This window comes from Ensifer adhaerens, from assembly GCF_002940685.1.
Taxonomy (GTDB): domain Bacteria; phylum Pseudomonadota; class Alphaproteobacteria; order Rhizobiales; family Rhizobiaceae; genus Ensifer; species Ensifer adhaerens_E.
The window spans coordinates 1-112,164 of sequence record NZ_PNFP01000006.1 but is presented as its reverse complement, the minus strand read 5'-3'; the positions used below and the strand labels follow the sequence as shown (position 1 = coordinate 112,164).

General features: G+C 63.1%; 105 protein-coding genes, 1 tRNA gene, 2 pseudogenes and 1 riboswitch (1 of these 109 only partly in view). Of the genes and pseudogenes, 55 read left to right on the top strand and 53 right to left on the bottom strand.

The window, feature by feature from the left end; all coding sequences use genetic code 11:
* Together C1A35_RS13495 and C1A35_RS13490 are read right to left on the bottom strand one after the other, a co-directional pair.
* Positions 1-640, bottom strand: the 5' portion of a protein-coding gene (locus C1A35_RS13495; RefSeq protein ID WP_104664827.1) for an ABC transporter substrate-binding protein. The gene continues 401 nt to the left of window position 1, outside the view; 640 of the gene's 1,041 nt are visible here — the first part of the coding sequence; its start codon is at positions 638-640; its stop codon lies beyond the left edge, outside the window.
* A 173-nt stretch (positions 641-813) separates the two neighbouring features.
* Positions 814-2,010 (bottom strand): MFS transporter, encoded by a 1,197-nt coding sequence (locus C1A35_RS13490; protein WP_104664826.1) that lies wholly within the window; start codon positions 2,008-2,010, stop codon positions 814-816.
* A gap of 108 nt (positions 2,011-2,118) precedes the next feature.
* Between C1A35_RS13490 and C1A35_RS13485 the strand changes: the two genes are divergently transcribed.
* From C1A35_RS13485 to ubiA, 3 genes are all read left to right on the top strand, one after another.
* Positions 2,119-2,934, top strand: a complete 816-nt coding sequence (locus C1A35_RS13485; RefSeq protein WP_104664825.1) for an AraC family transcriptional regulator — start codon at positions 2,119-2,121, stop codon at positions 2,932-2,934.
* Between the two features lie 169 nt (positions 2,935-3,103).
* Positions 3,104-3,910: a MipA/OmpV family protein gene (locus C1A35_RS13480; protein WP_104664824.1), complete on the top strand. Its 807-nt coding sequence runs from the start codon at positions 3,104-3,106 to the stop codon at positions 3,908-3,910.
* A gap of 74 nt (positions 3,911-3,984) precedes the next feature.
* Positions 3,985-4,944, top strand: coding sequence for a 4-hydroxybenzoate octaprenyltransferase (gene ubiA / locus C1A35_RS13475; protein WP_104664823.1), 960 nt, complete (start codon positions 3,985-3,987; stop codon positions 4,942-4,944).
* A 429-nt stretch (positions 4,945-5,373) separates the two neighbouring features.
* On the opposite strand, the gene C1A35_RS13470 is transcribed toward ubiA, so the two are convergent.
* Positions 5,374-5,940: a DUF6101 family protein gene (locus tag C1A35_RS13470; RefSeq protein WP_034801118.1), complete on the bottom strand. Its 567-nt coding sequence runs from the start codon at positions 5,938-5,940 to the stop codon at positions 5,374-5,376.
* Between the two features lie 343 nt (positions 5,941-6,283).
* On the opposite strand from C1A35_RS13470, the gene C1A35_RS13465 reads away from it, so the two are divergent.
* Positions 6,284-8,758: a DUF1217 domain-containing protein gene (locus tag C1A35_RS13465; RefSeq protein WP_104664822.1), complete on the top strand. Its 2,475-nt coding sequence runs from the start codon at positions 6,284-6,286 to the stop codon at positions 8,756-8,758.
* 73 nt (positions 8,759-8,831) lie between these two features.
* Here C1A35_RS13465 and C1A35_RS13460 read toward each other — a convergent pair whose 3' ends face one another.
* The 3 genes from C1A35_RS13460 to C1A35_RS13450 form a co-directional block, all read right to left on the bottom strand.
* The gene (locus tag C1A35_RS13460; RefSeq protein ID WP_104664821.1) at positions 8,832-10,265 is read right to left on the bottom strand and encodes an FAD-binding oxidoreductase; all 1,434 of its coding nucleotides are present in this window, start codon (positions 10,263-10,265) and stop codon (positions 8,832-8,834) included.
* Positions 10,266-10,409: 144 nt separating this feature from the next.
* The gene (locus tag C1A35_RS13455) at positions 10,410-11,384 is read right to left on the bottom strand and encodes an L-threonylcarbamoyladenylate synthase (protein WP_104664820.1); all 975 of its coding nucleotides are present in this window, start codon (positions 11,382-11,384) and stop codon (positions 10,410-10,412) included.
* A 77-nt stretch (positions 11,385-11,461) separates the two neighbouring features.
* On the bottom strand, positions 11,462-12,061 hold the full coding sequence (locus C1A35_RS13450) for a DUF6656 family protein (protein ID WP_104664819.1): 600 nt from the start codon (positions 12,059-12,061) through the stop codon (positions 11,462-11,464).
* A 317-nt stretch (positions 12,062-12,378) separates the two neighbouring features.
* A riboswitch (cobalamin riboswitch) is annotated at positions 12,379-12,580 on the top strand.
* Positions 12,581-12,684: 104 nt separating this feature from the next.
* Between C1A35_RS13450 and C1A35_RS13445 the strand changes: the two genes are divergently transcribed.
* A complete protein-coding gene (locus C1A35_RS13445; protein ID WP_104664818.1) occupies positions 12,685-13,929 on the top strand; it encodes an aromatic ring-hydroxylating oxygenase subunit alpha in 1,245 nt (414 codons plus the stop codon).
* 1 nt (position 13,930) lies between these two features.
* A complete protein-coding gene (locus C1A35_RS13440; protein WP_104664817.1) occupies positions 13,931-15,025 on the top strand; it encodes a hybrid-cluster NAD(P)-dependent oxidoreductase in 1,095 nt (364 codons plus the stop codon).
* A gap of 100 nt (positions 15,026-15,125) precedes the next feature.
* Here C1A35_RS13440 and C1A35_RS13435 read toward each other — a convergent pair whose 3' ends face one another.
* Positions 15,126-16,277, bottom strand: coding sequence for a glycoside hydrolase family 25 protein (locus C1A35_RS13435; RefSeq protein WP_199772926.1), 1,152 nt, complete (start codon positions 16,275-16,277; stop codon positions 15,126-15,128).
* A gap of 79 nt (positions 16,278-16,356) precedes the next feature.
* Between C1A35_RS13435 and C1A35_RS35940 the strand changes: the two genes are divergently transcribed.
* The gene (locus tag C1A35_RS35940; RefSeq protein ID WP_158665064.1) at positions 16,357-16,548 is read left to right on the top strand and encodes a hypothetical protein; all 192 of its coding nucleotides are present in this window, start codon (positions 16,357-16,359) and stop codon (positions 16,546-16,548) included.
* 109 nt (positions 16,549-16,657) lie between these two features.
* Positions 16,658-17,110, top strand: coding sequence for a BA14K family protein (locus C1A35_RS13430; RefSeq protein ID WP_440271522.1), 453 nt, complete (start codon positions 16,658-16,660; stop codon positions 17,108-17,110).
* Between the two features lie 129 nt (positions 17,111-17,239).
* Here the strand turns inward: C1A35_RS13430 and C1A35_RS13425 are convergent, their stop codons facing one another.
* Together C1A35_RS13425 and C1A35_RS13420 are read right to left on the bottom strand one after the other, a co-directional pair.
* A complete protein-coding gene (locus C1A35_RS13425) occupies positions 17,240-17,674 on the bottom strand; it encodes a VOC family protein (protein WP_104664816.1) in 435 nt (144 codons plus the stop codon).
* An 87-nt stretch (positions 17,675-17,761) separates the two neighbouring features.
* Positions 17,762-18,751 carry a transporter gene (locus C1A35_RS13420; protein WP_104664815.1) on the bottom strand — a complete coding sequence of 330 codons (990 nt, stop codon included), beginning with the start codon at positions 18,749-18,751 and terminating at the stop codon, positions 17,762-17,764.
* A 289-nt stretch (positions 18,752-19,040) separates the two neighbouring features.
* On the opposite strand from C1A35_RS13420, the gene C1A35_RS13415 reads away from it, so the two are divergent.
* From C1A35_RS13415 to C1A35_RS13400, 4 genes are all read left to right on the top strand, one after another.
* Complete coding sequence (locus tag C1A35_RS13415) at positions 19,041-20,822, top strand: acyl-CoA dehydrogenase (RefSeq protein WP_104664814.1); 1,782 nt, start codon at positions 19,041-19,043, stop codon at positions 20,820-20,822.
* Between the two features lie 11 nt (positions 20,823-20,833).
* Entirely contained in the window at positions 20,834-21,586 is a 753-nt protein-coding gene (locus C1A35_RS13410) for a crotonase/enoyl-CoA hydratase family protein (RefSeq protein ID WP_104664813.1), read from the top strand.
* A gap of 357 nt (positions 21,587-21,943) precedes the next feature.
* Entirely contained in the window at positions 21,944-24,043 is a 2,100-nt protein-coding gene (gene mcpU, locus C1A35_RS13405; protein WP_104664812.1) for a methyl-accepting chemotaxis protein McpU, read from the top strand.
* 318 nt (positions 24,044-24,361) lie between these two features.
* Positions 24,362-26,548, top strand: a complete 2,187-nt coding sequence (locus tag C1A35_RS13400; protein WP_234822864.1) for a methyl-accepting chemotaxis protein — start codon at positions 24,362-24,364, stop codon at positions 26,546-26,548.
* Positions 26,549-26,647: 99 nt separating this feature from the next.
* Here the strand turns inward: C1A35_RS13400 and C1A35_RS13395 are convergent, their stop codons facing one another.
* The 7 genes from C1A35_RS13395 to C1A35_RS13365 form a co-directional block, all read right to left on the bottom strand.
* Positions 26,648-27,898, bottom strand: a complete 1,251-nt coding sequence (locus C1A35_RS13395; protein ID WP_104664810.1) for a class I SAM-dependent RNA methyltransferase — start codon at positions 27,896-27,898, stop codon at positions 26,648-26,650.
* Complete coding sequence (locus C1A35_RS13390) at positions 27,895-28,665, bottom strand: TlyA family RNA methyltransferase (protein ID WP_104664809.1); 771 nt, start codon at positions 28,663-28,665, stop codon at positions 27,895-27,897. Before C1A35_RS13390 ends, C1A35_RS13395 begins: the two co-directional genes overlap by 4 nt.
* 280 nt (positions 28,666-28,945) lie before the next feature.
* Positions 28,946-30,859 (bottom strand): 1-deoxy-D-xylulose-5-phosphate synthase, encoded by a 1,914-nt coding sequence (dxs, locus tag C1A35_RS13385; RefSeq protein ID WP_199772937.1) that lies wholly within the window; start codon positions 30,857-30,859, stop codon positions 28,946-28,948.
* A 247-nt stretch (positions 30,860-31,106) separates the two neighbouring features.
* On the bottom strand, positions 31,107-32,030 hold the full coding sequence (locus C1A35_RS13380; protein ID WP_104664807.1) for a pirin family protein: 924 nt from the start codon (positions 32,028-32,030) through the stop codon (positions 31,107-31,109).
* Positions 32,031-32,176: 146 nt separating this feature from the next.
* Positions 32,177-32,428, bottom strand: a complete 252-nt coding sequence (locus C1A35_RS13375; RefSeq protein ID WP_043619815.1) for an exodeoxyribonuclease VII small subunit — start codon at positions 32,426-32,428, stop codon at positions 32,177-32,179.
* Positions 32,429-32,430: 2 nt separating this feature from the next.
* Entirely contained in the window at positions 32,431-33,360 is a 930-nt protein-coding gene (locus tag C1A35_RS13370) for a histone deacetylase family protein (RefSeq protein ID WP_104664806.1), read from the bottom strand.
* A gap of 62 nt (positions 33,361-33,422) precedes the next feature.
* A complete protein-coding gene (locus C1A35_RS13365) occupies positions 33,423-34,394 on the bottom strand; it encodes a zinc-dependent alcohol dehydrogenase family protein (protein WP_104664805.1) in 972 nt (323 codons plus the stop codon).
* Positions 34,395-34,410: 16 nt separating this feature from the next.
* Here C1A35_RS13365 and C1A35_RS13360 point away from each other — a divergent pair, with 16 nt between their 5' ends.
* On the top strand, positions 34,411-34,812 hold the full coding sequence (locus C1A35_RS13360; RefSeq protein ID WP_104664804.1) for an acyl-CoA thioesterase: 402 nt from the start codon (positions 34,411-34,413) through the stop codon (positions 34,810-34,812).
* Between the two features lie 110 nt (positions 34,813-34,922).
* Here the strand turns inward: C1A35_RS13360 and C1A35_RS13355 are convergent, their stop codons facing one another.
* The 5 genes from C1A35_RS13355 to C1A35_RS13335 are packed head-to-tail and all read right to left on the bottom strand — an operon-like array spanning position 34,923 to position 39,468.
* Positions 34,923-36,104, bottom strand: a complete 1,182-nt coding sequence (locus C1A35_RS13355; RefSeq protein WP_104664803.1) for a thiolase family protein — start codon at positions 36,102-36,104, stop codon at positions 34,923-34,925.
* Positions 36,082-37,584, bottom strand: coding sequence for an AMP-binding protein (locus C1A35_RS13350; protein ID WP_104664802.1), 1,503 nt, complete (start codon positions 37,582-37,584; stop codon positions 36,082-36,084). Before C1A35_RS13350 ends, C1A35_RS13355 begins: the two co-directional genes overlap by 23 nt.
* Before the next feature lie 4 nt (positions 37,585-37,588).
* Positions 37,589-38,152 carry a biotin transporter BioY gene (locus C1A35_RS13345; RefSeq protein ID WP_104664801.1) on the bottom strand — a complete coding sequence of 188 codons (564 nt, stop codon included), beginning with the start codon at positions 38,150-38,152 and terminating at the stop codon, positions 37,589-37,591.
* A gap of 36 nt (positions 38,153-38,188) precedes the next feature.
* Positions 38,189-38,794 (bottom strand): energy-coupling factor transporter transmembrane component T family protein, encoded by a 606-nt coding sequence (locus C1A35_RS13340; RefSeq protein ID WP_104664800.1) that lies wholly within the window; start codon positions 38,792-38,794, stop codon positions 38,189-38,191.
* The gene (locus C1A35_RS13335) at positions 38,788-39,468 is read right to left on the bottom strand and encodes an energy-coupling factor ABC transporter ATP-binding protein (protein WP_104664799.1); all 681 of its coding nucleotides are present in this window, start codon (positions 39,466-39,468) and stop codon (positions 38,788-38,790) included. The genes C1A35_RS13340 and C1A35_RS13335 overlap by 7 nt, the downstream gene beginning before the upstream one ends.
* Before the next feature lie 132 nt (positions 39,469-39,600).
* On the opposite strand from C1A35_RS13335, the gene C1A35_RS13330 reads away from it, so the two are divergent.
* The 3 genes from C1A35_RS13330 to C1A35_RS13320 all read left to right on the top strand — a co-directional run bounded on the left by C1A35_RS13330 (position 39,601) and on the right by C1A35_RS13320 (position 43,012).
* The gene (locus C1A35_RS13330) at positions 39,601-40,797 is read left to right on the top strand and encodes a winged helix-turn-helix domain-containing protein (protein WP_104664798.1); all 1,197 of its coding nucleotides are present in this window, start codon (positions 39,601-39,603) and stop codon (positions 40,795-40,797) included.
* Positions 40,798-40,933: 136 nt separating this feature from the next.
* Complete coding sequence (gene tldD, locus C1A35_RS13325) at positions 40,934-42,349, top strand: metalloprotease TldD (RefSeq protein ID WP_104664797.1); 1,416 nt, start codon at positions 40,934-40,936, stop codon at positions 42,347-42,349.
* 6 nt (positions 42,350-42,355) lie between these two features.
* Positions 42,356-43,012: a hypothetical protein gene (locus C1A35_RS13320; protein WP_104664796.1), complete on the top strand. Its 657-nt coding sequence runs from the start codon at positions 42,356-42,358 to the stop codon at positions 43,010-43,012.
* A gap of 21 nt (positions 43,013-43,033) precedes the next feature.
* Here C1A35_RS13320 and C1A35_RS13315 read toward each other — a convergent pair whose 3' ends face one another.
* Positions 43,034-44,311: a D-alanyl-D-alanine carboxypeptidase family protein gene (locus C1A35_RS13315; protein WP_104664795.1), complete on the bottom strand. Its 1,278-nt coding sequence runs from the start codon at positions 44,309-44,311 to the stop codon at positions 43,034-43,036.
* A gap of 242 nt (positions 44,312-44,553) precedes the next feature.
* Between C1A35_RS13315 and C1A35_RS13310 the strand changes: the two genes are divergently transcribed.
* On the top strand, positions 44,554-45,585 hold the full coding sequence (locus C1A35_RS13310; RefSeq protein WP_104664794.1) for a polysaccharide deacetylase family protein: 1,032 nt from the start codon (positions 44,554-44,556) through the stop codon (positions 45,583-45,585).
* A 32-nt stretch (positions 45,586-45,617) separates the two neighbouring features.
* On the opposite strand, the gene C1A35_RS13305 is transcribed toward C1A35_RS13310, so the two are convergent.
* Both C1A35_RS13305 and pdxH read right to left on the bottom strand, forming a co-directional pair.
* Positions 45,618-46,109, bottom strand: coding sequence for a GNAT family N-acetyltransferase (locus tag C1A35_RS13305; RefSeq protein WP_104664793.1), 492 nt, complete (start codon positions 46,107-46,109; stop codon positions 45,618-45,620).
* Positions 46,110-46,233: 124 nt separating this feature from the next.
* The gene (pdxH, locus tag C1A35_RS13300; protein WP_104664792.1) at positions 46,234-46,923 is read right to left on the bottom strand and encodes a pyridoxamine 5'-phosphate oxidase; all 690 of its coding nucleotides are present in this window, start codon (positions 46,921-46,923) and stop codon (positions 46,234-46,236) included.
* 71 nt (positions 46,924-46,994) lie between these two features.
* On the opposite strand from pdxH, the gene C1A35_RS13295 reads away from it, so the two are divergent.
* The 4 genes from C1A35_RS13295 to C1A35_RS13280 all read left to right on the top strand — a co-directional run bounded on the left by C1A35_RS13295 (position 46,995) and on the right by C1A35_RS13280 (position 50,418).
* Complete coding sequence (locus tag C1A35_RS13295; RefSeq protein WP_104664791.1) at positions 46,995-47,447, top strand: RT0821/Lpp0805 family surface protein; 453 nt, start codon at positions 46,995-46,997, stop codon at positions 47,445-47,447.
* 207 nt (positions 47,448-47,654) lie between these two features.
* The gene (locus C1A35_RS13290) at positions 47,655-48,758 is read left to right on the top strand and encodes a DnaJ C-terminal domain-containing protein (protein WP_104664790.1); all 1,104 of its coding nucleotides are present in this window, start codon (positions 47,655-47,657) and stop codon (positions 48,756-48,758) included.
* Between the two features lie 209 nt (positions 48,759-48,967).
* A complete protein-coding gene (fabI, locus tag C1A35_RS13285) occupies positions 48,968-49,786 on the top strand; it encodes an enoyl-ACP reductase FabI (protein ID WP_104664789.1) in 819 nt (272 codons plus the stop codon).
* A 47-nt stretch (positions 49,787-49,833) separates the two neighbouring features.
* Positions 49,834-50,418, top strand: a complete 585-nt coding sequence (locus C1A35_RS13280) for a histidine phosphatase family protein (protein ID WP_104664788.1) — start codon at positions 49,834-49,836, stop codon at positions 50,416-50,418.
* A 127-nt stretch (positions 50,419-50,545) separates the two neighbouring features.
* Here the strand turns inward: C1A35_RS13280 and C1A35_RS13275 are convergent, their stop codons facing one another.
* Entirely contained in the window at positions 50,546-50,806 is a 261-nt protein-coding gene (locus tag C1A35_RS13275; RefSeq protein ID WP_034801209.1) for a DUF1344 domain-containing protein, read from the bottom strand.
* 295 nt (positions 50,807-51,101) lie between these two features.
* Here C1A35_RS13275 and C1A35_RS13270 point away from each other — a divergent pair, with 295 nt between their 5' ends.
* The 3 genes from C1A35_RS13270 to ribB all read left to right on the top strand — a co-directional run bounded on the left by C1A35_RS13270 (position 51,102) and on the right by ribB (position 56,641).
* The gene (locus tag C1A35_RS13270; protein ID WP_104664787.1) at positions 51,102-54,281 is read left to right on the top strand and encodes a bifunctional diguanylate cyclase/phosphodiesterase; all 3,180 of its coding nucleotides are present in this window, start codon (positions 51,102-51,104) and stop codon (positions 54,279-54,281) included.
* Positions 54,282-54,398: 117 nt separating this feature from the next.
* Positions 54,399-55,496: a chorismate synthase gene (aroC, locus tag C1A35_RS13265; protein ID WP_104664786.1), complete on the top strand. Its 1,098-nt coding sequence runs from the start codon at positions 54,399-54,401 to the stop codon at positions 55,494-55,496.
* 44 nt (positions 55,497-55,540) lie between these two features.
* Positions 55,541-56,641: a 3,4-dihydroxy-2-butanone-4-phosphate synthase gene (gene ribB, locus C1A35_RS13260; RefSeq protein ID WP_104664785.1), complete on the top strand. Its 1,101-nt coding sequence runs from the start codon at positions 55,541-55,543 to the stop codon at positions 56,639-56,641.
* Between the two features lie 130 nt (positions 56,642-56,771).
* Here ribB and C1A35_RS13255 read toward each other — a convergent pair whose 3' ends face one another.
* Complete coding sequence (locus tag C1A35_RS13255; RefSeq protein ID WP_034801218.1) at positions 56,772-57,302, bottom strand: invasion associated locus B family protein; 531 nt, start codon at positions 57,300-57,302, stop codon at positions 56,772-56,774.
* A gap of 366 nt (positions 57,303-57,668) precedes the next feature.
* Between C1A35_RS13255 and coxB the strand changes: the two genes are divergently transcribed.
* The 13 genes from coxB to rnhA all read left to right on the top strand — a co-directional run bounded on the left by coxB (position 57,669) and on the right by rnhA (position 67,625).
* A complete protein-coding gene (coxB, locus tag C1A35_RS13250) occupies positions 57,669-58,550 on the top strand; it encodes a cytochrome c oxidase subunit II (RefSeq protein WP_104664784.1) in 882 nt (293 codons plus the stop codon).
* A gap of 20 nt (positions 58,551-58,570) precedes the next feature.
* Positions 58,571-60,259, top strand: coding sequence for a cytochrome c oxidase subunit I (gene ctaD / locus C1A35_RS13245; protein WP_034801224.1), 1,689 nt, complete (start codon positions 58,571-58,573; stop codon positions 60,257-60,259).
* Between the two features lie 98 nt (positions 60,260-60,357).
* Positions 60,358-61,314, top strand: a complete 957-nt coding sequence (locus C1A35_RS13240; protein WP_104665053.1) for a heme o synthase — start codon at positions 60,358-60,360, stop codon at positions 61,312-61,314.
* A complete protein-coding gene (locus tag C1A35_RS13235; protein WP_104664783.1) occupies positions 61,314-61,454 on the top strand; it encodes a hypothetical protein in 141 nt (46 codons plus the stop codon). The genes C1A35_RS13240 and C1A35_RS13235 overlap by 1 nt, the downstream gene beginning before the upstream one ends.
* A gap of 11 nt (positions 61,455-61,465) precedes the next feature.
* Positions 61,466-62,059, top strand: coding sequence for a cytochrome c oxidase assembly protein (locus C1A35_RS13230; RefSeq protein ID WP_104664782.1), 594 nt, complete (start codon positions 61,466-61,468; stop codon positions 62,057-62,059).
* A 64-nt stretch (positions 62,060-62,123) separates the two neighbouring features.
* Positions 62,124-63,002 (top strand): cytochrome c oxidase subunit 3, encoded by an 879-nt coding sequence (locus C1A35_RS13225; RefSeq protein WP_104664781.1) that lies wholly within the window; start codon positions 62,124-62,126, stop codon positions 63,000-63,002.
* A 102-nt stretch (positions 63,003-63,104) separates the two neighbouring features.
* Entirely contained in the window at positions 63,105-63,593 is a 489-nt protein-coding gene (locus tag C1A35_RS13220; protein WP_104664780.1) for a L,D-transpeptidase family protein, read from the top strand.
* On the top strand, positions 63,590-63,973 hold the full coding sequence (locus C1A35_RS13215) for a DUF983 domain-containing protein (RefSeq protein WP_104664779.1): 384 nt from the start codon (positions 63,590-63,592) through the stop codon (positions 63,971-63,973). The genes C1A35_RS13220 and C1A35_RS13215 overlap by 4 nt, the downstream gene beginning before the upstream one ends.
* The gene (locus C1A35_RS13210) at positions 63,942-64,709 is read left to right on the top strand and encodes an SURF1 family protein (protein WP_104664778.1); all 768 of its coding nucleotides are present in this window, start codon (positions 63,942-63,944) and stop codon (positions 64,707-64,709) included. The genes C1A35_RS13215 and C1A35_RS13210 overlap by 32 nt, the downstream gene beginning before the upstream one ends.
* Positions 64,710-64,760: 51 nt before the next feature.
* Positions 64,761-65,126, top strand: coding sequence for a DUF1304 domain-containing protein (locus C1A35_RS13205; RefSeq protein ID WP_104664777.1), 366 nt, complete (start codon positions 64,761-64,763; stop codon positions 65,124-65,126).
* Positions 65,127-65,129: 3 nt separating this feature from the next.
* Entirely contained in the window at positions 65,130-66,140 is a 1,011-nt protein-coding gene (gene ispH / locus C1A35_RS13200) for a 4-hydroxy-3-methylbut-2-enyl diphosphate reductase (RefSeq protein ID WP_104664776.1), read from the top strand.
* 40 nt (positions 66,141-66,180) lie between these two features.
* A complete protein-coding gene (locus C1A35_RS13195) occupies positions 66,181-67,161 on the top strand; it encodes a homoserine kinase (protein ID WP_104664775.1) in 981 nt (326 codons plus the stop codon).
* On the top strand, positions 67,158-67,625 hold the full coding sequence (gene rnhA / locus C1A35_RS13190; protein WP_104664774.1) for a ribonuclease HI: 468 nt from the start codon (positions 67,158-67,160) through the stop codon (positions 67,623-67,625). The genes C1A35_RS13195 and rnhA overlap by 4 nt, the downstream gene beginning before the upstream one ends.
* 45 nt (positions 67,626-67,670) lie before the next feature.
* Here the strand turns inward: rnhA and C1A35_RS13185 are convergent, their stop codons facing one another.
* Together C1A35_RS13185 and C1A35_RS13180 are read right to left on the bottom strand one after the other, a co-directional pair.
* Positions 67,671-68,156 carry a peroxiredoxin gene (locus tag C1A35_RS13185; RefSeq protein ID WP_104664773.1) on the bottom strand — a complete coding sequence of 162 codons (486 nt, stop codon included), beginning with the start codon at positions 68,154-68,156 and terminating at the stop codon, positions 67,671-67,673.
* A 68-nt stretch (positions 68,157-68,224) separates the two neighbouring features.
* Complete coding sequence (locus C1A35_RS13180) at positions 68,225-69,040, bottom strand: protein-disulfide reductase DsbD domain-containing protein (RefSeq protein WP_234822862.1); 816 nt, start codon at positions 69,038-69,040, stop codon at positions 68,225-68,227.
* Positions 69,041-69,236: 196 nt separating this feature from the next.
* On the opposite strand from C1A35_RS13180, the gene C1A35_RS13175 reads away from it, so the two are divergent.
* A complete protein-coding gene (locus tag C1A35_RS13175; protein WP_104665052.1) occupies positions 69,237-69,842 on the top strand; it encodes a YqgE/AlgH family protein in 606 nt (201 codons plus the stop codon).
* A 114-nt stretch (positions 69,843-69,956) separates the two neighbouring features.
* On the opposite strand, the gene C1A35_RS13170 is transcribed toward C1A35_RS13175, so the two are convergent.
* From C1A35_RS13170 to thrC, 4 genes are all read right to left on the bottom strand, one after another.
* Entirely contained in the window at positions 69,957-72,866 is a 2,910-nt protein-coding gene (locus tag C1A35_RS13170) for an EAL domain-containing protein (RefSeq protein WP_104664771.1), read from the bottom strand.
* Positions 72,866-73,477, bottom strand: a complete 612-nt coding sequence (locus C1A35_RS13165; protein WP_104664770.1) for a GNAT family N-acetyltransferase — start codon at positions 73,475-73,477, stop codon at positions 72,866-72,868. Before C1A35_RS13165 ends, C1A35_RS13170 begins: the two co-directional genes overlap by 1 nt.
* 301 nt (positions 73,478-73,778) lie before the next feature.
* Positions 73,779-75,080 carry a M16 family metallopeptidase gene (locus C1A35_RS13160; RefSeq protein ID WP_104664769.1) on the bottom strand — a complete coding sequence of 434 codons (1,302 nt, stop codon included), beginning with the start codon at positions 75,078-75,080 and terminating at the stop codon, positions 73,779-73,781.
* A gap of 16 nt (positions 75,081-75,096) precedes the next feature.
* Positions 75,097-76,497 (bottom strand): threonine synthase, encoded by a 1,401-nt coding sequence (gene thrC, locus C1A35_RS13155; RefSeq protein WP_104664768.1) that lies wholly within the window; start codon positions 76,495-76,497, stop codon positions 75,097-75,099.
* Positions 76,498-76,778: 281 nt separating this feature from the next.
* Here thrC and C1A35_RS13150 point away from each other — a divergent pair, with 281 nt between their 5' ends.
* Positions 76,779-77,330 (top strand): hypothetical protein, encoded by a 552-nt coding sequence (locus tag C1A35_RS13150; RefSeq protein WP_104665051.1) that lies wholly within the window; start codon positions 76,779-76,781, stop codon positions 77,328-77,330.
* 70 nt (positions 77,331-77,400) lie between these two features.
* Here the strand turns inward: C1A35_RS13150 and C1A35_RS13145 are convergent, their stop codons facing one another.
* Positions 77,401-78,507 carry an ABC transporter substrate-binding protein gene (locus tag C1A35_RS13145; RefSeq protein WP_104664767.1) on the bottom strand — a complete coding sequence of 369 codons (1,107 nt, stop codon included), beginning with the start codon at positions 78,505-78,507 and terminating at the stop codon, positions 77,401-77,403.
* 228 nt (positions 78,508-78,735) lie between these two features.
* Positions 78,736-79,431: an HAD family hydrolase gene (locus tag C1A35_RS13140; RefSeq protein ID WP_104664766.1), complete on the bottom strand. Its 696-nt coding sequence runs from the start codon at positions 79,429-79,431 to the stop codon at positions 78,736-78,738.
* A 179-nt stretch (positions 79,432-79,610) separates the two neighbouring features.
* On the opposite strand from C1A35_RS13140, the gene C1A35_RS13135 reads away from it, so the two are divergent.
* A complete protein-coding gene (locus C1A35_RS13135) occupies positions 79,611-80,279 on the top strand; it encodes a GntR family transcriptional regulator (RefSeq protein ID WP_104664765.1) in 669 nt (222 codons plus the stop codon).
* Positions 80,280-80,303: 24 nt separating this feature from the next.
* On the opposite strand, the gene C1A35_RS13130 is transcribed toward C1A35_RS13135, so the two are convergent.
* Positions 80,304-80,984, bottom strand: coding sequence for an ArsR/SmtB family transcription factor (locus C1A35_RS13130; RefSeq protein WP_104664764.1), 681 nt, complete (start codon positions 80,982-80,984; stop codon positions 80,304-80,306).
* A 93-nt stretch (positions 80,985-81,077) separates the two neighbouring features.
* Here C1A35_RS13130 and C1A35_RS13125 point away from each other — a divergent pair, with 93 nt between their 5' ends.
* The 3 genes from C1A35_RS13125 to C1A35_RS13115 all read left to right on the top strand — a co-directional run bounded on the left by C1A35_RS13125 (position 81,078) and on the right by C1A35_RS13115 (position 83,081).
* Positions 81,078-81,398 carry an NIPSNAP family protein gene (locus C1A35_RS13125; protein WP_104664763.1) on the top strand — a complete coding sequence of 107 codons (321 nt, stop codon included), beginning with the start codon at positions 81,078-81,080 and terminating at the stop codon, positions 81,396-81,398.
* A gap of 3 nt (positions 81,399-81,401) precedes the next feature.
* Positions 81,402-81,752 carry an antibiotic biosynthesis monooxygenase family protein gene (locus C1A35_RS13120; protein ID WP_104664762.1) on the top strand — a complete coding sequence of 117 codons (351 nt, stop codon included), beginning with the start codon at positions 81,402-81,404 and terminating at the stop codon, positions 81,750-81,752.
* 198 nt (positions 81,753-81,950) lie between these two features.
* Complete coding sequence (locus C1A35_RS13115; RefSeq protein WP_104664761.1) at positions 81,951-83,081, top strand: site-specific DNA-methyltransferase; 1,131 nt, start codon at positions 81,951-81,953, stop codon at positions 83,079-83,081.
* A gap of 124 nt (positions 83,082-83,205) precedes the next feature.
* Here the strand turns inward: C1A35_RS13115 and C1A35_RS13110 are convergent, their stop codons facing one another.
* The 3 genes from C1A35_RS13110 to mutY form a co-directional block, all read right to left on the bottom strand.
* The gene (locus C1A35_RS13110) at positions 83,206-84,165 is read right to left on the bottom strand and encodes a hypothetical protein (protein ID WP_158665063.1); all 960 of its coding nucleotides are present in this window, start codon (positions 84,163-84,165) and stop codon (positions 83,206-83,208) included.
* Between the two features lie 78 nt (positions 84,166-84,243).
* Positions 84,244-84,861, bottom strand: a complete 618-nt coding sequence (locus tag C1A35_RS13105; RefSeq protein WP_104664759.1) for an HAD family hydrolase — start codon at positions 84,859-84,861, stop codon at positions 84,244-84,246.
* 60 nt (positions 84,862-84,921) lie between these two features.
* Positions 84,922-86,010 (bottom strand): A/G-specific adenine glycosylase, encoded by a 1,089-nt coding sequence (mutY, locus tag C1A35_RS13100; RefSeq protein WP_440271521.1) that lies wholly within the window; start codon positions 86,008-86,010, stop codon positions 84,922-84,924.
* A gap of 92 nt (positions 86,011-86,102) precedes the next feature.
* Between mutY and C1A35_RS13095 the strand changes: the two genes are divergently transcribed.
* From C1A35_RS13095 to C1A35_RS13085, 3 genes are all read left to right on the top strand, one after another.
* Positions 86,103-86,609 carry a DUF721 domain-containing protein gene (locus C1A35_RS13095; protein ID WP_104664757.1) on the top strand — a complete coding sequence of 169 codons (507 nt, stop codon included), beginning with the start codon at positions 86,103-86,105 and terminating at the stop codon, positions 86,607-86,609.
* A gap of 318 nt (positions 86,610-86,927) precedes the next feature.
* Complete coding sequence (locus tag C1A35_RS13090; RefSeq protein WP_104664756.1) at positions 86,928-87,764, top strand: DsbA family protein; 837 nt, start codon at positions 86,928-86,930, stop codon at positions 87,762-87,764.
* 105 nt (positions 87,765-87,869) lie between these two features.
* A complete protein-coding gene (locus C1A35_RS13085) occupies positions 87,870-91,331 on the top strand; it encodes a chromosome segregation SMC family protein (RefSeq protein WP_104664755.1) in 3,462 nt (1,153 codons plus the stop codon).
* Between the two features lie 2 nt (positions 91,332-91,333).
* On the opposite strand, the gene C1A35_RS13080 is transcribed toward C1A35_RS13085, so the two are convergent.
* The 3 genes and pseudogenes from C1A35_RS13080 to C1A35_RS35935 form a co-directional block, all read right to left on the bottom strand.
* Positions 91,334-91,840: a lectin-like protein gene (locus tag C1A35_RS13080; RefSeq protein ID WP_234822861.1), complete on the bottom strand. Its 507-nt coding sequence runs from the start codon at positions 91,838-91,840 to the stop codon at positions 91,334-91,336.
* 142 nt (positions 91,841-91,982) lie between these two features.
* Positions 91,983-92,450 (bottom strand): annotated as a pseudogene (locus C1A35_RS37270) (caspase family protein); the annotation flags it as partial.
* Between the two features lie 207 nt (positions 92,451-92,657).
* Positions 92,658-92,894 carry a hypothetical protein gene (locus C1A35_RS35935; protein ID WP_158665061.1) on the bottom strand — a complete coding sequence of 79 codons (237 nt, stop codon included), beginning with the start codon at positions 92,892-92,894 and terminating at the stop codon, positions 92,658-92,660.
* Here C1A35_RS35935 and ppdK point away from each other — a divergent pair.
* Positions 92,893-95,559 (top strand): pyruvate, phosphate dikinase, encoded by a 2,667-nt coding sequence (gene ppdK, locus C1A35_RS13070; RefSeq protein WP_104664752.1) that lies wholly within the window; start codon positions 92,893-92,895, stop codon positions 95,557-95,559. The two genes, C1A35_RS35935 and ppdK, sit on opposite strands and share 2 nt — an antisense overlap.
* 51 nt (positions 95,560-95,610) lie before the next feature.
* Here the strand turns inward: ppdK and C1A35_RS13065 are convergent, their stop codons facing one another.
* On the bottom strand, positions 95,611-95,883 hold the full coding sequence (locus tag C1A35_RS13065) for a hypothetical protein (RefSeq protein ID WP_104664751.1): 273 nt from the start codon (positions 95,881-95,883) through the stop codon (positions 95,611-95,613).
* A 333-nt stretch (positions 95,884-96,216) separates the two neighbouring features.
* A complete protein-coding gene (locus C1A35_RS36715; protein ID WP_234822860.1) occupies positions 96,217-96,819 on the bottom strand; it encodes a hypothetical protein in 603 nt (200 codons plus the stop codon).
* A gap of 47 nt (positions 96,820-96,866) precedes the next feature.
* Between C1A35_RS36715 and C1A35_RS13055 the strand changes: the two genes are divergently transcribed.
* Positions 96,867-97,775 carry a DUF1499 domain-containing protein gene (locus C1A35_RS13055; RefSeq protein ID WP_104664749.1) on the top strand — a complete coding sequence of 303 codons (909 nt, stop codon included), beginning with the start codon at positions 96,867-96,869 and terminating at the stop codon, positions 97,773-97,775.
* Between the two features lie 26 nt (positions 97,776-97,801).
* Here C1A35_RS13055 and C1A35_RS37340 read toward each other — a convergent pair whose 3' ends face one another.
* Genes C1A35_RS37340 through C1A35_RS13035 form a run of 5 tightly spaced genes read right to left on the bottom strand, consistent with a single transcriptional unit; the run spans position 97,802 to position 100,100 of the window.
* Entirely contained in the window at positions 97,802-97,915 is a 114-nt protein-coding gene (locus tag C1A35_RS37340) for a hypothetical protein (protein WP_158665060.1), read from the bottom strand.
* A gap of 19 nt (positions 97,916-97,934) precedes the next feature.
* On the bottom strand, positions 97,935-98,411 hold the full coding sequence (locus C1A35_RS13050) for a DUF4166 domain-containing protein (protein ID WP_104664748.1): 477 nt from the start codon (positions 98,409-98,411) through the stop codon (positions 97,935-97,937).
* Complete coding sequence (locus C1A35_RS13045; protein WP_104664747.1) at positions 98,408-98,860, bottom strand: thiol-disulfide oxidoreductase DCC family protein; 453 nt, start codon at positions 98,858-98,860, stop codon at positions 98,408-98,410. Before C1A35_RS13045 ends, C1A35_RS13050 begins: the two co-directional genes overlap by 4 nt.
* 2 nt (positions 98,861-98,862) lie before the next feature.
* Positions 98,863-99,786, bottom strand: coding sequence for an MBL fold metallo-hydrolase (locus C1A35_RS13040; RefSeq protein ID WP_104664746.1), 924 nt, complete (start codon positions 99,784-99,786; stop codon positions 98,863-98,865).
* Positions 99,787-99,803: 17 nt separating this feature from the next.
* Positions 99,804-100,100, bottom strand: coding sequence for a cupin domain-containing protein (locus tag C1A35_RS13035; protein ID WP_104664745.1), 297 nt, complete (start codon positions 100,098-100,100; stop codon positions 99,804-99,806).
* A gap of 214 nt (positions 100,101-100,314) precedes the next feature.
* Between C1A35_RS13035 and C1A35_RS13030 the strand changes: the two genes are divergently transcribed.
* The 6 genes from C1A35_RS13030 to C1A35_RS13000 all read left to right on the top strand — a co-directional run bounded on the left by C1A35_RS13030 (position 100,315) and on the right by C1A35_RS13000 (position 108,241).
* Positions 100,315-100,389, top strand: a tRNA-Gln gene (locus C1A35_RS13030).
* Between the two features lie 164 nt (positions 100,390-100,553).
* On the top strand, positions 100,554-102,107 hold the full coding sequence (locus C1A35_RS13025; protein ID WP_104664744.1) for a type I restriction-modification system subunit M: 1,554 nt from the start codon (positions 100,554-100,556) through the stop codon (positions 102,105-102,107).
* A complete protein-coding gene (locus tag C1A35_RS13020; RefSeq protein WP_104664743.1) occupies positions 102,100-103,500 on the top strand; it encodes a restriction endonuclease subunit S in 1,401 nt (466 codons plus the stop codon). The genes C1A35_RS13025 and C1A35_RS13020 overlap by 8 nt, the downstream gene beginning before the upstream one ends.
* 406 nt (positions 103,501-103,906) lie before the next feature.
* Complete coding sequence (locus C1A35_RS13010; RefSeq protein WP_104664741.1) at positions 103,907-104,335, top strand: hypothetical protein; 429 nt, start codon at positions 103,907-103,909, stop codon at positions 104,333-104,335.
* Complete coding sequence (locus tag C1A35_RS13005) at positions 104,335-107,526, top strand: type I restriction endonuclease subunit R (protein ID WP_104664740.1); 3,192 nt, start codon at positions 104,335-104,337, stop codon at positions 107,524-107,526. Before C1A35_RS13010 ends, C1A35_RS13005 begins: the two co-directional genes overlap by 1 nt.
* A gap of 40 nt (positions 107,527-107,566) precedes the next feature.
* Entirely contained in the window at positions 107,567-108,241 is a 675-nt protein-coding gene (locus C1A35_RS13000) for a hypothetical protein (RefSeq protein WP_104664739.1), read from the top strand.
* A gap of 13 nt (positions 108,242-108,254) precedes the next feature.
* Here the strand turns inward: C1A35_RS13000 and C1A35_RS12995 are convergent, their stop codons facing one another.
* On the bottom strand, positions 108,255-108,875 hold the full coding sequence (locus tag C1A35_RS12995; protein WP_104664738.1) for a recombinase family protein: 621 nt from the start codon (positions 108,873-108,875) through the stop codon (positions 108,255-108,257).
* 143 nt (positions 108,876-109,018) lie between these two features.
* Here C1A35_RS12995 and C1A35_RS12990 point away from each other — a divergent pair, with 143 nt between their 5' ends.
* The gene (locus tag C1A35_RS12990) at positions 109,019-109,615 is read left to right on the top strand and encodes a hypothetical protein (RefSeq protein ID WP_158665059.1); all 597 of its coding nucleotides are present in this window, start codon (positions 109,019-109,021) and stop codon (positions 109,613-109,615) included.
* Between the two features lie 125 nt (positions 109,616-109,740).
* On the opposite strand, the gene C1A35_RS35925 is transcribed toward C1A35_RS12990, so the two are convergent.
* The 4 genes and pseudogenes from C1A35_RS35925 to C1A35_RS36550 all read right to left on the bottom strand — a co-directional run.
* Entirely contained in the window at positions 109,741-110,151 is a 411-nt protein-coding gene (locus C1A35_RS35925; RefSeq protein ID WP_158665058.1) for a hypothetical protein, read from the bottom strand.
* 219 nt (positions 110,152-110,370) lie between these two features.
* The gene (locus tag C1A35_RS12985; protein WP_104664736.1) at positions 110,371-110,658 is read right to left on the bottom strand and encodes a hypothetical protein; all 288 of its coding nucleotides are present in this window, start codon (positions 110,656-110,658) and stop codon (positions 110,371-110,373) included.
* A gap of 263 nt (positions 110,659-110,921) precedes the next feature.
* Entirely contained in the window at positions 110,922-111,398 is a 477-nt protein-coding gene (locus C1A35_RS12980) for a helix-turn-helix domain-containing protein (protein WP_104664735.1), read from the bottom strand.
* Positions 111,399-111,820: 422 nt separating this feature from the next.
* Positions 111,821-112,164: pseudogene (locus C1A35_RS36550) on the bottom strand (hypothetical protein); the annotation flags it as partial.

Here is a 112,164-nt window from a genome sequence, read left to right as displayed (position 1 = left end):
TGACGGTTGGGTTCTGGATCGAGCTGATGACGTATTCGTAGGTGAGCACGGAAGGGGCCTGTTCCTTCATCAGTGTGAAGGCGGCTTTCAGCGTGGCGCTGTCGTTGGTGTTGATCGAATGCCCAAGCAGCATCAAAGGTGCGACGAAGGCCTCGTTGTGGTCGTCGTACATGGCCACATGCTTGGCGAGTGCGGGCGTGGGACGCATGAGGTCCTGCCAGGAGGTCGGTGCTTCGGGCACGACATCCGACCGGTAGAGAATGCCCATCGTGCCCCAGAGATAGGGCAGGCCCCGGCCGGAGCAGCGCTTGCGCCAGCTTTCGTCATAGTCCCTGAGCGAGGCGACGTTGCTCTCGTCGAGCTTTTCGAGCACGCCCTTGCGGCCGAAGAGGGCGGCGCTGTTTTCGCCCGTCACGACAAGATCGACCCGACTGTTCGGATCGGCCAGCACCTCGTCGCGGGTATCGCCGCTGTCGTAATAGACCTGGTGTACCGAAACGCCGGTGATCGACGTCCAGCGGTCGAGGATCTTCTGGTCGATATAGGATTCCCAGATGAGCAGGTTCAGGGTCTCGGCCTTTACCGCCGTTGCGAATAGCAACGTCGCCAGTAAGGCCGGAATCGCCGTTCGCCCCTGCATTGTATACCCCTGCCCAAGCCCTGCAGACGACCGTAGCGCGCAAAAATTGATGAATGATTACGTAGGGCTGCGACGAGTGACGGGGGTGCCAAGTGCTGTTCGCCGCGCAAACGAAAACCGGGCGCCGCATGGCGGCGCCCGGTGCGTTTGCCGGATATCTTCGGCCTCAGATGCTAGCGCGCCGGGATCTTCGGCAGGAGGATCGTGAGGATGCCGAGCAGCGGCAGATAGGAGCAGATCGTGTAGACGAACTCGATGCCCTGCCGGTCGGCGAAGATGCCGAGCACGGCAGCCCCCATGCCGCCGAAGCCGAAGGCGAAACCGAAGAAGACGCCGGCGATCAGGCCGACCCGGCCCGGCACCAGTTCCTGGGCGAAGACGACGATCGCCGAGAAGGCCGAGGAGAAGATCAGGCCGATGACGACGGAGAGCACGCCGGTCCAGAAGAGGTTCGCATAGGGAAGGATCAGGGCGAAGGGGATGACGCCGAGGATCGAGAACCAGATGACGAAGCGGGCACCGTAGCGGTCGCCGATCGGGCCGCCGAGGAAGGTGCCGGCAGCGGCTGCGCCGAGGAACAGGAACAGCATCAGCTGCGCCTGCTGCACGTCGATGCCGAACTTCTCGATGACGAAGAAGGTGAAGTAGCTGGAGATGCTCGCCATGTAGACGTTCTTGGTGGCCGTCAAGAGCACGAGCACGGCAACCGCCCACATCACCCGACCCTTCGGCAGAGGCAGGGCGCGGCTCGGTGCAGCACGGCTCATGGTGGTGCGGCGATGGCGCACATACCAGGTGCTGACCCAGGAGAGCACGAAGAAGCCGATGATCGCGACGATCGAGAACCAGCTGAGGCTGCCCTGGCCGAAGGGAATGACGATGAAGGCGGCGAGCAGCGGGCCCATGGCGCTGCCGGCATTGCCGCCCACCTGGAACAGCGACTGCGCCAGACCGTGGCGGCCGCCGGAGGCAAGGCGCGCGATGCGCGAGGATTCCGGATGGAAGATCGCCGAGCCGACGCCGATCAGGCTTGCGGCAACGAGCAGCACCCAGAAGTCATGGGCATTGGCGAGCAGGATCAGGCCGCTGCAGGTCGACAACATGGCGAGCGGCAACGAATAGGGCAGCGCCCAGCGGTCGGTGACGATACCGACGGCCGGCTGCAGCATCGATGCCGTCAGCTGGAAGGTGAAGGTCAGGAGACCGATCTGCACGAAATCGAGCGAGTAGTTCGCTTTCAGCAGCGGATAGAGCGCTGTCAGCAGCGACTGCATGATGTCGTTCAGCATATGGCAGAAGCTGACGGCGAGGATGACGGAGAAGGCCGTCTTTTCCGGGGAGATCCCGGAAGTTGAGGTCACGGTAGACATGGGAGATTCCTTGCCGTCTCGAAGGTTGTATGCGGCGTGGCTATCTGTACTGAGGTTGCGATTGGCCTGCTTTTGTGATCTGGTCGAATTCTTTCGTGAGTGGGCCAAATGCCGATCCGCCGATTTCCGCTGCCGCAGCTTCCCGACGAGGACCATTTCCGCAATCTCGACTGGGTCGAGACAGGCAATGCCCCCGTGCTCGCACTCGGACGGGACTACAATGCCGGTCTGCTCGTCCCCTTTCACAAGCACACCCGTACCCAGCTCTGGTGGGCGCGGGGCGGCGTCGTGCTGATGCGCACCGAGCGCGGGCGCTGGATGGTGCCGCCCGGCCACGCACTGCTGATCCCGGCCGGCATGGAGCATTCGGCCGAGATGATCAGCGACGTGCGCATGCATTCGATCTACTTCGCGCCGGACCTGTTGCGCGCCGAGCGGCCGATGGTCATGGAAATCAACCCGCTCGCCGGCAGTCTTGTCGACGCCCTCGTCAGCGTCGAGAACGAAACCATGTCGGAGCGGCGTGAGCGACTGGTCACGGATCTGCTGCTCGAGGAAATCGGGCGGCTGAAGGAGCGCCCGCTCGGCCTGCCGTTCCCGCGCGACGAGAGGCTGGCGGCGCTCTGCCGGCAGTTCCTGCAGGCGCCGTCGGCGTCGGCGAGCATCGATCAATGGGCGGACCGGCTCAGCCTCAGCCGGCGGTCGTTCACGCGGCTGTTTCGCAACGAGACCGGCGTCAGCTTCGTCACCTGGCGCCAGCAGGCCTGCATCTTCGCCTCGCTGCCACTCCTTGCCGACGGCGAGCCGATCATCAACGTGGCGCTCGACGCCGGCTATGAGAACGTCGCGGCCTTTACGACCATGTTTCGCCGCATGCTCGGCAGCCCGCCGAGCGTCTATCTCAGGACCTATCTCGGCCAGTGACCAAGGGCACTCGGGCCCTCATGGGAAACGAAGGCTGAATTGACCTGGTTAACGGAATCGTAGGAACAAGGGGCAATAACTCGCCCTGTGCCGTTCCTGCCATCTCCCTCCCTCGGCCCGACGGCACGGCCAATTTCGCCCCGGCGAATGTATCTTCCGGAGTTGTTTCTTGCGTATCCGTTCTCTTCTCCTCCTTTCTGGAACCCTTTTTCTGTCGGCAAATGCCGCCTCCGCCGGCGACGGCCAGTATTTCTGGTCCGGAGACTGGTATCTGAAGGTTGGCGCCACCGGCTTCTACGGCCCGAAATACGAAGGCGCCTCCAAGCGCATGTTCCAGGCGGCACCGCTGATCTCGCTCGGAAAGGCCGGCAGCACGGTCCGCTTTTCCTCGCGCAACGACAACATGTCCTATGCGCTGGTCGACCAGGGCAGCTTCCGCGCCGGTCTCGTCGGCAAGCTGATCTTCGAGCGCGATGCCGACACGTCCAGCGATCTCAAGGGACTTGATCCGGTCAAGTTCGGCGGCGAAGCCGGCGGCTTTGCCGAAGTCTACCCGACCGACTGGCTGCGTGTGCGCGCCGAGGTCCGCCAGGGCATTCGCAGTCACCACGGCGTCGTTGCCGATGTCGCGGCCGACGCGTTTACCGATGTCAGCAGCAATGTGCGCATTTCCGGCGGCCCGCGCCTGTCGGCGGCTACCAGCGGCTATTACACGGCCTATTACGGCGTGAATGGCCGCGAGGCTGCAGCCTCGGGCCTCAACGAATACTCGCCGCATGGCGGCGTCGGCTCCGCCGGCGTCGGTGCTGCGATCACCTGGCAGGCGACGGAAAAGCTCGAGACCAGCGCCTATGCCGAATACAAGCGCCTGCTTGGTCCGGCGGCCGATTCCAGCCTCGTTCGCGAGCGCGGCAGCCGCAACCAGGTGCTCGTCGGTCTGTCGGCCACCTACCGCTTCGACTTCACGCTCCCCTGATTTGGCGCTTGGGCCCCATGGTCTGCGGCGATCTCGCCGCTTGACCGGCCGGGCCTGCGGGGTCAAACAGGGACATGAACACAATCTCTGCCGATTCCGGCCGCGTTCAGGACGCGCCGTCCAACAATTGGGTCTATCGCGTGCTGCCGCGCGCGCTTTGGCCCTATGCGCAGCTGGCCCGTTGGGACCGCCCGATCGGCTGGCAACTGCTGCTGTTGCCCTGCCTCTGGTCGGTGGCCCTGGCATCGGGCGCAGCGGCAAGCGCCGGTACCTTCTCGTTCGGCCGCTTCCTGTTCCATTGTTTCCTCTTCACCGTCGGCGCCATCGCCATGCGCGGCGCCGGCTGCACCTACAACGACATCGTCGATCACGACATCGATATGGAAGTGGCCCGCACGCGCTCGCGGCCGCTGCCGTCGGGCCGCGTCTCGCGCCTTCAGGCCAAGGTGTTCATGGTGCTGCAGGCGCTCGCCGGTCTCGTCGTGCTGCTACAGTTCAACTCTTTCTCGATCGTGCTCGGCATCCTGTCGCTGGCAATCGTCGCGATCTATCCCTTCGCCAAGCGCTTTACCGATTGGCCGCAGTTCTTCCTGGGGCTCGCCTTTTCGTGGGGGGCATTGATGGGGTGGACTGCCGAATTCGGCACGCTGTCGCTTGCCGCCGTTCTGCTTTACGGCGCGGCCATCGCCTGGACGATCGGCTACGACACGATCTATGCCTACCAGGACAAGGAAGACGACGAACTGATCGGCGTGCGCTCGACGGCGCGCCGGTTCGGTGAAAATCCGCGGCCATGGCTGATCGGCCTCTATGGCATCGCGACGCTGCTTGTCTTCCTGTCGTTCCTTGCGGCCGGGGCAGGGGCCTTCGCCTATCTCGGCCTTGTGGTTGCAGCCGCGATGCTGACCTATCAGATCCTGGTGTTGAACATCCACGATGCCGCGCAGTGCCTGGCGCTGTTCAAGTTCAACGGCATCGTCGGCCTGATTGTCTTTGCCGGGCTGGTGCTGGCGCTTCTCCTGCGCCTGATATGAAAAATCCTCCGTCGCGGCGGAGGATCGTCTTCATGTCTTACCGTCAGTTTAGCCCTTGGCGGGCCGCCTAGGTGTCACGCCCAGCTGATCTCGCGGGCGGCCTTGCGCTTCTTTGCCTCGTGACGTGCACGGAAGCTGGACAGGACGGCGGCAACGGCTGAGGCGATGTGCTTGCGCATCGGGTTTCTCCTTCTTCGTGGTCTTGGCTATGAACCCGATATGGCACGAAGAAGGCGGTGCGGCTGTTTCCGTGGGAACATCCCGGCAATTCTCCGCGGAGGCGAAAGTTGCCCCGCGCCGTGGGAGCGCGAAGGTTATGCGCGCGATGCGCCGCGCCCAGCTTCCCCGACAGATGTGGCGTCGGCGCCAAACGCCAACAGCCGGCCGCAGGGAACGGCCGGCTGTTGTGCTGGAGGTATGCTTCAGGAATTAACTGCGGGCGATGATTTCGCGCCCGTCGATCTTCATGTGAACGCCAAGCGTGCCGGTGGAACGGCGCACGAGGAAACGCGGCCGGCGCTCTGCGAAGAAGGAGTGGCGGCGGCGCGGCTTGACGGGCGCCGTGCGCACGTCACCGAGATGCTCTTCGAGCGGCCTTGCCACGCCGTCCGCTTCGACCATCAGCATCGGAATGCGGTAGGCTTCTGCCCAGGCGCGCCAGTCGGCTGCGATGTCGGACAGATCGTGTGCGACGAGCAGCGGGACGCAGAGGTCCGGGTCGTCGTGATGAAGTTCCAGCGTCACTGTAACGTCTCCGTCGCCGTGATCGATCGCGCGAGCCGCGACCCCTTTGAATGCCCGCGCCGGCAATGCGATCGAAAGCGGCAGGCCGCTCGATGGTAGCACCTTGCGCAGAACTGCGCCACGCTCGTCCAGGCTGATCGTGACATTACCCGTGTGACCACGCAATGCGTAGCTTGCCTGCTGTGGAAAGCGCTGCGGATCAAGACGGAGCGTGTTTTCGACCCATGCGGGTTGAGAGAGTGTGTTGCGCATTTCAATCGCCCTTGTTTTTCCTTGAGAGCCGGTTTCCGGTCTTCTCGTCGGGACTTTTCGTCCTCTATGTGCGGGAGAATAGGCGGCGCCCTTTCCGAACGACTTAAAATTCGCGGTTAAGAAAACTTTGCGTTTTTCGATGGTTAGCAAAAGCCGACCGGTCAGGGTTTCCGTTTCGTCAACGCCGCCGGCGGGTTCGTTCCGATCAGGCGCAACTGCGCCGACGCCCGGGTTGCGGGCAAAAGCCACACGCAAGCCAGTCCTGCAATCATGACGCGTCAGAATTCTGTTTCGGGGATCGGATCCGGCCTTTCCCCTTGGGTAACCGACGAGGCGCCAGGGCATGGTATCGACCTATCTCGACTACAGTCGCATCACGCGGGACATGAGGAGCAGCCTAAACCGCGTCGCCCAGCAGCCGCAGATCGCGCGTGAAGCCGAGTATTATAAAGAGAACATCGGCAACGTGAAAACTGTCGAGGAGTTTCTGGGCGACTATCGTCTCTACTCCTACGCGATGAAGGCGCATGGCCTCGAGGACATGACCTATGCCAAGGCCTTCATGCGCAAGGTCCTGGAAAGCGATCTTTCCGACGAAAACAGCTTTGCCAACCGTCTCACCGATGAACGCTATCGCAACTTCGCGCAGGCCTTCAGCTTCAGTTCGTCGAAGCCGATGGCTCAAACCAACGCACAGCAGGATGCACTGATCGGTCTCTACAACGAGCGCATCGCCAGTCTCGACACGGTCATGCGGGGCGAGATGGCCTATTTTGGCGCGGCCATGGACCTCGTCACCGATGTCGATCAATTCCTCGGCAACGAAAGGCTGCGCTCGTTTGCGTTTACGGTTTTCGACCTGGACCCGAAGACATTCAACTACACGGAAGTTCGCGACGGGCTGACCACCAGTTCTGCGGACCTGGGCAACGCCAGGCTCGCCGCAGCGACGAGACGGGATGAAGCGCTCAAGCTGTATACGGATCTCGACACGCGGATCAAGACTCTCGGGGCAATCGACAAGCTGACCGCCGAACTGGCGGCGGCGCCCGCTGCCGACAAGCCGGCGATTCAGGCGAAGATCGACGAACAGAACGCGATCGTCGCCGATCTCGATGCCAAGCTGCCGCCACGCGACCAGGCGCCGGCGCTGATGACGTCGCTCGGACAGGAATTGAACACGCTGAACGGACGCATCCGCAATCTCGACACCTATATCGCCATGAAGAATTTCTTCAACTTCAACCCCGACGGCAGCGTGCCGGCTGGCGGGAAGGCGATCAGCGACGCAAAGAAGACGGAACTCAACAACATCTACGTCTTCAAGAAACCCGGGGAGACGCCGTTGGGGGGCGCGCGCCTGACGGGCGCCGGGGCGCTGCTCAACAAGGAATACTACGAACAGAAGATCGCCGGCATCACCACCATCGCCGAGCTGACAAGCGAAACCCGGCTGTTCAATTACATCGTCACGGCCTTCGGTCTCAAGGCGTCGACGACGATGCCGTCGACGATTGAAAACATCCTCACCAGCGACATCAACGACCCGAACAGCTACGTCAACACACAGGGCGGCGAGTACAATGCCGCCTTCAAGGAGCTGCACAAGGCTTTCAACTTCCGGCCTGACGGCACGCTGCAGCCGGGCAAGACGGCCCAGGACGCCGATCAGCTGAAGAAGACGTCCGACAGCTACATGGTGCGCTACAACGACAAGGGCGATGCCGAAGACGAAGCCGTGGTCAGGAGATTCAAGCTCCTGGTCAATTCGATGGAGTCGGTCGACAAGCTGCTCGCCGACAAGGGCGTACTGAAATTCACGCTGAGCGCTTTCGGGCTCGAAGGCGAGGACCTGAGCGCGCGCGAACTGAAGCGCATCCTGACCAGCGATCTCAACGATCCCAAGAGCTACGCCAACACGCTGCGCGACGAGCGCTACGTCAAGCTCGTGAAGGCATTCAACTTCAATCCGGACGGAACGCTCGGCGCGCCGAAGCTCGCACAGAGCGACGCCGACATCATGAGCACGGCGAGGGATTATATCATTGCCAAGTCCCGCTTCGGCACGGACGAGGAGAAGAAGGTCGCCAAGGAAAAGGCCCAGGACGAAGCCAAATATTACACCGCCGAGATCGCAAAGATCGAAACGCTGGATGCCTTCCTCAAGAACCGGCGGCTGGTCGACCTTGTTCTTGTCGGCTCGGGCATCGACCCGGCGACGGTCAAGACCGATTATCTCAGGGATATGTTTACGTCGGACCTCGACGATCCGAAGAGCTTCATCAACAAGGATCCGAACGGGCTGAAGTATCGCGAGATCGTCGCTTCCTTCAATTTCGACAAGGACGGCAAGATCGTCAGGGGCGAGGCAGGGCAGATCCAGACCCGCCGCGGTCTCATCACCACGGTCGATCTCTTCCTCAACCAGTCGCTCGAGGAGAAGGAAGGCGCCGATAACGGTGGCGTTCGCCTGGCGCTCTACTTCAAGCGCAAGGCCCCGGAAATCAATACGGCCTACGACATCCTGGCCGACCGCGCCCTGTCCGAGGTCATCAAGACGGCCTACAGCATGCCCGAGGGCCTGCAGAACGCCAAGATCGAAGCGCAGGCGGCCTATATCGAGCGCACCGTCAACATCAAGGAACTGCAGGAGCCCGGCAAGCTCGAAAAGCTCCTGCAGCGCTTCACGGCGCTCTATGACGTCGAAAACAACACGGATGTCTCGGCCGGTCTTGCTATCCTCACCGGCGGCGGCGGTGGCGGCGTCAGCGCCGAGACGCTGATGTCGCTCTCGCAGTTGCGCGCCGGCGGCCGCTGATCGAGGCCACCCGATGGTTGAGCTCGATCGCGTCCCGGTGGGGCTGTAGCCGGCCACGTAGGGCCGGCCGCCATCACCCTTCGGCGCGCAGAACCTTGTCCGGATTCATGATGCCTGCGGGATCGAACGCGTGTTTGATCCGTTGCATCAGCTCGATCTCGATCGGCGACCGTACCTCGGCGAGCTCGTCGCGCTTCAGCTGGCCGATGCCGTGTTCGGCCGAGATCGAGCCGTTGTAGCGCAGGACGATGCCGTGGACGATCGCGTTGATTTCGCGCCAGCGGTCAAGGAACGCCTGTTTGTCGGCGCCTACCGGCTGCGAGATGTTGTAGTGGATGTTGCCGTCGCCCATGTGGCCGAACGAGCAGATGCGCGCGCCGGGGATCGCCTTCATGACGGCGGCATCCGCCTCCTGCATGAAGGCCGGAATGCTGGAAACGGGCACGGAGACATCGTGCTTGATGGACCCCCCCTCGGGCTTCTGCGCCGGCGACATGCTCTCGCGCATGTGCCACAGCGCCTTGGCCTGCGTCTCGTTGGCAGCGATCACGGCATTTTCTACGAGACCGGCTGCAAATCCCTGTTCCAGCAGATCCTGCACCATCCGCTCAGCGCTCTCGGCGCTATCGGACGTCGAGATATCGATCAGCGCGTACCAGGGGTGGATCGTCTCCATCGGGTCGCGAACGCCGGGAATGTGTCTGGTGGTGAACTCGACGCCGAGCCGTGGCATCAGTTCGAAGCCGGTCAGCGCCGGCCCGCAGAGGCTGGACGCCTTTTCGAACAGCGCGAGCGCATGCTCGACGCTGCCGACGCCGGCAAAGGCAACCTGATGCCCGAGCGGCCTGGGGAACAGCTTCAGCACCGCGCCGGTGATGACGCCGAGCGTACCCTCGGCACCGATGAAGAGATCGCGCAGGTCGTAGCCGGTATTGTCCTTCTTCAGCCGGCGCAGCCCGTCCCAGATCTCGCCGGTCGGCAGCACCACTTCGAGCCCGAGGCAGAGCTGGCGCATGTTGCCATAGGCAAGCACGGCGGTGCCGCCGGCATTGGTGGAGAGATTGCCGCCGATCCGGGCCGAGCCCTCGGATCCGAGCGACAGCGGGAACAGCCTGTTGTGCTCGTCCGCCGCCTTCTGGACGTCGGCGAGAATGCAGCCGGCGTCGGCCACGATAACGTTACCGATCGGATCGACGTCGCGAATGCGGGTGAGCCGCTCCAGCGACAGCACGATATCCGCCTTGCCTTCGCGCGGGATCTGCCCGGCGACGTGGCCGGTGTTGCCGCCCTGCGGAACGATCGCCGTGCGGGTGGCGCTTGCGAGCTTCATGATACGCGAAACCTCGTCGACCGAGCCGGGGCGCAGCACCATCGGCGTCGTGCCACGGTAGAGGCCGCGGGATTCGACGAGGTAGCGCGCCGTGTCCGTTTCGGCCGTCAGCGCGTTGGCGCTGCCGACGATCTCGACGAAGGAAGCGATGAGTTCGGGAGAGGGAAGGGTGGTCATGGGCCTCACTTCACATTGCGCTCGCGCGCGCTTTCGGATCGGTCGATCGGAAGACATGATCCTCGGTTCGTGTCGGCTGCGATCATAATCGCAATTGCTGCCGGTCGGTGAGACCTGGGTGCGGAGAAGATGCCGCACACAGTCTTACCCTCGTGGTGCCGCCGCCCGCTGCAGCCGGTCGACGATGGCTTCGCCCAATCCTTCCGAAGGGATCGGACCGAAGGCGATCGCCTGAGCCCCGCTGCCGTCCGCCCGCTTCATGTAGTCGAAGAGGTTGGCTGCCGCTTCGCGCAGACTTCCGCTCGGACTGAGGTCGAGAACGACCACAGCCTGTTCCTCGCCGGCGATCCGGCCGCCGCCGAAGCGGATCAAGGCTTCGCCGGCGCGCACGTCCACGGCATCGAGCCGGACGGCAGCGCCGGGCGCATAATGTGAAGCGAGCATCCCCGGAGCCTCGATCGTTGCCCCTGCGGTCTCCAGCCGGATCACCGGACGATCGAGCAGGCGTTCGATCGCGGCGGCATCGAGGCCGCCCGGGCGAAGCAGGCGGATCTCGTCGCCATCGACCTTGATGATCGTCGATTCAAGCCCAATTTGCGCCGGGCCGGCATCGAGGATCAGCTTGAGCTTGTCCCCGAGATCGGCCTCCACATGAGCCGCGCTGGTCGGGCTGATCTTGCCGGAGGTATTGGCGCTCGGCGCGGCGAGCGGCCGGCCGAAGCGGGCGATCACCCGGCGCGAGAAACCGTCGGGCATGCGGATGCCAAGCGTGTCGAGGCCGGCAGACGCCAGCGCATGCACGGTGCTGTCGGGCCGTTGCGGCAGGATCAGCGTCAGCGGTCCCGGCCAGAAGGCTTCCGCCAGGCGGCGGGACAGAGGGTCGAAGCGCACATGGGCTTCGGCCATTGCCATATCCGAGACATGCGAGATCAGCGGATTGAAGCGCGGCCGCCCCTTCATCTCGTAGATGCGGCTGATCGCATCGGGATTGGTGGCGTCGGCGGCAAGGCCATAGACGGTTTCGGTCGGAATGGCGACCGGCTCACCTTCGGCGAGAACGGCGCAAGCGCGCTCGATCGCGCGGTCCGGTTCCTTCTCCGTGTCGATGATCTCAGCCATGCCGTTTCCTTTCCGACGCTTCCTTAACGGACGTGGCGGAAAAACAGAACGATTTTCTTTGTGGAACCGGATCCGGCTCAGAGGCTGCGGATGATGCGACGCAACGCATTGTCCTTGGCGCCGAGCATCAGGACGTTCTTCAGCGCAACCTTGGGATCTTCGGTGCGAAAGAGGAGCCCGTTGTCGCTCACGTTGCGGTTGATGACCATCTGTCCGCCGTCGCTGTTCGGCTCGATCGCGACGGCAAAGTACATGCGGGAGTAGCCGGTCTGGATGCGCTCGAAGAAATGCGTCTCGTCGCCGAGGTCGCAATAGAAATTGGCGAAGTAGAACGACCAGGTGATATCCTTGGACGGAGCCACCGGCGTGCGCGCCGCCGTCACGTGACAGTAGCCGAGATGCGGCCGGCCGGCGAGCGTGCGGTGGAAGATCATCTTCGGAAACTGGATCGAGGCGTGAAAGCCGTTGATCCTCTTGTGCGTGGTATCGCCGGCGGTGGAGAGCTTCTTGGCCGTTCGTTCCGCCACTTCTTCATAGCTGAGATAGCGGCGTTCGCTCGGCACCCATTGCCGGCGATTGATCCGGCCGGTGCGCAGGAATTCGGTATGGACTGCCGCCTTCGGCGGCGTCGCCGGCGGCTTCTCGGCCGCCGCGTCGTAGTATCTGAGCTTTGCCATGATCGTCAGCGCGCCATCTGCCTGCCTTGCCGGACCTGTCGTCCGCCGCGCAAAGCTAACGCCTCATGGTTAACGAAAGATTTCGATCCGGTGCGGACATCATGGCCTGCCCATGAGGCAGATGTCGCAAACGGGCGAAGTCTTCACGCGCCGGCGACAGACCGGGCGCAAAAGGCGGCAAGTGCCCAATAATTAATCTATCCATCTGTTTATAATGCATAAAACATAAATTCCTGGTCGTTCTCATCCGAATTATCCGTGTCGTCATTCTGGAATCGGATGTCGCTATCCGGCAGCTCTCGGGCGGGGTTCCAAGCTTACATATCCTTACTCAAGGTGCCGTCTTCGAAGAGGGGACGGAGAATTGGGAAGCCGGTCAAATCCCGGCGCTGCCCCCGCAACGGTGGTGGAGCGAAAGCCTCGGCAAAGGCCACTGGACGGGTTCGTCCGGGAAGGCGCCGGGCTGGTCCGAACGGACGGCTCCTGAGCCCGGAAACCAGCCTTGACGGACATAACCGTAACGGGTTGCGGCGGGCAGCCGGATCGGAGCCGAGAACGCATGGGCGTGCGCCCGTGCGGGTTCCTGTCCTGCCTCTCCGAAACATGGCGCATGAGGACAGGACATGGACACCAGAAACGATATGCTTCGAAAGCTGAAGGGTCGGCGCGACGGCTACAGCCTCGATCGGGCCTTCTACATCGATCCCGACTACTATCGGCAGGATCTGGAAAACATCTGGTACAGGGATTGGCTGTTCATCGGCCATGACTGCGAAATCCCGCGGGCCGGCAATTACTTCACCGTCCAGGTCGGCGACTATCCTGTGGTTATCACCCGTGACCGCCAGGGCACGATCCGCGCCCTGCACAACGCCTGCCGCCACCGCGGCTCCCGCGTCTGCACGCAGGCAAAGGGCTCGTCGGCAAAACTCGTCTGTCCCTATCACCAGTGGACCTACGAACTCGACGGCTCGCTGCTCTTTGCCCGCCAGATGGGCGAGGATTTCGACAAGGCGGCCCACAGCCTGAAGCCGATCCACTGCGAGACGGTCGGCGGCTACATCTTCATCAATCTTTCGGACAAGCCCGCGGACTTCGCCGCGTTCCGTGAGCTGGTCACGCCCTATCTCGCGCCGCATCGCCTCGGCGAAACCAAGGTCGCCTTCGAAAGCACGATCGTCGAAAAGGGCAACTGGAAGCTCGTCTGGGAAAACAACCGCGAGTGCTACCATTGCGCCGCCAATCACCCGGAACTCTGCCGCACCTATCCGGAAGCGCCGACGGCAACCGGCGTTCAGGGCGCCAAGGACGATCCTGTCATCGCCGAGCACTGGGCGAAGTGCGAGGCGGAGGGCCTGCCGAGCGAATTCAGGATGTCGCCGACCGGCCAGTTCCGCGCCGCCCGCATGCCGCTCGTCGACAATGCCGAAAGCTACACCATGTCGGGGGCGCGCGCGGTGAAGCGGGCACTATCGGCCGATGTCCTCCAGAAGCAGATCGGCACGCTCCTGATGTTCCATTATCCCACCACCTGGAACCATGTGCTCGCCGACCACGCCATCACCTTCCGCGTGCTGCCGCTCGGCCCCGAACTCACCCAGGTGACGACGAAGTGGCTGGTCAACAAGGACGCGGTCGAGGGCGTCGATTACAACCTCGAGGACCTGACCCATGTCTGGACCGAGACCAACGATCAGGATCGCCAGATCGTCGAGGAAAATGCCTTCGGAATCCGCTCGCCTGCCTATGAGCCCGGACCCTACTCGCCCGAGCACGAAGGCGGCGTGATGCAGTTCGTCGAGTGGTATTGCAAATTCATGGAGCAACGCCTGCAGGGCGATGCGACTCCGCTTTCACGGGTCGCCTGACATGCAGATGGCATCCTCCTTCCATCACTTCGATGCGCTGCATGTCTGGATCGACCGGCAGCAGATGCTCGAATGCACGTCGGCGGTGGTCGAAACCGCCGATGTCATGACCTTCACCTTCCGGGCCGAAAAGCCGGCCTGGTTCCGCTATCTGCCCGGCCAGTTCGTCACCCTCGAACTGCCGGTCGCCGACGAGCCGGTGATGCGCACCTACACGCTCTCATCGACGCCATCGCGGCCGCTCTCGATCGCCGTGACGGTGAAGGCACAGGTCGACAGCATCGGCACGCGCTGGATGTTCGAGCACCTGAAGCCAGGCATGAAGCTCCGCGCCTTCGGTCCGCTCGGCGATTTCAGTTTCGTGCGCCATCCCGGCGACAAGTATCTGTTCATCTCGGCGGGCTCCGGCGTCACGCCGATGATGTCGATGACGCGCTGGATGGCAGACTGCGTGCCGGAAACCGATGTGACCTTCATCTCCTGTGCGCGCCGACCGGAAGACCTGCTGTTCCGCTCGGAGCTGGAGGTTCTGGCCACCCAGATGTCCGGGCTGAACCTCGGCTTCATCGTCGAGGGGCACGAGGCGCGCCACGGCTGGCACGGCCTGCGCGGCCGCATCGACGGCGCCAAACTGCCGCTGCTTGCCCCGGACTACATGGAGCGCACCGTCTTCTGCTGCGGTCCGGAGCCGTTCATGCGCGGTGTGCGCGAGATGCTGACGTCGGCCGGTTTCGACATGAGCCGCTATCATGAAGAGAGCTTCCAGCCGGCGGCGGCACCCGCCGCGGAGGAGATCGCCGTGCGCGCCGGTGGCGGCGACGACGGCGACGTCCAGGCGGCCAAGATCGCCTTCACCATGAGCGGCAAGGAGATCGAGGCCAAGCCCGGCCAGACGATCCTCCAGGCAGCACGCGCCAATGGTGTCCGGATCGGCGCCGCCTGCGAAGGCGGCATCTGCGGCACCTGCCGGGTGATGAAGGTCGCCGGCGAGGTGGAGATGAACCACAATGGCGGCATTCTCGACGACGAGATCGACGAGGGCTACATCCTCGCCTGCTGCTCGCGACCGCTCGGCGACGTCCAGATCGAGGCGTGAAGAGACGCTAGCGCCGGCGGGTGAAAAAGGTTCACGCGCCGGGCGTTAGGCTCTTGTTTTGTGCATGCGCTACCGCAAGCCGCTGCACACTTAAGATGCTTTAGGGCGCGGTGCAGGCGATCGGATTGGCCGAAACGCCTCCGGGCGCATCGGTACCGGCGGCCGCTTTCGGGCATGCGCCCTGTGCGGTCTCCTTGCCGGCAATCGCCACCTGCAGGGCGCGCTCCTGACGGGCGAAATCGATCGAGCCGGTCACCAGCATGTCGACGCCGCTGCCGGCGCGGCTCGTGGCGTCGGCCCGGCTGACGAGCAGCGGCGCGCTGAAGATTGCGGTCGCCCGTGCGGCCGCGTACACGCCCGTTCCCCGCTCGGCCTCGGCGACGAGAGTGAGCGGCAGCGGTTTTTCCGGCAGCAAGGCGCCCTGCGCCCAGATCGCCTTCAGCGCCAGCGGCGACATCGCGGCCACATTCACATCGATGTCGTCGAGCGTTCCAGGCACGCGGTAGGGGCAGCGCCGCTTGCCGCAGTTGATGCCCGAGGAGAACTGCCACAGCGCGTAGCTGTCCCAGTTGCCCATGGGAAAGACCTGGCGGATATCCGGCTTGTAACGGGCGTACCAGAGCGGCAGGCGCGACAGCAGCCGGTGCTTGGCGCGGTGCGCGGCGATGTATTTGGCGGTAATGTGGTTGGTGTAGAGGATCGGGTAGCGCCCGGTCCGGGTCTTGATGTGCCCGGCGAAGATGGCGGCATCCTCGAGCGACATGTATTTTTCCCGGTCGATGCCCTCGATATCGAGCACCATCAGCTCGTCGTCGCGCGGCTCCGCATAGTCGAGAAAATGGTTCGCCTGGTCGACGGGGTTGCCGGGACGGGCGAGATGATAGGCGCCCCAGAGCAGCCCGTGCGAGCGGGCGATCATCCGGCGCGTCTGGTAGAGCTCGCGGCTGACGGCGTATTTGCGCCACATCGTCTTGCAGTGGGCGTAGGTGTCGCCGTTGTGGTCGCCGGTGCAGGAGAAGCTTTCGGGCAGGCCGTCGGAGGCCTTGGCGATGAAGCCGGAAACGCGCTTGTCTTCAAGCATCGTCTCCCAGTCGATGCTGTTCATCTCGTAGGCATCGACGATGATGGCGTTCGACTTGGTCTTCCAGGGCTCCAGTTCACCGGCGCGTGCGATCGCCGCCGCGAAAGCCAGACCGATGAAGGTCGCGAGGCGCAGAATCATCCCTGTCGTGGAGATACACCGCTTTGCCATTCTCTGAGATTGCCGACAGTATCGTTAACGCATCGTAAATCCCAGCCCCCGTGCGGGACTGTGCGGGAGCGGCGCGCGAATGTATACCGACCTGCGGCTGTATATAAGCAATCGCTTTCTTGTTCGTGCTGTGACGATTGCCGGTCGGCGATGCGGCAGCGCATTCGCTAGCAACATCGCGGACGGCGTCGCTCGCTCCCCGTGGGAGGCGGAAGATGGAACAAAACCGGTGACTTATGCGTTACCGGTCGATTTCGGATTTCCCGGCTGAGGGACATACCCGTATCGGCCTCGGTTCGGGTGAAATCATGCAGAGGTTGAAATGTCGCGGCTGCTGGAAACCGGGCCGCGCAACATGCTTTCGGTGATGGAGGGATTTGATGACGTATTTGCTGAAGTCCGGGATGATCAGGTGGTTTTCCATGGCCGTCGCGGCGGCGGTGCTGGTGACGTCGGCCGCCCCGACGCAGGCCTTCACGCCGACACCGCCGCGCGTCGAGCGACAGAGCGACGCGCAGAACGTCCAGTATCGCCGGCCGGGCATGGAGCGTCGTGGCGGCTATTACTACTACAATGGCTACCGTGGTTATAACTATCGCCGCCCGGGCTATCGCTACTACAATGGCTGGTGGTATCCGATGGCAGCCTTCGGCACCGGAGTGATTATCGGTGGAGCGATCGCTCAGCCGCCGCGCTACACGCGTCCTGCCCCCGTTTATGGCAGTCGCCATGTGCAGTGGTGCTACGACCGCTACCGCTCATACCGGGCCTACGACAATACCTATCAGCCCTATGGCGGCCCTCGCCGCCAGTGCTATTCGCCCTATAGCTAAAGGGGAGGCAGGGCCGGGCGTTTCCGCTCCTGGCCCTTTTTCGCCTGCGATCATTGAGGCCGCCATAGCCGCGAGCGATGGGCTGGCCGATGATTGCGCCGTGTCTCGCGAGAACTTGTCCTGCAGTGGCTAAAGTTCTTGGGCGAGCCCTATGAGCAGGCCCTCGGGACCGCGGATGTAGCAAAGCCGATAGGCATCCTTGTACTGGACCACTTCGCCGACCAACAGCGCGCCGCGCTTGCGGAGTCGCTCGAGCGTCTCGTCGACGTCGTCGACGGCGAACATGACGCGAAGGTAGCCAAGCGCATTGACCGGGGCAGTGCGGTGATCGGCGACGACTGGTGGTGCGAGGAAGCGGGAAAGCTCGAGCCTGCCGTGGCCATCCGGCGTGCGCATCATGGCAATTTCGACATGTTGATCGCCGAGCCCGGTGACACGCCCGGCCCATTCCGCGTCGATCGTCGCCCGCCCTTCGAGCTCAAGGCCAAGTTCGCGGAAGAAATCGACCGTCTCTTCGAGGTCTTCGACGACGATGCCTATGTTGTCCATTCGCTTGAGCGCCATGTTTCCAATCTCCACGGTGTCGTTCCGGTCTACGGGGACGTCGCTCCAATCAACACCGAACGCTTGGGGAGAGTTCCGAACGGCGTCTCAGAGAATGCCGATCCGCCGGAGAATCCACCAGGCAAAACCCATGGAGAGCGCGATGAACAGCGCCGCATAGAGCGTGCCGGTGCCGTCGGCGAAGGGCAGCGCCCCGGTGTTCATGCCGAAGAAGCCGGTGACGAGCGTCGGCGGCAAGAGGAAGGCGGTCATCAGCGACAGGATGTAGAGATGCCGGTTGGTCTCCGACGAGATCTTGCTGTCGATCTCCTCGTGCAGCAGCCGCGCCCGTTCCTGCAGCGCAAAGACGTCGCGATCGACCGCTTCGAGCCGGTCGGAAAGCCGCTCGGCGGCATCGATGAAACCGGGCGGCACTTCATCCTCGTCCGATGCGCCCGCGCGCCGCAGAAGCGCAAGGATCGTGCGCAGGTGCCGGTGCAGCCGCACCACCGTCCGGCGCAGCGGCGCAAGCCCCGGCTGCTGCCGGTGCCCCGCCTCGCCGTAGACATGGTCCTCGATGACGTTCAGATCCTCGGTCAGCTCCAGAACCAGCGAAATCAGCGTGCGCTGGAATTCGACGACGATCATCTCGAAGAGGTCGATCGGACGTGCGCATTTCGTGCTCTTTTCCACCGCTGCCTTGACGCGGTCGATGCTGCGCAACGGATGCAGGCGCGTGGTGATGATGATGCGGTCGCTGACGGCGAAATGCAGCCAGCCGATCGTCTTCGTCACCGCGTCAAAGGTGCGCTCGAAATCGACAAGGGTGCCGTGCACGATATCGTCGGAGACCGTGATCGCCGCCTGCGTGTCGTGGCTCGTCAGTGTGGCAACGGCGTGGGGCGGCAGGTTGCCGATCCGCTCGATGAGCGCGGGCGTTCGCGCATCGGAGAGCGCCAGATGAACCCAGACCCATCCTTCGCCCTCAAGCAGGCTGTCGATCGAGGCGTCGGTGGCGATGCGCTGGCAGCGGCTTTCGCCCGGCAGGAAACGATAGGCCCAGACGATGCCGGGAATTTCGGGGGAAATCAGGTTCATCTGAACGCCTTGGCCAGGGTCCACTGCAGTTCCCTTCCATTGGCGGCGATCGGAGGGAGGAACATGCAGCCATTCAAAGTGCTACAGTGACCTTCGCGCGTCCAGCAACCGCGCGCGGCCCTGTCTGCCTTGGCTTCTATGCGCCGTTGATGACAGTTTTGTTACAGGCAGCGGTAGCCTGACGTTCGGGATGCGTGCGGCAATTGACGTTGACGTTTACGTAAAAATCAATAGTGTTCCGCGCAACGAGGCTGCGCCCGGCGCGACCTGGCTATCTGGGAGGATCATCATGTACAAGGCACCCGTCGACGAGATCGCGTTCACGCTGAAGCACGTGGCAGGCATGGGCGACGCGCTGCAATCGGGCGCGCTCGGCGAACTCGGCGAAGACCTGGTCGATGCCATTCTTTCGGAAGCCGGCCGATTCGCGACGGACGAAGTCGCGCCGCTCGGCGATATCGGTGACAGACAGGGCTCGCGCCTGGTCGAGGGCAAGGTCGAGACGCCGGACGGCTGGCGCGACCTCTATCACAACTGGATTGCCGGCGGCTGGAACGGGCTGACGGCGCCGGAAGAATTCGGCGGCCAGAACCTGCCGCACATGCTGCATGTCGCCGCCATGGAGATGTGGAACGCCGGCTCCATGGCTTTCGCGCTCGGCCCCACGCTGACCATGGGTGCTGTCGAGGCGCTGGAAAAGCATGGCTCCGAGGCGCTCAAGGCCACCTACCTGCCGAAGATGGTTTCCGGCGAATGGACCGGTACGATGAACCTGACCGAGCCGCATGCCGGCTCCGACCTCGGGGTGCTGAAGACTCGTGCCGAGCGCCGCGACGACGGCACCTACCGCATCTTCGGCCAGAAGATCTTCATCACCTGGGGCGAACACGACTTCACCGACAATATCATCCACCTCGTTCTCGCCCGACTTCCCGATGCGCCGGCGGGCACCCGCGGAATCTCGCTGTTCCTCGTGCCTAAGTTCATGGTCAAATCGGATGGTTCGCTCGGCGAGCGCAACGATCTCTTCTGCCATTCGCTCGAACACAAGCTCGGCATCCATGGTTCGCCGACCTGCACAATGATCTATGGCGACGGCAGGTTCGGCGCCGAAAAGGGCGCGATCGGCTACCTGATCGGCGAGGAAAACCGTGGACTTGCCTGCATGTTCACGATGATGAACAACGCCCGTCTTGCCGTCGGCATGCAGGGCGTGGCCATTGCCGATGCCGCGACCCAAAAGGCGATCGCCTTTGCCAAGGAGCGTACCCAGGGCAAGGCGCCCGGCTGGACGGGACAGGGCATGAGCCCGATCATCGAGCATCCCGATGTCGCCCGCACGCTTCTGACGATGAAGGCGCTGACGCAAGGCGCGCGCGCGATCTCCTATGCCTGCGCCCACGCCGTCGACATGGGGCATGTGGCCGAAGGTGAAAAGGTGAAGTTCTGGCAGGAGCGCTCCAGCCTGCTGACGCCGATCGCCAAGTCCTTCTCGACCGACGCCGGCGTCGATGTAGCCTCGATGTGCATCCAGGTGCACGGCGGCATGGGCTTCATCGAGGAAACCGGGGCTGCCCGCTACCTGCGCGACGCCCGCATCGCGCCGATCTACGAGGGCACCAACGGCATCCAGGCGATCGATCTCGTCACCCGCAAGCTGCCACTTTCCGACGGTGGTCATGTGCGCGGCTTCATTGCCGAGTTGCGCGAGATCGCTGCGACGGTTCGCGCCTCGAACCGCGACGGTTTTGGCGAGACGGCCGCGCGTCTCGACGCGGCGCTCGACGACCTTTCCGATGCGACGGAGTGGCTGATCGCAGCCGTTGCCGGTGGCAAGCTCGCCGAAGCGCTCGCCGGCGCCACCGCCTACCAACGCCTCTTCGGACTGGCGCTGACCGGTGCCTACCTCGCCAAGGGCGGCCTTGCTGAAGCCGGCGACGGCAAGCAAGACCAGCGCATCGCGCTCTGCCGCTTCACCGCAGAAAACCTTCTGGCGGAAACCGCCGCCCTGAAGGATCGTGTCGTTACCGGCGCCGACAGCTTGGCTGTCGCCCGCGCCGTGCTGGCTTGAGAGGAAAACCCATGACCGACCACGTGCTCATCGAACGGCCGGAAGCCCATCCCGGCGTCCAGGTGATCCGCTTCAACCGGCCGGAAAAGAAGAACGCCATCACCCGCGACATGTACGCGAAGATGACCAACGCGCTGACGGTCGCTTCAAGCGATCCGGCCGTGCGCGCGACAGCATTTCTCGGTACCGAGGGGTGCTTCTCGGCCGGCAACGACATGGCCGATTTCCTCGCCTTCGCCATGGGTGGCTCCATGGGCACGGAGGTGATCGAGTTCCTGAAGGCGCTCGCGACCGCCGCCAAGCCGATCGTTTCGGGCGTCGATGGTCTCGCGATCGGTATCGGCACGACGATCCATCTCCATTGCGACCTGACTGTTTCCTCCGGGCGCTCGGTCTTCAAGACGCCCTTCGTCGACCTGGCGTTGGTGCCGGAGGCCGCCTCGAGCCTGATCGCTCCGCGCATCATGGGTCACCAGCGTGCCTTCGCACTGCTTGCCGCCGGTGAACCGCTCGATGCCAAGGGCGCGCTGGAGGCCGGGCTGATCTGGAAGGTCGTCGGCGCGGATGCCGTCGAGAGCGAGACGCTGGCGCTTGCTGGCCGTCTTGCCAGGAAGCCGCCGGAGGCGCTGCGCATCGCCCGCGATCTCGTGCGCGGTGACCGCAGCGATGTGCTGGCACGGATCGACGAAGAGGCGAAGCACTTCGCCGCGCAATTGAAGAGTGCCGAGGCGCGGGCCGCTTTCGAGGCCTTCATGCGCCGCTAAACCAGTTTGGATTTGTGATGGGTGAGACGGGTGCCGCTGTGCACCCGTTTTGCATTCGGGGGCAAGCTCTTACCCGTCCGGCGGTAAAGATCCCGTTGCCGCCGCCATCGCGAACTTGCATAGATCAATTTTAATTTGTTCTTAAATACCGGTCGCTAGCGTCCTGCGCGATAGGCCTATCCCTATTTTGGGATGGCCCCAGCCGCATGAAGCATGGCTGGCCCCGCCTTCTGGCATGTTCAACGTTTTCCCGTCAGCCTCTGCGCACCGCCCTTCCGGCGGACGAAGGATGCCGCGCGAAAATCATCAAGAGCTCGTGTCCGGCGAAAGAGCGCCGGCACCTTCTGGGAGCCCATCTTGTCCAAGCGATCGAACCTCATGACGCGCATTCTCGTTGCTGCGTCCTGTGTCGTCGTCGGCGCCTTTGCCGGCTTTTCCGTTTACATCGACACGCTGCAGCGTGGTACCACCACCAAGGCCGTCGAGGAGAACATTTCATCCTCCGGCACGCAGGCCGCCCAGAGCGTCGCCAAGTGGCTGAACGGCCGCGTCACGCTGACGGCGATGGTGGCCGACGCCACCGGCAACGTCGCTGATGACGGCGCCATCCAGCCGATCCTGAAGAACGACGTGCTCACCAGCGAATTCATGTCGACCTATGTCGGCAACGAAAGCGGCAAGTTCATCACCTGGCCCGACAACCCGATGCCGGCCGGCTACGATCCGCGCCAGCGCCCTTGGTACCAGCAGGCCGTCAAGGCTGATGCCCGTGTCCTGACCGAGCCCTATGTCGACGCCTCCAGCGGTGCGCTGATCATCAGTGCGGCCGTTCCCGTCAAGCGGGACGGCAAGCTCTATGGCGTCGCGGCCAGCGACTTCTCACTCGACACACTGGTCACGATGATCAAGGGCGTCGATGTCGGCGGCGAAGGTTTTGCCTTCCTCGCCAGCAAGGACGGCCAGATCCTCGTCCACCCCGATTCCAAGCTCGTCACCAAGACGCTGGCAGACGCTTTCCCGATCGACACGCCGACTATCGGCTCGGGCATCATGAACACCGAACTCGGCGGCAAGCCGATGCTGGTAAGCTTCGTTCCGGTTCAGGGTCTGCCTTCGGTCGAATGGTATGTCGGCTTCGTCATCGACGCCGATGCCGCTTACTCCGCGATCGACCAGTTCCGCATCGCAGCCACCATCGCCACCATCCTTGCGGTCGGCGTGATGCTCGTCTTCCTCGCGACCTTCCTCAATCGCCTGGTCATCCGTCCGGTCACCGACATGACCGGCGCGATGGAAAAGCTCGCTTCGGGCAATCACAACGTTGAAATCCCCGGCGAAGAGCGCACCGACCAGATCGGCTCAATGGCCGCTGCCGTCGCCGTCTTCAAGGCCAATGCCGTTGAACGCGCCCGTCTCGAAAACGAAGCGGACGCCAACCGTTCGCTGTCGGAGCGCGAGCGTCTGGAGCGCGAGGCGCAGAAGGCGCGCGACGCAGCCGAGATCCAGCAGGCCGTCGACGGTCTTGCGGCAGGCCTCGGCCGTCTGGCCGACGGCGATCTCGCCTACCGCATCGACAATCCCTTCGCTGATCGCCTCGATCGCCTGCGCGCCGACTTCAACAACTCGGTCGCCAAGCTGCATGACACGCTCTGCGCCGTTGGCGCCAACGCTCGCGGCATCGATGCCGGTGCGATGGAAATCCGCTCGGCCGCCGACGATCTCGCCCGCCGCACCGAGCAGCAGGCAGCTTCGGTCGAAGAGACTGCCGCAGCGCTTGAGGAAATCACCACGACCGTCAAGGACTCGGCCCGCCGTGCCGAGGAAGTCGGCGCTCTCGTTGCCCGCACCCGTGCCGGTGCCGAGAAGTCCGGCGAGGTCGTAGCCAACGCCGTGGACGCGATGCATGCGATCGAGAAGTCCTCGGGCGAGATCTCCAACATCATCGGCGTCATCGACGACATCGCCTTCCAGACGAACCTGCTTGCGCTCAATGCCGGCGTCGAGGCGGCCCGCGCGGGTGAAGCCGGCAAGGGTTTTGCCGTTGTCGCCCAGGAAGTGCGTGAACTCGCCCAGCGCTCGGCCAATGCCGCCAAGGAGATCAAGGCACTGATCACCACCTCCGGCAACCAGGTCCGGAACGGCGTGACGCTGGTCGGCGATACCGGCAAGGCACTGGAGACGATCGTCGCCGAAGTGCAGGAGATCAACAAGCATGTCAGCGCGATCGTGACGGCGACGCGCGAACAGTCGACGGGTCTCCAGGAGATCAACACGGCGGTCAACACCATGGACCAGGGCACGCAGCAGAATGCTGCCATGGTCGAGGAGCAGACGGCGGCAAGCCACGGCCTTGCCTCCGAAGCAGCCTCGCTCAATGCGCTGCTTGCCCAGTTCAATCTCGGCGATACGCAAGGGGTTTACGCGGCCGCGACCAACCATCGTCGCCGGGCAGCCTAGTCCTCGCCGTTATTCGACAAGCAGAAGGCCCGGGAGACCGGGCCTTTTCTTTGCGCACTGCATCAGGATTCTCGCTTTTCACTGCAGGATCGCGATTCATCTCCTTGTTTCTTAAGCTTTGATAAAGCGGTCGCGCATACCGTTTCCTCGCCGCGAAATGACTTCGCCCCGCACGTCGCCTTCAGGCATTCATCATCGCGATGTGTTCCAGACACCTGTCCCAATGCTCGCAAACGATGATTTGGCCGCGCACGACCGGAACGGTTGAAGCGCGAGGGGAGACATACGGTGATCCTAAAGACTGCAACGGCAAGAAACATGTTCGCCATCGTGATGACCGGCCTTTTGACCTCGATGGTCACCGCCGCCGTCGTCTTCTGGCTCTCCTATCAGCAACTGCGCGAGCGCAGCATTGCCGAGATGACCAACGCGGCTTCTGCAAGCGCGCGCAGCGTCGAGACCAAGTTCGCCGAAGGGAAGACGCTGGCGAACAACATCCGCTCCGCCCTCTATGCGGTGAAAGGCACCGGCGAGCCGTCGCGCGCCGAAATCGAAATCCTGATGAAACGCTGGATCGTCGACAATCCGCTTGCCGTCGGAATGAGCACCGGTTGGGAGCCCAACGCCTTCGACGGCAAGGATGCCGAGTTCGTCGGCAAGCCGGGCCATGATGCGACCGGCCGCTTCGTTCCCTATATCGCCCGCTCCGGCGACAAGGTGATCCACGAGGCGCTCGCCGACTACGACAAGCCTGGCCCCGGCGACTACTACCAGATCCCGAAGAAGACCGGTCTCGACATGGTCACCGAGCCCTATGTCTACCCGATCAACGGCAAGGACGTGCTGATGACCTCGATCATGGTGCCGCTCAAGAAGGACGGCGCCTTCATCGGTGTGGTCGGCGTCGACATGGCGCTCGGCGAACTCTCGACCGAACTTGCCAAGCTGAAGCCCTTCGGCACCGGTTTCGTGTCGCTCTTGAGCAAGGACGGCAGCATCATCAGCCACCCGGACGCCAAGGTGCTTGGCAAGGTGCTGAAGGACACGCCTCTGCAAGGCGAGGGCTGGGGCGACCTCTTGAACCACACCGGCCAGGCCTTCGCGTTGAAGCACACCGATGGCAGCGCCCATCTCGCGGTCGCCGTGTCCGTCAATCTGCTGCCGGACACCGTCTGGTACGTGGTCGTCTCCGTTCCGGAAGCGACCGTTTTTGCCGGCCTTTCACAGCTCGCGATGATTTCGATCGCCGTCATCGCCGTTGCGGCGGCCATCATGATCCTGGTCGGCTGGACGCTTGCCAGCCGCTTCCGCAAGCGTGTCGCTGCTGTCATCGGTGTCACCGGCCAGATCGCCGCCGGTGAAACCGACGTTGACCTGTCGGAAGCCGAGCGCAAGGACGAGATCGGCGATCTTGCCCGGTCGCTGCGAGTCCTGCGCGATGCGACGATCGCCAAGATGCAGCTCGAAAACGAAGCGGACGCGAACCGCTCGCTGTCGGAGCGCGAGCGTCTGGAGCGCGAGGCGCAGAAGGCGCGCGACGCAGCCGAGATCCAGCAGGCCGTCGACGGTCTTGCGGCAGGCCTCGGCCGTCTGGCCGACGGCGATCTCGCCTACCGCATCGACAATCCCTTCGCCGATCGTCTCGATCGCCTGCGCGCCGACTTCAACAACTCGGTCGCCAAGCTCCACGACACGCTCTGCGCCGTCGGTGCCAACGCCCGCGGCATCGATGCCGGTGCCTCCGAGATCCGCTCGGCCGCCGACGATCTTGCCCGCCGCACCGAGCAGCAGGCCGCCTCGGTCGAAGAGACCGCCGCAGCCCTTGAGGAAATCACCACCACCGTCAAGGACTCCGCCCGCCGGGCCGAGGAGGTCGGCGCGCTCGTTGCCCGCACCCGTGCCGGTGCGGAAAAGTCCGGTGAAGTCGTTGCCAATGCCGTCGATGCCATGCACGCGATCGAAAAGTCCTCGGGCGAGATCTCCAACATCATCGGCGTCATCGACGACATCGCCTTCCAGACGAACCTGCTGGCGTTGAACGCCGGGGTCGAGGCGGCTCGCGCGGGTGAAGCCGGCAAGGGTTTTGCCGTCGTCGCCCAGGAAGTGCGTGAACTCGCCCAGCGCTCTGCGCAGGCGGCCAAGGAGATCAAGGCGCTGATCACCACCTCGGGCAACCAGGTCCGGAGCGGCGTGAGCCTGGTTGGCGACACCGGCAAGGCGCTGGAGACGATCGTTGCCGAGGTGCAGGAGATCAACAGGCATGTCAGCGCGATCGTGACGGCAACGCGCGAACAGTCGACCGGTCTTCAGGAGATCAACACGGCCGTCAACACCATGGACCAGGGCACGCAGCAGAACGCCGCCATGGTCGAGGAGCAGACGGCGGCAAGCCACGGCCTTGCCTCCGAAGCCGCCTCGCTCAACGCGCTGCTCGCCCAGTTCAACCTCGCGGACGGGCAGGGCGCTCGCGCGGGCGGCGGCGGACACCGCCGCCGCGCAGCATGAGCCGAAAAGGAATATAGAACAGATAGATAGCGCGCCTGCGTGAATCGATCTGACAAACGCTTCAAGTCAAACGGAAGGGCCCGGAAAACCGGGCCTTTCTCATTTCTCAAGCGTGACCACTGCCTCGACATGGGCCGACCAGAGGAACTGATCGATCGGCGTCACGGAGGTGATGCGGTATCCGGCGGCGACAAGGATCGATAGATCGCGCGCAAGCGTCACCGGATTGCAGGAGACGGCAACGACCTTCTTGACGCCGGAGCGGGCAATCTCGTGACATTGGACTTCCGCACCGGCGCGCGGTGGATCGAAGACGATGGCATCGAAGACCTTCAGTTCCTGTGCCATCAGCGGGCGGCGGAAAAGGTCACGCTTCTCGATGGTGACGGGCTTGAGCCCCTGCGTATTGCGCGCCGCCAGATCGAGGGCCTTCAGCGCCGTGTCCTCGCCTTCGACCGCATGCACGCGCGCCTTGCGGGCGATCCGCAGCGCGAAGGTGCCGCAGCCGGCAAAGAGATCGGCGACGCGCTTGGCCTTGCCGAGATGATCGAGCACCAGCTTCGCCATCGCCTCTTCGGCCTCCGCCGTCGCCTGGGTGAAGCTGCCGGGCGGCGGCGAAACCGAGACGCCACCGAAATCGATCACAGGCTTTACCGGCTCGACGATGATTTCGCCGTTGAGGCTGACGCGGGCAATCCCGCGCTCGCCGAGCACGGCTTCGACCGTGCGGCGGCGTTCGCGGTCGTCGAGCTTCTTGATGCCGTCGACCGAGAGGTCGAGACCGGAGAGCGTTTCGAGCACGGTGATGCGGAACGGTTCGGCGTTGACGGCCATGGCCGCGCCGATCTTGGCGATGGTCGCGAGCTTCGAGACGATGCCCGGGCTCGCGATCGGACATTCCGAAATCGCGACGATATGGTGACTTTCTGCCTGGTTGAAGCCGAGGAGCAGCTCCTTCTCGGTCTTGCGGGCGGTGAAGACCGCGCGGCGGCGCTGGCCAGGCGCAGCGGTGACGAGCGGCGCGACATCGGGCGTCAGCCCCTTCGACTTCAGCGCGGCGATGACGAGATCGCGCTTGAAGCCGTGGTAGAGTGTGTCCGAGGCATGCTGCATCGTACAGCCACCGCAGGTGCCGTTGACACCGTCAGGCCCGAAGTGCCGACAGTGTGGTTCGATGCGCTCGGGGGATGCTTCTCGCAGCGAAATCAGCGTGCCGTGCGACTTGTTGACGGCGAGCGCCACGCTCTCGCCGGGCAGGGTGAAGGGTGCGTAGACCGGCCCGTCCGGACCGTCGGCAATGCCGTCGCCCTGCGCGCCCAGCCGTTTGATGGTGACGGCTTCGGTGCTCATGGCTTCTTGCCTGCCAGCAGAAACTCGACATTGCCGTCGCCGCCGGCAATAGGCGAGGGGATGAGCCCAAGGCTCTGCCAGCCCATGTCTTCGACAAGCCAGCGCTCGAGTTCGGCGGCGACATCAGGTGCGCTGTCGGGGTCCTTCAGCAGGCCGGCCTTGCTGATCGCGTCACGCCCCGCCTCGAACTGCGGCTTTACGAGCAGGATGCAGTGCGAACCGGGCAGCGCCATGTCGAGCGCCGGGGGCAGCGCGAGTTTCAGCGAGATGAAGGAAACGTCGGAGACGACGAAGGTAACTTCGCGGTCGTCGATATCCTCCTCGGTCATCGCGCGGGCATTGAGGCCCTCGATACTGGTGACGCGCTCGTCGCCCTCGATACGCGGATGGATCTGGCCATGGCCGACGTCGACGGCAACGACGTGATCGGCGCCGCGCTTCAACAGCACCTCGGTAAAGCCGCCGGTCGAGGCGCCGATATCGAGACAGCTTGCGCCTGAGGGATCGAGCCCGAAATGATCGAGCGCTGCGACCAGCTTCAGCGCGGCGCGCGAGACATAGTCCTGCGCCGGATCGTCGATGGTGATCGTCACGCTCTCGGCAAACATCGACGCGGCCTTGGTGACCGTGCGGCCGTCGACCTTGACGGTGCCGCGCTGGATGGCGTCACGGGCGCGGGCACGGCTGGCGACCAGTCCTGAGTTCAGCAGCAGCTGGTCGAGACGGACCCGGTTCTTGTGTTCTTCGTTCTGGCGATCTTCTGACATGTGTTTCTCATGGCGACTTGCCGCCGCAATGGCAAGCCCCCCATGGTCTGAGCGACGATGCGCTTAGGGCTTAATAGCCAGGAAACCCAAGAAATCTGGGAATACCTACCGTCCGCCTGGCCCGCGCTACACCAGTCGCCCCCGCCGAGCGGTTCAACCCCGCGGCCTTTGTCTCGTGGCAACAGAGCAATGGCGCAGGCGGGGTCTCCAACGGTAGCCGCATAAAGCAAAACCCCGACCAGAGCCGGGGTTTCGTTTTTTAAGCGAGGCGCCGTTCGTGTCAGCCGGCGGCGCCGATGCCGATATCCTGCTTCTGGCCGAGCGCCTTGAAGACGGTCGACACGATGCCGGCGCGGTCGAGGCCGGCGGCGGCGTACATCGCCTCGGGCTTGGCCTGTTCCATCCAGATGTCGGGCATGACCATCGGGCGAACCTTGAGGTCGCCGTCGAGCAGGCCGTCTTCGGCGAGGAACTGCAGGACGTGACTGGCAAAGCCGCCGACGGCACCTTCCTCGATGGTGATCAGCACCTCGTGGTTGCGCGCAAGCTCACGGATGAGGTCATGGTCAAGGGGCTTCGCGAAGCGGGCGTCTGCAACGGTGGTCGAAAGCCCGGCGGCGTCGAGGTCTTCGGCAGCCGCCAGACAGTCGGCAAGGCGGGTGCCGAAGGAAAGCAGCGCCACCTTGGAGCCCTGCTTGATGAGGCGACCTTTGCCGATTTCGAGGATCTCGCCGCGTTCCGGCATTTCGACGCCCACACCTTCGCCGCGCGGGTAGCGGAACGAGATCGGGCCGGCGTCATAGGCAGCAGCGGTGCGCACCATGTGCTTCAGTTCCGCCTCGTCGGCAGCCGCCATCACCACGAAGCCCGGAAGTGTGGCGAGATAGGTCGTATCGAACGAACCCGCATGCGTCGGCCCGTCGGCGCCGACGAAACCGGCGCGGTCGATCGGGAAGCGCACCGGCAGACCCTGGATCGCCACGTCGTGTACCACCTGGTCGTAACCACGCTGCAGGAAGGTCGAATAGAGGGCTGCGAAAGGCTTGTAGCCTTCGGCGGCAAGGCCGGCAGCAAAGGTGACGGCGTGCTGTTCGGCAATGCCGACATCGAAGCAGCGCGACGGGTGTACCTTGGCGAACCTGTCGAGGCCGGTGCCGGACGGCATGGCGGCGGTGACGGCGACGATCTTGTCGTCGAAGCCCGCTTCCTGCGTCAGCGCATCGGCAAAGACGGAGGTATAGGCGGGCGCGTTCGGCTTGGCCTTCGCCTGGGCGCCGGTGATGACATCGAACTTGTTGACGCCGTGATACTTGTCGGCGGCGGCCTCGGCCGGCGGATAGCCCTTGCCCTTCTGCGTCACCACATGGATCAGCACCGGGCCCTTGGCGTTGTCGCGCACGTTGCGCAGCACCGGCAGCAGGTGGTCGAAGGAATGGCCGTCGATCGGACCGATATGGTAGAAGCCCATCTCTTCGAAGAGCGTGCCGCCGGTGACGTAGCCGCGGGCATGCTCGACGGCGCGGGTGATCGCGCGGTCGACGGTCTTGCCGAGATAGGCGGTCAGCTTCTTGCCGACCTCCCGGATGCCCATATAGGTGCGACCGGAGGCAAGGCGCGCCAGATAGGCGCTCATGGCGCCTGTCGGCGGCGCGATCGACATGTCATTGTCGTTGAGGATGACGATCAGCCGCGCGTCGAGCGCGCCGGCATTGTTCAGCGCCTCATAGGCCATGCCCGCCGAAAGCGCGCCGTCGCCGATGACGGCAATCACGTTGCGGTTCTTGCCGTCGAGGTCGGCTGCGACCGCCATGCCGAGACCGGCGGAAATCGAGGTCGAGGAATGGGCCGCACCAAAGGGGTCGTATTCGCTCTCGGCGCGGCGGGTGAAGCCCGACAGGCCGCCTTCCTGGCGGAGCGTGCGGATGCGGTCGCGCCGGCCGGTCAGGATCTTGTGCGGATAGCACTGGTGGCCGACATCGAAGATCAGCCGGTCATGCGGGGTGTTGAAGACCTTGTGGATGGCGATCGTCAGCTCGACGACGCCAAGGCCCGCGCCGAGATGGCCGCCGGTGCGTGACACTGCGTCGATCATCTCCGCCCGGACTTCTCCGGCAAGCTGCGGCAGATCCTTGTCGTCGACCTTCTTCAGATCGTCGGGATAGGTCACCTTGTCGAGCAAGGGAGTAGCCGGCATCGGATTGGTTGGCAGTTGTGTCACGCTGCATGCCTCATGCGCGCCCCAAAAGGCCGGGCGCGCGATAGTTGGTGGGTACCGTCGAAGCGGCTCTTTAGACGCAATCGTTGCTGAATGCAAAACTAGGCATTCCTGCGTCACAGACCAAGAGACTAGCGCATGATTCTGTGAATCGAAATCGATTCAAGCGCCATGAGGCAATGTTGCGCGGTTTTCTGCAGGCATTCTGTTCCACTTTAGGTCGAAATCAGCCTTCGGGCAGCGGAACGAACTCTTCCTCGTCGCCGGGCACGATGTCGAAGCGGCCGGTGCGCCACTCTTCCTTGGCCTTGTCGATGCGCTCCTTGGACGAGGACACGAAGTTCCACCAGATGTGGCGGGCAGACCCGAGGGCAGCGCCGCCGAAGAGCATGACGTGACAGCCTTGCGATCCCGCCGTCACCGTGATCTCGTCGCCGGCGCGGAAGACGAGCAGCTGGTTGTCGGCGAAATGGTCGCCGGCAATGATCGCCTCGCCCGAGAGGATGTAGAGCGCACGCTCTTCCCATTGCGCGGCAAAGGGAGCGCTTTTGCCAGGCGCGATGGCGAGGTCGACATAGATCGTGTCGCTGAACACCGAGACCGGTGACTTCGCACCTTCGAAGTTGCCGATCACCACCCGCGCCTTGATGCCGTCGTCGCTCATATGCGGCAGCATGCGTTCTTCGGTGTGGCTGAAGATCGGGTCGATTTCTTCCTTGTGGTCGGGCAGCGCCAGCCAGGTCTGCAGACCGGAGATCGAGCGGTCGTGGCCGCGCTGGTTTTCCGGCGAACGCTCGGAATGCACGATGCCGCGGCCGGCGGTCATCAGGTTCACGTCGCCGGGACGGATGACCATCTCGGTGCCGAGGCTGTCGCGGTGCTTGATCTCGCCGTCGAAGAGATAGGTGACGGTTGAAAGGCCGATATGCGGGTGCGGGCGCACGTCGATCGCCTCGCCGGCGCGAAGCAGCGCCGGGCCCATGCGATCGAAGAAGATGAAGGGGCCGACCAGGCGACGCTTGGCCGTCGGCAGGGCGCGACGAACCTGCAGGCCGCCGATGTCGCTGGTGCGTGGAACGATCAGATGTTCGATGGCATCGCAGGCGGGCTTGTCGCCGGCGAGCGGGTCGGGGCCTGGAAAGAAGGACATGGCGCGTGCTCCCGTTTTTGCTGTCGCATCAAGTACTAACGCCTGGAACATCAGCCGGGTAGGGGCGAAGCAAGGACGCAGCGTTTCCGCGCGACGATCAATCTCCAGGAGCTTCCTTCACGCCTACGGCTGGGCGCTCCGGCGCCTCAGTCGGCGTCCAGCGGCTCCACGCCCTGCGGCTTGCCGGCGCGGTCGAGGCGGATCTTCTCGATGCGGTCTTCGGCTGCCTTCAACAGCGCCTCGCAATGCTTCTTCAGCGCTTCGCCGCGCTCGTAGATCTCGATCGACTTGTCGAGGGCGACATCGCCGCGCTCCAGCGCCGAGACGATCCGCTCCAGTTCCTCGACGGCCTGCTCGAAGGAGAGGGCGGAAACGTCCGGTTGCGTCGTGGTGTTCATGCTTACCCTCTCATCAGTCTCAAAATGTGCAGGCCGGCCGATTCGGCCAGACCCTGAAGGTCATAGCCGCCTTCGAGCAGGCTGACCATGCGGTTGCCGGCGCTGCGATCGGCGATCTCGTGCAGGCGACCGGTCGCCCAGTCGAAATCCTCGGCGACAAGATTGATCTGCGCCAGCGGATCGCGGTGATGGGCGTCGAAGCCGGCGGAGATCAGGATGAAATCCGGGCGGAAGTTGGTGAGCGCCGAAAGCACGCGGCTGCGGAACGCCTCGCGGAAATGGTCGCTGCCCATGTTCGGCGACAGCGGCGCGTTGACGATGTTGCCCTTGATGCCCGTCTCGTCCTTGGCGCCGGTGCCGGGATAGAGCGGCATCTGATGGGTCGAGCAGAAGAGCACCGAGGGGTCGTCCCAGAAGATGTCCTGCGTGCCGTTGCCATGGTGCACGTCCCAGTCGACGATCGCGACGCGTTCTGCGCCGTGGACCTTCTGGGCATAGCGCGCGGCGATCGCCACAGTGTTGAAGAGACAGAAGCCCATCGCCTTGTTCTTCTCGGCGTGGTGCCCCGGCGGCCGCGCCGCGACGAAGGCGTTGTCGGTTTCGCCGGTAAAGACGGCGTCGACCGCAGCGGTCGCCCCGCCGATCCCGGTCAGCGCCGCGTCGAGGCTCAAGGGGCTGGCATAGGTATCCGCCTCGAAATGGTTGAGCCCTTCCTCGGGAATGGCGCGCTTGACGTCACGCAGGTGCTCTTCCGGGTGGGCAAGCAACACGAGGTCTTCGCTTCCCTTTTTCGCTTCGATCCGCTTGAGGTCGGCGAAGTTCGGATGCTCGAGCGCGAGGTTCAGCGCCTTCAGCCGGTCCGGCCGTTCGGGATGCCCCTCCGGAACCTCGTGTTCCAGAAAGACCGGATTTTCATAGAGGAACGTGGTCATGGCGCAAACCTAGTGCGCCCACCCCTGAAGGTCCATGCTGACGCCGCCGAAAGGCGGAATTTTCAACAACGCGGATCGATGAGCAGCTTGCCGTCGCGGCGCGGATCCGCCTGGTGCGCGAGCGCCGCGTCGAGCTGGCTTAGCGGATAGATCTCGGCGATCCTGCCCGAAAACAGGCCGCTTCTGAGGCCGTCGAAACTTCTCGCAAAGGCCGCTTCGATCGCCGCGCGCCCTGCCGAATGCACCCAGGTCCGCAACCACAGGAAGGAGAAGCGGATGTCCGGCCGTGTCTGGATCGCCGCCTGCGGCACCGGCACGCCGCTAAGCGCGCCATACTGGATGAAGGCGCCGCCGGGTTCGAGCGTGCGCAGGATGAGATCGCCAGCGAAGGGACCACCGACGGCATCGATGATCGCATCGAGGCGAAGCTGCGGCATACGGTCCTCGTCGCCGAGCACGACCCGACCGGGAACCTCGGTCGCAAGCCGGTCCGCGCTACGCTCGCTGCGAACGATGCCGGTGGCATCGGCGCCTTCGCCGGCCAGAAGCTTCATCAGCATGCCGCCGATGGCCGATCTCGCCGCGGTGACGCCGATGCGACGCCGGTCAAGCGAGCCGAAATGCGCGCGCAGTGCCTCGATCAGTTGCAGCGCCGTCAGGGGGTTGACGTAGCAGGTTGCCGCATCGGTCTCGCCGATGTCGTCGGGCAGGGTGAAGCACCATGCGGCCGGCCTGATCAGATACTCCTGCCACAGGCCGCTGGCGCCGATCGGCACGACACGGTCGCCGGGCTTCAGCGCCGCCACGCCGGTGCCGACGCGCGTCACCGTGCCGAAGCCCTCGAAGCCCGGCACGAAGGGCAGCGTGGTGCGGGCGCTGTAGGCGCCTGTCACCGGGATCAGATCGGACGGGTTGATTGAGGCGAGCGACAACGCCACTTCGACTTCGCCGGGGCCGGGCGCCACGCGGTCCGCTTCCACCAGCGCAATCACTTGCCGGGGATCGCCGAACTGGCTAACGAGGGTGGAGCGCATCGTCAGGGAGCCTCGCATGGACGGCAGGGAGCTGGAGAACGTCACGGAAATCCGTGTTCCGTTTCGCGATATAGACATGCACGGCCATATGCACAATGCCGCCTATTATGCCCATGCGGAGGCTGCGCTCTCCAGCCTCTGGCGCCATCGCCCGCATGTGGTGAACGAGCCGAGCTATCTCGTGCGCCGCTCGGCCTGTGTCTATCACCGGGGCCTGCGCTATGACGAGCCGGCCCGTTTCACCGTCAACGTCGCGAAGGTCGGCGGCAGCTCGATCAGCTTTGCCGTGAAGGTCGAAGCCCGCGGGCAGCTCGCGGCGGAAGTCGAGGTCGTCTGGGTCGCAGTCGATCCGCAACGCCATACGCCGTTGCCGGTGCCGACGGCGACGCGAGAGTGGCTGGCGGCCTATTCTGTTTAGCCAAAGCAATTCCAGGAAAAGTGCGAAGCGGTTTTCCGCCCGGAATTGCGTGCCTTCGAGAGCAATTCCAGGAAAAGTGCGAAGCGGTTTTCCGCCCGGAATTGCGCCGCTTAAACCGCACGAAACAGCGCGACGATGCCCATGCCGCCGCCGACGCCCATCATTGCCAGCCCTTCCGCGCCGGCAGGGGCGTCTATCATCTGCGAGAACAGCCGGACCGTGAGGATCGCCCCGGAGGCACCGTAGGGATGGCCGAGCGCGATGGCGCCGCCGTCGCGGTTGACTCTCTCCGCGCGAATGTCCAACTGGTCGAGACTGCCGAGAACCTGCGAGGCGAAGGCTTCGTTGAATTCGATGAAATCGACCTTCGCCGGGTCGAGCGCGGGTTGCCGCGCTTTCAGCTTCTGCATTGCCGGAACCGGGCCGAGGCCGAGCAGATTGGGATCGACGCCGGCGGTCGCCGCGTCGACGAATTCGAGCGCGAAGGCAACGCCACGCAGCTGCGCCTCGGCAAGGCTCGTCACCAGCACCACCGCCGCGCCGTCGTTGATCGGGCAGGCGTTGCCGGCGGTCACCGTGCCGCCCTCGACGAAGACCGGCTTCAGCCGCTGCAGCGTTTCCATCGAGGCATTGGCGCGGGGGCATTCGTCTTGCAGGACGGGGCCCGCCGCCGTTTCGATCGGCACGATTTCGCGGGAAAAGCGGCCGGCAAGTGCGGCCTCGACCGCGCGGCGATGGCTTTGAAGGGCAAAGGCATCCTGCCGCTCGCGAGAGATGCCACAGGCGCTCGCGACGTTTTCGGCGGCAACGCCCATGTCCGGATCACCGATCTCGTCGGGCGCCATGCGGGCGCGTTTGACCGGCGCGAGCTCGCCGCCGCGTTCCAGCGGCGGCCTCAGGCGGACATGGGCGCGGCTGGCGCTCTCCGTGCCGCCGGCAAGATAGAAGCGGCCGGCACCTGCCTGGATCATGCGCGCGGCAAGGGTGATCGCCTCCAGGCCGGAGCCGCATTGGCGGTCGACAGTGACACCCGGCGTCGAGACGGGCAGGCCGGCTTCGAGGGCTGCGAGCCGGGCGAGATTGCCGGCGCTGTTGGCGGCATTGCCGAGGATGACGTCGTCGATCTCGCTCGCCTCCAGCATTGCATCGGCGAGAATGCGGGCGATCAGGGGTGCCGCGAGTTGTGAGGGCTCGATGTCCCGAAGCACGCCGTTGACCCGGCCGATCGGCGTCCGCAAGGCCGCGATGATGACCGGTACCCGTGTCGGGTCAGTCGATGAGTTCGAGGACATCGTTTCCATCCGCGATCCATTGCCTGAGGGTGCCCGCCGCCACCTTGCCCGACTGCGTCATCGGCATGTTCAGGCAAAGCCAGATGCGACGCGGATGCTTGTAACGCGGCAGATGGGCGGCGAGATGACGGTCGAGCGCTTTCCGATCAAATTCATTGCTCTCCGGCTCGATGACGGCGACGAGTTCGCTGCCGAGATCCGGATGGTCGAGGCCAAGGACGAGGGCTGCATGCACGCCGGCATCGGCAACGAGCACCGCTTCCACCTCCTGCGGGTAGATGTTGTTGCCGCCCGACAGCACCATGCCGCCAGCACGGCCAAGCAGATGCAGGGTGCTGTCCTGATCGAGGAAACCGAGATCGCCGACGGTCGCCAGCGATCCGAGACGACGAAAGCCGGCGCCATCCGCGCTGCCGACATAGCCGTCGGAGATGAGCGTGCTGCCGACGAAGATCGTGCCAGTCTCGCCGGTCGGCATTTCGCGCCCGTTGTCGTCGCGAACGCTGAGCGTGACGCCCGGAAAAGCCCGGCCGACAGCCGTTGCCGAAGCGGTGTCGGTGTTGGTTGCGACGCTGACGAAGCCCAGTTCCGAGGCGCCGTAATATTCGATGACATCCGCCTTCGGGAAGGCGCGGGCAGCGCTGGCACGGTCGCTCGCCGTCAGCTTGGCGCCGGCGACGGTGATCTGCGTGACCGATGTTTGCGGCCGGCTGGCGGCTGCCGTGCAGAGCCGCCGCAACATCGTCGGCACCAGCACCAGGCGCTGAACCTCTTTCGTCTCGATGATGGATATCGCCCCAGTCGCCTCGAAATGCGCGGCCCCGATGAACTCGGCGCCGGCAACGAGCGTTTCGGCAAGCGCATAGAGCGTCAGCCCGTGCGCGAGAGGACCGGGGGCAAAGGTGCGGGTGTTGCTGTCGATGCCGAAGAAGCGTTCGCCCGTCGCGAGACTTCTCCGCCACGAGCCGCGATCGCGGATGATCGCCTTTGGCGTTCCCGTCGTGCCCGAGGTGAAGACGACCAGAAACGGCTCCCTGTCATTTCCGATTGCGAGCCGCACGCGCTCGCCGGCATCGCTCTCATCGAAGGACCGGGTCTCGCCGCTTGCCGGGGCATGGAGAACAAGTCCGTCGCTGTTGGCGCTGACGATAATGTCGGGAGACAGGCAGTCGCGCATCGTCCGGCGTGTCGCTTCCGGCAGATGCGGGTCGATCAGCGCGACACAGTTGCCGCCGCTGGTGGCGGCAAGGAAGGCGGCGGCGAAGAGCGGATGATTGCCAGCCTCCAGTGCGATCAGGCGCGCCCCGTCGCCAAGCACGCTGCGGCGCTCATGGTTTCCGGCCAAATCCTCGAACAAGGCGGCAAGCCTGCCGGCGATGCGCGCGAGTTCACCGAAAGTGAAAACCCGGCCGTCGATTTGGAAGGCCGGGGCATGCGGATGTTCGTCCGCGTGGCGATGGATCGCGGCGCCAAACGGCATCGGTTCAGGCGCGGGCCGGCAGCAGCGGATAGCCGGCGTAGACGGCGCGTGCGGCAAGTGTCGCGATCGCAGCCTTGAGCAGGTCGCCCGGGATGAAGGCGAGCGAACCGGTTGCGACCGTCAGGAGCGGCGTACCGGTAACGGCCGAGACCCAGGGCATGCCGATCGCATAGAGCACGACGATGCCGCCGAGGACGGAGGCGAGGAAGAAGCCGATGAACTGGCGCGTTTCCGCCTGGCCTTCGCGCACCGTGCGCTCGGCGATCAGGCCGGTGACGAAGGTGGCGACGACCCAGCCGATGATGAAGCCGCCCGACGGGCCGGCAAGGACGGCAAGGCCACCGCGGCCGCCCGAAAGCACCGGCAGGCCGATGGCGACCAAAAGCAGGAACAGGAGGAAGGCGAGCGCGCCGCGCTTGGCGCCGAGAATGCAGCCGGCAAGCATGACGCCCATGGACTGCGCCGTGATCGGGACCGGAATGAATCCGAGCGTGATCGGCGGGATGAGGCCGAGCACGACGACGATCGCGGCGAAGAGGGCGATGAGGACGAGATCTCTGGTATTCATGAAGTTCCGGTTCCCTGTCTATTAGAATTTTCGCATCTATTGACGGCGAAATCCACGCGCGTCAATCGCCGCCGCAATGGTATCGGCGTCCTTGAGCGTCAGGATGATCAGCGGCCCGATGATGGTCAACGGCCTCACGGGCAGTCCGCGGGCGCGATGCGCCTCGCGGATCGCCTCATAGCGCGCAAAGATATCGGGGACGAAGCGCAGGACCAGCCCGAGCGCCAGGCTGACATCGGCCGCCTTCAGCCATCCAAGCCGTTCGAGCGGCAGCAAGAGGATCGCGATCTCGTCCATGAAGGCGCTGATCGTCGTCGTCGCGGTGACGGCGGCTGCAAACAGCACCAGCGCCATCAGCCGTAAGGTCAAGGTCGCGACCTCGGCAACGGACAGGTAGAAGAGATTGACGGCGGCCAGGAAGAAGATCGTCAGGAACACGAATCCGACGCGCTTCAGCGCCTCTTTCAGTGAGAGACCGACGGAGAGATAGAGGGCGGCGGCAATCACAAAGGCGATCGCCTGAACCGCGAGCGAGGCACTGAGAAAAAGGCCGACACTCAGCACGACGAGCGCAACGAGTTTCGCCCTGACCGGCAGCCGGTGCATGAAGCTGTCACCCTCGATGTGCAGGCTCGTCAGCATCCGGCGATCTCGTGGTAATGGCGGATGGTCTCGCCTGGATTGCCGTCAGCAGCAAGCCGGCCCTCGTTAAAGAGCAACAGCCGATCGACATGTTCGACGAGCCCGAGATCGTGGGTGATGACGACCGTGTCTTCGGGCAGGTCGTCGATCGCGGCGGCGACGCGGCGGCGGTTCTTGAGGTCGAGCTGGTTCGTCGGCTCGTCGAGGATCAGGATCTTCGGATCGGTGACGACGACGCTCGCCATGGCGACGAGCTGGGTCTCGCCGCCCGAAAGCTCATGCACGCGGCGTCTTGCCAGGTGCTCGATGCCGAAGCGCGAGAGTGCCGCCTGCATGCGGCGGTCGATCTCGTCGCGGGCAAGGCCGCGGTTCTTCAGGCCGAAGGCGATGTCCTCGGCGACGATGGGCATGATCAGCTGGTGCTGCGGGTTCTGGAAGATGAAGCCGGCCTCCGAAAGCACGGCGCGATCATCTTTGACGGTATCGAGGCCGTTGACCGTGACGTGGCCGGAGGAGGGTTTGACCAGACCGTTGATCAATCGGGCGAAGGTCGTCTTGCCCGAACCGTTGAGGCCGATGATGCCGATGCGCTTTTCGTTGAGGGTGAGCGTCAGGGGGTGCAAAGCCACCCGCTCGCCGAAGCGGACCGCGCAATCGGTAAAGCGGATGTCCATTCCGTTCCTCGTCATCTTCGGTCTGCGCCATTTTCGCGTTGCTCTATAGGCCAAGAGCGCCAACTAGGGCAATGCGGTCCGGGGACCGATGCTCTATTTGAATTATGGGAATAAAAGCCTATTCTTCTGGCCATGACGATTCGCCTCTCCAACAGCGACGCCCGTCGCATCTTCCTCGCCAAGCAGGGCCTTTCAGGCGCGCCCAACCGCGCGCTCGGCAAGGAAGGACTGCTGAAGCTCATCCATGACATCGGCTTCGTGCAGGTCGACAGCATCTCAACGGTGGAGCGCGCCCATCACCAGATCCTGTTTTCCCGCAACCAGACCTATCGCCGCGAACATCTGACGGCGCTGCTGGAGGATGACCGCGACCTGTTCGAACATTGGACGCACGACGCCTCGATCATCCCAAGCAGCTTCTTCCGCTACTGGAAGCACCGCTTCAAGTGGGAAGGCGAGACGATCGTGGAGCGCTGGAAGGCGTGGCGTGGCGAAGGCTTCGAGAAGGGCTGCGACGACACCTATCAGCGCATCGCCGAGGGCGGCCCGGTGCTCGCCCGCGATCTGAAGGAAGCCGAGCACGAATCCGGCGGCTGGTGGAACTGGCATCCGTCGAAGACGGCGCTGGAAGTGTTGTGGCGGACCGGCAAGCTGGCGATCGCAAGGCGGGAGAACTTCCAGAAGGTCTACGACCTCACGGAAAGGGTGATCCCGTCGCATCACCACGAGGGCGATGTCAGCCACCCGGAATTCGTTGACTGGGCCTGCCGCAGCGCGCTGGAGCGACTGGGGTTTGCCACCCATGGCGAGATCGCCGCCTTCTGGGACCTTGTGTCGCCCGAAGAGGCCAAGACCTGGGTGGCCGAGCATCGCGGCGAGCTTGTGGAGGTGCAGATCGAAGCGATCGATGGCGGGCGGCCGCGTCTGGCCTATGCCTTTGCCGGCTTTCCGGGAACGCTTGGTGACATCCCCGAGCCGCCCGGCCGGGTGCGGGTCCTCAGCCCATTCGATCCGCTCCTGCGCGACCGCAACCGCACGGAGCGTCTGTTCGGGTTCTACTACCGTATCGAGATCTTCGTGCCGGAGGCCAAGCGCGAATACGGCTACTACGTCTTTCCATTGATCGAGGGCGACCGGCTGATCGGCCGCATCGACATGAAGGCCGACCGCAAGCGCGGCAGCCTCGATGTCCGCAGGCTCTGGCTCGAAAAGGGTGTCAGGGCATCGGCCGGCCGCCTGGAGCGCATCGATGCCGAGCTTGAGCGGGTCGCCCGCTTTGCCGGCGTCGAAAAGGTGGAGCACCTCGACGGGTGGAACGCGTCGCTGTAGCGACCTGCGCCGCTGCAGGTCTCCGTCGATCGATGAGGATCGAGGAAACATGCGGCCTGTGATATTTTCCTTGGCTTGAACCCGCCGCCTTCCTAAATGGAGGCGATAGAAATTCCTGACGCGGGAGCGTGCCAATATGAACACCGATCTGATGAGCCTCTTCGATGCCGACGAGGCAGCGATCCGCAAGGTTCTCTCGGAGACGCTTGCCGGTGCCGACGACGGCGAACTGTTTCTCGAACATGCCCAGGCCGAGGTGCTGTCCTTCGACAACGGGCGCCTGAAGGGCGGCAGCTTCGACACCGACCAGGGCTTTGGCCTGCGTGCCGTTGCCGGCGAAGCGGTCGGCTACGCCCATTCCGGCGAGCTTTCCCTGTCGGCGCTTCGCCGCGCTTCCGACGCGGTGGCGCAGGTGACGCGCGGCTATGCCGGCTCCTATGCCGCAGCCCCGCAGCGCACCAACAAGAAGCTCTATGGCGACGAGAACCCGATCGGCGAGCCAAGCTTCGAGGCGAAGGTCGCTCTGCTCCAGGAAATCGACGCCTATCTGCGCGCCAAGGATCCGAAGGTCCGCCAGGTGACGGCGACCATCGCCGCAAGCTGGCAGGTCGTCGATATCCTTCGAGCCGACGGCCATCGGGTGCATGACATCCGCCCGATGACCCGCATCAACATCTCCGTCGTCACCGGCGAAGGCGACCGCCAGGAAAGCGGCTCCTTCGGCACCGGCGGACGCCGTGGCTTCGGCGACTTCGTTACCCAAGAAAACTGGAAGATCGGCGCCGACGAGGCGCTGCGCCAGGCGCTCGTCAATCTCGAGGCGATCGATGCGCCGGCCGGCACCATGGACGTGGTGCTTGCCTCCGGCTGGCCGGGCGTCATGCTGCACGAAGCCGTTGGTCATGGGCTGGAAGGCGATTTCAACCGCAAGAAGACCTCGGCCTTCGCCGGCCTGATGGGCGAGCAGGTGGCCGCGAAAGGCGTGACCGTCGTCGACGACGGCACCATCGAGGCGCGCCGTGGTTCCATTTCGATCGACGACGAAGGCACGCCGTCCGGCTACAACGTGCTGATCGAGGACGGCAAGCTCGTCGGCTACATGCAGGACCGGCAGAACGCGCGGCTGATGGGTATGCAGCCGACCGGCAACGGCCGCCGCCAGGGTTATGCCCATGTGCCGATGCCGCGCATGACCAACACCTACATGCTCTCGGGCGACAAAACGCCGGACGAAATCATCGCCTCGGTGAAGAAAGGCATCTATGCCGTTTCCTTCGGCGGCGGCCAGGTGGACATCACCTCGGGCAAGTTCGTCTTCGGCTGCACCGAGGCCTACCTGATCGAAAACGGCACGATCGGCGCACCGGTGAAGGGGGCCATGCTGATCGGTAACGGCCCGGATGCGATGAAGCGCGTGACCATGGTCGGCAACGACACCAAGCTCGACACCGGCATCGGCAATTGCGGCAAGGCCGGGCAGTGGGTGCCGGTCGGTGTCGGCCAGCCGCACCTGCGCATGGATCAGATCACGGTGGGCGGCACGCAGGCGTAAGATTGGATGGCGGTCTTCAAGCTCTCGTTTCTGTCGCCGGAGACCAACACGCCAAGCCACGAACTCAGGTTCGACGGGGATGCGGGCGAGATTGCTCGGGCGCTGGGGCTGCGGGACGCCGTTGTTCCAGACCATGCGTACTACCGGCTGGATCGCAAGGGTCTGACGATCCTGTCGTCGGTGTTCGGGTTCGCCTTGCCCGCGTCCGACGAAGAGGCTCTGCTTCGACGGCCACACGCAATCGATACGACCCCTTACCTGGTTCACACCAACTATGAGCTTCCGCTGATGCTTGAAGGGCGAAAACCCTTTGCATTCTTCAGCGATGATCCTAAATCCCCTATTCTTGCGGAAACGCGAGCGCTGTTTGCACCGCACGTGGACGCGGGAACCTTCCTTCTCGATACCTTCGAGTTATCGAGGATGTGTCCGACGACAACAGGGGGCGAGAAAGAGCAGCGCATCATTTATCTCGCCTATGCGCTGCCGGGTGAAAGGTGGCGTTTCGAGCGCTTCAGGCAGCGCTGCCACCGGCTTTTTAACAACTGGCGCCCATGGACTGACGAAGACGAGCGCGAGGAAGGACTGCTTCTTGGCTACACCGAGGAGCAATGCGACTGGTGGCTTGAAAACCGCTTCCGTAAACCCGTCACCGAAGCCTGATTGACGCCGGACTGAGCGACGTCAGCCGCGTGACGGCAGCATCATGCAATCATAGGAGCGCCGCTTGAGGGCGTCGCAGGCGGCGGCGGCAGCGTCGCGGTCTGAAAAGCCGACGAAGCGGGCGCGGTAGATCGCCTTGGCACCCTTGCCGACCGCTTCGGTGTAGGGCTTGGCGCCTGCGAGCGGAGCGCCGGCTTCAGAGCGGGCCTGCTCAAGCAGCATGCGTGCGGCCTCGGCCGAAGGGGCCGCAGAAATCTGGATCTGCCAGCCGCCGCTGGCAGCCGGCACCGCGGCCGTCGTTTCAATTTCAGCCAATTCGGTGGGGCGTTCGGCCGGGATCGCGGTGGTGGCCGTCGCCGCAATCAGCGCAGCAACGGAATCCTGTTTTGACTTCTGAGGGGCGGAGTAGGGCATCGGGACTTCTGACGTCGCGACCGCTGCCACTTCGACGGGGGCTTCGACCGCTTTGCCGCCGCGCGTCGACGCGACCAGTTGCCGGCCGCCCTTTGCCGCCTTGCCGACATGGCGGTCGAGGAGTGCTGCCATCTTGGCGTCGCGGCTGCGTGCCGTCTTGCCGCCGAGCACGACGCCGACCACCCGGCGATTGCCGTCTTTGACGGCGCTGACGAGGTTGAAGCCGGAAGCATTGGTATAGCCGGTCTTGATGCCGTCCATGCCATCGTAGCGGTACATCAGATTGTTATGCCCCCGCACCTTGCGTCCGCGGAAGTTGAAGCTCTCGGTCGCAAACAGCCGGTACTCCCTGGGGAAATCGCGCATCAGCGCAACGGCGAGCGTCGACATTTCGCGCGCCGTCGTCACTTGCTTGCTTGCCGGCAGACCGGAAGAATTGATGAAGACGGTCTTGCTCATGCCGAGCTGACGTGCCTTGGCGGTCATCATCCGGGCGAAATTCGCCTCGGAGCCACCCAACTTCTCGGCCATCGCGGCTGCCGCGTCGTTGCCGGAGCGCACGATCATGCCGAGCACCGCCTCGCGCACCGTGATCGTCATGCCGGACTTCAGGCCCAGGCGCATCGGCGGTTTGGCCGCCGCCGCCTTCGAAACCTTGATCTTGCTGTCCCAGGATAGCTTTCCGCTCTTCAGCGCCTCGAAGGCCATGTAGACCGTCATCATCTTCGTCAGGGATGCCGGATGGTTGAGCACATCAGGATTTTCCGCAGAAAGGACCTTGCCGGTGCGCGCGTCGAGCACCAGCGACGCGCTTCCGGCGACGGCCGTGGCGGTCCCGAGCGCCAGTGCAAAGGTCGCCAGCAGCAGGCAGCGCAAAGTTTTCATGTCGATCCCCGTCGAAGAGCGCCGTCGCCCAGGCGCAAAGCTGTTTCGTTTTGTGACAAGATCCGTGTCTTTGCTGCAACTTTAGGGCGGAATGTGGCGATTCGACCTTGTTTTCGGGGTTGTGGTAAATGGCCGATGAACGCTCTCCCCGTTCAACAAGGTTTAACGCCCTCGCCGTTAACTTTCCAGGCTCGTACGCTGCGGGAACCCGCGGGTCAGATTGGGGGCCGACCATCAAGAGCATGATCAGGACAATCGTCCGCCGCGCCGCGATCGCCGGCGGACTGGAAGTCGCCGGGGGGCTGAGCCGCGCCGGGCTGATGGCCGGTGCGCGCGGGCGGGGCGCGATCTTTACCCTGCACCATGTCCGGCCGAAACCTGCCCGTGCCTTCGATCCGAACGCGCATCTGGAGATCACGCCGGATTTCCTTGATGTCGCGCTGACGACGCTGAAGCGCGACGGCTATCGCTTCGTCGCGCTCGAACACTTGCCGGAGGCGTTGGCCACCAAAGGCGGACCGGTCGCCTGTTTTACCCTCGACGACGGCTACCGGAACAATCTCGAACATGCGCGGCCGATCTTCGAACGCCACCAGGCGCCATTCACGGTGTTTGTTGCTGGCGGCTTCGTCGATCGCACCCATACGCTTTGGTGGGAGACGCTTGCCGACCTGCTCGCAACGAACGAGACGCTGCGCTTTGACTTCGGCCGCGGTTTGGAGACACTGCACGTGTCTGCCACGGCACAACGACAGGCGGTCTTCAACCGCATCGCGGCTTTCATTCACAGCCATGACGAGGCGAAGGCGATCGCTTGCCTGAATGCCGCAGCGCTTGACCACGGCATCGATCCCCTGGCGATCACCGAACGGCTGACGCTGGATGAGGCTGGGTTGCGGCGCTTGGATGAAAGTCCTCTCGCAAGCCTCGGCGCCCACACGATCAGCCACCGGTCGGTCGCGCGTCTCACAGATGCCGAGGCGAGGCGGGAGATTGAGGAATCGCTGCGGCGCGTTGAGGCGATCACCGGAAGGCGGCCCCTGACCTTCGCCTATCCCTATGGCGACGCGCCGGCGGTATCCCCACGCGACCATGGTATCGCTGCCGACCTGGGTTTCACCCTGGCCGTCACCACTCAACCCGGCACGCTCGCCGCGTGGATGCAATCCGGCCTCCATGCGTTGCCGCGCATATCGCTGAACGGCCATTTCCAGCGTTCCCGCTACGTCTCGGCTCTGGCATCGGGCATCCCCTTCCGGCTGAAGACCGGTTAGAACGGACGAGTTGGTGCAGCCAGGCTCCGACGTCAATCGAAGACAAAAGCCATGAGAATGCTGTCCTGATAGACGCCGTCATGTTTCCAGTCGCGAAGGCGGCGGCCTTCGATCTGAAAACCGAACTGCGCGTAAAGCGCCCGGGCGGCGCTGTTTTCGTGAAGGAGCGACAACTCGAGGCGTTCCAATCCGCGTTCGCGCGCACGGTGCATGGCCATCTGCAGGAGACGGCTGCCGATCCCCTTGCCGCGATAGGCACGCAAGAGCCCCATGCCCAAGATCCCGACATGGGCTCGAACCGGTGAGGCATCCAGCCTGATATCGCACCAGCCGACGACTTTATCGTCGACCGCAACGATTTGCGGCGCCCGGGCGTGATGCAGGTCGGCCATGTATGCGGCAAAGCCGCCAAGGGGAGGGGCGTTCAGCCGGGAAAGCCACCGGCCCTCCTTCGCGACGTCATCGAGGCAATGGTGACAGCCGGCGATATCGTCGAGTGTCGCATCACGAACATCTACTGTCATCAAAAGCGCTCAACGGAAACGTTCAGCCCGGTCGGCAGAGGGCGCGGTTCAATCTCGGCCATGCGCATGGCCGAGTATTGGGTTTGCATCGGCGCCCGGCCCCTCAGAGGCAGGCGGCCGTATCTCAAGGGTACATGCGCACCTTTTCCCAGCCGCCTTCGGGTGTTTCGCGGCGAAACTCCATTCGGTCATGCAGCCGGAACGGGCGGTCGTGCCAGAACTCGATCGACGTCGGGCGGATGCGGAAGCCCGACCAGTAGCTCGGGCGCGGGATTTCGCCGAGCGCGTGGCGGGCCGTGTACTCGGCAACGGCCTTTTCGAGCGCGAAACGACCTTCAAGCGGCCGCGACTGCTTCGAAGCCCAGGCGCCGATGCGACTGCCGCGCGGGCGGCTCTTGAAATATTCGTCGGCCTCGGCGTCGGTGACGATCTCGACCGGGCCGCGCACGCGCACCTGCCGCCGCAGCGACTTCCAGTGGAAGCACATGGCCGCCTTGCGGGCACCAAGGATTTCCTGGCCCTTCTGACTTTCGAAATTCGTGTAGAAAACGAATCCGCGCTCGTCGAAGCCCTTCAGCAGCACCATGCGCACGTTCGGCAGTCCGTCCGCATCGACGGTTGCGAGCGCGACCGCGTTCGGGTCGTTGATCTCGCTGCCTTCCGCGTCCTTCAGCCATGTGCCAAACAGGGAAAAGGGTTCATTTGATTCGGTGAAGTCACCGCTTGTTAACTCATTCGCCGCCATATTGCGTTCCAATGCCGTGATGTCTGGCGCGGAAATGCTTCGGGATGAGCCCGACCGGTGTTTCCGCATCGAAAATGTCGGAGCCTGTATGTTGACCTTGTCGAGAAACGTGCGGCTCCAGCGAGTCTGACAGGATTGCCGTGCAAGACATAGCAAAGTGGATCGATGCCAAGAAGGGGTATTCCTTCGCCTTGCTGCGTAGCGCGGCAATTTGCCTGCCGGTCCTGGTGCTGTCCGGCTGCATGGGAGCTGGGCTTGACCTTTTCGGCAGCGGCGTCGACCGCACGGTTTCGACGGGCACCGTTCCCGTCGCCAAGACCTCCGATGGCCTTTCCGACGCAGTGATGGTTCGCAACGCCGTGACAACGGCCGAGCTCGGTGGCGGCACGATCAATCCGATCCCCTGGGCCAATGCGACCTCGGGCAGCGCCGGTGTCATCAGCAGCATCCAGGAAGACCGCGCGAGCGGCATGCTTTGCCGCCGCTTCACCACGACACGTCATTCCTACGAAGGCATCGCCAAGTTCGACGGCAGCACCTGCCAGGGTGGCGACGGGGCCTGGTATCTGACGAGCTTCGGCCCGCGCGCCTGAGATCAGGCGCGGAAATTCGCGATTAACCACGTTTCGGCAAATGCGCGCATGATGGCCGGCGATGCCGCCTCAATGGCCGCCGGCGGTCTCGTGGCTAACCACTATTTAGCAACTTCTCCGGATCATCGGCGTTCAATGGACGGGCGACGATGGCGCCTTCAATCGGGGCAATGGCGGGCGTCAGGGAGCGGTCGCCGATCAGAGAAGATGGTAGAACCCATGCGTGATCCCTATGTGATCCTCGGGGTCCGGCGCAACGCCGGGCAGGACGAAATCAAGGCGGCCTGGCGTTCGCTGGCAAAGGCCGTGCATCCGGACCATAACCAGGACGACCCAAGCGCCGCCGAGCGTTTTGCCGAGGCCGGCAAGGCCTATGAACTCCTGCGCGATCCGAAACTCAGAAGCCGCTATGACTATGCGCGCCGCGAGGCCGAGCTTCGCCGCATGGAGGCGATGAAGGCGAAGATGCGGCCTCAGGAAGAGGCGCCGGTCGACGCCGAGACCGCCGAGGACGCGATTTCGCAGATCTTCGGTGCGGAGGCCCGCACCAAGTCGGCCCGGCCATCGCCGCAGCCGACGCCGAAGCCATCACCCAAGCCGGCCCCGAAGCCGGCCGCGGCGGCGAAGGAGCCGGAACGGCCGGCACAGACCGCGGAAAGCAAGCCGGAACCGGCGCCCGAGCCGCAGCAGGAAGGTGCCGTCAGGACCGAGACGCCGCTCATGCAGCGCGCTGCGGCGCCGGCAGCCGAGCTCGTGGCGGCGATCGTCCGGCGCATCCGCGGCCGTGCGGCAAAGACCACTGAAAAGGTGCCGGACCTGCCCGTGGATCTCGCCGTCAGCATTGACGACCTGATCAACCGCCACCGCCTCACCGTCGAGCTTCCCGACGGCGAGAGCCTGAAGGTTCAAATTCCCCCGGGCGCCGTTGACGGCCAGACCATTCGCCTGGCGGAGCAGGGCTACCGGGTCACCGGCATGACGCGGGGCGACGTCGTCGTCACGCTCAGGGTCGACCAGGGCGGCACCTTCCGCACCCGCGGTCTCGATCTCATGACCACCTTGCCGATCGACCTGCAGGGCGCGGTTCTCGGCTGCGAGCAGGTTCTCGATACGCCAATCGGGCCGGTCACGGTGGTCGTGCCGGCCTGGTCCGGCTCGGACAAGGTCATCCGGCTTGCGGGCAGGGGGATGCCCGGGGCTTACGGGACTCATGGCGACCTGCTGGTCGAGCTGCGGCTGGTTCTGCCCGACGCGCCGGACGACAAAATTACCGACCTGATGAAGTCGCAACGGGACGGTCTCTATCTGTGAGAGGCCGTTTGTGACAGTTCGCTGACACACTGAAGCAATATTACGGGGACTAACAGTTCCTGATCTCAGCCGTGCTTGAACCACCCTTGCGGCTATGCCATAGGCAATTCTCGACATTTTGCCGCACCCGTTCTCGTGGGGCGTCTGTGACATTTTTGATCTTTGGCACCGGCGCCGGCCGATGCTGGAAATAGTATTGGGGACTTACCATGGCTCAGGCATCCGGTCTGATGAAGGGCAAGCGCGGCGTCATCATGGGCGTTGCAAACAACCGTTCCATCGCATGGGGCATTGCCAAGGCCATCCACGCGCAGGGTGGTGAAGTTGCGTTGACCTATCAAGGCGACGCGCTGAAGAAGCGTGTCGAGCCGCTGCTCGCTGAAATCGACGGCTTCCTGGCCGGCCACTGCGACGTCAGCGACGAAGCCACCATCGACGCCGTTTTTGATACGCTCGAGCAGAAGTGGGGCAAGATCGACTTCGTGGTGCACGCGATCGGTTTCTCCGACAAGGACGAACTGACCGGCCGCTACGTCGACACGACGCCCGACAACTTCGCCAAGACGATGCAGATCTCGGTCTACTCCTTCACCTCGGTTGCCCGTCGCGCTGAAAAGCTGATGACCGACGGCGGCTCGATGCTGACGCTGACCTACTACGGCGCCGAAAAGGTCATGCCGAACTACAACGTCATGGGTGTCGCCAAGGCGGCCCTCGAAGCCAGCGTCAAGTACCTGGCCGTTGACCTTGGCCCGAAGAACATCCGCGTCAACGCGATTTCCGCCGGCCCGATCAAGACGTTGGCAGCCTCCGGCATCGGCGACTTCCGCTATATCCTCAAGTGGAACGAGTACAACGCGCCGCTGCGCCGCACCGTCACCATCGAGGAAGTCGGCGACGTCGGCCTCTACATGCTCTCGGACCTTTCGCGCTCGGTTACCGGCGAAGTGCACCACGCCGACAGCGGCTATCATGTCGTCGGCATGAAGGCCGTGGACGCGCCCGATATCTCCGTGATCAAGGACTGACCGAACCGTAGGGACCGGTTCGGCAGCCAGCTGCCCGGAGACACGTTGTGCTGATCTATGTGATCCGTCACGGACAGACCGACTGGAATGCCGAAAGCCGGCTCCAGGGGCAAAAGGATATCCCTTTGAATGATTTCGGTCGCCAGCAGGCGACCGGCAACGGCGCGGCGCTTGGAGGCATCCTCGGCGCCGATGCCCGGCATTTCGATTTCGTCGCCAGTCCGCTTGGCCGCACGCGCGAGACCATGGAGCGCGTCAGGTTGGCCATGGGCCTTGCGCCCGAGGCCTACCGGACCGACGAGCGGCTGAAGGAAGTTTCCTTCGGCGACTGGGAAGGGCATACGCTGCCCGAACTCAAGCGTTCGGCGCCCCAGAGGATCGCCGAGAGGCGTGCGGTGAAGTGGGATTTCATTCCGCCCGGCAAGGACGCCGAAAGCTACGAAATCCTGTCCTGGCGTATCGCCGCCTGGCTCAGGGACGTGACGAAGCCGACCGTCTGCGTCAGCCACGGCGGCGTCATTCGGGTGCTCTTCAAGCTTTTTGGCGAAATGGAAGCGGAGGAGGCCGCGACCGCGGCAATCCCGCAGGACCGCCTCCTGCGCATCTCCGGTAGTGCCATCGGCTGGGTCTGACGGATTGAAACGTGGCGAGGCGCGACGCGCTTCGCCTGGATGCCTGTGAGGCATCCGCAGAAAGTTCCAGGAATGTGAAAATCGGGTGGTCCGAATTGTGTAGCGGCCCGAGCGGCGGGCTGCCTTCCTACTGGACGATTTCGAGATCGTTGATGACCCGCTTGCCGTCCACTTCCGTATAGAAGACGAGAACCTTTACGCCGGCCTTCAGGCCTTCGAAGTTGAATTCCTCGGGCGCCTGATAGTTCTTGCCGTCATCGAGGGACAGGCTCAGGCGTTCGGTATCGACACCCGTAATGGTAGCTTCCACATCGGCGCTTTCGGCCAGGGCTGACAAGGGGGAGAGCAGGCCTGCGGTGGCCATGAGCGCGGCAATAACAAAACGCATTCTTCTTGCCCTCTTCAACGAAACTGCGAACATTCTTGTCACTCCCTTTGATCCCCGATTGTGGCAAAAATTGCCTTGCGACCTGGCTTTTGGCCGGGCAACCCCGCTTTTTTGATGGTCTGGCCGACGCGGAAAGACTGGACGGCGATACCATATTTTTCAAGCGGGTGAGGGCTTCCAACGGAACGATCGCGGCAAGGTTTCCCCATGAATTGTGGGGTTTTCCAAGGATTTGTGACGAAAGCCAATCTTAAGACTCGGCCGCTACCTTTGGTTGGGGACTGAGGGGAATACATTGAAAATCATTGACGTTCTGCGCCACCGTATTCGGGCGGCCGCCAGATTTGCGAGACCATCGCTCATACCGGCAGCGATTGCCGGCCTCGTCGTCTTTACAGGCGGGCACACTTACGAGCGGCAGAATCGGGAAAACTTCCAGAACGACCTCAGGATCGACGCGGAGAATGAGCTGAACCTCATCGCCAACCGGCTGCAATCGGAGGTAAACACCAACATCGCGGCGCTGAACGGCTTTGCCAACAGCATCGGCGTGCATCCGGCCATGACGCCTGACGATTTCACCGTCATGGCGACGAAGTTGCTTCTGCAGAATCCGCAGATGGCGCGGGCCTCGGCGGCGCCGGGCGGGGTGGTGCGGATCGCCTTTCCGCGCGAGAGTCAGCAATGGTTCGTCGGCAGCGATTTCAACAGATTCGGCGCCACGCGCCATGCCATCGAGCGAGCGTCGTCGACCGTGAGGCCGGTGATGATCGGGCCAATTCGCCTGCCGAGCGGCCGCAGCGGTTTCGAACTGTTCCTGCCGGTGTTCTCGAAAATCCAGGGACGCATGGAGCGCTGGGGCTATGTCGAGGCGATCATCGACGAGAAGGCGCTGTACCGTGCGGCGCGCCTGCTTGAAGCAGGCGGCGAGGCGCCGGAACTGGCGCGGGATCACCGCCACATCGACGTTCACCTGGCGATCCGCGACATTTCCGAACCGGAGCGCATACAGGATGCCTTCTATGGCGACGACGCTCTTTTTCGCGCCGCGCCGGTCACGCGCCGGCTCGAACTCGCAGGCGGTGTGTGGGAGCTTGCGGCCATGCCGGTCGGCGGATGGCGGCAGCTTCCCGAAAACAGCGGCTTCATCCAATTGGCAATCGCGGCCGCCGTCACCGTGGTAGTCATCCCGATCCTGCTGGCCGGCGGCCTCGTCAACGAACGGCAGCGCAACATCGCCAAGCTGAAGGCGCGGGAAGGGGAGGTGATGACGCTGTCCCACCGCCTGAACCTGGCGCTCGACGCGTCGAAGATCGGCATCTGGGAGATCGACGTCGAGACGCAGCAGCGCTCCTGGGACGACCGGATGTTCCATCTGCACGGACTGGAGGTTCACCTGGAGGAGCCGACATATGACGAGTGGCGGGCGACCGTGCACCCCGACGATGTCGGCATTGCCGCCAACGCGCTGTTCCGCAGCCTCGACGATGGGCTGGAGTATCGGTCGCAGTATCGTGTCGTCCTGTCGGACGGAAGCATACGTCACATCCGCAATGTCGGATCCAGCTACCGCGGGCCCGATGGTCGCGCCAAGGTCACCGGCATCAGCTGGGATGTCAGCGACGACGTGTTGAAGAATGAGCGGCTGAGTGCGGCCAAGGCGCAGGTCGACCAGCAGAACCACGAACTCGAACAGGCGCTGAAGGGGCTCTACGAACGCGAACAGGACCTCGAACTCCTGTCGCGGCGCCTCGATCTCGCGCTTGATTCCTATCGCTGCGGCATGTGGGAGGCGGATCTCGACAACAACGTCGCCTACTGGGACGAGCGCATGCACCAGCTCTATGGCCTGGTCTACTCCGACGGCGCTACGAACGAGGAAATATGGCTCACGACACTTCATCCCGATGATCGTCAGGTCGCTCTGGAAGCGGTCAACCGTGCCATTGCCGCGGACGAAACCTATGTGCATCAGGCCCGTGTCGTCCTGTCGAGCGGTGGTGTCCGCCATATTCGTTCGGTCGGCAAGCTGCATGTCGCGCCGGATGGCGCGCGCAAGTTCGTGGGGATGGCGCTCGATGTCACCGACGACGTGCTGATGACCGAGCAGTTGCGCGCGGCAAAGGCGATGGCGGATGCAAAGAACGCCGAACTGGAGCAGGCGCGCGTGCGCATCGAGCACAATGCGCTTCACGATCCGCTGACCGGCCTCGGCAATCGCCGCATGCTCGACAAGGCGCTGGAGCGCCTGACGACGACGGCCCACGGCGAGCGGGAGGATATCGCCATCCTCCACATCGATCTCGACAGGTTCAAGCAGATCAACGATACGCTCGGACATGCCGCCGGCGACGCCATGCTGGTCCATGCCTCCGAGATCCTGAGAGCCAACACATCGCCTGGCGATATCATCGCGCGCATCGGCGGCGATGAATTCGTCGTCGCCGTCACCGGTGCCGCGGGTGAAGCGGCACTCGCGGCGCGTTGCGATCGCATCATTGCGGCCATGCGCCAGCCGGTCGACTACAACGGATTTCCCTGTCGCTTCGGCGTCAGCATCGGCGTCGCTGTCGGGCAGGGGGCAGAGATCGACGCGCGCAAGCTGCTCGTCAATGCAGATATCGCGCTCTACCGCGCCAAGGAAGCCGGCCGTAACCGCTATCAGTTCTTCACCGAGGTGCTGCAGGCGGAAGTGGTGACCGCCAAGCGCATCGCCGACGAGATTCTGGAAGGCATCGAGCGGGACGAATTCGAGCCCTGGTACCAGCCGCAGTTCGATGCGACCACGCTTGCGCTTTGCGGCGTGGAAGCGCTGGTGCGCTGGCGGCACCCGCGCGAGGGCATCCTGACGCCGGACCGTTTCCTTGGGATCGCCGAGGAACTCAACGTCACCGCGGCGCTCGACCGCCTCGTTCTCGAGAAGTCCCTCAAGGATCATATGCTCTGGGCGGCCGCTGGCGTGCGGGTTCCCAAGATCTCGGTCAACGTGTCGGCCAAACGGCTTCAGGACGACGACCTGCTGCCTTCGCTTCAAGGTTTGAGCATCGCGCCCGGGCAGATTTGTTTCGAGCTGGTGGAATCGATCTTCCTCGATGAGAGCGACGATATCGTCGCCACCAACATCGAGGGCATCAAGAAGCTTGGCATCGACATCGAGCTCGACGATTTCGGCACCGGCCACACCTCGATCGTCAGCCTTCTGAAAATCAAGCCGAAGCGGCTGAAGATCGACCGCCAGCTCGTGGTTCCGGTCCTGAGCGCGCGCAGAGAACAGGCGCTGGTTCGTTCGATCATCGAGATCGCCCGCTCGCTCAACATCGAGACGGTCGCGGAAGGTGTCGAGACGATGGCGCATGCCGAAATGCTCGGAATCCTCGGCTGCGACGTCCTGCAGGGCTATGCCTTCGCAAGACCCTTGAGCGCCGAGAAGTTCCTGGCCTTTGCAACCGAACGTGGCCTGCGTCTGGCCTCTTGACGAATGCGACGGGGTCGGCAGGCGCAAAAGCCTTTCCCCGCCATCGGCTTTCCACTAAGAGAGGGCATCTAAGTACAAGACGTACTGATGTTGCTTGCTCAAGGTCCGGTAGCCTTCATGTCGCATAACACTTTCGGTCACCTCTTCCGTGTTACCACCTGGGGCGAAAGCCACGGTCCGGCGCTTGGCTGCGTCGTCGACGGCTGCCCGCCCGGCATCCGCTTCACGCTCGCCGAACTCCAGGCCTGGCTCGACAAGCGCAAGCCCGGCCAGTCGCGTTTCGTGACCCAGCGTCGCGAGGACGATCTCGTCAAGGTGCTCTCGGGCGTCATGTTCGACGAGGACGGCGAGACGATGATCTCGACCGGCACGCCGATCTCGATGCTGATCGAAAACACCGACCAGCGCTCGAAGGACTATTCCGAGATCGCCAAGCGCTACCGTCCGGGTCACGCCGATTACACCTATGATCTGAAGTACGGCATCCGCGACTATCGCGGCGGCGGCCGCTCCTCGGCGCGCGAGACTGCGGCGCGGGTTGCTGCCGGCGGTATCGCCCGCAAGGTGGTGCCCGGGCTTGTCGTGCGCGGTGCGCTCGTGCAGATCGGCAAACACAAGATCAATCGCTCCAACTGGGACTGGGCCGAGGTTGGCAACAACCCGTTCTTCGCGCCGGATCCGGAGATCGTGCCGGTCTGGGAAGAGTATCTCGACGGCATCCGCAAGGCTGGATCCTCGATCGGTGCCGTCATTGAAGTCGTCGCCGAGGGCGTGCCCGCCGGCATCGGCGCGCCGATCTACGCCAAGCTCGACCAGGACATCGCCTCGAACCTGATGTCGATCAACGCCGTCAAGGGCGTCGAGATCGGCAACGGCTTCGGCGCTGCCGAGATCACCGGCGAGGAAAACGCCGACGAGATGCGCATCGGCGCCGACGGCAAGCCGGTCTTCCTCTCCAATCATGCCGGCGGTATCCTCGGTGGTATCGCCACCGGCGAGCCGGTGATCGCGCGTTTCGCCATCAAGCCGACCTCGTCGATCCTGACCGAGCGCCGCTCGGTCGACAGCGACGGCAACGAGGTCGATGTGCGCACCAAGGGCCGTCACGACCCGTGCGTCGGCATCCGCGCCGTTCCGATCGGCGAGGCGATGCTTGCCTGCACGATCGCCGATCACTACCTGCGTGACCGCGGCCAGACCGGTCGCCTCAAGTAATCCGGCTTCAAGCGAAGCGGCCCAGACAATTCGGGAAGAACACCATGTCCTATGATCAGAAGCGTGTCGTCGATGCCATCCGCGCCTTCGAGGCGGGCGAAATCGTCGTCGTCACCGATGACGACGGTCGCGAGAATGAAGGCGATCTGATCGTCGCTGCGGTGCATTGCACGCCGGAAAAGATGGCCTTCATCGTGCGCCACACCTCTGGCATCGTCTGCACGCCGATGCCGCGCGAGGAAGCCAAGCGCCTCAACCTCAACGCCATGGTGGCGGAAAACGATTCCGCCCACACGACCGCCTTCACCGTCTCGGTCGACTTCAAGCACGGCACGACGACAGGCATTTCCGCTGACGACCGTACGCTGACCGTGCGCAACCTCGCCAACCCCAATGTCGGCCCGATGGATTTCGTCCGTCCCGGCCACATCTTTCCGCTGGTGGCCCGCGAAGGCGGCGTTCTCATGCGCTCCGGCCACACGGAAGCGGCCGTCGACCTCTGCAAGCTCGCCAGCCTGCCGCCGATCGGCGTCATCTGCGAACTGGTCAATGACGACGGCACCGTGATGCGGGGCCCGCAGGTCGCGAGCTTCGCCGAGACCCACGGTCTAAAGCAGGTTTCGGTCGCCGATCTCATCGCCTATCGCCAGCGCAAGGAAACGCTGATCGAGCAGGGCGGCTCCTTCGGCATCGAAACGCCTTACGGTCCTGCCAAGGGGCACTCCTATTCCTTGCCCTGGGATCCGATGCAGCATCTGGCCGTCGTCTTCGGCGATATCAGGGACGGTGTCGATATCCCGGTCCGCCTGCATCTCGAAGATGTCGGCGCCGACGTCTTCGGCAAGGACTGCCAGATCGATCGCATCATGAAGCGCATCGCCGACGAGGGCAGGGGTGTCATCGTCTATCTGCGTGAAGGCTCGGTCGGGGTCGGCGTGTCGCAGACGGCCCGCAAGGGCAAGCATGATCGCGAGGGGCATGACGAGGCCCAGGCGCGCGAAAACGAGTGGCTGGAAATCGGCCTCGGCGCGCAGATCCTGAAGGATCTCGGCATCAGCTCGATCCGGCTGCTCGCTTCGCGCGAGCGCCACTATGTCGGCCTCGAAGGCTTCGGCATAAAGATCGTCGGGACCGACATCATCTAAGGAGCGCCGCTCTCGCAATGCATAGAGCCCGGATCAGCGATCCGGGCTTTGTCATTTTGGGTTGAAACGTGTTCAACAAAAAAGCCGCGCAGGCGCGGCTCTTGTCGTTCGTGCTCGATTTGCTGTCCGATCAGGGCAGGGCGTCGTAGCCTTCGCCGAAGCCCTTGAGGTCGACCGGGATGCCGATGCCTTCTTCGGGCGACTGGAAGACGATGAAGGTCGCCGTCGCGCCTGAACGGAAGGTCTTCAGGAGTTCGTCCTCGAGCACGACTTCCGCGTAGCAGCCGTCGGAGAAGCAGCGCACGAAATAGGCGCGGCCGATATCCTTTCCATCGACGTTGAGGCCGAGGCCGTTCGGCAAAAGCACGCCGAGCGGCGCCAGCACGCGAAGGATCTTGGCCTTGCGGTCGGCCGTCTTCAACACGACCACCGACAGGCCGACTTCCGGCCGGTCCTCGGCGATGACGTTCTGCATCAGGGCGCACTGGTCAGCGGACGCGCCCGGCGGCTGATCGCAGACGATCGACCATGCGCCATGGTTGGACTTGACCGTGCCGGGTGTTCCGGCGGGCTGCTGGGCCAGGCTCTGAGCCGGGAGAGCGAGAACGGCAAGGCCGAAGGCGGCGAAGGCCGACAGTCGGGAAAAGAGGGGCAGGCCCATGTAAACCTCAAAACGTCGAATCATCAGGGCTATTCTTGAAGCGCGCAGGAATAAATGAAAAGCCCTGCGGGGCACATTCCAGCGCCATATGGCGGAAATTGGGCGGGTTCGACGCCCTATCGGCTGCGCCGCCGCTCAAGCGCCGTTGAAACCGGTCGCCAAGCGCGCAGAACAGCCCCTATAGGTGGTTTCGCGACGGGTTTCGAGGGGTGCCTGTGTGAAAAGCAACGTTTGTGCAAAAATGCCGCATGGGGTTGATTGGTCAGATGTTGCGGCATCGGACAAACTGTGGTTTGAAGCGCAGCAGTATCGCAGGGATTCTGCGTTCCGGTTTGATCCTGATCAAGCGCATTGGGGAGACACATTGTGAAAAACAAGGCTTATGCAGTTCTGGCAGCGCTTGCCTGTCTGCTTTTTGCTTCGAGCGCCTTTGCTGACAAGCCTGTCGATTGGCAGACGAACTTTCAGTCGGCCGCTACGGGCATTATGGAAGAAATCACGTGGTTTGAACATTATACCCTGTGGTTCATCATTCCGATTACTCTTTTCGTTCTCCTCCTTTTGATCATCGTCGTGGTCAAGTTCCGCGAAAGCGCGAACCCGGTTCCCTCCAAGACCAGCCACAACACCGCGATCGAAGTCGTCTGGACCGTCGGTCCGGTCGTCGTTCTTCTCTTCCTCGCCATTCCGTCGTTCCAGCTCCTGACTGCGCAGCTGACGCCGCCGGCCAATCCGGATCTGACGCTCAAGGCGACCGGCAACCAGTGGTACTGGTCCTATGAGTACGAAGTCGGCGAAAGCCCGCTCACCTTCGACAGCATCATGATGAAGGAAGAAGATCGCGCCAACCTCGGCAAGGAAGACAAGAAGGAATATCCGCGCCTGCTCGCCGTCGACAACGAAGTCGTCGTTCCGGTCGGCAAGACGGTTCGTGTCCTCGTCACCGCTGCCGACGTGATCCATGCCTTTGCAATGCCTGCCTTTGGCGTGAAGATCGACGCCGTCCCCGGCCGCCTGAACGAAACCTGGTTCAAGGCCGAGCGCGAAGGTCTCTACTACGGCCAGTGTTCCGAGCTCTGCGGTAAGGACCACGCTTACATGCCGATCGCCATCCGCGTGGTTTCGCAGGAAAAATACGACACCTGGCTCGCTGCCGCCGCAACGAATATCGGCGATGCGAACAAGGCGCTCATGGCGTCCATCGAAGCGGCAAAGACTGTCGACGTCGCCGCTAACGCCGCACAGTAATCGGAAGGGGAGCTCGACCCATGGCTGGAACAGCCGTTCATCACGATCAACGCCATGATCACTCCGATCATGGCCACGCAGACCATGCGCACAAGCCTTTGAGCTTCTTTCAGCGCTGGTTCCTGTCGACCAACCACAAGGACATCGGCACGCTCTACCTGATCTTCGCGATTTTCGCGGGCATCATCGGCGGCACGCTGTCGATCTTCATGCGCGCCGAACTGCAGGAACCGGGCATCCAGATCTTCCACGGTCTGGCGCAGATGGTTTACGGCTTCGAGGGCGATGCTGCCATCGACGGCGGCAAGCACATGTTCAACGTGTTCACGACCGCGCACGCGCTCATCATGATCTTCTTCATGGTCATGCCGGCGCTGATCGGTGGCTTCGCCAACTGGATGGTTCCGATCATGATCGGTGCGCCGGACATGGCGTTCCCGCGCATGAACAACATCTCCTTCTGGCTGATCATCCCGGCCTTCCTGCTGGTGCTGCTTTCGATGTTCGTCGAAGGCCCGGCCGGTGCCTATGGCGCGGGGGGCGGCTGGACGATCTATCCGCCATTCTCGACATCGGGCATGCCAGGACCGGCGATGGACTTCGTCATTCTCGGCCTGCACATCGCCGGCGCGTCGTCGATCCTCGGTGCGATCAACTTCATCACCACGATCCTGAACATGCGCGCTCCGGGCATGACGCTGCACAAGATGCCGCTGTTTGCCTGGTCGGTTCTGATCACCGCCTTCCTGCTTCTGCTCTCGCTGCCGGTTCTGGCAGGCGGCATCACCATGCTGCTGACCGACCGCAACTTCGGCACGGCGTTCTTCGCGCCTGAAGGCGGCGGCGACCCGATCCTGTTCCAGCACCTGTTCTGGTTCTTCGGTCACCCGGAAGTGTACATCCTGATCCTGCCGGGCTTCGGCATCGTCAGCCACATCGTTTCCACCTTCTCGCGCAAGCCGATCTTCGGCTACCTCGGCATGGCCTACGCCATGGTCGCGATCGGCGCCGTCGGCTTCATCGTGTGGGCACACCACATGTACACCGTCGGCATGTCGCTCGACACGCAGCGCTACTTCGTCTTCGCGACGATGGTCATCGCTGTTCCGACCGGCGTTAAGATCTTCTCGTGGATCGCGACGATGTGGGGTGGTTCGATCCGCTTCACGACCCCGATGGTCTGGGCGATCGGCTTCATCTTCCTGTTCACCGTCGGTGGCGTCACGGGCGTTCAGCTCGCCAATGCCGGCCTCGACCGCTCGCTGCACGACACCTACTACGTGGTTGCCCACTTCCACTACGTTCTGTCGCTCGGCGCCGTGTTCGCCATCTTCGCTGCCTGGTACTACTGGTTCCCGAAGATGACCGGCTACATGTACTCCGAGTTCGTCGGCAAGCTGCACTTTTGGGTCATGTTCATCGGCGTGAACCTGATCTTCTTCCCGCAGCACTTCCTCGGGCTTGCCGGCATGCCGCGCCGCTACATCGACTATCCGGATGCCTATGCCGGCTGGAACATGGTTTCGTCCTACGGCTCCTACATCGCAGCCGTCGGCGTGCTGATCTTCCTCTTCGGCGTCTTCGAAGCCTTCGCCAAGAAGCGCGTCGCTGGCGATAACCCGTGGGGCGAGGGCGCGAACACTCTGGAATGGCAGCTGTCTTCGCCGCCGCCGTTCCACCAGTGGGAACAGCTCCCGCGCATCAAGTGACGGGCAACGAACAGAAGCCGCCGGTTCCGGCGGCTTCACCCCGCCGGGAAACCGGCGACACACGGCCCTTGCGGCCGGGACTTTTGCAGGGACAGGATATGACGGTCATCGACAATCACGAAGCAGTCGGCATGGAAGGCGTAGCGCGTCTGTCCGAAGCCTCTGCACGCGATTACTTCGAGCTTCTGAAGCCGCGTGTCATGTCCCTCGTCGTCTTCACGGCGTTTGCCGGGCTGGTACTCGCGCCCGGCCATATCAATCCCTTCATCGGTTTCATTGCCATCCTCTGCATCGCCGTTGGCGCTGGCGCCTCCGGTGCGCTCAACATGTGGTATGACGCCGACATCGACGCGGTCATGAGCCGTACCGCCAAGCGCCCGATCCCAGCCGGCAAGATCCTGCCGCAGGAGGCGCTGGCATTCGGCCTGACGCTGTCCGCCTTTTCCGTGATCATCCTCGGGCTCGCCGTCAATTGGCTCGCAGCCGGGTTGCTCGCCTTCACCATCTTCTTCTACGTGGTCATCTACACGATGTGGCTGAAGCGCTCGACGCCGCAGAACATCGTCATCGGCGGTGCCGCCGGCGCCTTCCCGCCGATGATCGGCTGGGCCTGCGTCACCGGCGCCGTGTCGATCGAAAGCATCGTGCTGTTCCTCATCACCTTCCTGTGGACCCCGGCCCATTTCTGGGCGCTGGCGCTGTTCAAGATGGGCGACTACGGCGCCGTCGGCGTGCCGATGATGCCGAATGTCTGCGGCCAGGCGACCACCAAGAAACAGATCGTCATCTATGCGGTCCTGACCGCTCTGATTGGCATCTGTCCCACCTTGCTCGGTTTCGCGAGCATCGGTTACGGCGCCTTCGCAACGGCCCTCGGCCTCGGCTTCGTCTGGTACTCGATTGGCGTGCTGCGCATGCCCGAGACGGATGAGCGCATGCTGCCGGCCAAGAAGCTGTTCGCCTTCTCGATCATGTACCTCTTCGTGATCTTCTCCGCCCTGATGGCGGATCACCTGATCGTCAATATCTGGCTGAATGCCGGGAGTATTGCCTGATGGACACCGTCAAGCTCACTGATGCCCAGAAGAAATCGCGTCGCGGCCGCAACATTGCGCTCGGCTTCGTGCTCTTCGGCCTCGTCGTCCTCTTCTACATCGTCACGCTGATCAAGTTCGGCAATGGCATGGTCAACTGAGGCGGACTGGCATGGCGAATTCACCGGAAACGGCCTCCAAGCAGCGCTCCAACCGCGTCGTCGTCGGCACTTGCCTTGCCTTCGTCGGCGGCATGGTCGGCATGGCCTATGCGGCGGTACCGCTCTACGACATGTTCTGCCGCGTCACCGGCTACAACGGTACGACGCAGCGGGTCGAACAGGCATCCGACGTCATCCTCGACGAAAAGGTAAAGGTCACCTTCGACGCCAACACCTCGGGCGGCCTGCCCTGGGAGTTCAAGCCGGTCCAGCGTGACATCGACGTCCGCATCGGCGAGACCGTGCAGGTGATGTACAAGGCGAAGAACCTGTCGTCGAAGCCGACGACCGGCCAGGCGACCTTCAACGTCACGCCGATGCAGGCGGGGGCCTATTTCAACAAGGTGCAATGCTTCTGCTTCACCGAGACGACGCTGCAGCCGGGAGAGGAGATGGAGATGCCGGTGGTATTCTTCGTCGATCCGGACATCGTCAAGGCGGTGGAGACCAAGGACATCAAGACGCTGACGCTTTCCTACACCTTCTATCCGCGCGAACCGTCGAAACCGGTCGCACAGGTGAAGACGGAAGAGAACAAACTTTGACTGGAGGTCCTTTTCGGCTATGCCGGAGAGGCGACAAGAGAGAGACATATCGGGGATTACTGACATGGCCGGTGCGCATCAGAAGAATCACGACTACCACATCATCGACCCGAGCCCCTGGCCGTTGCTTGCCTCGATCGGCGCCTTCGTCATGGCGTTCGGCGGCATCTGCTATATGCGCTACCTGTCGGGCAGCTCGCTGAAGATCTTCGGCCTCGAGCTTGCCAACGTCTGGATCCTGCTCGCAGGTCTCATCATCGTGCTCTACACCATGTATGGCTGGTGGTCGGATACGGTGAAGGAAGCCCACGAGGGTCACCACACCCGCGTCGTGTCGCTGCACCTGCGCTACGGCATGATCATGTTCATCGCTTCGGAAGTGATGTTCTTCGCGGCCTGGTTCTGGGCCTTCTTCGATGCGAGCCTGTTCCCGGGCGAAGCCATCCAGGCAACCCGCGCCACCTTCACTGGCGGCGTCTGGCCGCCGAAGGGCATCGAAGTGCTCGATCCGTGGCACCTGCCGCTCTACAACACCGTCATCCTGCTTTTGTCGGGCACGACGGTGACCTGGGCGCACCACGCGCTGCTGCACAATGATCGCAAGGGCCTCGTCAACGGCCTGACGCTGACGGTCGTGCTTGGCGTGCTGTTCTCCTTCGTCCAGGCCTACGAATACGCCCACGCTCCGTTCGCCTTCAAGGACTCGATCTACGGCGCGACCTTCTTCATGGCGACCGGCTTCCACGGCTTCCACGTTCTGGTCGGTACGATCTTCCTGCTGGTCTGCCTGTTCCGCGCGCTGCGTGGCGACTTCACCCCGAAGCAGCACTTCGGTTTCGAAGCGGCAGCCTGGTACTGGCACTTCGTTGACGTCGTCTGGCTGTTCCTCTTCTTCTCGATCTACATCTGGGGAAGCTGGGGTGCGCCGATCGCTCACGGCTGATCGCGCGAGCATCTAAGTTCTTGAACAAGGCGGTTGCAGCCATGCAGCCGCCTTGTTCTTTTGGTGGTGTGCTCGGGGATCAGCGTTGCGGGGTAGAGCGAAATGAGGTTGGCGTTTCTGGCGGTGACCCTTCTGGCATCCAGCGGGCTCCCCGCTGCGGCGGCCGATATCGCGGACAGGGTTGTCGTGCACAAGGAGCGGCGGCTGCTGCAGCTGTTCCAGGGCGATCAGGTGATCCGCGAGTATGCGGTTGCGCACGGTGGCAACCCCCTCGGCCACAAGCGGCAGGAAGGCGACGAGAGGACGCCGGAAGGGCTTTATCTGCTCGACTGGCGCAATCCCGGGAGCGGTTACCACAAGTCGATCCACGTGTCCTATCCGGCACCGGCCGACGTGGCTGCCGCCGCGGCAGGTGGCGTCGATCCAGGCGGCATGATCATGATCCATGGCCAGCGCAACTATTTCGGCTGGCTGGCCTTTTTGACGCAGCGCTTCGATTGGACGAACGGCTGCATTGCCGTTACCAATGCGCAAATGGATGAAATCTGGACGATGGTCCCCAACAACACGCCGATCGAGATCAAGCCGTGAGTGAAGACAAGGCACATTTCCCGCCGGTGGATCCGGTGATGACCGGGATCAAGGGGCTCTGCCCGCGCTGCGGCCAGGGCAAGCTCTTTGACGGGTTTCTGAAGGTCAAGCCCGCCTGCGCAAGCTGTGATCTTGACTACAAGTTCGCCGATGCCGGCGACGGTCCGGTGGTCTTCGTGATCCTGATCGTCGGCTTCGTCGTCGTCGGCGCGGCGTTGTGGGCGGAGGTCAACTTCAATCCGCCGCTCTGGCTGCACTTCATTCTGTGGATCCCGCTTGCGGTGATCTTCAGCCTCGGCCTGACGCGCATGCTGAAAGGCATCCTGATCAACCTGCAATACCGCAACAATGCGCGGCCGGGCGAGATCGACCGTGGCTGAGATCGGGACCAGGAAAAAGGGCGGCCTGGCCGGCCGCATCGGCACGTTGCTGCTGCTCGTCGCGACTTTCGCCATTCTCGTCTCGCTCGGTACCTGGCAGATGCAGCGGCTGTACTGGAAGGAAGGGCTGCTTTCGGCGATGGCCGAGCGCAGGTCCGCGCCGCCGGCGACGCTTGCCGAGATCGAGAAGATCCTCGCTGATGGTGGCGACATCGATTACCGCACCGTTTCGGTGACCGGCGGGTTCGACCACACCAAGGAGCGGCATTTCTTCGCGACGTTCAATGGTCGCACCGGCTACTACGTCTTCACGCCGCTACGGCTGGACGACGACCGCTTTCTCTTCGTCAATCGCGGTTTCGTGCCTTTCGAGCAGAAGGATGCATCGACCCGTCTTGCCGGCGAGCTGCCCGCCTTCGTCGGCGTGCATGGTCTCGCAAGACCGAAGCTTGACGGAAAGCCGTCGTCGCTCGTCCCGGACAACGATCTGGCCAAGAACATCTTCTACTGGAAGGACCTCGACACGATGGCGTCCTCGGTCGACCTTCCGGCCGACAAGGTGGTGCCGTTCTTCGTCGATGCCGATGCGGCGCCCAATCCCGGTGGTCTTCCGATCGGCGGCGTCACCCAGTTCGACCTGCCCAACAACCACCTGCAATATGCCCTGACCTGGTACGGGCTGGCCGGTGCACTGGTGCTGGTCAGCGGTATCTACGCGTTTCGGCGGGGGCGATAGCCGCGCGCTTGCCGTCATGGTAACGCTGGTGTGACGACCGCGAGGGCAACGATGACGATCATCGCGAATACACTGATTGCCTTGACCGGGCTGCTGCATGTCGGCTTTCTGGTTCTCGAGATGTTCCTGTGGACCGGCCCTCAAGGGAGGGCGGTCTTCCGCATGACGCCGGAGCAGGCGGAGACGACGCGCGTGCTCGCCGCCAATCAGGGCCTCTACAACGGCTTTCTTGCCGCCGGCCTGTTCTGGTCGTTGATCCAGGCAGAACCGTCCTTCGCCGTTCAGCTGAAGGTGTTCTTCCTTGTGTGCGTGGTCGTTGCCGCTATATATGGCGCGTGGTCGGTCAAGCCGCGCATCCTCTTCATCCAGGGTGGCCCGGCGATCGCAGCGCTCGTTTTCCTACTAATGGCATCCTGATCCATGGCATCATCGGCAGCAGCAAAATCCCCGATCACCATTCGCCTTTGCGGCCCGCGCGGCTTCTGCGCCGGCGTCGACAGGGCGATCCAGATCGTCGTTCTGGCGCTGAAGGAATTCGGCGCGCCGGTCTATGTCCGCCACGAGATTGTTCACAATCGCTATGTGGTCGAGGGGCTCGAAGCCAAGGGTGCGATCTTCGTCGAGGAACTCGACGAGATCCCGCCGGAACACCGCAAGCAGCCGGTGGTCTTCTCCGCCCATGGCGTGCCGAAATCGGTGCCGGCCGATGCGGATGCCCGCAACCTCTTCTATCTCGACGCCACCTGTCCGCTGGTTTCCAAGGTCCACAAGCAGGCGATGCGCCATCACCGCCTCGGCCGCCACGTCGTCCTGATCGGCCATGCCGGCCATCCGGAAGTGATCGGCACCATGGGCCAATTGCCGGAGGGTGCGGTCTCGCTGGTCGAGACCGTCGAGGACGCCGACGTCTATCAGCCGCCGGACGCAGACAATCTCGGCTTCGTCACGCAGACGACGCTCTCGGTCGACGATACCGCCGGCGTCATCAAGCGCCTGCACGAGCGTTTCCCGAACCTGACGGCGCCGGCGGCCGACTCGATCTGCTACGCCACCACCAACCGCCAGGAGGCGGTCAAGCAGGCAGCGCCAGGCTGCGACCTGTTCCTGGTCGTCGGCGCTCCCAACTCGTCCAACTCGAAGCGCCTGGTCGAAGTGGCGCTGCGAGCCGGCGCGAAGAAATCGGTGCTGGTGCAGCGCGCCTCGGAAATCGATTGGGACGAAATCGGCGATATTTCGACGGTGGGCCTGTCGGCCGGCGCGTCTGCGCCGGAAGTCATCGTCAACGAGATCATCGAGGCGTTTCGCGAACGCTACGATGCTTCGGTGGAACTTGCCGACACGGTCGAGGAAAACGAGAATTTCCTCGTCAACCGCGAGATCCGCCACGTGCCGCTGACATCCGCCGACATGGCTTTCGTCAACGGCGAATAAGCCCCATTTCCTGCCCGCATTTTCTTGAGAGTGGACAATCTTGGCCGTTTACACCGATATCACGGAAGATGATCTCGCCCGTTTTCTCGCCGCCTATGACGTCGGCCAGCTGACCTCCTACAAGGGGATTGCCGAGGGTGTCGAGAACTCCAATTTCCTGCTGCACACGACCAAGGGTTCCTACATCCTCACGCTCTACGAAAAGCGCGTGAATGCCGACGACCTGCCGTTCTTCCTCGGGCTGATGCATCACCTTGCCGAGGGCGGCCTGTCGTGCCCGCTGCCGTTGCCGCGCGCCGACGGCAAGCTGCTCGGCGAGCTCTCCGGGCGCCCGGCTGCCGTCATCTCCTTCCTTGAGGGCATGTGGCTGAGGAAACCCGAAGCCAAGCATTGCCATGAAGTGGGCAAGGCGCTTGCCGCCATGCATCTGGCCGGCGAAGGCTTCGCGCTGAAGCGCACCAATGCGCTTTCCGTCGGCGGCTGGCGGCCGCTCTGGCTCAACTCCGAGGCGCGCGCCGACGAGGTGCAGCCGGGCCTGAAGGACGAGATATCGGCGGAGCTTGAGCACCTGGAGCGCCATTGGCCGAAATCGCTGCCGGAAGGTGTCATCCACGCGGATCTCTTCCCGGACAACGTCTTCTTCCTCGGCGACAGGCTCTCCGGCCTGATCGACTTTTATTTCGCCTGCAACGATTACCTCGCCTATGACGTTGCCGTCTGCCTCAATTCCTGGTGCTTCGAGAAGAACGGCTCCTACAACATCACCAAGGGCATGGCGATGCTTTCGGGCTACGAGAGCGTGCGCAAGCTGACGCCTGAGGAGGTCGAAGCCCTGCCGCTGCTCTGCCGCGGCTCGGCGCTGCGCTTCTTCCTGACGCGCCTCTACGACTGGCTGACGACGCCGGCCGGCGCGCTCGTGGTCAAGAAGGATCCACTCGAATATCTGACGAAGATCCGCTTCCATCGGGCGATTGCTTCCAGTGCGGAGTATGGCCTGCGCCTTGATGGGGGCCGGGCATGAAGCACGTCGAAATCTTCACTGACGGCGCCTGCTCGGGCAATCCGGGGCCGGGCGGCTGGGGCGCGGTGCTGCGCTATGGCGAGGTGGAAAAGGAACTCTCCGGCGGCGAGGCCGAGACCACCAACAACCGCATGGAACTGCTGGCGGCGATCTCCGCACTCGATGCGCTGAAGAGCGCCTGCGAGGTCGATCTCCACACCGACAGCAAATATGTCATGGACGGCATCTCCAAGTGGATCCATGGCTGGAAGAAGAACGGCTGGAAGACCGCCGACAAGAAGCCGGTCAAGAACGGCGAACTCTGGCAGCGGCTGGATGAAGCCAACCGGCGGCACAAGGTGACCTGGCACTGGGTCAAGGGCCATGCCGGCCACCCGGAGAACGAGCGTGCCGACGAGCTCGCGCGCAAGGGCATGGAGCCCTACAAGAAAAAGCGCGGCCTGGGCTCGCTTCTGGTGAAATGAAAGACGGGCCGCGAGGCCCGTTTTCGTTTGCGGTTGTTTCTGCGCTCAGAGCTGCTCGAGCATCGCGGCAGCGCCCGAAACGGTCGCCTGGCCGGGGCTCTCTTCGAGATTGAGCGACTTCACCACGCCGTCCTCGACCAGCATCGAATAGCGCTTCGAGCGCACGCCGAGCGTGCCGGCCGAAAGGTCGATGTCCATGCCGAGCGCCTTGGTGAAGGCCGCGTTCCAGTCCGAGAGAAAGTGGATCTTGCCCATGCCGCCCGACGTGGTCGCCCAGGCGCCCATGACATGCAGGTCATTGACGGAGACGACGGCGATGTCGTCGATGCCGCGGGCAAGGATCGCGTCGCGGTTTTCGAGATAGCCGGGCAGATGATTGAGCGAGCAGGTGGGTGTAAACGCGCCGGGGACCGCGAAGAGTACGACCCGCTTGCCGGCAAAGAGCTGGTCGGTGGTGACCTCGACCGGACCGTCGGCGGTCTTTTCCTTGAATGTTGCGGCTGGCAGCTTGTCTCCGACGGCAATGGTCACGGCACTCTCCTTGCGTTGCTTGTCTCTCTCCGCGCACGTCGGAGAGCTTGCGGGACTATAGAGCCGCCCTAGTCAAAGGCAAGCGTGGTCTCCATGCTGCGGTTCGCGGTGCGCACCGTCAAAACGATCGGCTTGCCCTTGAGTTCCCTGTCCTTGCCCGCAAGCTTGACCGGCACGATCGCTCTGAGTTCCCCGTCGCCTTCGGGCTGCATTTCCGGCTTGCCGAACGCGAAGCCTGTGGGACCGGCAAGGAAAAGCTCCGGATCCTTGCCGCCGGCGGGCAGGCGCACGGACAGATGCAGCACGGCCTTGTCCGCGTCGAAGCGGCTCGCGGTCACGGAAAAATCCGCCGACGGCGCTTCCGGCAGCGCGGCGACGGCATCATCGATGCGCGCGCCGTCGAGCGGATTGTCGAAGCCGTCCTCTTTGACGGCGAGCGTCAGCTCGCCCTGAACCGGAATGCAGATATCCTCGCAGATGCCGAGGAACACCGAGGCGCGAATGGTGACGTCGCCGTCGCCACTTACACGCTTCAGCGTCAGGGGGAAGGCGACTGGCTTGTCGTAGCCGACATAGCGCACGACGCCGTCGTCGAACGTTTTCGGTACCGGAAAGCCGATCTTCTCCAGCACCACGCCGCCTGCGGGATCGAGCGTCACCTGCGGAGGAATGCCGCTTGCGCCGGGCTCCCGCCAATAGGTCTTCCAGCCCGGGTTGAGCTTGATTTCAAGTGTCGCCGGGATCGTGCCATCCTGCTTGGGGGAGGCCGCGACCAGGCGGATCATGCCGCCGGGGGAGGTGACCCACTCGCTGGTGGCCGCATTGGCGCTGAGCGGGAGAAAAAAACCGCCGACGAGGGTTGCCGCGCCGATCAACTGGGCCATTTTCTGGTGTGTAGAGCACTGGAGCATGCGGCAAGCAATATCGCTTTTGCCGAAGACGCTCCAGACGCTGCATCGGACGCTACGATCATAATTGCTTGATCGGACACGGCGAAGTGAACGTCGTGCGTGCATTAATTCTGGGCCGCGACGCTGAGGCGCTTTTCATTTCGCGGCGAATTGATAGGCTGTTTACATGATGGCAACTCCGACGGCGCAGAAGAGACGCGAGCGAGGCTTTCTTGACGGTCAGTTTCTGATCGCCATGCCTGGAATGTTTGACGCCAACTTTGCCCGCACGGTCATCTTCATCTGCGCCCATTCGGACGATGGCGCCATGGGCTTCGTGCTCAACCGGCCACAGCAACTGACCTTCCCCGACGTACTGCTCCATCTCGATCTTCTCGATGAGGAAGAGGCGATCCGCCTTCCGCAGATCACACGGGATTTCCAGATTCAGGCAGGCGGTCCGGTCGAGACCGGGCGCGGCTTCGTGCTCCATTCCGACGACTATCTGAGCGACTCCAGCATCCCCGTCAGCGACGATATCTGCCTGACGGCAACGCTCGACATCGTCCGCGCCATTTCGCGCGGGGAAGGTCCCGTTCGGGCGACGATGATGCTCGGCTATGCCGGGTGGGGACCGGGCCAGCTCGAATCGGAAATTACCCAGAACGGCTGGCTGACATGCCCGGCGCGCGAGGAACTGATCTTCGACAAGGCGCTCGACGACAAGTACGACCGGGCGCTGGCGCTGATGGGCGTCTCGGCAGCGATGCTCTCCATGGACGCCGGCCACGCCTGATTGGCGGGTAACCCCTTCTTCCAGATCCTTGATGCCGAAATGAAAAGCCCGTCGGGTTGTAGCCGACGGGCTTGGAGATGATGGTTTGCACGCTGGGCGACGTCGCGTTGGCGATTACGCCCGCTTCATCAGAGGAAAGCGTTCCTTCAGCAGCCGTTGGATCGATTCCGAGCCGATCGGCGGGCCGAAGAGGAAGCTCTGGCCGTAGTCGCAGCCCATCTGCGACAGCTGGATCGCGTCGTCCTCGGACTCGATGCCCTCGGCCACCACCTGCATGTCGAGTTCGCGCGCCATGGTGATAACCGAGCGCAGCAGAATACCGCGCTTGTCGCTCGGGTCGCGCACCAGCGCCTTGTCGATCTTGATTGTGTCGAAGGGGAAGCGGGTGAGGTAGGAGAGCGACGAATGGCCGGTTCCGAAGTCGTCGAGCGCCAGCTTGAGCCCGGCTTCTTTCAGTTTTTCGAGCACGAGGCGCGCCTGCTCGGGATTTTCCATCACGAGCGATTCCGTCAGCTCCATCTTCACCTTGCCCGGGTCGCACCGGTTCTTGTTGAGGATGGCGCGAACGTCGTCATAGAGCTCGTTGTTGAGAAGCTGCGCGCTCGAAAGATTGATCGAAACGAAGATCGGCAGGTCGCCGGTCTGGAGCTGCCATTCCGTCAGGTCGCTGGTCGCCCGGTCGAAGGCAAACATGCCGAGCTGGTTGATGAGGTCGGAGTTCTCGGCGATCGGGATGAATTCGGTCGGCGAGATGTTGCCGCGCTTGGGATGATCCCAGCGCATCAAGGCTTCGAATCCGGCGATCTCGGCGTCGTTCAGCCGTACGATCGGCTGGTAGACGAGCGAAAGCTCCTTGCGTTCGATCGCCCGCTTGAGGTCCGCTTCGAGCTGCATCCGGTCCGAGCCGGAGGTCCGGAAGGCCGGGCGGAACGGTTCGACGCGGTTGCCGCCTTCCTTCTTGGCCCGGAACATGGCGAGCTCGGCGTCGTCGAGAAGGCCGGCAGCGCTCTGCTCCTGGTCGAGCCAGGAGACAAGCCCGATCGAAGCGGTCAGGTTGATTTCGCGGTTGCCGTAGTTGAGCGGCACCATGATCGCCTTGCTCACCGCATCGGCGAAATCCGCGACCTTGGCCGGATCGCGCTCGGACATCAGGATGAGGCCGAACTGGTCGCCGCCGAGACGAGCGAGCGTGTCCTGCGGGCGCAGAAGCCGGCGCAGGCGGCGCGTCAACGCGATGAGAATGTTGTCGCCGGCGGCAATGCCCAAGAGATCGTTGACCTGCTTGTAGCGGTCGATGTCGATCGCAAGAACCGTCGGGCGCACGGAATTGCTGCCGTCCGCCATCAGCAGCATCGCCTGCAGCCGGTCGAGGAAGACCTGGCGGTTCGGCAGACCCGTCAGATTGTCGAGCAGGGCATTGTGCAGCAGCCGTTCGACCGAATTGCGCTGTTCGGTGATGTCGATGATGGTGCCGACGCAGCGAATGATTTCGCCGTTGGCGCCAAGCACCGGCCGGGCGCGGATCGAGAGCCAGTGGTAGTGGCCATCCTCGGCGCGCACGCGGAATTCATGGTTGAGCTTGCCGCGGCGGCGTTCGAGCAGAACGTCGAGCGTGGCGCGGAAGCGGTCGCGATCATCGGGGTGCAACCGCGGTAGCCAGTTGCGCAGCGGCCCGTGCATGCTGCCGAGCGAGAGTCCGAGCTGCGTCGAGATATCGGGCATGGTCACCACGCGGTCGCGGGCGACGTCCCAGTCCCAGACAGTATCGCCGGAGCCGGTGAGCGCGAGCGACTGGCGCTCGAGATCGGAGAACAGGCCCTGCTGATAGCCGCTGCCGGCAACCGCGTGCTGCATGACGGTAAAGCCGATCAGGAGCACGATGAGCACGAGACCGCCGCCGAGCGCCGGCTGAACGATGTCGTTTGCGAGCTGGCCGGTGACCGTCAGCCACGCACCGAACAGCCAGACGAGAATGAGCAGCCAGGCGGGAACGAGAAGGATCGCGCGGTCGTAGCGGTTGAAGCCGAGATAGGCGATCAGAACGATACCGACCGTGCCCGTCAGCGCGAAGGAAAGACGGGCGATGCCGGATGCGATCGCCGGATCGTAGACGGCAACGCCGAAAAGCAGGCCGAGACCGAGGATCCAGGCGAGCGTCGCATAGCCCAGATGCTGGTGCCAGCGATTGAGGTTGAGATAGGTGAACAAGAAGATCACGAGGCCGGCCGCGAGGAAGACCTCGGTGCCCGCGCGCCATATTCGCTCGTCCCCCGCCGTCACGCTGATGAGCTTCGACAGGAAGCCGAAGTCGACGCAGATATAGGCAAGGACGGCCCAGGCAAGGGCGGCCGTTGCCGGCAGCATCGAGGTGCCCTTGACGACGAAAAGGATGGTCAGGAACACCGCCAGCAGGCCGGCGATGCCGAGCACGATGCCGCGATAAAGCGTGAAGGCGTTGACCGTATCCTTGTAGGAGTCCGGCTCCCAGAGGTAGATCTGCGGCAGCTCCGGTGTCGCGAGCTCGGCGACGAAGGTGATGATGACGCCCGGCGCCAGCGTGATGCGGAAGACGTCCGCCTCGTCGCTCGGTTCGCGGCTGAGCGACGATCCTTCGCTGGGCGTGATCGAAAGAATGCGCTTCGAGCCGAGGTCCGGCCAGAAGAGCTTGGAGTTCACCAATCGGAAATGCGGTGCGACGATGACGCGGTCGAGCGGCTCGGCCGAAACGTTGGCGAGCGCGAATACGGCCCAGTCGCCCTGATGGTCCGGGCTGTTCGAACGCACTTCGATGCGGCGCACGATGCCGTCGGTCCCCGGTGCTGTTGAAACCTGGAAGGCTTCGTTGCGGCCGCTGTAGATTTCGGTCGTCGCCGTCAGGTCGAGCGCCGTGTCTTCGCGCGAGATCTTCACCGGCTCAAGGGCCTGGGCCGCGCCGCCGAGCGCACAAAAAATCGTCGTGAGCGTTACCAAGAACGCTGCCAGCTTGGAGGCTGACCAGGCGAAGGGCGAGCGGGCTAGAGGCATCAAAGGGGCATATTCCTGTTCGGTAGGGCATCATCGGACAGGAGAGAATAGAGCACGTGGTCCCGCCACTGGCCGTTGATTCTCAAGTACTGTCTTAAGTAGCCTTCACGCTCAAAACCGGCCTTTTCAAGGAGCCGGATGCTTCTTGAGTTGTCCGGAATACAGGCTGCTTCAATACGGTGCAACTCAAGGGTCGAAAAGATGTAGGGGATCGCGAGCTTCAGGGCCGCAAACATGTGGCCTTTGCCGGCGTGGCGCGCGCCCATCCAGTAGCCGATCATGCAGTTTTGCCCGGCGCCGCGGCGGATGTGACCGATCGTCAACCCGCCGAGCAGAACCTCGCCTGGCTTGTGGAAAAGGAAGAGTGGTACCGCCTGGCCGGAGGCATATTCCTGCTCGTTGCGGATCACCCGGCCGCGAAAGGCGCTCTCGGTCATCTCGTCGGTGCGCCAGGTCGGCTCCCACGGCTCCAGGAAGGCGCGGCTGTCGCTCCTGAGCTGATACCACTGGCGATAATCGTGATAGCGGGGGAGGCGCAGAAGGTAATTCTGGTCGGCAATTTCGATCGTCTCCGGCTGCCGCGACAGGAACCGAAAAACCGATCGTGTCATAGCTGCCTCCGAGGCCGTTCCGTTTGCGCGCGAGGACCTTTTACCACCCGCCCGACGGCACGCTCTTGTGCCGTCACAATTCGAAACGTTGCACAACTTTGCGCGCAAATCGAATCCGATTTTGCGAAAAGACGCAAAGACTTCACCATTCGGACACGCTGCCGTCATCGGCGGTGTTCGGTCGGCCGACGGCAGCGCCGGACGGCACATGAAAGGGGTCGTCCGAATTGATCGATGCTGGATGAGGTCGGGAGCGCTTCACCGTATCTGATGAAACCAAACCCGACCCTTGAGGGCACGGTCAGCTTGCGACGGCGTGCGGGACGGTGGCCTTACCGGTCAGGGACGACAGGATGTCGTTCATCGGCGCGAGCTGCTCCAGCGGGCCGATCGCCGAGAGCGTCGGCGTGGTGTCGAAGAACAGCCGGCCGGCAAGATCGGTCAGGCGTTCGATGGTGATGCCAGACAGGCGCTCCATCAGCTCTTCGTTCGGGATCGGACGGCCGTAGAGCATCATCTGGCGGGCGATCTGGCCGGCGCGCGCCGCCGGGCTTTCCTGGCCCATCAACAGCTGCGCCCGGATTTGGGCGCGGGCGCGCTCGATTTCCTGCTGCTCGATGTTCATCGAGGACTTGCGCAGTTCGTCGACGATGACAGGCATCAGTTCAGGCAGGTTTTCGCCGCCGGTCGCCGCGTGCACGCCGAAAATGCCGGTGTCGGAGAAGCCCCAGTGGAAGGCATAGACGGAGTAACAGAGGCCGCGATGCTCGCGCACTTCCTGGAAGAGGCGGGAGGACATGCCGCCGCCGAGGATGTTGGCGAGGATCTGCGAGCAGTAGAAATCGCGAGCGTGGTAGGCCTTGCCTTCAAAGCCGAGAAGCACCTGCGCATCCATCAGATCGCGGGTTTCGCGGCTCTCGCCGCCGGTGTAGCGGGCAGCCTCCAGCACCGGGGTTGCGAGCGGCGTGCGCGGCAGCGAGGAGAAGCGCTCCTCCACCTGGCGAACGAAGGCGTCGTGTTCCACGGCACCGGCTGCGACCACGAACATACGGTCGGTCGTGTAGTTGCGACCGAGATACTGGCGGATCTGATCGGCGGAGAACGACATGACCGTGTCTGGGGTGCCGAGGATCGGTCGCCCGACGGTCTGGTTGCGGTAGGCCGTCTCTGCAAAACGGTCGAAGACGACGTCGTCTGGCGTGTCGTCGGCAGCACCGATTTCCTGCAGGATCACGTGCTTTTCGCGCCGCAGTTCTTCCTCGTCGAAGACGGATTCGGTGAGGATATCGGCAAGAATATCGACCGCGAGCGGCACGTGGTCCTTGAGCACGCGGGCGTAGTAGGACGTCGTCTCGGTCGACGTGGCGGCGTTGACTTCGCCGCCGACATTCTCGATTTCCTCGGCAATCTGGCGGGCCGTGCGCCGCGCGGTGCCCTTGAAAGCCATGTGCTCCAGCAGATGGGCAATGCCATGTTCGCCGAGGGTCTCATTGCGCGAACCGGATTTGATCCACACCCCGAGCGCCACGCTTTCGAGATGCGGCATCTGCTCGGTTACCACCGTCAACCCGGAAGGGAGCCGGGTGCACTCAACTTTCATCATACGTTTCTTCTCGTTCTTACCCCCGGAGGCGGGTACGCTCGCCGATAAAGGTTTCGACGGTTTTCAGGTCCGGATCCAGGATATCGAAACGCTCCTCCCTGTTCATCAGGTCAGCAAGCCACGTCGGAAGCGCCGGGTCAATACCACTGGCCGATTTTACCGCGTCCGGGAATTTCGCCGGATGGGCGGTAGCGAGCGTCACCATGGGGGCGGACGGCTTCTCGTGCTTGGCGGCGACGAAGACGCCGACGGCGCTGTGCGGATCGAGCAGATAGCCGGTATCTTTGAGCGTCTTTGCGATCGAGTTGGCCACTTCCTTTTCCGAGGCGCGACCGGCGCGGAACTCCTTGCGGATCGCCTTCAGCGCCTTTTCGCGGATGGTGAAGGAGCCGGACTGTTTCAGCCCGTCCATCGCCGAGCGGATTTCGCCCGGATCGCGGTCGTTCGCCTCGAACAGAAGTCGTTCGAAGTTCGACGAGATCTGGATGTCCATCGACGGCGCGGTGGTCGCCTTGACGTCGCGCATCTCGTAGCGGCCGGTCTTCAGCGTGCGCGCGAGGATGTCGTTCTCGTTGGTGGCGATGACGAGCCTGTCGATCGGCAGGCCCATGCGCTTGGCGACGTAGCCGGCGAAGATGTCGCCGAAGTTGCCGGTGGGCACCGTGAAGGAGATCTTGCGGTCCGGGCCTCCGAGCGCGACCGCCGTCGTGAAGTAATAGACGATCTGGGCCATGATGCGCGCCCAGTTGATCGAATTCACACCCGAAAGCTTGACCCGATCGCGGAAGGCGGCGTCGTTGAACATCGCCTTGACGAGGTTCTGGCAGTCGTCGAAGTTGCCGTTGACGGCAATCGCGTGAACGTTCGACGCCGTCGAGGTCGTCATCTGCCGCTGCTGCACTGGCGAGACCTTGCCGTGCGGGAAGAGGATGAAGATGTCGGTGCGTTCGCGGCCGGCAAAGGCGTCGATCGCGGCACCGCCAGTGTCGCCCGAGGTCGCGCCGACGATCGTGGCGCGCTCGCCGCGTTCGGCAAGCACATAGTCCATCAGCCGGGCGAGCAACTGCATCGCCACGTCCTTGAAGGCGAGGGTCGAGCCGTGGAAAAGCTCCATGACGAAGGCGTTCGGCCCGGTCTGCACCAGCGGCGCCACCGCCGGATGACGGAAGGTGGCGTAGGCCTCGTCGATCATTTCGCGGAACTTGGCCGCCGGGATCTCGCCATTGATGAAGGGTTCGAGCACGGCAAAGGCTATCTCCTGATAGGACTTTCCGCGCAGGCCCCGGATCTCCTTCTTGGAAAACTTCGGCCATTCCTTGGGGAGATAGAGACCGCCATCGCGCGCAAGACCGGCCAGCAGCGCGTCGCAGAAGCCGAGAGGAGCGGCTTCGCCGCGCGTCGAAATATACTTCACCATGATTGTCCTTCGTCCCACCTCAAGGATTGCGGCGACCCTGGGAAACGTCGTCGCGACATGCTCGTCTTATTGCGTCAGTCCCTGACAAAGTCTGCAGGTATTCTTGTCACCGACCCAATTTCCGGCCGCAAATCCAGCTTCGGAAAATTCGGAAGGGACGGACTGACCCAATCGATTTTTCAATTTGTCGCTGCTATAGACGATGCCCGAAGGCCATGAAAGGTCTTCCGGCCGAGAATTCGGTCAAGGAGTTTCAACCGGTCCAGCAGAGGTTGTTCAACGTGTTTGGCAAAGTATCCCGGCCTGTTCTCGCAATATCTTTTCTCGCGGTCCTCGCCGGCTGCAACAAGACGCAAACCGGAGGCGCGATCGACGCAGGCGGCAGTGCCGCCGCTCCGACGCCCGCCGTCATCCAGGCCGCGTGCCCGCAGGTCATCCTGCGTGACGGCACTTCGGTGTTCACCAGCTACGCCAAGGGCGCCAAGAACGACCCGACCAAGGTCGTCTACCAGGCATCGCTTGCCGACACCACGCGCCAATGCGTGCAGAGCGAAGGCGCGCTGACGATGACCGTTGTGGTCCAGGGACGAGTGGTCAGCGGACCGGCAGGCGGTCCCGGCAAGGTCACGATGCCGATCCGCGTTGCGGCGACGGACGAAGACAAGACGCTCTATTCCGAGCTGACCCAGCATCCCGTCGAAATCCCCTCGACCGGCTCCGGGCAGTTCGTCTTCACCAAGGCGAACGTGACGCTGCCGGCCGGCGCCGGCTCCAACGTTACCGTCTATGTCGGCTTCGACGAGGGCCCGCCGGCCAAGGGCAAGAAGAAGTAAGGAGCGGCATCGACCGCGCAAAAAAAACGCCGGGGCTTGCCCCGGCGTTTTCACTTCCGATCTGGTCCGATTACTCGGCCGGGACGCTCTTGCCGCCTTCCCACTTGTAGAGCGAGAACGCCTGCGAGGTGAGGTCGCCGGCTTCGCCGTAGGTCAGCTTGCCGAGAACCGTGTCGATGGCTTCGCCCGACTTGATCGCGGTTGCAACCGCGGTCGCGTCCTCGGCCGAGCCTGCCTTCTCGATGCCGGCCTTCAGCACCTGAACGGCAGCATAGGCGTTGAGCGTGAAGGCTTCCGCCGGGATGTTCTTCGCCTTCAGCGCTTCGACGGCCGGAGCCGACGCCGGGTTGGTGGTCGCGTCGCTGGCGTTGGTGTAGACCGTGCCGGTTGCAGCTTCGCCGCCGATTGCCCAGAACTCGGTGTTCGACAGGCCGTCGCCGCCGAAGATCTGCGCCTTCACGCCCTGGTCGTGCATCTGGCGTGCAAGCAGGCCGCCTTCCGGGTGGTAGCCGCCGAAGTAGACGACTTCGACGTTCTCGGCCTTCAGGCGCGTAACGATGGCGCTGAAGTCCTTGTCGCCCGGGTTGATGCCCTCATAGACGACTTCGGTGATGCCGCCGGCATTGACCGCCTTCTTGAAGCCGTCAGCAAGGCCCTTGCCGTAGGGTGCCTTGTCGTGCAGCACGGCAATCTTCTTGTCCTTGAGGTTCTTGACCACGTAGGCAGCGGCGACTTCGGCCTGCTGGTCGTCACGGCCGCAGGTGCGCAGAACGTTCCAGAGACCGCGGGTGGTGAGGTCAGGCGTGGTTGCCGTCGGCGTCACCATCAGGATGCCGTTTTCGGCAAGGATGTCCGAAGCCGCCATCGACGTGCCCGAGAGAACAGGGCCGACGACGAAGCGAATGCCTTCACCGGCAGCCTGGTTGGCAACCGAAACGGCCTGCTTCGGGTCGCCGGCGTCGTCGAGCAGCTTCAGGACGATCTTCTCGCCATTGATGCCACCAGCCTTGTTGATCTCTTCGGCGGCCGTTTCCGCGCCGTTCTTCACCTGCTCGCCATAGGCCGCGACCGGGCCGGTGAGCGGCGTGATGACGCCAACGGTGATATCGGCGAAAGCGAGCGGGCCGAAGGCGACGCTGGCCGCCAGGGTCAGGCCGGTCAACATTGAAAGACGCATTGTGTTTCCTCCTAAAAATACCCCGATGGGGCTTGCTTGATACGGCCCTCGTGCGCGGCTTCTCGAAAACCGGGAAGATTTTCCAGGGGACGCGATGCCACTGCAATGTGTCATCATGTCCCTCGGCGTCTAATTGGACGTCTGCCGTGTTGGCCGAAGGCTTCTTTCCCGCTCCGGCCGAAAGCCGGAGCGAAAGGGGCATGACGGTGCGCGACCGCCCGCGGCCACTCAGGCCGTCATCGACTCCGACCATTCGGAAAGGGCCGCGATCACGCCCGGCAGCGCCGTCATGCGCGAAATCACCGTTTCCGCGCCTGCTTCGGTCAGTTGGTCGGCATGCGAGGGATGGGTGTGCGAACCGCCGGTAAAGCCGATGACGCGCATGCCGGCGGCGCGTGCGCCGTGAATGCCGTGCACCGAATCCTCGATGACAAGCACCCGCGACGGGTCGACGCCCATCTGCTTGGCGCCGTGCAGGAAGATGTCCGGCTTCGGCTTGACGCGATCGGGACCGAGGTCGCGCGCCGAATAGATGTGCTTGCCGAAATGGTCCTTGATGCCGACCTTGCCGAGCATCATCGCAAGGCGCGCCGAGGTGGAGTTCGAGCAGATGCAGTGGGGCAGATCAAGCTGCAGCAGCATCTGCTTGACGCCATCGATAATCTGGACGTCGCGGGCTAGGCGCTCGTCGAGGATCGTGTCGACCTTGTCGATCAGCGATGCCGAAAGCGGAATGCTTGCTTCCTTCTCGATCTGAAGCAGCGTGTTGTGCCAGGTCATGCCGGCAAAACGCTCCGCCATTTCCTCGACGCTGATCGGATAACCCGCTTCGGTCAGAAGTGCTGCTTCCACTTCCGAGGCGATGATTTCGGAATCGACGAGAACGCCGTCGCAATCGAAAATGATGAGATCGATACCGGTCATTTGGATCAGTTCCCTGGGAGGAGAGGCGCCGCAGGCGGGGGGAGGATCGTTCGCGCGGCGCGGGACTTTCGTACGGCAGAGCTTTATACGATGGCAGGCCAAAGCTCAACCTTTGGAAATTCTCGAAACCGCCGTTTCGCTTGCTCGACAGCTTGGTTTCGCGGCTCTATCAGTAGGCGATGGAAAAGCAGCAGGACGATACCCTCGCAAGTCGCATCAGCAAGGCCCTGGCCGAGCGGATCATCTCCGGCTTGCTGATGCCGGGAGAGCGCTTGCGGCAGGATCACATCGCCGAGGAATTCGGCGCGAGCCACGTTCCCGTTCGCGAAGCCTTCCGGCGGCTGGAAGCGCAGGGGCTTGCCGTCAGCGAGCCGCGCCGTGGCGTGCGTGTCGCTTCCTTTGATCTCAAGGAGGTGCGGGAAGTGGCGGAGATGCGCGCCGTTCTCGAAGTGCTGGCGCTGCGCCATGCGATCCCCCACCTGACGCCGGCGATCCTCGATAGGGCCGAAGCGGCGACGGCCGCCGCCGATACCTCGCGCGACGTGCGCTCCTGGGAGGCGGCAAACCGTGCCTTTCATCGGCTGATCCTCGAGCCCTGCGGCATGCCGCGGCTGCTCGCGGCGATCGACGACCTGCATGCGGCAAGCGCGCGGTTCCTGTTTTCGGCCTGGCGCACGAGCTGGGAGGCACGCACGGACCATGACCACCGCGCGATCCTGGCCGCCTTGCGCGAGGGTAGGGGGGAAGAGGCTGCCAAGATCCTCGAACGCCATGTCGGCTGGATCGGCAAGACGCCGGTCAGAACTGCCGCCGGCGAAACCCGCGAAGCCTTTTCGATCGTTGGATAAGGTCCGCGTCGAGCGGACGACCGCCTATTGCGGGAACAGTTCGGAGAAAGCCTTTTCGCCGTTTGCGGTAAATCGGATGGCGCGGCTGTTGGCCTCGCGCTTCGCCCAGCCCTTGTCGATGAACAGCGTCAACAGCGCTTCGCCCAGAGAACCGGCCAGATGTGAGCGGCGCTCGCTCCAGTCGAGGCAGGTACGGCAGATCGGGCGTCGGGATTTCGTCAGGGCCGAATAGTCGATGCCGAGCGCCTCGACCCGGCTCTGGCCGGCCGATGTCAGTGCCAGATCGTCGCCGCTGATCTCGATCTGCTTTTCGGCCAGCAGGCTGTCATACATGCGCACGCCATAATCGCCGGCGAGGTGATTGTAGCAGACGCGCGCCTTGCGGAGCGCCGGATCCTTCGGCCCCGGCCGGTGCCGGTTCATGCCGCGGCTCGCGGCAAAGCCCATCAGGTTCTCGAGCATCAGGCCGACTTCGTCTTCGGCAAGCTGATAGTAGCGGTGCCGACCCTGCTTGCGCTGGCTGAGCAGGCCGCCGGCTTCGAGCTTGGAGAGGTGGGAGCTGGCGGTCTGCAGCGTGATCCCGGCATGGGTCGCAAGCTCGGTTGCCGTCAGCGCACGGCCGCCCATCAGTGCCGTCAGCATGTTGGCGCGGGCGGGATCGCCGATCAGCGAACCGATGAGAGCGATGTCAGGACCTTCCTTCATACTTCGATCGTAATCGAAGCATCCCCGACAGACAAGCGGGCATAGTCACGTCATCGAAGGCCCGGCGATTTGCCCGGCCACAAGGAGATGACGATGATCACCTGCTTCATCCGCTACGAAATCGACCCCTTCAAGAAGGAGGAGTTCGCCACCTATTCGCGCAACTGGGGCGAGGTCATCCCGCGCTGCGGCGCCGATCTCATCGGCTACTTCGGACCGCACGAGGGATCGGCGACCACCGCCTATGGGGTCTACAACATCGAGAGCCTTGCGGCCTACGAGGCCTATCGCGCCAGGCTTGCCGCCGATCCGCTCGGCCGGGAGAATTATGCCTTTTCCCGCCGCGAACGGTTTATCCTGAAGGAGGACCGGATCTTCCTGAAAAACGTCTCTTCGCCTCACGGGGGAAAGTGAATCATGATTGCCGTCATTTTCGAAGTCCTGCCGGCCGAAGGCCAGCGGGACGCCTATCTCGGCATCGCCGCCGACCTGCGCCCGCTGCTTGACGACATCGACGGGTTCATTTCGATCGAGCGGTTCCAGAGCCTGACCAATCCCGACAAGGTGCTGTCCTTGTCGTTCTGGCGTGACGAGGAGGCGGTGAAGGCCTGGCGCAACGGCGCCGAACATCGCGCCGCCCAGGATGCCGGGCGCCACGGCGTCTTTGCGGACTATCGCCTGCGCATCGCATCCGTGATCCGCGACTACGGGCTGAACGAACGCCATGAGGCCCCCGCAGATAGCCGCGCCTTTCACGACAACAGGTGAAACGCCGTCCGCGACGCTCGAACAGGGCGGCGGGAGGCGGGTGCACGCCCGTTTCCGCCTTTCCCGTCCACTCCAGAAGATCTCTCTAACATAGCGTGACTACGCACTTTTTCGAAACGGCCTTCAGGCTTTGGTAACCATCTTCGGTAACCATAAGCTCCATGATCCGTTCCGAGTAAGCGTATTTGCGAGTTGTCCATGTCTTCAGTTGTTTCGCTTGCCGAAGTCTCCCGTTCCACCCGCCCGTTGGGCTGGCTCGACAGCATCATCAAGGGTGACTGCGTTGCGGCGCTCAATGCGCTTCCCGACAATTCGGTCGACGTCGTTTTCGCCGACCCGCCCTACAACCTCCAGCTCGGCGGCATGCTGACCCGTCCCGATCAGTCGGTTGTCGACGCCGTCGACGACGAATGGGACCAGTTCGCCTCGTTCGAAGCCTATGACGCCTTCACCCGCGCCTGGCTGCTTGCCTGCCGCCGCGTCCTGAAGCCGACCGGCACCCTCTGGGTCATCGGCTCCTACCACAACATCTTCCGCGTCGGCGCGATCCTGCAGGACCTGCACTTCTGGATCCTCAACGACATCATCTGGCGCAAGACCAACCCGATGCCGAACTTCAAGGGCCGCCGGTTCCAGAACGCCCATGAAACGCTGATCTGGGCGACGCCGAACGCCAATGCCAAGGGCTACACCTTCAATTACGATGCGATGAAGGCGGCCAATGACGACGTGCAGATGCGCTCCGACTGGCTGTTCCCGATCTGCTCTGGTCACGAACGGCTGAAGGACGACGACGGCAAGAAGGTGCATCCGACCCAGAAGCCGGAAGCGCTGCTTGCCCGTATCCTCATGGCCTCGACCAAGCCCGGCGACGTCGTGCTCGATCCCTTCTTCGGTTCCGGCACGACCGGTGCCGTCGCCAAGCGCCTCGGCCGCCACTTCGTCGGCATCGAGCGCGAGCAGGACTACATCGACGCCGCATCGGCGCGCATCGACGCGGTCGAACCGCTCGGCAAGGCTATGCTGTCGGTCATGACCGGCAAGAAGGCCGAGCCGCGCGTCGCCTTCAATACGCTGATCGAAAGCGGGCTGATCAAGCCCGGCACGGTTCTGACGGACGCCAAGCGCCGCTACAGCGCGATCGTCCGCGCCGACGGCACGGTCGCCTCCGGCGGCGAAGCCGGATCAATTCATCGCCTGGGCGCCAAGGTCCAGGGGCTCGATGCATGCAACGGATGGACATTCTGGCACTTCGAAGAGGGGAACACCCTGAAGCCCATCGACGAACTCAGAACCGTCATTCGAAATGATCTGGCAAAACTGAACTGATCAACCAGTTCCGCCCGATCCTTCGAAAAGCGCTCCGACCGGTTTTTGTACCTTCAGTCCCGGAAGGAGAGCTTTAAACGCCCGGAATCCTCTTGAGGGGATTCCGGGCGTTTGTATTTCCGTATCAGCCGCTGCGTGATGCTTCGTCTCGTGATCGCAAATGGAAGAGCGTGCGCGGTCCCTTGTCTTCAAAGCCTAAGGCTGCGAGCACAGGCTCGAGGCGCGCTCTTTCATCCTCCTGCAGTTCGACCGTGGCGATACCGATTTCGGGATGAGCGGCAGGAAAGCGCTGAAGCAGGGCGGCGATCATGGCGACCAGCCCGGAAAAAGGGGCCTGGTGTTCGGTGATGGTGATCATCATTTCTGTGCTCCAGACAAAAGCATAGGCCTCGGCGACGACGAGGCCCTGATGCTCCAGCATCTGCGTCAGCAACTCGCCCGCCTCCCTGTCAGCAAAGCTCTGGGCGACCGCGTCCGCGTCCCAGGTCGTGGTGCAGGTCTCGCCACTGCAGTTCGATATTCCCGCGCGTGTCAGGAAATCCACGACCTTTGCGAGGAGATCTTCGGGAAGGGGAATGTGGACGGCGTGGATGATGGCCCCATCCGTCGCGGCTGCGGCCTGCCAGCGCTCGCGGGGCGCTTGCCAGGTCCGGAACAGGTCCCGAAGCACGACCGCACCGGTCATTTCGACGACCTGCTGGTTGAGGGCGGTTGTGCGGGAGTGCCAGATAATGCCCTCTGGCCCTGCCTCGACGGCTGCAAGCCGAAGGAGCTGCGCCAGAATTTCTGGATCGCGCTGATCAGAGGGCGGCATGACCTGCAATCCGGGATCGGCGGCTCTCTCGTCACCGCGTTCGATCGGCGCATGAACAGTGATCCAGCCGGCCAGTTCCGAACCGCGCCTGGCGACGACGAAGCGGTCTGCAGAAAAACGTTCCGCGAACTCTTCCGGCGAAACCTCGTCGCGAAAGCTGGCGTCGGCGCTTGCGTAGAACTCGTTGATCAGCGCATCCTTGGCGGCGCCGTCACGGATTACGGAAAATTCTAAATTATTCATAGAGTACTCCTGCGATACAGCAATCACAGGTAGTGCTGGCGATTCGTGGCGAAATCGTGCCGCCGGACGCAGCGAGGCATCCGGCGATCAGCGGTTCCGCCCGGCCTACGGATGGATGCCGTAGGCTGCGAGGTCGACTTTCAGCTTTTCCGGATCGACGAAGTGGATCGCATGCCAGCCGGCAAGTCTGGCAGCTTCGACATTCGCGATGCTGTCGTCGATGAAAAGTGTCGCCGGCGGATCGAGGTCGAAGGCGCGGGTGTGCGTTTCATAGATGGCGATATCGGGCTTGATCAGCTTGACGTCGCCCGAAACCGTGACGCCGCGCGGGAGCGTCAGGAAGGGGTAGAGAACCTGCGCCTCGCGGAACGTATCGGAGGCGAAGTTGGTCAGCATCGTCACGTCGCGGCCCTCGGCGATCAGCCGCTCCAGGAGCGATACCGTCTCGACATAGGCGTGCGGCACCATCTCCTGCCAATACTTGCGGAAGGCGCGGATGTGCTCCTCGCGCTCGGGGAAGTCCTTGATCAGCAGCGCTTCGGCTTCTTCCCAGGAGCGGCCGCGATCCTGCTCGATGTTCCAGTCATGGGTACATACATTGGCGAAAAACCATTCCCGCTCCGCTTCATCCGGTATGATGCGGCTATAGGGCAGGTTGGGATCGTAGTGGATCAGCACCTTGCCGATGTCGAAGACGATGTGACGGATCTCGATGCTGCTCATGAACGAATTCCCTGCTTGAACTTTCGGAGTTGGAGCGGGACGGGTGGTTCCCGTACCGCGCTAGCGTTCCGCCTTGAAGGCATGCGGGATCGCCTGGGCGATAGCCTTCTTCATCACGGTTGGCAGCGCCTGGGCTTTCAGCGAATGAACCGGTTCCCACCAGCCGTTGCCCTGCGTTCCGGCGCGCGCGACATTGGCGCGGTAGACCGAGAGACGCAACTCGAAATGCGTGAACACGTGGCTGATGGTGCCGCAATCTTCCCAGACCGCCGCAAAGGGCTGGGAGGCAACCGAGGTGTCGCCGTCCTGCCGCGACGTCCAGTCGGTACCGGGCACTTCGGTCATGCCGCCAAGCAGGCCCGTTTCGGCCCGCTTGCGCAGATAGACCGCGTTGTCGGTGTCGATCGCGACGAAGGCGGCGCCGCGCCGGAGCGGCTTGTCCTTCTTCTGCGCCTTGCGCGGAAAGGTCTCCGGGTCGGCGACGGCAAGCGCGCGACAGTGGCCGCGGAAAGGACAGAGCGAGCAGGCGGGCCGTTTCGGCGTGCAGATCGTCGCTCCGAGATCCATCATCGCCTGGGCGAAGTCGCCCGGCCGGTCGCCGGGGGTGAGCGTCGCGACGCGCGCGCGCATCTCGGGCTTTGCCGCAGGCAGCGGCGTTTCGATTGCATAAAGGCGCGAGATCACCCGCTCGACATTGCCGTCGAGCACGGCGCTCCTGCGGTTGAAGGCGATCGCAGCGATCGCGGCGGCGGTATAGTCGCCGATGCCGGGAAGCGACTTCAGCCCGTCTTCGGTGTCGGGAAAGCGGCCACCATGATCGTTCGCGACGGCCTCGGCGCATTTCTTCAGGTTGCGGGCGCGGGCATAGTAGCCGAGCCCGGCCCAGGCCTTCATTACGTCCTCGTTGTCGGCGCGCGCCAGGTCCTCGACGCTTGGCCACAGCGCCAGGAACTTTTCGAAATAGGCCCTCACCGCCTGCACGGTCGTCTGCTGCAGCATGACCTCCGACAGCCAGACGTGATAGGGATTGGCCACAATGCCTCGACGCGCCATGGGCGGCGAGACCCGCCAGGGCAGGTCGCGATGGTGCCTGTCATACCATTCCAAAAGCAGGGGCGCGGCGTTTGCCGCCGGTATCGTATCGTGCATGATTTGCCGGGAGTTCCGTTTCCGGCCTATACTTGGCGAAGCGGAGCCGCGGCATCAAGGCTCAATCGACATTGCCTACAGAAAGTCCATACGTGAGAGAGCAGAAGACCCGGAGGGGCGTCGTCCAGATCAGCGAAGTGGCAAACGGCCTGATCGACCCGGTGCTTGCGAAGCGGGCTGGCATCAACACCATGCTGCTCGGCTCCTGGGACGAAATCGCCGGCGAAGACTTCGCCGATTGCACACGGCCCGAAAAGATCGCCTGGCCGCGCCGCGCCTCCGAGATCATCGGCGAGGGCGGCCATCAGCCGGGCGTCCTGACGGTCGCCTGCGAGGGCGCCCGCGCCCTGTTCCTGACCCATGCTCAGGGCGAATTGATCCAGCGCATCAACGGCTTCTTCGGCTTCTATGCGATCGCGCAGCTGCGCATCGTTCAAAAGCCCGTCTCACAGCAGCCGAAACACCGCGGCAAGCCGAAGCCGCTATCGGGCGAGCCTGCCCGCCGGCTCGAGGCAATGGTCGAAGGCATCGAAAGCGAGGAGCTGAGGGCGGCCTTGCGTCGGCTGGGAACGGCCGTGCTCAATCCGCGGCGTCGCTAGAGCATGTCGCGCAAAAGTGCGCAGCGGTTTTGCGATAACGACATGCCCAAACCAATAACTTAAAGCGCACGGAGCGAATCTGAAAGAGCGCGACGCGCTTTAGGGCATTTGCGCAAACGCGCGCTGTGGTTTTGCGAAAACGACATGCGAGAAGCCAAAAGTTCAAAGCCCGGGGACCAGATCGGTCGAGACGCGTTTTGGCTGGACCATCACCCGGTCACAATTCTTTGAATTCTGTTGACGCCCGGCTACTTGCCGCCCTCTTCGCGGCAAGATATCGAATCCGCACTGCAAATCCCTCCGAACACGGGTCAAATCATGTCCGCTTCCGCAATGAACCTTACCAAACGCCTGCTCAGCGGTGCCGCCATCGCAACCGTAGCCTTGGTGCTTGCCGCCTGCAGCGACGAAAAGAAGGAAACGGCCTCGACTGCACCGGCCGCAACGACCGAAGCCGCCAAGGCTGAAACCAAGCCGGCAACGGACGCGACCACCACCGCATCGACGACCGCGACGCCGGCTACCACCGAAGCGAAGCCCGCCGCAGGCACGGAAGTCGCCCAGTCGACGGCTGCTCCGGTCAAGGTCGAGCTTCCCTCGTCGGAGGGTTCAGTCGACGTCGCCAAGCTGATGGAGCCGGGTGCGCTGCCGGAAATGGCGATCGGCGACGCGAACGCGCCGGTGACGATCGTCGAATACATGTCGATGACCTGCCCGCATTGCGCCGCCTTCCACAACAACACCTTCGAGGCGATCAAGACGAAGTATGTCGACAGCGGCAAGGTCCGCTTCGTGCTGCGCGAATTCCCGTTCGATCCGCGCGCGGCGGCTGCCTTCATGCTGGCGCGTTGCGCTCCGGAGGGCCAGTATTTCCCGATGATCTCGATGCTCTTCAAGCAGCAGCAGCAGTGGGCTGCCGCCCAGAATGGCCGCGACGCCCTGCTGCAGATGTCCAAACTCGCCGGTTTTACACAGGAGAGCTTCGAGGCCTGCTTGACGAACCAAAAACTTCTGGATGATGTGAACTCTGTTATGCAACGGGGCGCCAAGGAATTCGGGGTTCAGTCGACGCCGACCTTCTTCGTCAATGGCGATCACTATTCGGGGGACATGTCGGTTGACGTTATGTCGGCCCTCATCGACAGCAAGCTCTGATCCTTCGCTTTTCCTGAAAACGGGCGACGGCAGCAGCCGTGCGCCCGTTTTTTCGTTTTGCACTGATGGCAGAGGGGGGCGTCCTATCGCCCCAGCGTCGTCCGCATGAAGTTCAACAAGCTCCGCCTGCTGGGCTTCAAGTCCTTCGTCGAACCGACCGAGTTCATCATCGAGCGGGGCCTGACCGGCGTCGTCGGGCCGAACGGCTGCGGCAAGTCGAACCTTGTCGAAGCGCTGCGCTGGGTGATGGGGGAGAACTCCTACAAGAACATGCGCGCCTCCGGCATGGACGACGTGATCTTTTCGGGATCCGGCAACCGCCCGGCGCGCAACACGGCCGAGGTCGGCCTCTATCTCGACAACAGCGACCGTACAGCGCCTGCCGCCTTCAACGACAGCGACGAGATTCAGGTCAGCCGCCGCATCGAGCGCGAGCAGGGTTCGGTCTACCGCATCAACGGCAAGGAGGCGCGCGCCAAGGATGTGCAGCTTCTCTTTGCCGACGCCTCGACCGGCGCGCGCTCGCCGTCGATGGTCGGGCAGGGCCGCATCGGCGAACTGATCTCCGCCAAGCCCCAGGCCCGCCGCCAGCTCTTGGAAGAGGCAGCCGGCATCTCCGGCCTGCATTCGCGCCGCCACGAGGCGGAGCTGCGCCTGCGCGCCGCCGAGACCAATCTCGAACGCCTCGACGACGTGACCTCTCAGCTCGAAAGCCAGATCGAGAGCCTCAAGCGCCAGTCGCGTCAGGCCAACCGCTTCAAGATGCTCTCGGCCGATATCCGCAAGCATGAGGCGATCCTGTTCCATATCCGCTGGGTGCAGGCCAAGGAGGCGGAGGCCGAGGCGACAAGCCAGCTCAACCAGGTGACGGCGCTGGTCGCGGAAAAGGCGCAGATGCAGATGCAGGCGGCCAAGGACCAGGCGGTCGCCAGCCTGAAGCTGCCGGAGCTGCGCGAGAACGAAGCGAGGTTCGCCGCCGCCCTTCAGCGCCTGCAGATCGCGCGTTCGCAGCTCGAAGAGGATGCCGGCCGTATTCTCAGGCGCCGCGACGAATTGCAGCGCCGCCTGGCGCAGCTTGCCGAGGACATCGCCCGCGAAGAAAGGCTTGTCGTCGACAATGCCGGCATTCTTGCCCGCCTCGACGCGGAAGAAGCCGAACTCGGCGACATGCTCGCCGAGGCCGACGACCGCGCAACGGAGGCCCGCGAGCGGCTGGAGGAAGCGAATGAAAAGCTTGCCGATAGTGAAGCGCTGCTGGCGCGATTGACAGCCGAACGCGCCGAGGCGCAGGCCGGCCGCAACCAGCTCGAGCGGACGCTGCGTGACCTCTCGGAGCGCCAGGCCCGGCTCGCCCGCCAGCTTGGCGAGCAGTCGCGCGATCTCGATGAACTCGACCGCCAGATGGCGGCCCTTCCCGATCCGCACGAAAAGCAGGGCCAGGTCGAGGTCGCAGAGGCAGCACTTGAAGAAGCCGAGAGCAATGTGCTCGCGATCGAGGAAAGCCTCGCCGAGGCGCGGCGTATGGAGGTCGAGGCGCGTCAGCCCGTCGATCGCGCCCGCGCCGTGTTGAACGGCATCGAAACCGAGGCACGCACCATCCGGCGCATGCTCGAGGCAGTCGCAGGCGGCGCCTATCCCGCCGTCGTCGAGGAGATGAAGGTCGACCGCGGCTTCGAGACCGCCTTGGGCGCGGCCCTCGGCGACGATCTCGACTCTCCGCTCGAAACCGACGCGCCGGCCCATTGGCGCGCGCCAGGAGATCATGCGGGCGACGGCGAGCTGCCTGAGGGTGTCAGCCCGCTGATCGCGCATGTGAAGGCGCCGGATGCCTTGACCCGCGCGCTGAAGCAGATCGGCATCGTCGCAAGCGAGGCGGATGCGGAACGGCTGCTGCCGCTGTTGAAGCCCGGCCAGAGCCTCGTCACCAAGCAGGGTTCCGTCTGGCGCTGGGACGGGCACGTCACCGGCTCCGAGGCGCCAAGTGCGGCCGCCTTGCGGCTGGCCCAGAAGAACCGGCTGGCCGAGCTCGACGCCGAGGCAGAAGGTGCCGAGGAGGCGCTCAACCGCGCCGAGGCCGAACTGGCGGCGGCCGGCAGCCGCATCCGCGCCGAAGACGAGCGGCTGCGGCTCTCGCGTGATGCGCAGCGCATGATCACCCGGCAGCTCGCCGAAGCACGCGATGCCCTTGCTGCCGCCGAGCGCGCCTCCGGCGATCTTGCCCGCCGGCGTGCCGTGCTTGCCGAATCGCGCAGCCAGATCGAGGCCCAGGTCGAGGAAGTTGCCGAGCAGATCGAGACGGCAAACGATGCGCTGGCCGACGCGCCTGATCTCTCGGAACTGGAGCTGAAGCTGCGCACCCAGACGGCCGATGTCGCCGCCGATCGCGCGTCCGTTGCCGAGTTCCGTGCCGCCCATGATGGCCTGGCGCGCGAAAACGAGGCCCGCCAGCGGCGCATAGCCGCGATTGCCAATGAACGGCAGACCTGGAAAGCGCGCGCGGCGAGCGCCGAGGAACACATCGCCACGCTGCGCGACCGCGAGGCGGAAGCCCGCGACGAGGTCGAAGAGCTGATCGACGCGCCCGACGAGTTCGAGGACAAGCGCCGGGCGCTGATGAACGAATTGCAGAAGGCGGAAGCGGCACGCCGCGAAGCGGCCGATCTCCTTGCCGAGGCCGAAAACCGGCAGCGCGAGGCAGATCGCCAGGCCGCGACCGCGCTTTCCGAACTGGCGGAATCGCGCGAAAAGCGCGGCCGTGCCGAGGAACGCCTGGTCTCGGCCCGTGAGCGTCGTGTCGAGATCGAGGCACGCATCCAGGAGGCGCTCTCTTGCGCGCCGCATGAGGTCATGCGCCTGACCGGGCTTGCCGTCGACGAGGCGCTGCCGGACATGCGCAACATCGAGCGCGAGCTCGAGCGGCTGAAGATCGAGCGCGAGCGGCTTGGTGCGGTCAACCTGCGGGCCGAAGAGGAGCAGAAGGAGCTTTCCGAAAAGCTTGCTCTTCTCTTGAAGGAGCGCGACGACGTGATCGAGGCGATCCGCAAGCTCAGAAGCGCCATCCAGAACCTGAACCGGGAAGGCCGTGAGCGGCTGATCGCCGCCTTCGATGTGGTCAACGTCCAGTTCCAGCGGCTGTTCACGCACCTCTTCGGCGGCGGCACCGCCGAATTGCAACTGATCGAGAGCGACGATCCGCTGGAAGCGGGCCTCGAAATCCTCGCTCGTCCGCCGGGCAAGAAGCCGCAGACGATGACGCTGCTTTCGGGCGGCGAGCAGGCGCTGACGGCCATGGCGCTGATCTTTGCCGTGTTCCTCACCAATCCGGCGCCGATCTGCGTGCTCGATGAAGTGGACGCGCCGCTCGACGACCACAATGTCGAGCGCTACTGCAACCTGATGGACGAGATGGCGGCTTCGACCGAGACCCGCTTCATCATCATCACCCACAACCCGATCACCATGGCGCGCATGAACCGCCTGTTCGGCGTGACGATGGCGGAGCAGGGCGTATCGCAGCTCGTCTCCGTCGACCTGCAGACGGCGGAGCGTCTGCGCGAAGTGGTCTGAACCTACTCGAACTCAAGAACAAAACTGCTGGTGCTGTCGAGCGGCCCCATATCGTCCCAGGTCGTCACCCGGAGCGATCTTACGTCCGCCTTGCCCTCTCGATGGGCATAGTACATTCCGACGTCGTCGCCTTGCTTGTTCTCGTTCGGCATGTTGGCAAACCACTTCGAATAGACCATGGGTTCGCCGTTGTCCCAATGCCAGCCGCCCCGCGGCTCCTTGCCCTGAGGTGCCTGGGCGAGTCCAATCCACGGACCCATTTTATAGGAGACGGAGCCGCGCGGATCATAGCCGGAGTTGAAGAAGCTCTCGTCCGAGTTGAAGAGCGAGGCAACGAATTCGTTCTCCGCTTCCGAAGAGATCGTCGCCAGATGCGCGCCGCAGAGCTTGGTCCAGAATTGTGCCGTGGAGGCTTGAACGTAGACGGGCGATTGGACGGCGACGTAGAGGTGGCTCTGGAACATGCCATAGACCATGTGGTAGTGCGGCAGGCAGCCGACAGCCTTCAAGACACGCGCGTCGGTTTCCAGCCCTCTCAGGTCGTCGATGTCGTATTCGCGGGGTTTGGTGGCGCTGTAGATGCCGTCGACGTTCGGCGAAGGGCGAGTGCCCGTCGGTGCCGTCGGCCGCCACCTGCCCGGGTGCTGCGGCAAAGGCCACGAGCGTACCACCGCCTTGTGTTTCGATCGGCGCCAGCCCTCTGATCGCGGCGCCGCGCGTGGCACCTTCCACTTCGCGCGTCAGCCGCTCGGCGAGCGGATTGTTGCGGCAGGCATCGAGGAAGACCAGCGAAATGCGGGCGCGTTTTTCCAGCGCATTGATGATCTCGGACAGCGCCACGGTCTCGGCCGGCACGTCGAACTCGCTTTCGAGCCTTGCATCGGTACCGACGAGGAAATTCTCTCCATGCAGCTGCATGCCATGTCCGGCATAGTAGAACAGGGCGACATCGTCAGGGCCGATCTTTCGGGAAAAACTTGAGAGCGCGGCGGCAAGTCCCTTCCGGTCGGCGTTAAGCAGCAGGTTCGTTTCAAACCCCTGACCCCTAAGGAACGTGTCGAAGGCTTCGGCGTCGCGTGCTGCGTTCGGCAGTGCCCCGGCCACGGTGTAGTTCGACATGCCGACGACCAGCGCCAATCGCTTTCCGCTTCCTTCAGCCGACGCACCGTCTGCGACACATAAGATCGCCAGGAGAGACAAGGCAGACAGGATGAGGGACAGCAATCGTGTGCGCCATTCCATGACTTATCTCCGGGGCCAGGGCTCCAAGACTGAAACGGATTGCTGACGGGTTGCCGGTGAAAGCGTCTCCGTCGCGCATTTATATTAGATAATTGTTATGTAGTCGGCAATCGAGCCGCCTGGCCATGGCAAGCCGGCAATGCCGGGATCAGGGGATGTCATGGCGCGTGCACCGGTGCCTTTGGCGGAAAATTCGCCAATATGTTGGCCTGTTACATAAAATGATGCGTTGCAACATAAATCTTCGCCGGGTGCATTTTCAGGCTGAAGCATATACTGTAGATCGTCATCAAAGACTGTTTCTGGGTGGAGAGCAGGCATGACGAAATGGGTTTACACCTTCGGTGGGGGCAAGGCCGAGGGACGTGCGGGTGATCGTGAACGCTTGGGTGGCAAGGGCGCCAACCTTGCCGAAATGTGCAATCTCGGCTTGCCGGTGCCGCCGGGCCTGACGATCATCACCGATGCCTGCAACAGCTTCTTCGACAATGACAGGCAGATGCCGGATGGCCTGCGCGATCAGGTGCGCGAGGGCATCAACCGGATGGAAGAGGTGACCGGTCGTGTCTTCGGCGACACCAGTCGTCCGCTGCTGCTTTCGGTTCGCTCGGGCGCGCGCGCGTCAATGCCCGGCATGATGGACACGGTTCTCAACCTCGGTCTCAACGACCAGTCCGTGCATGCGCTGGGCCACGATGCCGGCGACGCCCGCTTTGCCTGGGACAGCTATCGCCGCTTCATCCAGATGTATGGCGATGTCGTCATGGGCGTCGATCACGACGTCTTCGAGGAAATCCTCGAGGACGAAAAGGCGCGCCTCGGGCACGAGCAGGATACCGAGCTTTCGGCGGTGGAGTGGCAGAGCGTCATTGCCCGCTACAAGGAAGCGATCGAGGAGGCGCTCGGCGAACCCTTTCCGCAGGATCCGGAAGTGCAGCTTTGGGGCGCGATCGGCGCCGTGTTTTCGAGCTGGATGAACCCGCGGGCGATCACCTATCGCCACCTGCATGCCATCCCCGCCGCCTGGGGGACTGCCGTCAACGTCCAGGCGATGGTCTTCGGCAATCTCGGCAATTCCTCGGCGACCGGCGTTGCCTTCACCCGCAACCCCTCGACCGGGGAGAACGAGCTTTACGGCGAGTTTCTGGTCAACGCGCAGGGCGAAGACGTCGTTGCCGGCATCCGCACGCCGCAGAACATTACCGAAGCGGCACGCCTTGGCTCCGGCTCGGAGAAGCCGTCGCTCGAAAAGCTGATGCCGGAAGCCTTCGCCGAGTTTCGCTCGATCTGCGATACGCTGGAACGACACTATCGCGACATGCAGGATCTCGAATTCACCATCGAGCGCGGCACGCTCTGGATGCTGCAGACGCGTTCCGGCAAGCGCACCGCCAAGGCGGCGCTGAAAGTCGCGGTCGATATGGCGGAGGAGGGGCTGATCTCCGAACAGGAGGCCGTTGCCCGCGTCGATCCCGCCTCGCTGGACCAGTTGCTGCACCCGACCATCGATCCGCATGCGCGCCGTGACATCATCGGCTCCGGGCTGCCGGCTTCGCCGGGGGCCGCGACGGGCGAGATCGTCTTTACCTCCGAGGAAGCGGTGCAGGCCGACAAGGAAGGCCGCAAGGTCATCCTCGTGCGCGTCGAGACCAGCCCGGAAGACATTCACGGCATGCACGCCGCCGAAGGCATCCTGACGACCCGTGGCGGCATGACGAGCCACGCGGCCGTGGTTGCCCGTGGCATGGGCACCCCTTGCGTTTCCGGCGCCGGCAGCATCCGCGTCGACCTTCGCAACGAAACGCTGACGGCCGGAAGCGTGACGCTCAGAAAGGGCGACATCATCACCATCGACGGTTCGTCGGGCCAGGTGCTGAAGGGTGCGATCGCCATGCTGCAGCCGGAACTTTCCGGCGACTTCGGCAAGATCATGGCCTGGGCCGATGCCAGCCGCCGCATGACCGTCAGGACCAATGCCGAAACGCCGGCGGATGCACGCGCGGCGCGCTCCTTCGGCGCCGAGGGGATCGGCCTCTGCCGCACCGAGCACATGTTCTTCGAGGACGACCGCATCAACGTCATGCGCGAGATGATCCTCGCCGACGATGAGGCCGGTCGCCGACTGGCGCTCGCCAAGCTCTTGCCGATGCAACGCTCGGATTTCGCCGAGTTGTTCTCGATCATGCACGGCTTGCCGGTAACGATCCGCCTGCTCGACCCGCCGCTGCACGAATTCCTGCCGAAAACCGACGAGGAAATCGCCGACGTGGCGGGCGCCCTTTCGCTCGACCCCTCGGAACTGCGTCAGCGCGTCGACGAACTGCACGAGTTCAATCCGATGCTCGGCCATCGCGGTTGCCGGCTGGCGATCTCCTATCCCGAGATCGCCGAGATGCAGGCGCGTGCGATTTTCGAGGCGGCGGTCGAGGCCGCGCGGGAAACCGGGGCCGCCGTTGTTCCCGAGATCATGGTGCCGCTCGTCGGCCTCAGGGCCGAACTCGACTACGTCAAGGAGCGCATCGATGCGGTGGCGAAGGACGTGATCGGCGAGGCGGGTATCGGCATTGACTATCTCGTCGGTACCATGATCGAGCTCCCGCGCGCGGCACTGCGCGCCGGCGTGATCGCCGAGGCGGCCGACTTCTTCTCCTTCGGCACCAACGACCTGACGCAGACGACCTTCGGCATCTCGCGCGACGACGCCTCGCAATTCCTGGCGACTTACCAACAGAAGGGCATCATCGAGCAGGATCCCTTCGTCTCGCTCGATTTCGACGGCGTCGGCGAACTGATCCAGATTGCGGCCGAGCGCGGTCGTCGGACCAAGAACGGGCTGAAGCTCGGCATCTGCGGCGAACACGGCGGGGATCCGGCCTCGATCCGTTTCTGCGAAGACGCCGGCCTCGACTACGTCTCCTGTTCGCCCTTCCGCGTACCGATCGCCCGGCTTGCCGCCGCGCAAGCCGCGATCAACGGCAAGGGGTGACGGTTATGCCAGCGCCGTTCGCACGGCGTTGGCTTCGTCACGATGCTTGCTTCACCTGGCCTGAACGATCACCGGTCGCGAGACGATGACCGGCCGGTCCCAGCCCCACATCATCATGTCGTTCTGGTAGCGGAAGGCGCGCGATTCGGCGCGGCGGTCGAGTTCGATCCGCTGCAGGCAGGTGGCAAACGCATCGGTGCCGCGGCGGAAGCCGTAGGACGCGCAGGTATTGCCGTCGGCGATGCGCCGTTCCTCCGGTGTCATTGTCTGGCATGCGGTCAGAAGAAGCGCGGCTGCGATAAGGATGGACAGGCGGGTCATCATGGCTCTCGCGCCTCCTCGGCGCAACCGGGTCGTGTGAAGTCGTGCCGGTGGGTGTCTCGTCGTGAGCAACCAGGCGGCACGCCGCTCAACGCCTCGAATCACAATCAATATAGGGACTTGTATCGAGAAGCGAAACGAACGGCACCAATTCTGTGCCGGGTTCCGGTTGCACGCCAAGGTATTCGCCGCTGGTCGCCGATGTGTCGGAGCCTTGTCGGAGGGATGTCGGAGTGATCCCGGCGCGGTGGTCGACCAGGACAAGCTTCACCGTCGCTGGCGGTCTCGCTACGCCCAGGGGCGCGGTTCAAATTTTCCCGGTGCGGGCCTGGCGCGTCACATGCGTTCGAGCACGCCGACAAAGGATTCGGCGAATCGTTCGAGGTCGCGCGTTGTGTCGCTCGGATGCTCGATGCGGACGGCTCTGCCCTGGTCGTCAAGGCAGGCAAACAGGATCGAAGCGTCGCCGTCTGCAGCGCCCATACGAAGGACGGCAATGTTCAGGCAGTCTTCGATCAGATCCGAGGCTGGCAAGGCAAACAGGAACTCGCCGCCGGCCTTGTCCGCGACGGTGCGCACGAAGCTGGTAAAATCGGCATTGTTACCGGAGAAGCCGTCGAGGGAGAGTTCGAGCTCGATGAGCCCCATGGGGATGCCGCCGTCTCCCGCAGGAAGAACAGAGGGAGCGGCGATGGCCACGGCTGCCTGCGATGCGCCCATGTCGGTTCTCCGTCGATTGCCGCGCGCCTTGCTGGATGTCGCGCGCTGGCCGTTGCCTCCGATTGAAACGCCGCGTGCCATCGAATCCCCGGCGCGCGGGCACATTCCCATGTGTTGATAGGTGGTTAACGAGAATGGCGATTTTGCGGCGAAGCTTGAGGGAGGCGCCTCGGCGCGGTGTCGGACTGCCGCATTGCCTGTTTCCTCGGCACGGGGCATGGTCTAAGAATGCGGTCTGTTTCGCGGCAGGGAATTGATTCAACTACATGATGGTCCGGTACGAGCGCCCCTATTCCTATGCCGCCCACTGGGCGCGCCGCTTCGCTCGCGTCTCCTTCCTGCTCTTTGCGCTGTCGCTGCTGGCGCATCGCTTCGGCCCGCTGACGACGCCGCACTTCCTTGCCCTTGTCGCCCTGGCCGGGCTCTTTGCCCTGTCTGGCGTTCTGCTCGCCGTTGTTGGTCTGGCGCGGCTCTGGCAGGCTGCCGCGATCGGCGGTCTCGCCTCGGCGGCAGCCCTCGTCTATGCCGCGCCGGCGCTCGGCTTCATCGGCTTTGGTGTCGTCCAGTATCTCACCCGCCCGGAGATCTACGATGTCAGCACCGACACGGTGACGCCGCCACCGTGGCTCAAGGTGCCGCAGGCGCAGGAGAGCTGGCTGAAGCGCAAGGCGGCGGTGACGCCTCAGGACCGCGAGGCGCAGATCCTGGCCTATCCGGCCCTGACCGGCCGACGCTACGATGGCGCGCTTGACCGCGTCTATCAGGGGGTACGCAACGTCATCGAACAGAGCCGTGTCGGCATTACGGAGGAGCTCGGCGTCGAGAATGCCCGCGCCGATCTCGAGGATCTGGCGGTCCGGCCAAATGCGGGCGCGGACACGAACGCCGAGCCGGAAAACATTCCCGTTCCGGCGGCGCGTCCGGAACTGGCGCTCGAGGGTGCGATTGCCGGGCGCCGCGCCAGCGACGTCGTGCTTCAGGGCGAGTGGCGCACCCTGATTGCCGGTTTCCGCTTCGACGTGTTGATCCGGCTGCGCGAGGAAGCGGAGACGACCTTCGTTGATCTGCGCGTCGCCTCGCGTTACGGGCCGCATGATCTCGGCATGGGTGCGGCCTTCGCCGACCAGTTCCTGCGGGCGCTTGATGCCGAATTGCTGGGCATTGCCGGCGACTGATCCGGCGGAGTGCCCGCCAGAAAACGTCATTCGTTTACGAGGGCTTTGCGACCATCCAAGTCGGCCGTCGGCTCGCTCGCTGGCCGTAGCCAGCCGCGATAATGCACGATCAGGCCGGTCAACGGGCTTGCGACCTCCACGTCGAAATGAAACAGGCCGTCACTCTTCCTCGAAGGTCTGGCCACCCGGCGCAAGAAGTAAAGGAAGCGGAAGGCCGAGGATGGACCAGGCGCGAACCGAGAGGTGCAGGCGGTTTTCCCTAGGCTCCAGAGCGCAGAGGACACGGAACGGTCCGAAAACTTCCGCGAGCATTGGTTCGTTCCGCCTCTCGGCCTTTCTTTGCGAGCTGCGCAGGACTTTCCCACCGAAGCGTCGGGTCCAGACTTCCCGACCATTGCTGCATGCGAAGTGGATTTCGACAGGCACGTCAGCGCCTGCACTGGGAAAGCCGAGCATGGAGGCGATGAGTCGAGCCCCTATCGAGCTGCCGCGCTCGATGACCGCACGTCCACGAAAGGCGGCATGCCCCTCTGACAGGTCGTGCAGGGCGCGGATCGATGCGGGCAGGTGGTCCCATTGCTGGCCAAGGATCTGGCGGTAAATGCTCTGTTTTTGGACCATGTCTTCCATCGTCATGCGATGAAGCGCCCACGCTCCTCAGGCGTCGGCACCATGCAGCTCTGGCGGCGGCCGGCGATGCGATAGCGGTTTCTCGCCACGAGATTATAGAGCGGATCGCGAAGGGCTGCCGGCAGGATCCGGCAGATGTTGACGAGCGACCAGGGCAGGCCCAGCCGTGTCAGCGTGCGGATCGATCCGTCGGATTTGAAGCGGGCGACTCCGTCCTCGATCAGCATGTTGCTTTCGAAGCTGACGGCACTCAGCCCATAGTGCCGGTAGAGCGCCTGGCCAAGCGGCGACTGTGCGGTCAGATACCGATATTGCGCCTGGCGGTCATGGCGAAGCAGGAAGCGCACCCAGCCGGAACAGAAGATGCATTCGCCGTCGAAGACGATCACGGGCTTGTCGTCGGCAAAGGCGGGCACCGCGGCATCATTCCGATAACTGTAGGCGTCCCGCTGCATGATCAGCCGGCTCCGCCGGGCGCCAGCCGGTAGGTTCCGAGAAGCGAGGGCGGGCCATCGGTCTCGATCCGCCCCTGCTCGATCAGATCTTCGAGATGGGCGAGCACCGAAAGTGCCGCCGCCCCATGCAGCCGGACGTCGGTGGAGGCGTAGATGACCTTGACCATCTCGAAGATCCGGCTGTCTCCGGCGCGGATGCGTTCGAGCACCGCGCGCTCGCGCATCTTGCGATGGGCGCGCAAGCCCCGCAGGAAGGAGGCGGGCTCGCTCACCGGCCCGCCGTGGCCGGGCAGGTAGAGACGGTCTTCGCGGGAAAGCAGCTTTTCGAGCGAGGCCATGTAGTCGGCCATGGCGCCGTCAGGCGGCGCGACGATCGTCGTCGCCCAGGCCATGACGTGATCGGCGGAAAAGAGAATGCCGGTGCCGTCGAGCGCAAAGGCCATGTGGTTGGCCGTGTGGCCGGGTGTGGCAAGCCCCGTCAGGCTCCAGCCGTCGCCTTCGATGCGTGCGCCATCGGCAAGCACGAGATCGGGGAGAAACTCCATGTCCGAGCTTTCGGCAAATGGGTTGCTCTCGCCGGCATGCAAGGGGCGGGCGGGGCGGTGCGGGCCCTCGCCGACGATCACCGCGCCGGTTGCCGCCTTCAGCCGGCGGGCCAGCGGCGAGTGATCGCGATGCGTATGGCTGACGGCGATATGCGTGACCTCGCGGCCCTCGAGCGCCGTCATCAGCGCCTGGAAATGGGCCTCGTCATCCGGCCCGGGGTCGATGAAGGCAACGGAGCGCTTGCCGACGATGTAGCTGTTGGTGCCGTGAAAGGTGAAGGGGCCGGGATTGTTGACGGTGATGCGCTGCACGTCGTCGGCAACCGTCACGGCCTCGCCATGAGCCGGCTTGAAATCGAGATCGAAGTCCGGGCCCTGCATGCGCCTCTTCCTGGCTTTCACTTGTATTCGATCTCGATGAACGACATCGGCTCGGCCCCGGCATTGACGACATTGTGCGCCACGCCGGCTTCACGGCGGTAGGCGGCGCCCTTGGCGATATCGACCCGGCGGCTGCCCGCTTCCTCCTCGAGCAGGAACTGGCAGTCTGTCATCGGCACCACGACATAGCCGAGCCCGTGCACATGATGGCCGGTGTCGGCGCCGGGCTCGAAATCCCAGCGGGTGATCCTGACGACCGCGTCATCGACGAGAATGCTCGGAACGGCGGGGGGACGGGCGCGAAACTGGCTCATGACATTCTCCATTGGCCGGGACAATAGGAGGTGCGGCGCATGAAGGGAAGGGCACAAACGCCGCCCGCGCCGTGGAGCTCGAAGCGCGTTTTGCACGAGGTGCCAACAAATCCGCCGAAATTTCAACTTCATGCCAACTTAGTGATTGTGACCGGCGGCGAGCTTTGATAATCAGGCGCTCGATTTGGCGGACGTGTCGTCCCGCCACATCCGTTGGGGCGTCGCCAAGCGGTAAGGCACCGGTTTTTGGTACCGGCATTCCCAGGTTCGAATCCTGGCGCCCCAGCCACATTCTCTTTGTGTAATAAATTCAATAGCTTATGCGCCGATGTGTGTCGCCAGTGGTACACGTTGGTGGTACACGCTGGGTGGACAACTGAGGCTTGCGCTTTATCCTTTACACCCGTTATGCCCACATCCTATCGTCATCCCCACTGATTTGGGGGCGCATACGTGGCGAAAGAAGTAAATGGTGACCTCAGCTTCACGGCTGAGCTTTTTAAAGCGGCGGATAAACTCCGGGGCAATCTGGAGCCGTCGGAGTACAAGCACGTCGCTCTCGGCCTCATCTTCCTGAAATATATCTCCGATGCCTTCGAGGGGCTGCATGCCAAGCTCGACGCGGATGAGTACGCGGATGCGGAAGACCCGGAGGAGTATCTTGCCGAGAACGTCTTCTGGGTGCCGAAGGAGGCTCGCTGGGGCTTCCTGCAGGCCAACGCCAAGCGCCCGGAGGTCGGAAAGCTGATCGATGAGGCGATGGAGGCCATCGAGAAGGCCCCGTCCAACGAGGGGCTGAAGGGTGTGCTGCCGAAGAACTACGCTCGGCCGACGCTGAACAAGACGATGCTCGGCGAGCTTATCGATCTGTTCTCCAACATCGGCATGCATGACAGTTCGGACAAGGCCAAGGACCTGCTTGGCCGCGTTTACGAGTACTTCCTATCGGGTTTTGCCAGCTCCGAGGGCAAGCGTGGTGGCGAGTTCTTCACTCCCCGCTCTGTGGTGCGGACGCTGGTCGAGCTGCTGGAGCCATATAAGGGACGCGTCTATGATCCCTGCTGCGGCTCGGGCGGTATGTTCGTGCAGTCAGAGAAGTTCATCGAGGAGCACGGCGGACGGCGAAACGACATCGCCATTTATGGGCAAGAGATCAATCACACCACGTGGCGCCTCGCAAAGATGAACCTCGCCGTGCAGGGTATCGATGCCGATATCCGATGGAACAACGAGGGCAGCTTCCATCGCGACGAACTGCCGGACCTGAAAGCCGACTTCATCCTTGCCAACCCGCCCTTCAACATTTCCGACTGGGGCGGTGAGCGGCTGGCGGAGGATGCGCGTTGGAAGTTCGGCGTGCCTCCCAAGGGCAATGCCAACTTCGGCTGGCTGCAGCACATCATCCATCATCTCGCCCCTCGCGGCACGGCGGGAGTGGTTCTCGCAAACGGCTCGATGTCCTCGCAGCAGTCGGGCGAGGGTGACATCCGCAAGGCGATGATCGAGGCCGATCAGGTGGACTGCATGGTCGCACTACCGGGACAACTGTTCTTCTCGACGCAGATACCCGCCTGCTTGTGGATACTCGCCCGTGACAAGAGCGCCAATGGCCACCGCGACCGGCGCGGCGAAATCCTCTTCATCGACGCCCGCAAGCTCGGCTTCATGGTGGATCGCGTTCGACGCGAGTTCACCAACGAGGACATCGAGAAGATTGCCGGGGTCTATCATCGCTGGCGGGCAAAACCGGAGGCGCGCGAAAAGAACGGCTGGGCGGACTATCAGGACGAGCCGGGCTTCTGCAAGTCGGCGACCTTGGAGGAGGTGCACTCGCACGGTCATGTGTTGACACCGGGGCGCTATGTCGGCGCGGCGGATGCCGAAGACGATGGCGTCTCGTTTGCGGAGAAATTCGAGGGACTGAGGGAGACGTTGATCAGGCAGTTTGAGGAGGGGCAAAAGCTCGAAAGTCAGGTCTCGTCACTCTTGGAGAGGGCCAATGGCTGACCTTTTCCTGTTGCAAGACCTTCTGGAATACACGCGCGATGGAGAGTGGGGTAAGGGCGAACCGGGAGACGGGTTGGTCGAGATGGCCGTCATTCGTGGTACCGACTTTGGGGCCGTACGGTACGGCGATTTTTCTTCAGTTCCCACCCGTTTCATTCCCGAGAAAATAGCTGGACGGAAGGTACTGCAGCCAGGTGACATTTTGCTTGAAACTGCCGGTGGCACTAAGGACCAGCCGACTGGTCGTACCGTCTATCTGTCCGAGAAGCGATTTGCCGCAAGAGAAGTCCCGTTAACCTGCGCGAGCTTCAGTCGATTTCTGCGAGTGAAGCAGGGCTTGATCGATCCTCGATACCTCTACTGGTATCTTCAGTCGATCTATGAAACGCGGGAAATGCTGCCCTACCACATTCAGCACACCGGTGTGGCTCGTTTTCAGTACACCGACTTCGCATCTCAGTGGCGCATTCCTGTTCCTGACCGCGATCGTCAGGTGGAAATCGCGGAGCTCCTCGGCTCCCTCGACGACAAGATCGAACTGAACCGGCGGATGAACGAAACGCTGGAGGCGATGGCGCAGGCGATCTTCCGCGACTGGTTCGTCGATTTTGGCCCCACGCTCCGCAAAATCGAAGGCGTGTCCGATCCCGTCGAAATCATGGGCGGCCTCGTCATCGATGCCGACCGGGCGCAGCAGCTCGCCGACCTCTTCCCGACCAAGCTTGGAGATGATGGGCTGCCGGAGGGGTGGTCGTACGGCACGTTGAACGAGGTAGCTTCTCGTGTTTCAGGAGTTATTCAAACAGGACCATTTGGCAGTCAGTTGCACCAAGCAGACTATTGCGCTTTAGGCGTTCCGGTGGTGATGCCCGCAAACCTGACCTATTCTGGTTTTCGAGATAACAGTGAGTTTGCTTATGTTGCCGAAGACACAGCCAATCGCCTTGCGAAGCACCGCTTGGCAAAAGGGGACATCGTGTATGGGCGAAGGGGTGACATTGGGCGCAAGGCACTAATCGGCGACGATCAAGCGGGATGGTTGTGCGGAACTGGTTGTCTAAAGGTGCGTTTTCCAGCGAGCGCAATGCCTGCAGAGTTTTTATACTATTGGCTTGATCAACCGGCTATGGTCGAGTGGATACGCTCTCGGGCGATCGGCGCAACTATGCCAAACCTCAACACCTCTACTCTTAATGCAATGCCATTTCTGCATTCGTCGGATGAGGTTGCGCTTGAGTTTTCAAAAATCGTTCAAAGCCTCTGCTTACTCCAGAGCGTCAATAATCGACAAATCCAGACCCTCGGCGCTACCCGCGATCTCCTCCTGCCGAAGCTGATTTCAGGCGAAATTCGCCTTTCGGAAACAGAAGAACGGTTGGAGGCGGCGCAGTGACCGCACAGGCAGAACTGATCAAGATGCAGGCAACCGCGAGACTGGACAAGGAGGCTACGGTCCATCGGTCCAATCATCAGAACGTCCACGCGCGCCGATATGTCATGCCCAATGCTGCGCTCGGAGGTGTCGAGGTGGTGATCATAGTAAAGGGGGCCAACCTGCAGCTATGGTGCGAGGCGCGGGCGATAGATCGCCATTACGCCCTGTCGCGGGGAGGGCAGTTTCGGTCGGGGAGCGAGACATATTCAGTTCCCAGTCCCTATGGCGGGATGCAATATGGCCGTCACTCTGCCCTGAAGACAATGGATCGGCTGCATCGCAGGGACGCGTGGCGTTTCGTGCCGAAAACAGTTAGGGACCTGGACAGCATCCTAGACGCAGTGAAGGGCGGGGGCGCCAAGTGATGGATAGCCCCAGCGCTTGCTATGATCTGCCCGAGGCAGCTCAATCAGCCTTATTTCGACTGGCCGCAGAATACAATCAGCGTGCGGCACAGCGCATCATCCACGCCCTTCAGCGTCGGCCTTCTTCCGGCATCTTTGGTGACGACTACAACCATAAGAGCCTTTGGGATGAGTTTTGCCACGATGCACAAAATGGCCCGCACTTTGATGACGGCGACCCCTGGGACAGCATTCTGGATGCCTTCCTCCTAAAAGAAGTCGAGCGTCTGACTGCTGCAGAGTTTGAGGCTCTTTGGCTGGCTGCGATCCCTGATGTGGACGACCTGAGCACCGCTTGTCGCGATGCCGGTGTGATCAAAGAAGAGTTTCGATCCGCGCTTCTGCAGCGAGCCGGTGAGCGCAACCTTGAACGTTTTGAGGTCTGGTGATGGACGACGTCCACTACACGCAGTCAGCTTCCGAACACAGCAAGAGTGGCTTCAACGAAGGCCTTGTCGAAGAGGCGGTGATCGGCACCTTCCGCGATCTGGGCTACACCTACGAGAATGCAGCGGTGATCTCTCCCGATGGCAGCTCACCCGCTCGCGAGGCTTATAGCGATGTGCTGCTGGCAGAGCGGTTAAGGGTTGCTGCTGAGCGGCTGAACCCGACAATCCCGACAGACGCCCGCGAGCAGGCCATCCGACAATTGCTGGTCACGGAGACGCCCTCGCTGGTGGAGGAAAACCGGCGCATTCACAGGCTGATTGCCGAAGGCGTCGATGTTGAGTTCGGTATCGGCGATGGCGAAGTCAAGGGCGACAAGGTCTGGCTGATCGATCTCGATAACCCCGAGAACAACGACTGGCTCGTGACCAACCAGTTCACCGTCGTCGAGGGCAAGTACACCCGCCGACCCGACGTCATGATCTTCGTCAACGGTCTGCCACTCGGCATCATCGAACTGAAGAACGCAGGCAGCGAGGCGGCGACCATCGACCACGCCTTCCAGCAGCTTCAGACCTACAAGGCACAGGTACCCTCGCTCTTCCGCACCAATGCCGTGTTGATCGCCTCGGATGGTATGCTCGCCCGCATCGGCTCTCTGACGGCGGATGAGGAGCGCTTCATGCCCTGGCGCTCTGTGACGGGCGCGGCTGGCGACTTCACACCCCATGGCCCTTACGAGATGGATACGCTGCTGCGGGGGGTGTTCGACAAGGAGCGGTTCCTTGCGCTCATCCGCGACTTCATCGTGTTCGGAGACCAGGGGGCGGGTGCCTTCAAGATCATTGGTGGCTATCACCAGTTCCACGGTGCCCGCAAGGCGATTACCAGCGCGATCGAGGCGGCGAAGCCGGACGGCAACCGCAAGATCGGCGTGATCTGGCATACCCAGGGCTCCGGCAAGAGCTTCCTGATGGCGTTCCTCGGCGGGTTGATCGTCCGTTCACGGGAGCTTGAGAACCCGACGCTGATCGTATTGACCGACCGTAACGATCTCGATGACCAGCTTTTCGGCACCTTCAGCCTGTGCAAGGATTTGATCCGCCAGACACCGGAACAGGCCAATAGCCGGGACGATCTCCGGCGGCTCTTGAACCGGGCATCGGGCGGCGTAATCTTCACCACTGTTCAGAAGTTCACGCCCGAGGCGGGCGAGGAAAGCTTCCCGATGCTGACGGATCGGCGCAACGTGATCGTCATGGCCGACGAGGCGCACCGCAGCCAATACGGGTTCGACGCCAAGCTCGACAAGGACACCGGCAAGCGGCGCTATGGCTACGCGCACTATATCCGCGAGGCGTTGCCGAATGCCTCTTTCATCGGCTTCACCGGAACGCCGATCGAGGGGGACGACGTCAACACGCCCGCGATCTTCGGCGGATACATCGACGTCTACGACATCAGCCGGGCGGTCGAGGACAAGGCGACGGTCCCCATCTACTACGAGAGCCGGCTGGCCCGCATCGAGCTGAACGAAGACGAGAAGCCGAAGATCGATGCCGAGATTGAGGCGATGCTCGAAGACGATACCCTCAGCGAGCAGGAGAAACAGAAGGCCAAATGGACGACCGTCGAGCGGTTGGTGGGCTCTAAGAAGCGGCTCTCGCAGATCGCTGCCGATCTTGTCGCACACCTTGAGAAGCGCGTTGAAGGTTTGCCGGGCAAGGCCATGGCTGTCTGCATGAGCCGCCGCATCTGTGTCGACCTCTACAACGAGATCGTTGCGCTTCGGCCCGATTGGCATTCGGACGATGATGACAAGGGCGCGATCAAGATCGTGATGACCGGCTCGGCCTCCGACCCGCTGGAGTGGCAGCCCCACATTGGCAACAAGAGGCGGCGCGATGATCTCGCCAAGCGAGCCCGCAACCTCGATGATCCGCTGAAGCTGGTGATCGTGCGCGACATGTGGCTGACCGGTTTCGACGCGCCCTGCATGCACACGATGTACATCGACAAGCCGATGCACGGCCACGGCCTGATGCAGGCGATCGCCCGGGTCAATCGCGTCTTCAAAGACAAGCCGGGTGGACTGATTGTCGACTACATCGGTATTGCCCAGAACCTTAAGAAGGCGCTGGCGCAATACTCCCAGTCCGACCGAGATAAGACGGGCATCGATGAGGAGGAGGCCGTTGCCGTTCTTCTGGAGAAGTACGAGATCGTGCGGGCCATGTTCAACGGTCATGATTATAGCTTCGGCATCGTGGGCACGTCGCAGCAGCGCTTGAAGGCATTAGCTAATGGTATCGACTGGATACTGAAGCGGCAGGAGAAGGAAGCCGCGAAGGTTGAGGGCATTGAGGCGAAAAAGAAGGCCCACCGCCGCTACCAGGACGTGGTGCTTGAACTGAGCAAAGCCTATGCGCTGGCCTCGGCAAGCGATGCCGCAGCCGAAATTCGCGATGAGGTCGGCTTCTTCCAGGCGGTGCGTGCTGCACTCGTGAAGACGACTGCCACCGGCAAGATGTCGGACAAGGCCAAGTCGCTCGCCGTGGAGCAGTTGCTGAACCAAGCTGTCGCCAATGCCGAGATCGTGGACATCCTCAAAGCTGCGGGGCTGCAGTCGCCGGATATCTCCGTTCTATCGGATGAATTCCTTGCAGATGTCCAGCGCATGGAAAAGAAGAACCTCGCGCTGGAGGCGCTGAAGAAGCTGCTGAATGGCGAGATCAGGAGCCGCTCGCAAACCAACGTCGTCCAGTCCAAGGCCTTCTCCAAGCGGCTGGAAGAGGCGGTAGCGCGCTACCACGCCAACGCGATCTCCACCGTCGAGATGATCCAGGAGTTGATCGCTCTCGCCAAGGAGATGCAGGCCGCAGCTGCAAGGGGCGAAGAGTTGGGTCTCACGCAGGAGGAGGTCGCCTTCTATGACGCCCTTGCGGCCAATGACAGCGCCGTCCAAGCCATGGGGAGCGAACAGCTCCGCGTGATCGCGCATGAGCTGGTTGAGCAAATGCGCAAGTCTGTAACCGTCGACTGGCAGCATAGGGCAGCCGCTCGGGCCAAGATGCGGGTGTTGGTCAAGCGCATCCTTAAGAAGTTCGGCTATCCTCCTGATCTGGAGCAGGAAGCGGTGCAGACCGTGCTGGCGCAGGCCGAGTTATTGTTGAAGGAAGTGGCCGCCCATTAGGGGGTGTGGCTTCGTGGGCGACCAGGAAGGGTAGGAATTAATGTCTGAGGGCATGCTTGCTTCAATTGCTGCTGTGGCTGCCGTCTTGGTCGCGCTCGCGCAATGGTTCTTTACTTCTCGTGCAGCGAGCCGCCAACGCGATGTCGAGATGACCCAGTGGGGGCAGGAAGTGATTGATGTCATGGCCGAAATCGAAACGGCGTGCTTTCCACTATCTCCTGAGACGACATACAGCGCCGCTGAGACCGAGAAGCTCAGCCAGAGAGCGAGTGCACTCGTCGACAAGGGGCGGCTGTTCTTTCCAAACGTTAAGGAACAAGGAGGCGGCAGACTACTCGACCTTCAGTTCACTTGGTGGTCGACACCTTCGGCCAAGGCGAAAGGTGGCAAGAACGATGACGAGGGAACCCGCGTTAAGGTCCTCGATCACGTGCTGAGGGTCTGCTACGTGGCCCGCCATGTATCCGTCGGGAAGGAAGGGGACAGAAAAACGTTAAGGCAGCATGTCTGGCAATCGCGAAGAGATTTCGTGGAACTGCTGCAAGACGAGGTGGGTGGGTCGATGAGGCGAAAAATCCGCCCAGTAGGTGACCACGTACTGAAAGACCCGACGCGTTGGGAACTGCCGGAGCGACCTCTCACTCTGCCGTGGCCAGTGGCGTCAAACGCCCGGCGAAAAAGACATAATCGCCCCCTCGAAAGTGAGCGGGCGTGAGAAGCTGATGACTTCATGCGTCCGTCTTCATTCTTGCAGCCAACCTCGCCAAGGTTGAGCGTGAGCAACCGGTGGCATTCACAATAGTGTTCCAGGACTGGCCAGTCTGGAGCATCCTCATGATGGCCTCGTTACGTTCTGTGTCTTCAGGGCGTCCCTTGTAGGCGCCTTCAGCCTTTGCCTTGGCGATGCCCTGCGCCTGTCGTCTCCTGCGATCCTCGTAGTCCTTGCGGGCGATGGCTGCGAGCATGTCGAGCATCATTCCGTTGATGGCGTCCAGTATACGGCTTTGAATGTCGTCCTTGTCAGCCGTGGCCATCATCCACGAGGTGGGCAGGTCGAGCGCCACCACCTTCACCCGTCGCGATGTAATCTCGGCTTTCAGTCTTTCCCAGTCGGAGGCGTTCAAGCGGCTCAGTCGGTCCACCTGCTCCACCAGCAGGACATCGCCGGGGTGGCAGTCTGAGAGAAGCCGGAACAGTTCAGGCCGGGCCAAGGATGCGCCGCTTTCATTCTCCACATAGGATGCCGCTACCTTCAGCCCGCGCTCTTCAGAGAAGCGAAACAGGTCGTCCCTTGCACGGCTGGCATCTTGGTCTTTGGTGCTGGCTCGGAGATAGGCGCGGACATGCATGGAAATCACCTCGGTTCGTTATGGGTGGTTCTTTTATTGTTGGTTCGCTATGGGTTGTCAATCGGGCTTTATCGAACCAATTCCGACGTGGTTCTCTTAACGTGTACCGAAAGCGAACCTGTCGGTGCGATGGTTGACGTGACTTGAAGGCTGTGATTGTCCATTGGCTGCATCATCAGTGTTTGGCTCATAAAATGGACAACAGTGCGTATCTGGAGAGCTCGATAAAGGTACAGTCCGTAGAGGATGTCGATCTCTTGCTTGCTCGTATGGTAGCTTCGGCAACACAGGTTCGGCAGTGGATCACCGCCTTTGATGGTGAGCCACTCGACTTCTTGCGGCGGCTGAAGTTCGAGGCGGTCGGATATCACCCGATCGCACATCATGCGCTCAACGTCATTGAGCAGGTCAATCAAACATGGACCTATGCTGTCGCGTTGTTGGCCGCGAGGCGGCTATTTCAACTGCACCCTGATGCGGGAGGTTACCACCTGGCTCCCGGTGCGCATGCCTCACAACCGCTCGACGTGATGAGTGAAGTCGAGGGGCTGGTTGGAGCGGAGACGTTTGCAGCAGTCACCCCACGAAACAACAACAAGCTGTCTAAAGACTTGTCCAAGCTGGCGAGCCGTCCTGAGACCAACCGCTACGTCTTCTTCATGTCTCCCCGGTTTCCCGGCAACATGCGCCTTCCTCAGTTTGAGAGGAATGGGGTGCAGGTGTGGTCAGTCGATTTTTGATCCCCAGGGCATGGTTTTCGGGGTCGGGGGGTGCCGGGGGGGAGTGCTGTCTCCGCTTCTCTGATTTGGGGGCAGAAAAATTCGATGCGAAAATTCCGCCCCCCGAAGAGCGCTTCAAGCCCCGATCACTGTCGTCGAGGGCAGGGGCGCGCCGAGGTATCGACCGTAGAGAGGCGTTCATCGCTGGATGGGTGAATGTCCGTCGCGGCGTCTGAACCTTTATGATTGCGGCCCTGACACGGCTTTCTGACCGGTTTAACGCGAGGTCTACCGAGGTCATCATCCTCGACCGTCATACCAGCGGCTTTGACCAGATCAGGGAAGACCATGCGGGCGTACGGCCGTGAGAAGTCCCACATCTCTGCTCGACCAGAGAGACACATCGAAGCGAGGTATCGACAGCCAGCAGCGGACGGGAGATGCGTTCCGAGGATCACAACGCGGCCATTGAAGATGACCGAGTAGAGAGTGTGCCGCTTATCCCGTTTGGTGGGCACGATGTAGAAGCGGTGGGCGGTGTTGTTGAAGATGTTCATGAAGTTCGTTCCTGATTGGGTTGAGGATCGAACAGGCGTGATGGTTCATCAGAGCCGGGGCGTAGTGAGGGCCGACCAAGGTTTGCAAGGCCTCGGTCGGTGTCTCTCCCAATCAGATGAACGGTTGAACGACCTGTTCCCGGCAAGAGCGGGAGGCTCTCGGCGTGACGGCCTACGGGTGCGTAAGAACGCTGGTCGTGGTGATGATGATGATTGCGGTCAGTCGGGAATGTGTGACCAACTTCGCTTGGCAATGAAAAACCAGATTGCTGGCTGCTTCACGCCGTACTGACGAGCAATCACAGTTTGAGCGACACCATCACGGTTCATCTGACGAATGACCGGGATGTCAGCTGCTGTCAGTTTGGCGCGATAGTGCCTGCTGCCACGAACATGGTAGCTGGTGTCTTCCATGAGAATGTCCTGATGTTGGTTGATGTGCGACTGGAGATGGCCGCGAGGGGGGAGGACGTCGATCAGGTCCACCATAATCGAGATGAAGATCACCGATGAAGCCTGCTTTCATCAGGTCCACCATCGACAACCTTCATTCAATTCCCATCCTTGGTCTTACCGACGAAGGAGGTGGTGATGTCTTCTGAGGTCTCGATGATGAGGACAAGGTGATGAAGTGATGTTGAACTATACATGAGGATTTTGACCTGATTTTATCCATTATTATCAGATACTTATGTGGTTTTCTGACTTTCCCAAATGGCACGGCGCGGTGAACAATCAGAGGAGACTGTTTCTCCCGTGATAACAATCCATCAAGCAGCCTTCTTGAGCTGTTGAACGTGGTAGCTGATGAGCTGCTTAGAGAGCCCGGAGAGCTTCACGATCTCGACCTGCGAGTGCCCAGCCGCAAGATACTCCCTGACTTTGCCACGGGTCGAGGTTACTTCGTGATGCTCCTTGCGGGAGAGCCACGGCATGTCCTCGTCTGTAAGGAAGGGATCGCTGGTACGAGCGAGGGCTACCCTTGCTCTCCGCTCCTGGGCCTCCTGACGCTCCACCTCACGGGCTTCGCAGGGCTGCTTAAGGAGACGCCAGACAGTGCGCTCGGAAATATCCAGCTCGTCAGCAATCAGGCACACCTTCCATCCAAGCACAGCCAGGAGATGGACGGCCTTGTGATTGAACTCGGTGATGTCCCTGCGAGCTTGGTTGGCTCTGTCGAGGGTGTGGGGAAAGGCTGCACGAACTGCTTCATCGTGGCGTTCCAGCCATTCACGATAATTGGTCATTAGCTGAGTTCTCGTTGCGACGGTTGATTGGCTGTCGGTGCATCTCATCAGCGGTCGATAAAGAACGACCCGCCCCTCACGAGGAGGAAGCGGGCCTAATCAACCGTCAATGAGATGAACGCTACAGCTACGTGACGTTCCCGGCGGGTGCGTAAAAACGCTCGTCACGATTTCCAATTTATTCCAAAGGGTGGGGTAATCGACTTCCGCGCGCCAAGAGGCACCTCTTTCTCTAAGGTGGTGGCAATCGAGCGCCGTCCTCGGAAGCAGGCGTCTATTCTAAAGGGGGTGGTAATCGAACAGCGCCGGGAAGCAGCGGTCTATCCGTATGGTGGTGGTAATTCGTCGTCCAAAAGCAAAGCCCCCGAAGATCGCTCAACGGGGGCAGAGAAGGTCGTGTAAAGGTGGTCGTTCAGGGGTTCTCAGGCAGCAGCCACCAAGGCCTGCTCTATCTCTGGATACCTAATCGCCTCGACAACCTGTTGCAGGGCGTGAATATCCAAGCCATCTGGGTTGTAGGTGCCGAACGTTATGCCCTCCCGATCATGTCCGACAACCTGCGCTACCTCGGTTTGAGGTAGTCTTGCCCGCTCAAGAACCTTGATCGCGCTGCGTCGAAGCGAATGGAAGTCAACGCGATCTTTGCCAGTTCGCTCGTCAGGTCGGGTGATCTTTAGCGCTCGCCTGTGGGTCGCGTCCCCACAAGTGGTGTAGCTGGGCGGTAGCGAAGCCGCTCGCGAGCGCGCCCTCGACAGCGCCGTAGCGA

Excerpts from the sequence above, each read along its gene's own strand:
- C1A35_RS13435 (WP_199772926.1), bottom strand. The coding sequence starts at position 16,277 with ATGGCAAAGCGGTGTATCTCCACGACAGGGATGATTCTGCGCCTCGCG.
- C1A35_RS13170 (WP_104664771.1), bottom strand. The coding sequence starts at position 72,866 with ATGCCTCTAGCCCGCTCGCCCTTCGCCTGGTCAGCCTCCAAGCTGGCA.
- C1A35_RS13390 (WP_104664809.1), bottom strand. The coding sequence starts at position 28,665 with ATGTCAGAAGATCGCCAGAACGAAGAACACAAGAACCGGGTCCGTCTC.
- pdxH (WP_104664792.1), bottom strand. The coding sequence starts at position 46,923 with ATGCGGAAACACCGGTCGGGCTCATCCCGAAGCATTTCCGCGCCAGAC.
- C1A35_RS13400 (WP_234822864.1), top strand. The coding sequence starts at position 24,362 with ATGTTCGCCATCGTGATGACCGGCCTTTTGACCTCGATGGTCACCGCC.
- C1A35_RS13425 (WP_104664816.1), bottom strand. The coding sequence starts at position 17,674 with ATGGCGCTCAAGCGAATGGACAACATAGGCATCGTCGTCGAAGACCTC.
- C1A35_RS13330 (WP_104664798.1), top strand. The coding sequence starts at position 39,601 with ATGACGATTCGCCTCTCCAACAGCGACGCCCGTCGCATCTTCCTCGCC.
- C1A35_RS13235 (WP_104664783.1), top strand. The coding sequence starts at position 61,314 with ATGGACACCGTCAAGCTCACTGATGCCCAGAAGAAATCGCGTCGCGGC.
- C1A35_RS13460 (WP_104664821.1), bottom strand. The coding sequence starts at position 10,265 with ATGACCACCCTTCCCTCTCCCGAACTCATCGCTTCCTTCGTCGAGATC.
- C1A35_RS13375 (WP_043619815.1), bottom strand. The coding sequence starts at position 32,428 with ATGAACACCACGACGCAACCGGACGTTTCCGCCCTCTCCTTCGAGCAG.
- rnhA (WP_104664774.1), top strand. The coding sequence starts at position 67,158 with ATGAAGCACGTCGAAATCTTCACTGACGGCGCCTGCTCGGGCAATCCG.
- mutY (WP_440271521.1), bottom strand. The coding sequence starts at position 86,010 with ATGCACGATACGATACCGGCGGCAAACGCCGCGCCCCTGCTTTTGGAA.
- C1A35_RS13125 (WP_104664763.1), top strand. The coding sequence starts at position 81,078 with ATGATCACCTGCTTCATCCGCTACGAAATCGACCCCTTCAAGAAGGAG.
- C1A35_RS13085 (WP_104664755.1), top strand. The coding sequence starts at position 87,870 with ATGAAGTTCAACAAGCTCCGCCTGCTGGGCTTCAAGTCCTTCGTCGAA.
- fabI (WP_104664789.1), top strand. The coding sequence starts at position 48,968 with ATGGCTCAGGCATCCGGTCTGATGAAGGGCAAGCGCGGCGTCATCATG.
- C1A35_RS13010 (WP_104664741.1), top strand. The coding sequence starts at position 103,907 with ATGGATAGCCCCAGCGCTTGCTATGATCTGCCCGAGGCAGCTCAATCA.
- C1A35_RS12980 (WP_104664735.1), bottom strand. The coding sequence starts at position 111,398 with ATGACCAATTATCGTGAATGGCTGGAACGCCACGATGAAGCAGTTCGT.
- C1A35_RS13240 (WP_104665053.1), top strand. The coding sequence starts at position 60,358 with ATGACGGTCATCGACAATCACGAAGCAGTCGGCATGGAAGGCGTAGCG.
- aroC (WP_104664786.1), top strand. The coding sequence starts at position 54,399 with ATGTCGCATAACACTTTCGGTCACCTCTTCCGTGTTACCACCTGGGGC.
- C1A35_RS35940 (WP_158665064.1), top strand. The coding sequence starts at position 16,357 with ATGTATACCGACCTGCGGCTGTATATAAGCAATCGCTTTCTTGTTCGT.
- dxs (WP_199772937.1), bottom strand. The coding sequence starts at position 30,859 with ATGCCGGCTACTCCCTTGCTCGACAAGGTGACCTATCCCGACGATCTG.
- ctaD (WP_034801224.1), top strand. The coding sequence starts at position 58,571 with ATGGCTGGAACAGCCGTTCATCACGATCAACGCCATGATCACTCCGAT.
- C1A35_RS13225 (WP_104664781.1), top strand. The coding sequence starts at position 62,124 with ATGGCCGGTGCGCATCAGAAGAATCACGACTACCACATCATCGACCCG.
- C1A35_RS13465 (WP_104664822.1), top strand. The coding sequence starts at position 6,284 with ATGGTATCGACCTATCTCGACTACAGTCGCATCACGCGGGACATGAGG.
- C1A35_RS13430 (WP_440271522.1), top strand. The coding sequence starts at position 16,658 with ATGACGTATTTGCTGAAGTCCGGGATGATCAGGTGGTTTTCCATGGCC.
- C1A35_RS13350 (WP_104664802.1), bottom strand. The coding sequence starts at position 37,584 with ATGCCGTTTGGCGCCGCGATCCATCGCCACGCGGACGAACATCCGCAT.
- C1A35_RS13415 (WP_104664814.1), top strand. The coding sequence starts at position 19,041 with ATGTACAAGGCACCCGTCGACGAGATCGCGTTCACGCTGAAGCACGTG.
- C1A35_RS13370 (WP_104664806.1), bottom strand. The coding sequence starts at position 33,360 with ATGACCACGTTCCTCTATGAAAATCCGGTCTTTCTGGAACACGAGGTT.
- ribB (WP_104664785.1), top strand. The coding sequence starts at position 55,541 with ATGTCCTATGATCAGAAGCGTGTCGTCGATGCCATCCGCGCCTTCGAG.
- C1A35_RS13395 (WP_104664810.1), bottom strand. The coding sequence starts at position 27,898 with ATGAGCACCGAAGCCGTCACCATCAAACGGCTGGGCGCGCAGGGCGAC.
- C1A35_RS13105 (WP_104664759.1), bottom strand. The coding sequence starts at position 84,861 with ATGAGCAGCATCGAGATCCGTCACATCGTCTTCGACATCGGCAAGGTG.
- C1A35_RS13255 (WP_034801218.1), bottom strand. The coding sequence starts at position 57,302 with ATGGGCCTGCCCCTCTTTTCCCGACTGTCGGCCTTCGCCGCCTTCGGC.
- C1A35_RS13290 (WP_104664790.1), top strand. The coding sequence starts at position 47,655 with ATGGTAGAACCCATGCGTGATCCCTATGTGATCCTCGGGGTCCGGCGC.
- C1A35_RS13335 (WP_104664799.1), bottom strand. The coding sequence starts at position 39,468 with ATGGACATCCGCTTTACCGATTGCGCGGTCCGCTTCGGCGAGCGGGTG.
- C1A35_RS13130 (WP_104664764.1), bottom strand. The coding sequence starts at position 80,984 with ATGAAGGAAGGTCCTGACATCGCTCTCATCGGTTCGCTGATCGGCGAT.
- C1A35_RS13355 (WP_104664803.1), bottom strand. The coding sequence starts at position 36,104 with ATGTCCTCGAACTCATCGACTGACCCGACACGGGTACCGGTCATCATC.
- C1A35_RS13345 (WP_104664801.1), bottom strand. The coding sequence starts at position 38,152 with ATGAATACCAGAGATCTCGTCCTCATCGCCCTCTTCGCCGCGATCGTC.
- C1A35_RS13040 (WP_104664746.1), bottom strand. The coding sequence starts at position 99,786 with ATGCAGGGCCCGGACTTCGATCTCGATTTCAAGCCGGCTCATGGCGAG.
- C1A35_RS13455 (WP_104664820.1), bottom strand. The coding sequence starts at position 11,384 with ATGGCTGAGATCATCGACACGGAGAAGGAACCGGACCGCGCGATCGAG.
- C1A35_RS13035 (WP_104664745.1), bottom strand. The coding sequence starts at position 100,100 with ATGAGCCAGTTTCGCGCCCGTCCCCCCGCCGTTCCGAGCATTCTCGTC.
- C1A35_RS13090 (WP_104664756.1), top strand. The coding sequence starts at position 86,928 with ATGTCCGCTTCCGCAATGAACCTTACCAAACGCCTGCTCAGCGGTGCC.
- C1A35_RS13490 (WP_104664826.1), bottom strand. The coding sequence starts at position 2,010 with ATGTCTACCGTGACCTCAACTTCCGGGATCTCCCCGGAAAAGACGGCC.
- C1A35_RS13380 (WP_104664807.1), bottom strand. The coding sequence starts at position 32,030 with ATGTCCTTCTTTCCAGGCCCCGACCCGCTCGCCGGCGACAAGCCCGCC.
- C1A35_RS13320 (WP_104664796.1), top strand. The coding sequence starts at position 42,356 with ATGGCGGTCTTCAAGCTCTCGTTTCTGTCGCCGGAGACCAACACGCCA.
- C1A35_RS13020 (WP_104664743.1), top strand. The coding sequence starts at position 102,100 with ATGGCTGACCTTTTCCTGTTGCAAGACCTTCTGGAATACACGCGCGAT.
- tldD (WP_104664797.1), top strand. The coding sequence starts at position 40,934 with ATGAACACCGATCTGATGAGCCTCTTCGATGCCGACGAGGCAGCGATC.
- C1A35_RS13205 (WP_104664777.1), top strand. The coding sequence starts at position 64,761 with ATGACGATCATCGCGAATACACTGATTGCCTTGACCGGGCTGCTGCAT.
- C1A35_RS13005 (WP_104664740.1), top strand. The coding sequence starts at position 104,335 with ATGGACGACGTCCACTACACGCAGTCAGCTTCCGAACACAGCAAGAGT.
- ubiA (WP_104664823.1), top strand. The coding sequence starts at position 3,985 with ATGAACACAATCTCTGCCGATTCCGGCCGCGTTCAGGACGCGCCGTCC.
- C1A35_RS35935 (WP_158665061.1), bottom strand. The coding sequence starts at position 92,894 with ATGCCTGCTCTCCACCCAGAAACAGTCTTTGATGACGATCTACAGTAT.
- C1A35_RS13135 (WP_104664765.1), top strand. The coding sequence starts at position 79,611 with ATGGAAAAGCAGCAGGACGATACCCTCGCAAGTCGCATCAGCAAGGCC.
- C1A35_RS12995 (WP_104664738.1), bottom strand. The coding sequence starts at position 108,875 with ATGCATGTCCGCGCCTATCTCCGAGCCAGCACCAAAGACCAAGATGCC.
- C1A35_RS13050 (WP_104664748.1), bottom strand. The coding sequence starts at position 98,411 with ATGACGATGGAAGACATGGTCCAAAAACAGAGCATTTACCGCCAGATC.
- C1A35_RS13160 (WP_104664769.1), bottom strand. The coding sequence starts at position 75,080 with ATGATGAAAGTTGAGTGCACCCGGCTCCCTTCCGGGTTGACGGTGGTA.
- C1A35_RS13055 (WP_104664749.1), top strand. The coding sequence starts at position 96,867 with ATGATGGTCCGGTACGAGCGCCCCTATTCCTATGCCGCCCACTGGGCG.
- C1A35_RS13275 (WP_034801209.1), bottom strand. The coding sequence starts at position 50,806 with ATGCGTTTTGTTATTGCCGCGCTCATGGCCACCGCAGGCCTGCTCTCC.
- C1A35_RS13485 (WP_104664825.1), top strand. The coding sequence starts at position 2,119 with ATGCCGATCCGCCGATTTCCGCTGCCGCAGCTTCCCGACGAGGACCAT.
- C1A35_RS13440 (WP_104664817.1), top strand. The coding sequence starts at position 13,931 with ATGCAGATGGCATCCTCCTTCCATCACTTCGATGCGCTGCATGTCTGG.
- C1A35_RS13180 (WP_234822862.1), bottom strand. The coding sequence starts at position 69,040 with ATGGCCCAGTTGATCGGCGCGGCAACCCTCGTCGGCGGTTTTTTTCTC.
- C1A35_RS13305 (WP_104664793.1), bottom strand. The coding sequence starts at position 46,109 with ATGACAGTAGATGTTCGTGATGCGACACTCGACGATATCGCCGGCTGT.
- C1A35_RS13175 (WP_104665052.1), top strand. The coding sequence starts at position 69,237 with ATGGCAACTCCGACGGCGCAGAAGAGACGCGAGCGAGGCTTTCTTGAC.
- C1A35_RS13165 (WP_104664770.1), bottom strand. The coding sequence starts at position 73,477 with ATGACACGATCGGTTTTTCGGTTCCTGTCGCGGCAGCCGGAGACGATC.
- ispH (WP_104664776.1), top strand. The coding sequence starts at position 65,130 with ATGGCATCATCGGCAGCAGCAAAATCCCCGATCACCATTCGCCTTTGC.
- C1A35_RS13065 (WP_104664751.1), bottom strand. The coding sequence starts at position 95,883 with ATGATGACCCGCCTGTCCATCCTTATCGCAGCCGCGCTTCTTCTGACC.
- C1A35_RS13450 (WP_104664819.1), bottom strand. The coding sequence starts at position 12,061 with ATGGCAAAGCTCAGATACTACGACGCGGCGGCCGAGAAGCCGCCGGCG.
- C1A35_RS13210 (WP_104664778.1), top strand. The coding sequence starts at position 63,942 with ATGCGCGGCCGGGCGAGATCGACCGTGGCTGAGATCGGGACCAGGAAA.
- C1A35_RS13120 (WP_104664762.1), top strand. The coding sequence starts at position 81,402 with ATGATTGCCGTCATTTTCGAAGTCCTGCCGGCCGAAGGCCAGCGGGAC.
- C1A35_RS13445 (WP_104664818.1), top strand. The coding sequence starts at position 12,685 with ATGGACACCAGAAACGATATGCTTCGAAAGCTGAAGGGTCGGCGCGAC.
- C1A35_RS13315 (WP_104664795.1), bottom strand. The coding sequence starts at position 44,311 with ATGAAAACTTTGCGCTGCCTGCTGCTGGCGACCTTTGCACTGGCGCTC.
- C1A35_RS13360 (WP_104664804.1), top strand. The coding sequence starts at position 34,411 with ATGGACGGCAGGGAGCTGGAGAACGTCACGGAAATCCGTGTTCCGTTT.
- C1A35_RS36715 (WP_234822860.1), bottom strand. The coding sequence starts at position 96,819 with ATGCCCCGTGCCGAGGAAACAGGCAATGCGGCAGTCCGACACCGCGCC.
- C1A35_RS35925 (WP_158665058.1), bottom strand. The coding sequence starts at position 110,151 with ATGAACATCTTCAACAACACCGCCCACCGCTTCTACATCGTGCCCACC.
- C1A35_RS13220 (WP_104664780.1), top strand. The coding sequence starts at position 63,105 with ATGAGGTTGGCGTTTCTGGCGGTGACCCTTCTGGCATCCAGCGGGCTC.
- C1A35_RS13230 (WP_104664782.1), top strand. The coding sequence starts at position 61,466 with ATGGCGAATTCACCGGAAACGGCCTCCAAGCAGCGCTCCAACCGCGTC.
- C1A35_RS13410 (WP_104664813.1), top strand. The coding sequence starts at position 20,834 with ATGACCGACCACGTGCTCATCGAACGGCCGGAAGCCCATCCCGGCGTC.
- C1A35_RS13365 (WP_104664805.1), bottom strand. The coding sequence starts at position 34,394 with ATGCGCTCCACCCTCGTTAGCCAGTTCGGCGATCCCCGGCAAGTGATT.
- C1A35_RS13145 (WP_104664767.1), bottom strand. The coding sequence starts at position 78,507 with ATGCGTCTTTCAATGTTGACCGGCCTGACCCTGGCGGCCAGCGTCGCC.
- C1A35_RS13340 (WP_104664800.1), bottom strand. The coding sequence starts at position 38,794 with ATGCTGACGAGCCTGCACATCGAGGGTGACAGCTTCATGCACCGGCTG.
- C1A35_RS13140 (WP_104664766.1), bottom strand. The coding sequence starts at position 79,431 with ATGACCGGTATCGATCTCATCATTTTCGATTGCGACGGCGTTCTCGTC.
- C1A35_RS13310 (WP_104664794.1), top strand. The coding sequence starts at position 44,554 with ATGATCAGGACAATCGTCCGCCGCGCCGCGATCGCCGGCGGACTGGAA.
- ppdK (WP_104664752.1), top strand. The coding sequence starts at position 92,893 with ATGACGAAATGGGTTTACACCTTCGGTGGGGGCAAGGCCGAGGGACGT.
- C1A35_RS13045 (WP_104664747.1), bottom strand. The coding sequence starts at position 98,860 with ATGCAGCGGGACGCCTACAGTTATCGGAATGATGCCGCGGTGCCCGCC.
- C1A35_RS13420 (WP_104664815.1), bottom strand. The coding sequence starts at position 18,751 with ATGAACCTGATTTCCCCCGAAATTCCCGGCATCGTCTGGGCCTATCGT.
- C1A35_RS13000 (WP_104664739.1), top strand. The coding sequence starts at position 107,567 with ATGTCTGAGGGCATGCTTGCTTCAATTGCTGCTGTGGCTGCCGTCTTG.
- C1A35_RS13470 (WP_034801118.1), bottom strand. The coding sequence starts at position 5,940 with ATGCGCAACACACTCTCTCAACCCGCATGGGTCGAAAACACGCTCCGT.
- thrC (WP_104664768.1), bottom strand. The coding sequence starts at position 76,497 with ATGGTGAAGTATATTTCGACGCGCGGCGAAGCCGCTCCTCTCGGCTTC.
- C1A35_RS13115 (WP_104664761.1), top strand. The coding sequence starts at position 81,951 with ATGTCTTCAGTTGTTTCGCTTGCCGAAGTCTCCCGTTCCACCCGCCCG.